This is a genomic window from Frankia sp. CcI49 (genome assembly GCF_001983215.1).
Taxonomy (GTDB): domain Bacteria; phylum Actinomycetota; class Actinomycetes; order Frankiales; family Frankiaceae; genus Parafrankia; species Parafrankia irregularis.
Map to the genome: position 1 here is coordinate 115,343 of NZ_MOWP01000017.1, position 115,343 is coordinate 230,685.

113 protein-coding genes (1 of these 113 cut by a window edge) are annotated in these 115,343 nt (G+C 70.5%); 28 read left to right on the top strand and 85 right to left on the bottom strand.

Annotated features, from left to right (window positions below; genetic code table 11):
* Positions 1-11: 11 nt before the first annotated feature.
* On the bottom strand, positions 12-1,289 hold the full coding sequence (locus tag CcI49_RS15820) for an aromatic ring-hydroxylating dioxygenase subunit alpha (RefSeq protein WP_076827479.1): 1,278 nt from the start codon (positions 1,287-1,289) through the stop codon (positions 12-14).
* 177 nt (positions 1,290-1,466) lie between these two features.
* Between CcI49_RS15820 and CcI49_RS15825 the strand changes: the two genes are divergently transcribed.
* Together CcI49_RS15825 and CcI49_RS15830 are read left to right on the top strand one after the other, a co-directional pair.
* Positions 1,467-3,206 carry an aldo/keto reductase gene (locus CcI49_RS15825; protein WP_076827748.1) on the top strand — a complete coding sequence of 580 codons (1,740 nt, stop codon included), beginning with the start codon at positions 1,467-1,469 and terminating at the stop codon, positions 3,204-3,206.
* A 104-nt stretch (positions 3,207-3,310) separates the two neighbouring features.
* Entirely contained in the window at positions 3,311-4,072 is a 762-nt protein-coding gene (locus CcI49_RS15830) for an SDR family NAD(P)-dependent oxidoreductase (RefSeq protein WP_054570508.1), read from the top strand.
* A gap of 515 nt (positions 4,073-4,587) precedes the next feature.
* On the opposite strand, the gene CcI49_RS15835 is transcribed toward CcI49_RS15830, so the two are convergent.
* Genes CcI49_RS15835 through CcI49_RS15845 form a run of 3 tightly spaced genes read right to left on the bottom strand, consistent with a single transcriptional unit; the run spans position 4,588 to position 5,338 of the window.
* Positions 4,588-4,860: a hypothetical protein gene (locus CcI49_RS15835; RefSeq protein WP_076827481.1), complete on the bottom strand. Its 273-nt coding sequence runs from the start codon at positions 4,858-4,860 to the stop codon at positions 4,588-4,590.
* Positions 4,861-4,892: 32 nt separating this feature from the next.
* Complete coding sequence (locus CcI49_RS15840; RefSeq protein WP_054570506.1) at positions 4,893-5,120, bottom strand: type II toxin-antitoxin system HicA family toxin; 228 nt, start codon at positions 5,118-5,120, stop codon at positions 4,893-4,895.
* Positions 5,117-5,338 carry a type II toxin-antitoxin system HicB family antitoxin gene (locus CcI49_RS15845; RefSeq protein WP_241840092.1) on the bottom strand — a complete coding sequence of 74 codons (222 nt, stop codon included), beginning with the start codon at positions 5,336-5,338 and terminating at the stop codon, positions 5,117-5,119. The genes CcI49_RS15840 and CcI49_RS15845 overlap by 4 nt, the downstream gene beginning before the upstream one ends.
* 463 nt (positions 5,339-5,801) lie before the next feature.
* On the opposite strand from CcI49_RS15845, the gene CcI49_RS15850 reads away from it, so the two are divergent.
* Positions 5,802-6,062, top strand: a complete 261-nt coding sequence (locus CcI49_RS15850) for a hypothetical protein (protein WP_054570505.1) — start codon at positions 5,802-5,804, stop codon at positions 6,060-6,062.
* A 221-nt stretch (positions 6,063-6,283) separates the two neighbouring features.
* Positions 6,284-6,985 carry a hypothetical protein gene (locus tag CcI49_RS15855; protein ID WP_076827484.1) on the top strand — a complete coding sequence of 234 codons (702 nt, stop codon included), beginning with the start codon at positions 6,284-6,286 and terminating at the stop codon, positions 6,983-6,985.
* Between the two features lie 308 nt (positions 6,986-7,293).
* Here the strand turns inward: CcI49_RS15855 and CcI49_RS15860 are convergent, their stop codons facing one another.
* The 3 genes from CcI49_RS15860 to CcI49_RS42090 form a co-directional block, all read right to left on the bottom strand.
* On the bottom strand, positions 7,294-7,863 hold the full coding sequence (locus CcI49_RS15860) for a hypothetical protein (RefSeq protein ID WP_076827486.1): 570 nt from the start codon (positions 7,861-7,863) through the stop codon (positions 7,294-7,296).
* Complete coding sequence (locus CcI49_RS15865; RefSeq protein ID WP_076827488.1) at positions 7,856-8,098, bottom strand: type II toxin-antitoxin system HicA family toxin; 243 nt, start codon at positions 8,096-8,098, stop codon at positions 7,856-7,858. The genes CcI49_RS15860 and CcI49_RS15865 overlap by 8 nt, the downstream gene beginning before the upstream one ends.
* A 293-nt stretch (positions 8,099-8,391) precedes the next feature.
* A complete protein-coding gene (locus CcI49_RS42090; protein WP_158230773.1) occupies positions 8,392-8,532 on the bottom strand; it encodes a hypothetical protein in 141 nt (46 codons plus the stop codon).
* A gap of 23 nt (positions 8,533-8,555) precedes the next feature.
* On the opposite strand from CcI49_RS42090, the gene CcI49_RS15875 reads away from it, so the two are divergent.
* Entirely contained in the window at positions 8,556-8,813 is a 258-nt protein-coding gene (locus CcI49_RS15875) for a DUF433 domain-containing protein (RefSeq protein WP_083749532.1), read from the top strand.
* A gap of 1,110 nt (positions 8,814-9,923) precedes the next feature.
* Here the strand turns inward: CcI49_RS15875 and CcI49_RS44150 are convergent.
* The gene (locus CcI49_RS44150) at positions 9,924-10,373 is read right to left on the bottom strand and encodes a hypothetical protein (protein ID WP_131831104.1); all 450 of its coding nucleotides are present in this window, start codon (positions 10,371-10,373) and stop codon (positions 9,924-9,926) included.
* A 535-nt stretch (positions 10,374-10,908) separates the two neighbouring features.
* Between CcI49_RS44150 and CcI49_RS15880 the strand changes: the two genes are divergently transcribed.
* Complete coding sequence (locus CcI49_RS15880) at positions 10,909-11,142, top strand: hypothetical protein (protein ID WP_131831105.1); 234 nt, start codon at positions 10,909-10,911, stop codon at positions 11,140-11,142.
* Between the two features lie 348 nt (positions 11,143-11,490).
* Positions 11,491-12,498, top strand: coding sequence for a methyltransferase (locus CcI49_RS15885; RefSeq protein WP_076827495.1), 1,008 nt, complete (start codon positions 11,491-11,493; stop codon positions 12,496-12,498).
* A gap of 84 nt (positions 12,499-12,582) precedes the next feature.
* On the opposite strand, the gene CcI49_RS15890 is transcribed toward CcI49_RS15885, so the two are convergent.
* Entirely contained in the window at positions 12,583-13,134 is a 552-nt protein-coding gene (locus CcI49_RS15890) for a TetR/AcrR family transcriptional regulator (protein WP_076827498.1), read from the bottom strand.
* Positions 13,135-13,292: 158 nt separating this feature from the next.
* On the opposite strand from CcI49_RS15890, the gene CcI49_RS15895 reads away from it, so the two are divergent.
* On the top strand, positions 13,293-14,291 hold the full coding sequence (locus CcI49_RS15895) for an oxidoreductase (protein ID WP_076827501.1): 999 nt from the start codon (positions 13,293-13,295) through the stop codon (positions 14,289-14,291).
* 26 nt (positions 14,292-14,317) lie between these two features.
* On the opposite strand, the gene CcI49_RS15900 is transcribed toward CcI49_RS15895, so the two are convergent.
* From CcI49_RS15900 to CcI49_RS15910, 3 genes are all read right to left on the bottom strand, one after another.
* A complete protein-coding gene (locus CcI49_RS15900; RefSeq protein WP_083749533.1) occupies positions 14,318-14,872 on the bottom strand; it encodes a hypothetical protein in 555 nt (184 codons plus the stop codon).
* Between the two features lie 62 nt (positions 14,873-14,934).
* On the bottom strand, positions 14,935-15,633 hold the full coding sequence (locus CcI49_RS15905; RefSeq protein ID WP_076827505.1) for a class I SAM-dependent methyltransferase: 699 nt from the start codon (positions 15,631-15,633) through the stop codon (positions 14,935-14,937).
* 184 nt (positions 15,634-15,817) lie between these two features.
* Entirely contained in the window at positions 15,818-16,186 is a 369-nt protein-coding gene (locus tag CcI49_RS15910; RefSeq protein WP_076827507.1) for a hypothetical protein, read from the bottom strand.
* 353 nt (positions 16,187-16,539) lie between these two features.
* Here CcI49_RS15910 and mdlC point away from each other — a divergent pair, with 353 nt between their 5' ends.
* The 4 genes from mdlC (at position 16,540) to CcI49_RS15930 (ending at position 22,892) form a co-directional block, all read left to right on the top strand.
* Positions 16,540-18,252, top strand: coding sequence for a benzoylformate decarboxylase (mdlC, locus tag CcI49_RS15915; RefSeq protein ID WP_076827509.1), 1,713 nt, complete (start codon positions 16,540-16,542; stop codon positions 18,250-18,252).
* 142 nt (positions 18,253-18,394) lie between these two features.
* Positions 18,395-19,519 (top strand): glycerol dehydrogenase, encoded by a 1,125-nt coding sequence (locus CcI49_RS15920; protein ID WP_054570492.1) that lies wholly within the window; start codon positions 18,395-18,397, stop codon positions 19,517-19,519.
* A 493-nt stretch (positions 19,520-20,012) separates the two neighbouring features.
* A complete protein-coding gene (locus CcI49_RS15925; protein WP_076827512.1) occupies positions 20,013-20,930 on the top strand; it encodes a DUF1003 domain-containing protein in 918 nt (305 codons plus the stop codon).
* A 210-nt stretch (positions 20,931-21,140) separates the two neighbouring features.
* A complete protein-coding gene (locus CcI49_RS15930) occupies positions 21,141-22,892 on the top strand; it encodes a D-alanyl-D-alanine carboxypeptidase family protein (RefSeq protein WP_076827514.1) in 1,752 nt (583 codons plus the stop codon).
* A gap of 360 nt (positions 22,893-23,252) precedes the next feature.
* Here the strand turns inward: CcI49_RS15930 and CcI49_RS15935 are convergent, their stop codons facing one another.
* The 3 genes from CcI49_RS15935 to CcI49_RS15945 form a co-directional block, all read right to left on the bottom strand.
* Complete coding sequence (locus CcI49_RS15935; protein WP_054570489.1) at positions 23,253-24,185, bottom strand: YihY/virulence factor BrkB family protein; 933 nt, start codon at positions 24,183-24,185, stop codon at positions 23,253-23,255.
* Positions 24,182-24,742: a 2'-5' RNA ligase family protein gene (locus tag CcI49_RS15940; protein WP_076827754.1), complete on the bottom strand. Its 561-nt coding sequence runs from the start codon at positions 24,740-24,742 to the stop codon at positions 24,182-24,184. Before CcI49_RS15940 ends, CcI49_RS15935 begins: the two co-directional genes overlap by 4 nt.
* 331 nt (positions 24,743-25,073) lie before the next feature.
* On the bottom strand, positions 25,074-25,916 hold the full coding sequence (locus CcI49_RS15945) for a serine hydrolase domain-containing protein (protein WP_076827515.1): 843 nt from the start codon (positions 25,914-25,916) through the stop codon (positions 25,074-25,076).
* A gap of 25 nt (positions 25,917-25,941) precedes the next feature.
* Here CcI49_RS15945 and CcI49_RS15950 point away from each other — a divergent pair, with 25 nt between their 5' ends.
* Complete coding sequence (locus CcI49_RS15950) at positions 25,942-27,240, top strand: NAD(P)/FAD-dependent oxidoreductase (RefSeq protein WP_076827517.1); 1,299 nt, start codon at positions 25,942-25,944, stop codon at positions 27,238-27,240.
* 211 nt (positions 27,241-27,451) lie between these two features.
* Here CcI49_RS15950 and mdh read toward each other — a convergent pair whose 3' ends face one another.
* Complete coding sequence (gene mdh, locus CcI49_RS15955; RefSeq protein WP_054570486.1) at positions 27,452-28,384, bottom strand: malate dehydrogenase; 933 nt, start codon at positions 28,382-28,384, stop codon at positions 27,452-27,454.
* A gap of 415 nt (positions 28,385-28,799) precedes the next feature.
* Positions 28,800-29,552, bottom strand: a complete 753-nt coding sequence (locus CcI49_RS39680; protein WP_241840093.1) for a DUF3017 domain-containing protein — start codon at positions 29,550-29,552, stop codon at positions 28,800-28,802.
* A gap of 634 nt (positions 29,553-30,186) precedes the next feature.
* Here CcI49_RS39680 and CcI49_RS15970 point away from each other — a divergent pair.
* Positions 30,187-30,507 carry a hypothetical protein gene (locus tag CcI49_RS15970; RefSeq protein ID WP_006543500.1) on the top strand — a complete coding sequence of 107 codons (321 nt, stop codon included), beginning with the start codon at positions 30,187-30,189 and terminating at the stop codon, positions 30,505-30,507.
* A gap of 204 nt (positions 30,508-30,711) precedes the next feature.
* Here CcI49_RS15970 and purH read toward each other — a convergent pair whose 3' ends face one another.
* On the bottom strand, positions 30,712-33,096 hold the full coding sequence (gene purH / locus CcI49_RS15975) for a bifunctional phosphoribosylaminoimidazolecarboxamide formyltransferase/IMP cyclohydrolase (protein WP_076827519.1): 2,385 nt from the start codon (positions 33,094-33,096) through the stop codon (positions 30,712-30,714).
* 151 nt (positions 33,097-33,247) lie between these two features.
* Positions 33,248-33,904: a helix-turn-helix transcriptional regulator gene (locus CcI49_RS15980; RefSeq protein ID WP_076827520.1), complete on the bottom strand. Its 657-nt coding sequence runs from the start codon at positions 33,902-33,904 to the stop codon at positions 33,248-33,250.
* Positions 33,905-34,117: 213 nt separating this feature from the next.
* Between CcI49_RS15980 and CcI49_RS15985 the strand changes: the two genes are divergently transcribed.
* A complete protein-coding gene (locus CcI49_RS15985) occupies positions 34,118-34,627 on the top strand; it encodes a hypothetical protein (RefSeq protein ID WP_076827522.1) in 510 nt (169 codons plus the stop codon).
* On the opposite strand, the gene CcI49_RS15990 is transcribed toward CcI49_RS15985, so the two are convergent.
* From CcI49_RS15990 to CcI49_RS16015, 6 genes are all read right to left on the bottom strand, one after another.
* On the bottom strand, positions 34,528-35,940 hold the full coding sequence (locus tag CcI49_RS15990; RefSeq protein ID WP_076827524.1) for a DUF6350 family protein: 1,413 nt from the start codon (positions 35,938-35,940) through the stop codon (positions 34,528-34,530). The two genes, CcI49_RS15985 and CcI49_RS15990, sit on opposite strands and share 100 nt — an antisense overlap.
* 363 nt (positions 35,941-36,303) lie before the next feature.
* A complete protein-coding gene (locus CcI49_RS15995) occupies positions 36,304-36,915 on the bottom strand; it encodes a hypothetical protein (protein WP_054570472.1) in 612 nt (203 codons plus the stop codon).
* A gap of 72 nt (positions 36,916-36,987) precedes the next feature.
* On the bottom strand, positions 36,988-37,788 hold the full coding sequence (locus CcI49_RS16000) for a hypothetical protein (protein ID WP_054570471.1): 801 nt from the start codon (positions 37,786-37,788) through the stop codon (positions 36,988-36,990).
* A gap of 219 nt (positions 37,789-38,007) precedes the next feature.
* On the bottom strand, positions 38,008-38,880 hold the full coding sequence (gene sucD / locus CcI49_RS16005; protein ID WP_076827526.1) for a succinate--CoA ligase subunit alpha: 873 nt from the start codon (positions 38,878-38,880) through the stop codon (positions 38,008-38,010).
* Between the two features lie 22 nt (positions 38,881-38,902).
* Positions 38,903-40,069 carry an ADP-forming succinate--CoA ligase subunit beta gene (gene sucC / locus CcI49_RS16010; RefSeq protein WP_054570470.1) on the bottom strand — a complete coding sequence of 389 codons (1,167 nt, stop codon included), beginning with the start codon at positions 40,067-40,069 and terminating at the stop codon, positions 38,903-38,905.
* Positions 40,070-40,523: 454 nt separating this feature from the next.
* Positions 40,524-42,269: a protein kinase gene (locus tag CcI49_RS16015; RefSeq protein WP_076827528.1), complete on the bottom strand. Its 1,746-nt coding sequence runs from the start codon at positions 42,267-42,269 to the stop codon at positions 40,524-40,526.
* A 284-nt stretch (positions 42,270-42,553) separates the two neighbouring features.
* Here CcI49_RS16015 and CcI49_RS16020 point away from each other — a divergent pair, with 284 nt between their 5' ends.
* The 3 genes from CcI49_RS16020 (at position 42,554) to CcI49_RS16030 (ending at position 46,015) form a co-directional block, all read left to right on the top strand.
* On the top strand, positions 42,554-44,071 hold the full coding sequence (locus CcI49_RS16020; protein WP_076827530.1) for a carboxyl transferase domain-containing protein: 1,518 nt from the start codon (positions 42,554-42,556) through the stop codon (positions 44,069-44,071).
* 6 nt (positions 44,072-44,077) lie between these two features.
* Positions 44,078-45,082 (top strand): alpha/beta fold hydrolase, encoded by a 1,005-nt coding sequence (locus CcI49_RS16025; RefSeq protein ID WP_076827532.1) that lies wholly within the window; start codon positions 44,078-44,080, stop codon positions 45,080-45,082.
* Positions 45,083-45,154: 72 nt separating this feature from the next.
* Positions 45,155-46,015 (top strand): M23 family metallopeptidase, encoded by an 861-nt coding sequence (locus CcI49_RS16030; RefSeq protein WP_241840094.1) that lies wholly within the window; start codon positions 45,155-45,157, stop codon positions 46,013-46,015.
* Between the two features lie 79 nt (positions 46,016-46,094).
* Here CcI49_RS16030 and pcrA read toward each other — a convergent pair whose 3' ends face one another.
* From pcrA to guaA, 4 genes are all read right to left on the bottom strand, one after another.
* Positions 46,095-48,686, bottom strand: a complete 2,592-nt coding sequence (gene pcrA, locus CcI49_RS16035; protein ID WP_054570466.1) for a DNA helicase PcrA — start codon at positions 48,684-48,686, stop codon at positions 46,095-46,097.
* Positions 48,687-48,859: 173 nt separating this feature from the next.
* On the bottom strand, positions 48,860-50,290 hold the full coding sequence (locus CcI49_RS16040) for a pyridoxal-phosphate dependent enzyme (RefSeq protein ID WP_076827534.1): 1,431 nt from the start codon (positions 50,288-50,290) through the stop codon (positions 48,860-48,862).
* Between the two features lie 121 nt (positions 50,291-50,411).
* Complete coding sequence (locus CcI49_RS42095) at positions 50,412-50,588, bottom strand: hypothetical protein (protein ID WP_158230774.1); 177 nt, start codon at positions 50,586-50,588, stop codon at positions 50,412-50,414.
* A gap of 497 nt (positions 50,589-51,085) precedes the next feature.
* Positions 51,086-52,690 carry a glutamine-hydrolyzing GMP synthase gene (gene guaA, locus CcI49_RS16045; RefSeq protein WP_076827535.1) on the bottom strand — a complete coding sequence of 535 codons (1,605 nt, stop codon included), beginning with the start codon at positions 52,688-52,690 and terminating at the stop codon, positions 51,086-51,088.
* A 485-nt stretch (positions 52,691-53,175) separates the two neighbouring features.
* Between guaA and CcI49_RS16050 the strand changes: the two genes are divergently transcribed.
* The 4 genes from CcI49_RS16050 to CcI49_RS16065 are packed head-to-tail and all read left to right on the top strand — an operon-like array spanning position 53,176 to position 58,270.
* Positions 53,176-56,889 carry a nitrate- and nitrite sensing domain-containing protein gene (locus CcI49_RS16050; protein ID WP_241840095.1) on the top strand — a complete coding sequence of 1,238 codons (3,714 nt, stop codon included), beginning with the start codon at positions 53,176-53,178 and terminating at the stop codon, positions 56,887-56,889.
* Positions 56,886-57,308, top strand: a complete 423-nt coding sequence (locus CcI49_RS16055) for a roadblock/LC7 domain-containing protein (protein ID WP_006541597.1) — start codon at positions 56,886-56,888, stop codon at positions 57,306-57,308. Before CcI49_RS16050 ends, CcI49_RS16055 begins: the two co-directional genes overlap by 4 nt.
* A gap of 25 nt (positions 57,309-57,333) precedes the next feature.
* The gene (locus tag CcI49_RS16060) at positions 57,334-57,693 is read left to right on the top strand and encodes a DUF742 domain-containing protein (RefSeq protein ID WP_006541596.1); all 360 of its coding nucleotides are present in this window, start codon (positions 57,334-57,336) and stop codon (positions 57,691-57,693) included.
* A complete protein-coding gene (locus CcI49_RS16065; protein ID WP_035952152.1) occupies positions 57,674-58,270 on the top strand; it encodes an ATP/GTP-binding protein in 597 nt (198 codons plus the stop codon). The genes CcI49_RS16060 and CcI49_RS16065 overlap by 20 nt, the downstream gene beginning before the upstream one ends.
* A gap of 203 nt (positions 58,271-58,473) precedes the next feature.
* Here the strand turns inward: CcI49_RS16065 and CcI49_RS16070 are convergent, their stop codons facing one another.
* The 5 genes from CcI49_RS16070 to guaB form a co-directional block, all read right to left on the bottom strand.
* Entirely contained in the window at positions 58,474-59,946 is a 1,473-nt protein-coding gene (locus CcI49_RS16070) for an ABC transporter substrate-binding protein (RefSeq protein ID WP_054570461.1), read from the bottom strand.
* Positions 59,947-60,225: 279 nt separating this feature from the next.
* A complete protein-coding gene (locus CcI49_RS42100) occupies positions 60,226-60,813 on the bottom strand; it encodes a hypothetical protein (protein ID WP_083749534.1) in 588 nt (195 codons plus the stop codon).
* Between the two features lie 2,691 nt (positions 60,814-63,504).
* Entirely contained in the window at positions 63,505-65,058 is a 1,554-nt protein-coding gene (locus CcI49_RS16080; RefSeq protein WP_076827541.1) for a hypothetical protein, read from the bottom strand.
* 119 nt (positions 65,059-65,177) lie between these two features.
* Complete coding sequence (locus CcI49_RS16085; protein WP_076827543.1) at positions 65,178-66,308, bottom strand: GuaB3 family IMP dehydrogenase-related protein; 1,131 nt, start codon at positions 66,306-66,308, stop codon at positions 65,178-65,180.
* A 171-nt stretch (positions 66,309-66,479) separates the two neighbouring features.
* Positions 66,480-68,120, bottom strand: coding sequence for an IMP dehydrogenase (gene guaB / locus CcI49_RS16090; protein ID WP_054570457.1), 1,641 nt, complete (start codon positions 68,118-68,120; stop codon positions 66,480-66,482).
* A gap of 575 nt (positions 68,121-68,695) precedes the next feature.
* Between guaB and CcI49_RS16095 the strand changes: the two genes are divergently transcribed.
* The gene (locus CcI49_RS16095) at positions 68,696-69,112 is read left to right on the top strand and encodes a DUF5319 domain-containing protein (RefSeq protein WP_035952132.1); all 417 of its coding nucleotides are present in this window, start codon (positions 68,696-68,698) and stop codon (positions 69,110-69,112) included.
* 678 nt (positions 69,113-69,790) lie between these two features.
* Positions 69,791-70,123 carry a WhiB family transcriptional regulator gene (locus CcI49_RS16100; protein ID WP_006541586.1) on the top strand — a complete coding sequence of 111 codons (333 nt, stop codon included), beginning with the start codon at positions 69,791-69,793 and terminating at the stop codon, positions 70,121-70,123.
* A 439-nt stretch (positions 70,124-70,562) separates the two neighbouring features.
* On the opposite strand, the gene groL is transcribed toward CcI49_RS16100, so the two are convergent.
* The 4 genes from groL to CcI49_RS16120 form a co-directional block, all read right to left on the bottom strand.
* Entirely contained in the window at positions 70,563-72,212 is a 1,650-nt protein-coding gene (gene groL, locus CcI49_RS16105; protein ID WP_054570456.1) for a chaperonin GroEL, read from the bottom strand.
* Between the two features lie 123 nt (positions 72,213-72,335).
* On the bottom strand, positions 72,336-72,644 hold the full coding sequence (gene groES, locus CcI49_RS16110) for a co-chaperone GroES (RefSeq protein WP_006541584.1): 309 nt from the start codon (positions 72,642-72,644) through the stop codon (positions 72,336-72,338).
* 127 nt (positions 72,645-72,771) lie between these two features.
* Positions 72,772-73,065 (bottom strand): hypothetical protein, encoded by a 294-nt coding sequence (locus CcI49_RS16115; RefSeq protein ID WP_076827756.1) that lies wholly within the window; start codon positions 73,063-73,065, stop codon positions 72,772-72,774.
* Between the two features lie 10 nt (positions 73,066-73,075).
* A complete protein-coding gene (locus tag CcI49_RS16120; protein WP_054570455.1) occupies positions 73,076-73,780 on the bottom strand; it encodes a MarR family winged helix-turn-helix transcriptional regulator in 705 nt (234 codons plus the stop codon).
* Between the two features lie 306 nt (positions 73,781-74,086).
* Between CcI49_RS16120 and CcI49_RS16125 the strand changes: the two genes are divergently transcribed.
* Complete coding sequence (locus CcI49_RS16125) at positions 74,087-74,725, top strand: NAD(P)H-dependent oxidoreductase (protein ID WP_054570663.1); 639 nt, start codon at positions 74,087-74,089, stop codon at positions 74,723-74,725.
* Between the two features lie 112 nt (positions 74,726-74,837).
* Here CcI49_RS16125 and tsaD read toward each other — a convergent pair whose 3' ends face one another.
* From tsaD to CcI49_RS16155, 6 genes are all read right to left on the bottom strand, one after another.
* Complete coding sequence (gene tsaD / locus CcI49_RS16130; RefSeq protein ID WP_076827545.1) at positions 74,838-75,860, bottom strand: tRNA (adenosine(37)-N6)-threonylcarbamoyltransferase complex transferase subunit TsaD; 1,023 nt, start codon at positions 75,858-75,860, stop codon at positions 74,838-74,840.
* Between the two features lie 118 nt (positions 75,861-75,978).
* On the bottom strand, positions 75,979-76,476 hold the full coding sequence (rimI, locus tag CcI49_RS16135; protein ID WP_054570662.1) for a ribosomal protein S18-alanine N-acetyltransferase: 498 nt from the start codon (positions 76,474-76,476) through the stop codon (positions 75,979-75,981).
* A 53-nt stretch (positions 76,477-76,529) separates the two neighbouring features.
* Positions 76,530-77,339, bottom strand: coding sequence for a tRNA (adenosine(37)-N6)-threonylcarbamoyltransferase complex dimerization subunit type 1 TsaB (gene tsaB / locus CcI49_RS16140; protein ID WP_076827547.1), 810 nt, complete (start codon positions 77,337-77,339; stop codon positions 76,530-76,532).
* Positions 77,340-77,781: 442 nt separating this feature from the next.
* Positions 77,782-78,702 carry a TetR/AcrR family transcriptional regulator gene (locus CcI49_RS16145; RefSeq protein ID WP_076827549.1) on the bottom strand — a complete coding sequence of 307 codons (921 nt, stop codon included), beginning with the start codon at positions 78,700-78,702 and terminating at the stop codon, positions 77,782-77,784.
* Between the two features lie 811 nt (positions 78,703-79,513).
* On the bottom strand, positions 79,514-79,957 hold the full coding sequence (gene tsaE, locus CcI49_RS16150; RefSeq protein ID WP_076827760.1) for a tRNA (adenosine(37)-N6)-threonylcarbamoyltransferase complex ATPase subunit type 1 TsaE: 444 nt from the start codon (positions 79,955-79,957) through the stop codon (positions 79,514-79,516).
* Positions 79,958-80,149: 192 nt separating this feature from the next.
* The gene (locus CcI49_RS16155; protein ID WP_076827758.1) at positions 80,150-81,391 is read right to left on the bottom strand and encodes an alpha/beta hydrolase; all 1,242 of its coding nucleotides are present in this window, start codon (positions 81,389-81,391) and stop codon (positions 80,150-80,152) included.
* Positions 81,392-81,758: 367 nt separating this feature from the next.
* Between CcI49_RS16155 and CcI49_RS16160 the strand changes: the two genes are divergently transcribed.
* Positions 81,759-82,091: a hypothetical protein gene (locus CcI49_RS16160; protein ID WP_054570451.1), complete on the top strand. Its 333-nt coding sequence runs from the start codon at positions 81,759-81,761 to the stop codon at positions 82,089-82,091.
* A 155-nt stretch (positions 82,092-82,246) separates the two neighbouring features.
* Here CcI49_RS16160 and alr read toward each other — a convergent pair whose 3' ends face one another.
* The 3 genes from alr to CcI49_RS16175 form a co-directional block, all read right to left on the bottom strand.
* Positions 82,247-83,386: an alanine racemase gene (gene alr, locus CcI49_RS16165; protein ID WP_076827551.1), complete on the bottom strand. Its 1,140-nt coding sequence runs from the start codon at positions 83,384-83,386 to the stop codon at positions 82,247-82,249.
* Positions 83,383-85,038, bottom strand: a complete 1,656-nt coding sequence (locus tag CcI49_RS16170; RefSeq protein ID WP_076827553.1) for an NAD(P)H-hydrate dehydratase — start codon at positions 85,036-85,038, stop codon at positions 83,383-83,385. The genes alr and CcI49_RS16170 overlap by 4 nt, the downstream gene beginning before the upstream one ends.
* A 123-nt stretch (positions 85,039-85,161) precedes the next feature.
* Positions 85,162-85,704, bottom strand: a complete 543-nt coding sequence (locus tag CcI49_RS16175; RefSeq protein ID WP_054570448.1) for an SWIM zinc finger family protein — start codon at positions 85,702-85,704, stop codon at positions 85,162-85,164.
* A gap of 126 nt (positions 85,705-85,830) precedes the next feature.
* Between CcI49_RS16175 and CcI49_RS16180 the strand changes: the two genes are divergently transcribed.
* Positions 85,831-86,718, top strand: coding sequence for a helix-turn-helix transcriptional regulator (locus CcI49_RS16180; RefSeq protein WP_054570447.1), 888 nt, complete (start codon positions 85,831-85,833; stop codon positions 86,716-86,718).
* 129 nt (positions 86,719-86,847) lie between these two features.
* On the opposite strand, the gene glmS is transcribed toward CcI49_RS16180, so the two are convergent.
* The 4 genes from glmS to rplM form a co-directional block, all read right to left on the bottom strand.
* Positions 86,848-88,779, bottom strand: a complete 1,932-nt coding sequence (gene glmS / locus CcI49_RS16185; RefSeq protein ID WP_076827762.1) for a glutamine--fructose-6-phosphate transaminase (isomerizing) — start codon at positions 88,777-88,779, stop codon at positions 86,848-86,850.
* Positions 88,780-88,962: 183 nt separating this feature from the next.
* Positions 88,963-90,366, bottom strand: a complete 1,404-nt coding sequence (glmM, locus tag CcI49_RS16190) for a phosphoglucosamine mutase (protein WP_054570446.1) — start codon at positions 90,364-90,366, stop codon at positions 88,963-88,965.
* A 172-nt stretch (positions 90,367-90,538) separates the two neighbouring features.
* Positions 90,539-90,946, bottom strand: coding sequence for a 30S ribosomal protein S9 (gene rpsI / locus CcI49_RS16195; RefSeq protein WP_006541567.1), 408 nt, complete (start codon positions 90,944-90,946; stop codon positions 90,539-90,541).
* A 36-nt stretch (positions 90,947-90,982) separates the two neighbouring features.
* Entirely contained in the window at positions 90,983-91,426 is a 444-nt protein-coding gene (gene rplM / locus CcI49_RS16200) for a 50S ribosomal protein L13 (RefSeq protein ID WP_006541566.1), read from the bottom strand.
* A gap of 492 nt (positions 91,427-91,918) precedes the next feature.
* On the opposite strand from rplM, the gene CcI49_RS16205 reads away from it, so the two are divergent.
* A complete protein-coding gene (locus CcI49_RS16205; protein WP_076827555.1) occupies positions 91,919-93,643 on the top strand; it encodes a hypothetical protein in 1,725 nt (574 codons plus the stop codon).
* A gap of 71 nt (positions 93,644-93,714) precedes the next feature.
* Here CcI49_RS16205 and truA read toward each other — a convergent pair whose 3' ends face one another.
* The 34 genes from truA to fusA form a co-directional block, all read right to left on the bottom strand.
* Complete coding sequence (gene truA, locus CcI49_RS16210; RefSeq protein ID WP_054570443.1) at positions 93,715-94,542, bottom strand: tRNA pseudouridine(38-40) synthase TruA; 828 nt, start codon at positions 94,540-94,542, stop codon at positions 93,715-93,717.
* Positions 94,543-94,695: 153 nt separating this feature from the next.
* A complete protein-coding gene (rplQ, locus tag CcI49_RS44445; protein ID WP_054570442.1) occupies positions 94,696-95,268 on the bottom strand; it encodes a 50S ribosomal protein L17 in 573 nt (190 codons plus the stop codon).
* A 120-nt stretch (positions 95,269-95,388) separates the two neighbouring features.
* Positions 95,389-96,438 carry a DNA-directed RNA polymerase subunit alpha gene (locus tag CcI49_RS16220; RefSeq protein ID WP_006541562.1) on the bottom strand — a complete coding sequence of 350 codons (1,050 nt, stop codon included), beginning with the start codon at positions 96,436-96,438 and terminating at the stop codon, positions 95,389-95,391.
* Between the two features lie 193 nt (positions 96,439-96,631).
* Complete coding sequence (gene rpsD / locus CcI49_RS16225; RefSeq protein ID WP_006541561.1) at positions 96,632-97,261, bottom strand: 30S ribosomal protein S4; 630 nt, start codon at positions 97,259-97,261, stop codon at positions 96,632-96,634.
* A gap of 35 nt (positions 97,262-97,296) precedes the next feature.
* Positions 97,297-97,701, bottom strand: a complete 405-nt coding sequence (gene rpsK / locus CcI49_RS16230; protein ID WP_006541560.1) for a 30S ribosomal protein S11 — start codon at positions 97,699-97,701, stop codon at positions 97,297-97,299.
* Between the two features lie 91 nt (positions 97,702-97,792).
* Complete coding sequence (rpsM, locus tag CcI49_RS16235) at positions 97,793-98,173, bottom strand: 30S ribosomal protein S13 (protein WP_006541559.1); 381 nt, start codon at positions 98,171-98,173, stop codon at positions 97,793-97,795.
* A gap of 281 nt (positions 98,174-98,454) precedes the next feature.
* Positions 98,455-98,568 (bottom strand): 50S ribosomal protein L36, encoded by a 114-nt coding sequence (gene rpmJ, locus CcI49_RS16240; RefSeq protein ID WP_003956441.1) that lies wholly within the window; start codon positions 98,566-98,568, stop codon positions 98,455-98,457.
* Positions 98,569-98,623: 55 nt separating this feature from the next.
* Positions 98,624-98,845 carry a translation initiation factor IF-1 gene (gene infA / locus CcI49_RS16245; RefSeq protein ID WP_006541558.1) on the bottom strand — a complete coding sequence of 74 codons (222 nt, stop codon included), beginning with the start codon at positions 98,843-98,845 and terminating at the stop codon, positions 98,624-98,626.
* 330 nt (positions 98,846-99,175) lie between these two features.
* Positions 99,176-100,015 carry a type I methionyl aminopeptidase gene (map, locus tag CcI49_RS16250; protein ID WP_054570441.1) on the bottom strand — a complete coding sequence of 280 codons (840 nt, stop codon included), beginning with the start codon at positions 100,013-100,015 and terminating at the stop codon, positions 99,176-99,178.
* Positions 100,016-100,410: 395 nt separating this feature from the next.
* Positions 100,411-101,064, bottom strand: a complete 654-nt coding sequence (locus CcI49_RS16255) for an adenylate kinase (protein ID WP_006539153.1) — start codon at positions 101,062-101,064, stop codon at positions 100,411-100,413.
* Complete coding sequence (secY, locus tag CcI49_RS16260) at positions 101,064-102,356, bottom strand: preprotein translocase subunit SecY (protein ID WP_054570440.1); 1,293 nt, start codon at positions 102,354-102,356, stop codon at positions 101,064-101,066. Before secY ends, CcI49_RS16255 begins: the two co-directional genes overlap by 1 nt.
* Before the next feature lie 350 nt (positions 102,357-102,706).
* On the bottom strand, positions 102,707-103,204 hold the full coding sequence (rplO, locus tag CcI49_RS16265) for a 50S ribosomal protein L15 (protein WP_006539151.1): 498 nt from the start codon (positions 103,202-103,204) through the stop codon (positions 102,707-102,709).
* Positions 103,204-103,389: a 50S ribosomal protein L30 gene (gene rpmD, locus CcI49_RS16270; protein ID WP_006539150.1), complete on the bottom strand. Its 186-nt coding sequence runs from the start codon at positions 103,387-103,389 to the stop codon at positions 103,204-103,206. Before rpmD ends, rplO begins: the two co-directional genes overlap by 1 nt.
* Positions 103,389-103,997, bottom strand: a complete 609-nt coding sequence (rpsE, locus tag CcI49_RS16275) for a 30S ribosomal protein S5 (RefSeq protein ID WP_006539149.1) — start codon at positions 103,995-103,997, stop codon at positions 103,389-103,391. The genes rpmD and rpsE overlap by 1 nt, the downstream gene beginning before the upstream one ends.
* Before the next feature lie 29 nt (positions 103,998-104,026).
* On the bottom strand, positions 104,027-104,401 hold the full coding sequence (gene rplR, locus CcI49_RS16280; RefSeq protein ID WP_054570439.1) for a 50S ribosomal protein L18: 375 nt from the start codon (positions 104,399-104,401) through the stop codon (positions 104,027-104,029).
* Positions 104,402-104,411: 10 nt separating this feature from the next.
* Positions 104,412-104,948: a 50S ribosomal protein L6 gene (gene rplF / locus CcI49_RS16285; RefSeq protein WP_054570438.1), complete on the bottom strand. Its 537-nt coding sequence runs from the start codon at positions 104,946-104,948 to the stop codon at positions 104,412-104,414.
* 12 nt (positions 104,949-104,960) lie between these two features.
* A complete protein-coding gene (rpsH, locus tag CcI49_RS16290) occupies positions 104,961-105,368 on the bottom strand; it encodes a 30S ribosomal protein S8 (protein WP_054570437.1) in 408 nt (135 codons plus the stop codon).
* Positions 105,369-105,503: 135 nt separating this feature from the next.
* A complete protein-coding gene (locus CcI49_RS16295) occupies positions 105,504-105,689 on the bottom strand; it encodes a type Z 30S ribosomal protein S14 (protein ID WP_006539145.1) in 186 nt (61 codons plus the stop codon).
* A gap of 3 nt (positions 105,690-105,692) precedes the next feature.
* Entirely contained in the window at positions 105,693-106,262 is a 570-nt protein-coding gene (rplE, locus tag CcI49_RS16300; RefSeq protein WP_076827557.1) for a 50S ribosomal protein L5, read from the bottom strand.
* Between the two features lie 29 nt (positions 106,263-106,291).
* On the bottom strand, positions 106,292-106,609 hold the full coding sequence (rplX, locus tag CcI49_RS16305) for a 50S ribosomal protein L24 (RefSeq protein WP_035950362.1): 318 nt from the start codon (positions 106,607-106,609) through the stop codon (positions 106,292-106,294).
* Between the two features lie 12 nt (positions 106,610-106,621).
* Entirely contained in the window at positions 106,622-106,990 is a 369-nt protein-coding gene (gene rplN, locus CcI49_RS16310) for a 50S ribosomal protein L14 (RefSeq protein WP_006539142.1), read from the bottom strand.
* Positions 106,991-107,228: 238 nt separating this feature from the next.
* A complete protein-coding gene (rpsQ, locus tag CcI49_RS16315; RefSeq protein WP_054570435.1) occupies positions 107,229-107,528 on the bottom strand; it encodes a 30S ribosomal protein S17 in 300 nt (99 codons plus the stop codon).
* A 20-nt stretch (positions 107,529-107,548) separates the two neighbouring features.
* Positions 107,549-107,800, bottom strand: coding sequence for a 50S ribosomal protein L29 (gene rpmC, locus CcI49_RS16320; protein ID WP_054570434.1), 252 nt, complete (start codon positions 107,798-107,800; stop codon positions 107,549-107,551).
* Positions 107,800-108,216: a 50S ribosomal protein L16 gene (gene rplP / locus CcI49_RS16325; RefSeq protein ID WP_054570433.1), complete on the bottom strand. Its 417-nt coding sequence runs from the start codon at positions 108,214-108,216 to the stop codon at positions 107,800-107,802. The genes rpmC and rplP overlap by 1 nt, the downstream gene beginning before the upstream one ends.
* Positions 108,217-108,221: 5 nt before the next feature.
* Positions 108,222-109,184, bottom strand: coding sequence for a 30S ribosomal protein S3 (gene rpsC / locus CcI49_RS16330; RefSeq protein WP_054570432.1), 963 nt, complete (start codon positions 109,182-109,184; stop codon positions 108,222-108,224).
* Complete coding sequence (gene rplV / locus CcI49_RS16335) at positions 109,184-109,606, bottom strand: 50S ribosomal protein L22 (protein WP_054570431.1); 423 nt, start codon at positions 109,604-109,606, stop codon at positions 109,184-109,186. The genes rpsC and rplV overlap by 1 nt, the downstream gene beginning before the upstream one ends.
* Positions 109,599-109,880, bottom strand: coding sequence for a 30S ribosomal protein S19 (gene rpsS, locus CcI49_RS16340; RefSeq protein WP_006539136.1), 282 nt, complete (start codon positions 109,878-109,880; stop codon positions 109,599-109,601). The genes rplV and rpsS overlap by 8 nt, the downstream gene beginning before the upstream one ends.
* Before the next feature lie 63 nt (positions 109,881-109,943).
* Positions 109,944-110,777 (bottom strand): 50S ribosomal protein L2, encoded by an 834-nt coding sequence (gene rplB / locus CcI49_RS16345; RefSeq protein ID WP_006539135.1) that lies wholly within the window; start codon positions 110,775-110,777, stop codon positions 109,944-109,946.
* Positions 110,778-110,835: 58 nt separating this feature from the next.
* Positions 110,836-111,132, bottom strand: a complete 297-nt coding sequence (gene rplW, locus CcI49_RS16350) for a 50S ribosomal protein L23 (RefSeq protein WP_006539134.1) — start codon at positions 111,130-111,132, stop codon at positions 110,836-110,838.
* Positions 111,129-111,848, bottom strand: a complete 720-nt coding sequence (rplD, locus tag CcI49_RS16355) for a 50S ribosomal protein L4 (RefSeq protein ID WP_054570430.1) — start codon at positions 111,846-111,848, stop codon at positions 111,129-111,131. The genes rplW and rplD overlap by 4 nt, the downstream gene beginning before the upstream one ends.
* Positions 111,845-112,558: a 50S ribosomal protein L3 gene (rplC, locus tag CcI49_RS16360; protein WP_054570429.1), complete on the bottom strand. Its 714-nt coding sequence runs from the start codon at positions 112,556-112,558 to the stop codon at positions 111,845-111,847. The genes rplD and rplC overlap by 4 nt, the downstream gene beginning before the upstream one ends.
* A gap of 18 nt (positions 112,559-112,576) precedes the next feature.
* Positions 112,577-112,885, bottom strand: a complete 309-nt coding sequence (gene rpsJ, locus CcI49_RS16365; RefSeq protein ID WP_006539131.1) for a 30S ribosomal protein S10 — start codon at positions 112,883-112,885, stop codon at positions 112,577-112,579.
* A 297-nt stretch (positions 112,886-113,182) separates the two neighbouring features.
* Complete coding sequence (gene tuf, locus CcI49_RS16370; protein ID WP_054570428.1) at positions 113,183-114,376, bottom strand: elongation factor Tu; 1,194 nt, start codon at positions 114,374-114,376, stop codon at positions 113,183-113,185.
* A 101-nt stretch (positions 114,377-114,477) separates the two neighbouring features.
* On the bottom strand, positions 114,478-115,343 hold the final stretch of the coding sequence (gene fusA / locus CcI49_RS16375) for an elongation factor G (RefSeq protein WP_054570427.1). It continues 1,231 nt past the right edge of the window; 866 of the gene's 2,097 nt are visible here — the last part of the coding sequence; the start codon falls outside the window, past its right edge — the gene reads right to left on this strand; its stop codon occupies positions 114,478-114,480.

Here is a 115,343-nt window from a genome sequence, read left to right on the forward strand (position 1 = left end):
GCGCCGGCTGATCACCTGGATCGTCGGTCGGACCGTTCCTGGTAGGACGCCACGTAGTCGCCGGCGGTCCGGTGCAGGTGCCGGACGGCCAGTTCCTGGTCGTTGAGCGGGAATTCCGAGACAGCCCTTGTCTCCAACATCTTCTGGGTCGCTTCCAGGGTGTTGCAGTCCTGCAGCGCGAACTCCTTGAAGGTGACCGCGGCCAGCTCCTGCCGCAGCCGCTCGCTCGGCGTTCTCGGCGGGACGAAGTACAGCGTCCCCTCGAAGATGTGCCGGTTGTAGGCGGTCGGCCAGTAGTGGTAGGTGAGGTACCAGCCCGGCGCCCACACCACAATCATGAAATTCGGGAAGAAGACATAGGAGTCGAGGCCCCAGGCCTTCTGCCGGGACGGGTTCACACCCGGCGGCAACGGGTCGAGGCCGGGGATGTCAGGCCTGTCCCACGGCCCGAAGTTCCCGCTGCGCAGCACCTGTTCGATCGGCTTCACCATGGAGAGATCACGGGGTGGCGCCATTCCGCCCCAGGCCGACTGCATCGAGTGCGGACCGTCCAGCTCGTAGTGCAGCGACTCGTAGCCGTAGCCGAGCAGTTTGCGCGACTCGTCGCTCACGTACTGCTTCGCGTGCAGCACGGGTGCGTGGTAGAACTCGGCGAACGCGTCGAGGTAGAGCTTCCAGTTGCTGCCGACGTCGGCCCGGTACCGGTAGACCTCGGTCATCTCACCGAACGGATAGCCCTCAAGGCCGGCGGCGAAGCGCCCGAGATATTCCCGTAGCGGGCCGGCATCGTTGTCGAAGTTGACGAAGATGAAGCCCTCCCACACCTCGCAGCGCACCGGGACGAGGCCGTAGTCAGCCCGGTCGAAGTCGAAGAACTCGGACTCCTGCTGAACGAAGGTGCACGCACCGTCCAGCCCGTAGCGCCAGGCGTGGTACTTGCAGGTGAACTGCCGCGCCGTGCCGCTCGTCTCCTCGCGCGGGAAATCGTTCCAGACCAGCTTGTTACCACGGTGCCGGCAGATGTTGTGAAACGCCCGGACCTGGTGCTCCCTGTCCCGCACGATGATCACCGACGCGTTCGCGGCGTGGATCTCCTTCGTGAAGTAGGCGCCCGTTCGCGCGACCTGCTCCACGCGGCCGACGTTCAGCCAGGTCCGCCGGAAGATCGCGGCACGCTCCCGTTCGTAGTGCTCGGGAGAGATCGAGTCCTCGAACGTGACCAGGCCGGTGCCGAGGTCCGGGTAGTGCTCCGTCCAGCTGCCCTCGACAGGCTTGGGGAAGTGGGCCATGCGTCTACCTCCGAGACCACACACGAGATGGGACGTCGAGAAAACGTACGACCGAGTCCGGTTTCCGGTCAACGGTCCCGAGCCCAGACCGCAGGCCGGGCGCATGTGCTGCCTGCGGGCCATCCGCCGGCCGACCGCATCTTGACCCAGAAGGCGACCGAACCGTACGTTTTTTCGATGGAGCCCAGAGCGAACGACGGTGCGCGGTCCCGGGCCGGGAGACCGACCTCCGAGGAGGCGGCGCGGCTGACGGAGAAGCTTCGCCGGGCCGCCGTCGACACGTTCCTCGAACACGGCTACGACCGGACCACCATGGAGGCGGTGGCACGAGCCGCGGGCGTCACCAAGAGCACCCTGTACGGCCGGTACCCGGACAAGCGGACCCTGTTCATCGCCGTCAGCTCCTGGGCGCTCACCCGCCAGGAACGCGACGCCCGGGTCCTGGAGCCGCTGCCCGACGACCTCGCGGCCAGCCTGACCCTGATCGCCCGGGCGATTCTCGCCCGGTCCGTCGACCCGGACATCGTCCGCCTCAGCCGGATGGCGATCGCCGAGTCGGCCCGGTTCCCCGAGTTCGCGGCGAGCTCCCAGGCCACGACCTGGTCACCGCGCATCCAGGTCATCATCGATCTGCTGCGGGAGCACGAGCGCGCCGGCGCGGTCTCGGTCAGCAACGTCGAACTGGCCGCCGAGCAGTTCTTCGCCATGGTCGGCGCGATGCCGGCCTGGCTCGCGGCCTACGGCATCTACCGCAGTCCCGAGCTTGAGGACCAGCGCCTTCAGCACGCTGTGCAGCTCTTCCTCAGCGGCGTCCTCACCCGCGGCCCCGGCCACCAGGACCGCCCCGCCTCCTCCCCCGCCACACCAATCGCCGGCGCCGATCACCCGAGCCCAGGCGCTGGCGAGGACGCTGGCGCTGGCGAGGACGCGGTCGACGACGCCAGTTCCAGCCAGACCGCCATCTCCAGGCACGCCGGGCCCAGGCGCGAGGCCGCGGCGATGCGGTATTCACGGCTCGGTCGAAGCGGCCTGGACGTCTCCCGGCTCGCCCTCGGCATCCGGGCCTTCGGGGCGGCCGGCGGCGGCTGCGACCCGGCGACCGCGGCGGGTCTGGTCGCCCGCTACCTCGACGCCGGCGGAAACCTCATCGACGCCACCGACGTTTCCGCCGACGCCGCGGAGATCTGCGCGGTGTCGCTGCGCGGCAGGCGTTCCCAGGTCGTGCTGGCAGCCGGAACGAGCACCGGAACAGGCGTCGGAACGAGCGGTGACGGTGGCGGTGGCGGTGGCGGTATCGCGCTGGATCGAGCCCGCCATGGCGGCCGGAACAGCCGGCGCCACCTCCGCGCGGCCTGCGACGCGGCCCTTCGCCGGCTCGGGACCGACTACATCGATCTCTACCAGCTGAGCGCCGACGACCCGTCGACCCCGCTGGAGGAGACCGTCGAAGCACTGGATGATCTAGTTCGCGCAGGCAAGATCCTCTATGTCGGCGCCGCCGGCTTCCCCGCCTACCGGATCATGAAGGCAGTGGCCGCCAGCGACCGGCTCGGCCGGGCCCGGTTCATCTCTCTGCGCTCCGAGTACGGGCCGACGGCACGAGCGGCGGAACGCGAGCATTTCCCCCTTCTCGCCGAGGAGTGCCTCGGGTTCATCAGCACCCCACGCCCCGAAAACGAGACCGACCCCACGAATCCCGCGCTGACCGCACGACTGCAGGCAGCGGCGGCCCAGCTCGGCTGCACGACCAGGCAGCTTGACCTGGCCTGGCAATGGACGAGACCCGTCGCCGCGGTAAGCGTCGACATCTCCGGTGTCGCCCAACTGGACGAGCTTCTCGCGGCAGCGGACGTCGACCTTCCCGGCGAGGTCATCACCGCGATCGACGGCTCCACCGCGCCATCCGCCCGCCTGTGACCCCAGCCGAAACCGGCGACCGCCGGCAGCCGCCACTCATCCCTCTCTCATCGCGTTCTTCTCTCTCATCTCGCGGGCAGTCGACGCGGAAAGGAAAGACACACATGGCCGGGACACTGAACAGCAAGGTCGCCGTCGTGACGGGCGGCGCCTCGGGAATCGGGCGTTCGTGCGCGCTGCGGCTGGCCCGGGACGGCGCCAGGGTGGCCGTGCTGGACCTCAACGAGGGCGACGCCAAGCAGGTCGTGGCCGAGATCGAGGCCGAGGGCGGCACAGCGCACGCTCTCGCCGTCGATGTCGCCGACCGCGCGAGCGTCGACCAGGCCCTGGCGCAGACCCGCGAACACCTCGGGCCCGTCACCATCCTGGTGAACTCGGCCGGGAAGACCGGCTACCACCGGTTCATCGACATGTCCCTGGAATCCTGGACGTCGATCCTCACCGTGAACCTGACCGGGACGTTCCACTGCTGCCAGTCCGCCCTCCCGGACATGATCGAGGCCGGCTGGGGCAGGATCGTCAACATCTCCTCCTCCAGCGCGCAGGGTGGCCAGCCCTACATGGCCCACTACGTCGCTTCCAAGGCGGGCGTCATCGGCTTCACCAAGGCCCTCGCGCTCGAACTCGGCCCGAGCGGCATCACCGTCAACACCATTCCTCCGGGTTTCGTCGACACCCCGATGCTGCGTCTCAGCGAGCAGAAAGGCCGTTTCGGCGCAACCGTGGACGAGCACGCCGCCCGGACCCCGGTCCGCCGCGTCGGCCGGCCGGAGGACATCTCCGCGGCGTGCGCGTTCCTTGTCTCCGAGGAGGCCGGCTACATCACCGGCCAGATCATCGGCGTGAACGGCGGCCGCAACACCTGACCTGACCGGCGCCACCGGGACAGGTACGGGGCGAGATCCTGCTCCGTTCCCTGGCCGTCATCGTCCGGCGTGCCTCCAGCGGACAACGCGTCCTCCAGGGAGGCCGTTAATGCCGGGGGCACCGGCACACGGCCTTGTCAGAACGCGGCAAAGGCGTGGACGAGCTCCCGGATCCAGGCGTGATCCGCAACGGCAACCGCGAAGCCGTCGATGTCGTGGCTGCCGAGAAAATGTCCGTCGTCATCGCCGTTTCCAGTGCTATCTCGACGAGGGAACGATGACGACCCGCATCGCCCGCCGTCACTGGACGGACGAGGTCGAGGCCGAGCCGTGGCATCGGCGCCCCCGGTGGACCAGCCTCACGGACCAGTCCTCCTGCAACGACTACCGGAGCCAACCTGGCCGACCGACGTCCTTCGCTGACGCTTTCAGCAGCGCAGTGGCGAGCCTGCCGGGGAAGGATGAGGAAAGGAGGCGACACGAAACCGTCCCGCGCCGCCGTCCACCTGAGGTCGTCAGCGACCAGAACTGATCATCTGGTCAGACGAGGCTGCGCCGGGAACCGCGGGGCGCCCCGCACGCGCGCCGCGGATCCCGAGCCAACCGACAACGGAGCCGATGGCCAGGGAGGTGGCGGTCAGGACCAGATGGACCGTGAAGAAGCTCGTCGGACCATCGTCCCAGGAACGATCATCCTTCCAGATGTTCTTGAGGAAGTTCGGCCAGATCGCCCACGTCCACACACCCACCACGATCAGGAACCAGGACGCACGCTTCGACAGAGTCACCCACCCAGCTTGCACCCGGGATCGCATCAGGCTCAGGTGAGCAACGTCCTAAGCTCCCCCGCATCGATGCCCGCCTGGCGCAGAACAGAAGCGAGAGTGCCTGTCGCCAGCTCCCGGTGAAGCGGGACGATCACGACCCGGGCGTTCTCCTTGTGCCGTAGCTTGCAGTGCGAACCACGCGTGGCGACCTCCTCGAAGCCAGCACGCCCCAAGGCTTTCACCACCTTCGCCCCGGAGACCCGAGGCAGCACAGGTGTCACGCCGACAGGCGGATGTCCAGCGGGGCGACGATGGGACCGTCCGCAGYGGTCGCGGGGAACGGCTGGTCCTCGAAGTACAGCTCCAGCGCCTCGCGGAGATTCGCCAGCGACTCCTCGACGCTGGATCCCTGGCTGGTCACCTCGACTTCCAGAGCCCGCGCCACATACCAGTCGCCCTCGTGCGTGACGACAGCCGTCAGCCGCGCCGCTCGCTCCATAGAGATCAGCCTAGCCGTACCGGCCGCATCTGGCGAAGCGCTCATCGCCACCCCCTCCACATGATCGATCAGACTCCGTCGACCATACGAGCAGAAACGATCTCCAACAGCCCAGGTATGCACGAGAGACAACAAGACCACCTCGGCCCGGCAGGCGTACCTAGGTCATAAGTGAATGTTCTACAAATTCGGCCAGATCGCCTACGTCGACACACCCACGGCGATCAGGAACCACGACGCACGCTTCGACAGAGTCACTCCACCAGCGTCGCACCTGTGAACGCCGTGGCCTCTCTGTGGGCGCGCGATTTCAGCCACGCTGATCGCCATAAGCTGGACAGYGGCCCGAGTTCCGACGAGCCGGCCACTTAGGCGATCTTGAAGCGATGGGGCCTCGGCGCCCCGCCCAGAGCGGGAAGATCGACGAAGGGTGCGGTGGGTGAACCAAAGTTACGATGTCGCCATGACGGAGATGCCGCTCCCCCCTGACGACCAACTCGCCGAGGTCGTCCGAGAGGCTGCCGCATCCGGTCAGGTCGTCTACCTGACGGACAAGGGCCAGCGGCTTGCCGCCATCGTGCCAGCAGGTCTCGCCGAACTCCTCGAACGGGGCGAGACGACCAACGGACGGCGGGTGCTGGGCGCTCGGGGCGCAGGCCGCAGCGGCCGGCAAGACATCTCCGAACGCATGGAGGAGATCCTCGCCAACGAGGTGGCGTCATAGCCCTCGTGGTCGACGCCGGTCCGCTCTACGCCGCGATGAGCGAAGTCTCATGGGCCGCCTCCGTCCGCATGATCCGAACCGCCGACGGGTGGAAGGTCCGGAAACAGGACTACTGCACTCACATGACGTGGGCGCTGATCTGCTCACCGATCACCATCTCGTGACCAGGAGACATCGGGGCCGTCCCTCCGGCGGGCCCAAGGACACCACAGCCGTCCCCGATGCCTGGCGGCTACCGCCCGGCGGAGCCGGCGACGTATGGGATCGGTGTCCGGCGCGGCCCGGTGGTTGACCTGGCCGCCGAGGTCGCGCACGCTCCGGCCGCCGGCTGGGAGACGGTGCTGCCCGCCGTCGTCGACGGTCACGGCGGGTACCTCCTCAGCGCCGAGATCGATGACCGACGGTCGTTCTCGCTGTTGTGGAGTCCCGCCCCGGGTCTCGTGCTCAGCATCGGCGGCGGCCGGGCGGACGAGGTCGTCCGGATCGCGGACGGTCTCACGGTAGGACCGGTGCCGCCAGGCCCACCCGACGCGGCGGGGGCACGCAGGTCGGTCGAGGCCGCGGTGCGGGCCTGCTTCGGCGCCGGGAGGCCAGCCGGCGCCTGCCCGCCCGCCGCGGGTGGCGCCGGGGAACCCGGTGGGGCAACGGGTGGGGCAGCGGGTCTCGCGGTGGCCCGGATCGCGCCGGTCGTCTTCCTGAGCGAGACCGAGGCCATGGCCGGGTACGAGCTGCGCGACCCGACCGCGCCCGCCGGGGCGCCACAGGCGGGCACGACCGTGAGCGGCGTGCTGGAACTCGTGGCGACGCCGTCGGGATGGAGGCTGCCCACCGGCCCCAGAACCGGAGGGTCGGTACCCCGCTCAGCGGGATGCGAAGGTGGCTCCGGTGATCACACCGGCCCGTCGCCGCTGGGCGTCCCGTAGCCGGACTCTTCGCGCCGCACGAAGATCATGAGGACGGGATGTGGACCATAAAGATTGTCGATCTTTAGAAACCGCTGCGGCACAGAAGTTCTTTGATCACCCGCGCATAAGTGAATGTCTACAAATTCGGCCAGATCGCCCACGTCCACACACCCACCGCGATCAGGAACCAGGACGCACGCTTCGACAGGATCACTGGTCCAGCTTCGCACCCGAACAAGAGAACCTAGCCGATCAAGGAAGGTCACCTCACGTGAGGTCGAGTACGGCAGGCGCGGCCAGACCCCGACACCGGATCTCAGAGACTCCTACGCGCTGAGCCTCAGCCCAGGCCCCGTGAACGTCGTCATGACCTCGCCGAGTGTTGTATCCGGCGAATAGTCGACATCGGCCGTCCCGACACCAGTCCGCCGTCCGCCACCAAACTGCAGAGTCCACAGCGTCGACTCCGCCGCAGGCAGGGCAACCACGACCGGATCGGCAACGTCGTCCAACTGAGCCGTCAGCCAGGAGATCGAGTCACTCGGCAGCGTGCAGACATAGACGACCTCCCCCGCAGAGTTCGACGGCGCCGCACGCAGCCGCTCCGCCTGCTCCTGGACGCCGAGCGCAGCCCCCAGCCGCTCTGCGACCAGTTGCCGCTCCCACACGAAGGCATCCTGAGCAATCCGAACAACGACGCCGCGTAGTTCCTGCTCAAGATGCACGAGGATCTCGAAGTCGGAGTCTCCGTCGAAGTACCAGGTAAGCGCCTCGGGCAGGGCCCCACGCAGCTCCGCCGCGGTCGGCTCCGCAACCGCGAGACCAGGGCAGTGCGGCGACCACGCCGACCAGGACTCGCCATCCCGCCGCACGATCACCGTGATCGCCCTAGTCACCGTGGATCACCTCCAGCGCCTCCTCCACGGTCAGACCCACCTGCTTCACCAGTATCTGACGAACCAGGCCCGGACCAACAGTCACACGATCGTGGAACGCCAGCCGTAGCCGCRGGCGCCCGTCCGCCTCCAGCCACCGGTGCGACGAGCCGTCCTGCCTGGTCACGCGATACCCCAGCCGCCCGAGCACGCGCAGGAGCTGCCGAGCCTTCAGTGACGGAAACTCTCCAGTCACGACGACACGAAGGTCGAGTCTCGCCGACCGCAGCTTCCGTCACCAGCAGTTCGAGGGAACGCTTTCACCGGCACCTCCGCACCTTGATCAGGGATGCGGCCCCAGCGTAGGTGTCCACATGTCGACGAATGCCTCCAGGACACGAGGAGACACAGCTCCGTACCTAGGTCATAAGTGAATGTTCTACAAATTCGGCCAGATCGCCCACGTCCACACACCCACCACGATCAGGAACCACGACGCACGCCTCGACAGAGTCACCCCTCCAGCTTGCACCCGGGATCGCGTAGGGCTCAGGTGAACGACGTCCTAAGTTCCTCCGCCTCGATGCCCGCCTGGCGCAGGACAGAGGCGAGAGTGCCTGCCGCCAGCTCCCGGCGAAGCCGCATCACGACCCAGGCGTTCTCCTGTGCCGCGCCTCTCACAGCGACCACATCAGGACCACCATGATCACCGTATGCTGAAGTACGAGAGGGGGCGGCCAGTGCACTTCACCCGCATCACGGTGAACCCGGCGCAGATGGGCGGGGTTCTATGCATCCGTGGGTTGCGCATCCCGGTAGCAACGGTCGTCGGAATGATCGCAGACGGCATGTCCGCCGCCGAAGTCATTGCTGACTTGCCGGGCCTCGAGGGGGACGACATCCGCGAGGCGCTCCGCTTCGCAGCCGAAGCCGTCCGCGAGCAGCAGCTTCCGCTGATCATCCCAGCCTGACCAACGTGCCCTTCCTGCTCGGCAACAATCCGTAATCCTCGCGAGGAACCCGCAGGGTTCGAATCCCTCCGAGCGCACGCCGGGTTGAGACAAAGCCCAGAACCCGCGTCGTGTAATCGGCCGCGGGGCTCTGACCGACCCGCAGTTTTTGAATGTCTTCTCGGTTTGCACTGTTTATGTCGGTGGGGCGTCCACCGGTGCCGGTCGCGGGCCCGGCAACTCTGGACTTCCGTGTACGTCGCAGTTGTTTCCTGCTCGCTGCTTTCGGGCCGTGGGCGGGACCGGGCGAGCCTGACCCACCCCGCCAGCAGGACCTTCAGAGCTGGAGAGTGCGGAGCTGTCGACCACGACTGTGTACAACGGTATAGTTGCGCCACCGGACAGCGGAGGAGTTCCGATGGGTTCGCAGACAAATCTTCGTGGAAGGGACGCGGAAGGCCTCCGACTCACCATGATCGCTGCGCGAGATGGCGACGAGAGTGCATTCCGGATCCTTTACCGTAGAGTCCAACCCGGACTGCTGCATAGGCTTCGCGAGCTTTCCGATGACGACATAGAAGATGAAGAGTTAGCTGATATGGCGGCTGAGGCGTGGCTGCGGATAATCAGGAACCTGGAATCGTTCCGCGCTGACTCGCTCACCGTCGCTCCGGCCCGACGTAGGAAGCTCGTCGGCGAGGAGGCAGCGGTGGCCGCCTTCCGGCGAACGTGTCCCGTAGCCGGGCCCTCCCCCCGCAGCGGCGCGCCTATCAGGATCTTGCTTTCGAAGCTTCTGACCGTGAAGGTCGCGGCCGCAGCCGCGTTCGCGGTCACGAGCGGTGTCGCCCTCGCCGTCGACCCCGGTACGGTGCACTCGTCGCCGGGCGGCGGCGRCACCCACTCGGCGGTCGGCCGGATGTCGACCCCGCCAGAGTCATCCGCCACGGCTCACGCGGGCAGACCGAGGTCGTCTCCCGTGATTGGGCTGGGAATCGGCGCACCTACCTCACCCCTGCAGCAACTGATCTGCCGCAGCAACACTGCCGCCCGTGGTAACCCCGCGCCCTCCCCGACGAGCCTCGGCTTGGCCGCGTCGATAATCGGCGCCGACGGCCCGGGGAACATGACTGCCTACTGCACGGCACCGACCGATACCTCACTGCCGGGATACATCCATCCCAAGCCAGATAAGCCGGCAGCGGGGCCTGCGGTGTCGGCGGGCGTGTCCGGTAAACCAGCTACCAAGCCCGCCAAGGCTGAGGTCTCAGGTGGGTCTGCGGCGTCGGTCGGGGCGTCTGGCAAACCAGCCACCACATCGGGCAAGCCAGCCAAACCAAGCAAACCAGCCACCACATCGGGCAAGCCAGCCAAACCAAGCAAACCAGCCACCACATCGGGCAAGCCAGCCAAACCAAGCAAACCGGCCACCGCGTCGAGCAAGCCAAAGGATTCAGGCAGCCTCCCGGTTTCGGCCGGAATGTCCGGGTAAGCCAGCACCCGGGTCTGGAAGGCCTGCCGCGTCGGCCGGGCCTGCGGTGATGGACGCCACTTGCGCCCCAGGCCACGGATCGTCGTATCCATCAAAGGAACCCGCAGCTGGTGTCCTGAGTCTTTAGTGGCCATACCGCCGACCCATGATGACAGGTCCTGAGCTCACCGCAGCCCGAAGACGGACCGCGGCCAGATCGCTACTTATCAGCCACCCACCGTGACACGCCAGGCTGGAGTACCTAGGCCATAAGTGAATGTTCTACAAATTCGGCCAGATCGCCCACGTCCACGACACCCGCACGATCAGGAAACCAACGGCGACCCCACCTCCCGGCCACCAGGCACCGGTACCGCGGTGGCCGTGTCGGGTGCCGGATACGCGACCGGACAATCGACTCTTCCTGGATGAGCATGCACCCGGTTGAGGCTGTTCAGTCTCGAAATCGCCCGCCTCGGGCCCGGCGCCCCGACGGCGTTTCCGTCGTCCACAGTGAGGCTCGAAAGAATTCAGCAGGGCGGAGTTCCGGTTCGGGTTCGGGATCCGCATGTCTTTGGTTCCGCTCACGGGACACCGGCCCAGATCGACGGCCGGCGAGCGAGAACGTCGAGTGAAACGAGTGTGCGAATGGCAGGAAACGTTGCGCTGCGGTCGAGAAGACTGACCGGCGCGCTGGCCGCGGTGGCGCTGGTCGGCGGCCTCACCACAGTCGCTCTGGAGTCGCAGAACGAGCACGTCATGAATGGCGCCGCATCCCAGCCCAATGGATCCCAGAGCAATGGGCCCCAGGTCAGCGTCGAGGTATCGAAGGAAGAGGGTAAACCAGCCAAGGTCACCGCCAAGGTCACGTGGCAGTTCTAGTGAACGGATACGATTTTTCACATGCCAGAATACTGGGCGGCGGGCCAGGCCCGGCAGCAAGTCGCGGCCGGGCACCGGGGCGCCGCTACCCGGTCGTTCTACTCGGCGCGGTGCTGGCCATGGCGGCAATGACGGGAACCTCGGCCGCGGCCACCGCCACCGCCACGAAGAGCGGCGGCTGCATTCCTGGGCCAACCTTTCCCAAGAGCCCGATCAAACCCATCACATCGACGAATCCAGTATGAACTACTGATTTCGAAGAACCCACATCTCAGATGTTGTGGGTGGCCAACCGGAGGACCGGTAGCCCGATGTCGATCGCGGCAGCATTCCGGATAGGGTCGGATCATGGACGCTTCGACGGATAGCCCTTCGATTCTCGCCATGGCCGATCTGGCGACCCCCATGTCCATACGGGTCGCCGCGACACTCGGTCTGGTCGAACACGCGGGCAGTGCGGGGGCGACCGCGGAACAACTGGCCTGCGACACGGAGACCTCCGCACCGGCACTTCGGCGGCTCCTCGACCATCTGGTCACGATCGGGGTCTTCGTCCTCGACGCCGAGTCCGGCCGATATCGGCCCACGAGCCTCGGTAACCAGATGGCCGGGGAAGCCCCCGAGGGATACAAGACCCTGCTCGACATCAACTGCGCGGGCGGACGGGCGGATCTCGCCTTCGTCGAACTGCTCGAAACGATCACCACCGGCGCACCCGCCTACCAACACCGCTATGGGCGCGGTTTCTGGGCGGACCTCGACGCCCACCCGGACCTGCGGCGCTCGTTCGACGCCCAGATGAGCTGGCGGTTCCGAGCACAGGCGCCGCAGATCGCCAGGCGCTTCGACTGGACCCGGTTCTCCGAGATCCTGGATGTGGGCGGGGGTGACGGGACCGTTCTCACCGCTATCCTCGCTACCCATTCCGATCTGCGCGGACGGGTGCTGGACCTGGCTCCGACCGCCGCCGCCAACGCAAGATTCGTGGCTGCCGGGCTCGGTAATCGAGCCAGCGCCATTTCCGGGAGCTTCTTCGACCCGCTGCCCGGCGGCGCGGACGTCTACCTCCTGTCCGACATCCTGCATGACTGGGATGACGAGCACGCCCGCGGAATTCTGGCCGGGTGCCGTCGGGCCGCCGCGCCGGACGGCACCGTCGTGGTCATCGAGCCGGTGCTGGGGCGGGGAGCCGGCACCGCGTTCGACCTGTTCATGCTGATGTGTTTCAGCGGCCGGGAAAGAACGGTCGGCGAGATAACCAGGCTGGCCGCGGACTGCGACCTCGTGCTTCGCCACGCCGAACCGGTGGCAGACGGACGGACGGCGCTGGAGTTCGGAACCACTCCCGCCGTGTAGGTCAGATCGTCCTTCGTGGCCGGCCGAGCTGTTGAGGGTCCGCTGGCCACTCTGGTCGTCGCCATGCGCGGGACTCGCGCATGGCTATCGGGGGCGCAGCGCGTCGATCGCCAGGTCGAGCAACCGGTCCGCCTGGGCCCGGCCGCGCGGGTCGTCGCTGACGCGCCAGAGAAAGCCCATGAGCTGCATGACGTCCGCCGGATCCAGGCCCGGCCGTACCGCGCCGACCGCGGCACAGGCGTCGAGCAGGGTCGCCGTCGCGGCGGCTACCGGGGCGTGGGACTCGTCGATGACGGCCCGCGCGGCCGCGGTGTGCAGCGCCTCACCGAGCCCGTGCTTGAGCCGCACGTAGTTCGCGAGCTGGATGTACCACGCGCGCAACGCCGCCAGCGGGTCGCCAGGGTACGCGGCGAGCACGGCCTCGACGGAGTCGACGAGCCGGGAGATGTCGTGCTGGTACACGGCGAGGATCAGCGCCTCGCGGGTCGGGAAGTGCCGATACAGCGTGCCCGCGCCCACACCTGCCCGCTTGGCGATCTCGTTGAGTGAGGTCGTGCCGTCCTCGGCGAACGCGGCGGCGGCGACGTCGAGCAGGTGCGCGCGGTTGCGCTGCGCGTCGGCGCGCCCGGCGGCCACGAGGTCACCCCATCCAGCTAAACGGAGAATTCTCCGGTACTGTCGATCCCGGTAACCGGAGAACTCTCCGGTGGACGTCGATGGTAGCGAACCACGACCGAGGCGCCGCCCGTACACCGCGCCGCGGATCGCTCCGTCCAGGCACTGCGAGGTGTGTCGTGCTCACTCGGCAGGAACGCGTCAACTCAGGCTTCGGCGCCGCCTCGACCGCGGCCCAGGTCATCGCCGGTATCGATCTGACCGGCCGGTCGGCGATCGTGACCGGCGGCTACTCGGGCCTCGGCCGGGAGACGGTGCGCACGCTGCGGGCCGCTGGGGCGGAGGTCGTCGTCCCGGCCCGGGACGTGCCCAGAGCCCGGCGCGCCCTCGACGCGATCGAGGGCGTCCAGGTGTGGCCGATGGATCTGCTCGACCCGTCGTCCATCGACGCCTTCGCCCGGCGGTTCCTCGCGACCGGGCCGGCCCTGCACCTGCTGGTCAACAGCGCCGGCATCATGGCGAACCCGCTGGCCCGGGACGCACGGGGCTTCGAGTCCCAGTTCGCGACGAACCACCTCGGCCACTTCCAGCTCACCGCACGGCTGTGGCCCGCACTCGCCGCGGCGGGCGGGGCTCGGGTGGTGCAGGTCTCCTCCCTGGGCCACCGGTACGCGCCGGTGGACTTCGACGACCCCAACTTCGAGCGCCGTCCCTACGCGCCGTACGTCGGCTACGGGCAGTCCAAGACGGCGAACATCCTGTTCGCGCTGGGCCTGGACGAACGGGCCCGAGAAGCGGGAGTGCGCGCATTCTCCCTGCATCCGGGAAGCATCGCCGAGACGGGCCTGGGAAGGTTCATTCCCCGGCAGAACCTCGTCGACGCGGGTGTGATCAGCGCAGACGGTTCGCCGATTCTCGACCCGGCACGTCAGCTGAAAACACCACAGCAGGGGGCGGCCACCATCGTCTGGTGCGCCACGAGCCCGACGCTCGACGGTCTCGGTGGTCTCTACTGCGAGAACTGCGACGTCGCCCCCTTCATGACGGAGACGATCGACGAAACGGGGCTGAGTGACGCCCTGCGGCTCACCGGAGTCATGCCCTATGCCGTGGATCCCGCGAACGCGGACCAGCTCTGGACATTGAGTGAGCGGCTGGTCGGTCTGAGCTTTCTCTAGCCCGGCGGTTGGTCATCGGTCATCGGTCATCGGACGCCGGCGATGKGCGGCGGGACGGGCAGGCGCAGGTGTGCCAGGAGATYGGCCAGTTTCTGGTCCAGCTCCAGGCCGACCTGGGTGATGTCGAGATCACCGAGGCTCGCGAAATGCGAGCTTGGCTGGTCGATGGTCAGGCAGGTCAACAGGCCGTGCCGGTCGCTTTCGCCGCGCTCGCCATCGTAGATCGCCAGCCGCAGCGGTGCGTACAGAAGCGCCGCCGGGTCATGGCGGTACATCCGCTCGGCAATCACATGGTTRCCCATCAGGTACTCGACGCAGCGCCGGGTGCCGCCCGCGAGCCGCATCAGCGCGGAGGCCTCCAGACTCCAGTAGATCATGAAGCTGTGCGGGGCGTTCTCCGCTGTCAGTCGCGAGACGTCCGCCCAGGCAGCATCTTGTCGGTCCAGTTCTTCGAACCGGGCGGCGTCGAATCGAGGAACAGCGTGCTCGAAACGCTCCCGGAAACGGTCGAATGGCTCGTCGACGGTAACAGTCAACCGGCAGGCCTCATAGTTGGTGGTTGTCACGCCGGCTGCGACCATTGTCATTTCCTGTGCACTCACGAATCCCCCCGACCGCACCTGGACAACTGGGCAGTTCATCGTCAGCGGATTCCCGGGCGATCGCAACCCGCCCGGGTGGCGGCGAGCGCGAGCAGGTCCGGGACCGGTTGGTCACCGTCGTCCTCGGCGGTCTCCCGCAGGACGAGCCCCGCGCCGGTCAGCGCGTTCAGCAGCACGGGCAGAGGAACGTTGACCACCCCGACCCGGGCGCGGATCCCGTCCCCGAGCAGGGGGTGCTCCTCGACCCGCTGATGGACGCGGTAACCCGCATGGACGACGCAGGAGCCCTGGCTGTCGCGTTCGACGAAGACGCCGCCGAAGCACGGGTGCGCGGCGACCACAACCAGACGTCCGCCGGGGCGTAGCACCCGGTGGGCTTCGGTGAAGACGGGAAGCAGGTCATCGAAGTCCGTGGTCGTCATGATGGTGGCGACAGCATCCACGGACTGGTCGGCGATCGGCAGCCGGTCGGCGCTGGCGACCACTGCCGCGATGCGCCGCCTGCGGGCGAGGGCGATCTGGCGTGCGGAGATGTCGACGCCGATCACGCGCCAGCCCAGGCCGGCCAGTGCGGGAACATGCACACCGCCGCCGCAGCCGAGGTCGAGGCAGGGACGGCCCTGGCCGGAGCCGAGGAGCCGGGTCAGCAGGCGGTGTGCCGCGCGGGCGACCGGCTGGCCCATTCCCCGGGTCGCGTAGACGTCGTACCAGTCGGCGAAGTCGTCGTAGCGCTGTCGCATGCGACAACCCGATCAGAGATCGCGGTGCCCGCCAACACGATTTCTCCTGCGGCGGCCGGTCCGGCCGGTGCGGTGCGGTGCGGTGGATCGTTGGGCTGGGCACGACGTTTCCCGAACACGGCAGGTGGTGTGCCCACAGCCGGGCACACCACCTGCCTGAGGTACCGGAAGTGATCAGAGGAGATCAGAGGACTGTGAGGGTCACGTTCAGAACCTGCCCGACAACCGGGCGGTACAAGGTGAAGTTCGTCGAACGGTAGGTTCTGTTACCTGCGATGTCGCAACGCACCTGAGCGGTCGCGACGCTGGGGAGCTGCGGGTTCCCGAACACCACCGAGAACCGGCCGCCGACGCCGACGGAGGCACCGTGCGACTCGCCACCACCGGTGATCAGAAGTGATTCGGCCGAACCGACCTGACACCGCACCGTGCCGGTGACCGTCAGCGGATTGTTTGTCGTTCCCGCGGTCGCCGGTGCCACGGGAACAACGGCCAGCGTCGTGCCCGCCCCGACCACCAGGCCCAGTGCCCTGATTCTCGAAAGTCCTCGCATGACGCACCCCCAACGCTCACACCAGAATGATGTCGCGTGCGGCTCGGTATACCCGACCCCGGAATATTCACACGCCGATGCCACTCGACTCCCGGATGGCGACCATTCGGCCGGAGGCCGACCACGCAGGCTGGCCGACATCCGCCCAGACCCGGATAATCCGATCTTCGAATAGCTTGAGCGTGCGGCGAAATCCTGGGCTTCGGGCCGCCACAGGCGTCAGCACGGTCCGGCGTTGGCGTCGGCCCTTGTGGCGTGCGAGCATTCTCACCTCCGAGCTCCGGACGTCACCGCGACCATCGCCACTGCCGCTTTGTCCGGGACGTCCCCGATTCGTGGGGGCGCATTATCCGATGAGTGGCGAGTCGACCGTTCATGACGTGACCTACCAGTTGCTGCGATCACTGGGGATAACGACCGTCTTCGGTAATCCGGGCTCGACCGAGCAGACCTTCCTCCAGGACTTCCCGAGCGACTTCACCTACGTCCTCGGCCTGCAGGAGGCGTCCGTCATGGCCATGGCGGACGCCTTTGCACAGGTGACGCGGCGGCCGGCGCTGGTGAACCTGCACTCATCGGCGGGTGTCGGGCACTCCATCGGAAACCTCGTGTCGGCCTTCGACGCGCATACCCCACTCATCGTGACGGCCGGCCAGCAGCATCGCGAAATGGTGATCGGCGAGCCCTTCCTGAGCAATCGTGAGGCGACGAACCTGCCCAGGCCCTGGGTGAAGTGGTCCTACGAGCCGTCCCGTGCGCAGGATGTCCCCGAGGCGTTCATGCGCGCCTGTGCGATCGCGACCCAGCCCCCGGCGGGGCCGGTCTTCCTGTCCATTCCGCTCGACGACTGGAACGCCCCGATGACGGGACCGGCCGTGGTCCGCAGCGTGAGCACGGTGTGCGCGCCGGAAACCGAGCGCCTGCGTGGTTTCGCCCGACGTATCCGGGCCAGCCGGCGCCCGGTTCTGGTGTTCGGGCCCGAGGTGGACCGTTCCGGTGGCTGGCATGCCGCCATCGCGCTGGCCGAGAACCTGGGTGTGCCGGTCTTCGGCGCGGCCCTGCCCGACCGCGTCTCCTTCCCGGAGGATCACCCCCTTTTCCAGGGCCGGCTGGGCATGTCACAGAAGTCCGTCAGTGACCGGCTCACCGGGTACGACCTTGTTGTCGTCATCGGTGCGGCGGTCTTCCGCTATTACCCCCATGTGCCCGGCGACATCCTGCCGGCGGGGACCGAGCTGCTGCACATCACCGGCGATCCGGCCGTCGCCGGGGCGGCGCGGGTCGGCGACAGTGTTCTCGGTGACGCTCGGCTTGCCATCGAGCTTCTCACCGAGTTGCTGGACGCCGAAGCGGCCCGCGCTCCGCGGCACCCCCAGCACCAGCACCCCCAGCACACCCACGCCCACCCCCAGCACCCCCAGCACCAGCAGCCGTCGCAGACCCGGTTCCAGGAACAGGCCCAGCGGCGGCCACCGCGGCACGCGCCGGATCGGCCGGAGACCACGGGCGGCCCGCTCCGCGCGGACGAGGTGCACGCGGTCATCAACGCCACCCGCCCGCGAAACGCGGCGCTCGTCTACGAATCGACGTCCACCATCGGCGAACAGGTCGAATGGCTGCCGGTGATCGAGCCCGCCTCGTTCTTCGCGAACGCCAGCGGCGGCCTCGGCTGGGCGGTTCCGGCCGCCGTCGGGGTGGCCCTCGGTGATCGGGATCGAGGGGTCCACCGCCCGGTCATCGGCATCATCGGCGACGGGGCCTTCCAGTACTCCGTGCAGGCGTTGTGGACGGCGGCGCAGCACTCGCTGCCGATCGTCTTCGTCGTCCTGCAGAACAACGAGTACTCGATCCTCAAGTCCTTCGCGGAGCTGGAGCGCACGGCCGGCGTGCCCGGCCTCGACCTGCCCGGCCTGGCCATCGCGTCGCTGGCGCACGGCTTCGGCTGCCGGGCGGTCGACGTCTCCACCCGGGCCGAGCTGGAGAAGGAGCTCACCGCCGCACTGGAGGCGGACACGACCACCGTGATCGTGGTGCCCACCCGGCCGCAGCGAGCCTCCCTGCGCTGACCCGGGAAAGAAAGGCGAGGAGGCAACAAGACGAAGCAACGAGAGTAGGAGACGAAGAGACGACGGCGGAGGCGTTGGCAGACCACAGGGCCCTGGGCATTTCCCTGCACAGGTAGCCGGCCTGCGGCTACCGTGTCCGTCCATGCTCGCCGTGTTCGGGTCGCCGGGTCGTTACGTCCAGGGGCGGGACGCCACCGCCGCGCTCGGTCCCGAGATGGCCCGGCTCGGGCTCACCGGGCCGGCGGTGATCGTGACCAGCGCGGCGCCACTGCGGCTGCTGGAGGACACCTGGCGGACCAGCCTGGACGGCGCAGGCATCCCGTACACGGTGCACCTGTTCGGCGGCGAGTGCAGCGACCAGGAGATCGACCGGGTGCTCTCCACCGCGCGTGATCCCGAGGCGACGGTGATCGTGGGTGCCGGCGGCGGCAAGGTGCTCGACACGGCCCGGGCCGCGGCGGCGGCGCTCGACGTCCCGGTGGTGAACTGCCCGACGACCGCATCCAGCGACGCGCCGTGCAGCGCGTTGTCCGTCGTGTACTCCCCCGACGGAGCGTTCGAGCGTTACCTGTTCTATCCGCGCAATCCTGATCTGGTGCTGGTCGACACGACCGCGATCGCCGCGGCGCCGGCCCGGCTGCTGGTCGCCGGGATCGGCGACGCGATCGCCACCTGGTATGAGGCTCGCACCGTCCGGGAGGCCCGACGGGCCAACCAACTGCACGGCGCCCAGACGGCCAGCGCCGGTGCACTGGCCGAGCTGTGCCGACGCATCCTGTTCGACGACGCCGCGGCCGCGATCCGGGCGGTCCGGGCCGGGGCGGTGACTCCGGCCGTCGAGCGGCTCGTCGAGGCGAACACGCTGCTTTCCGGTCTCGGCTTCGAGTCCGGTGGTCTCGCGGTGGCCCACTCGGTGCACAACGGGCTGACGGTGGCGGCCGAGACCCATCGCTTCCTGCACGGCGAGAAGGTCGCTTTCGGGCTGCTGGTCCAGCTGGTGGTGGAGGGGCGGGCGGAGGACGAGCTGGCCGAGGTCCTCGCGTTCTGCGCGCAGGTGGGGCTGCCCCGCACACTGGCGCAGGTCGGGCTGGCTGATCCGCCGATCGAGCTGCTGCGAAGCATCGCCGTGCGGGCGCTCGCCGAGGGCGAGACCGCGCACAACGAGCCGTTCGATCTCGACCCGCCGACGCTCGTCGACGCCATCCTGGCCGCGGACGCCGCCGGACGTGCCAGCCTCAGCAGCCGTACCAGCCGTGCCATCCACTGAGCTTCCCGGGCCTTCCTGAGCCTTCCTCGGACGTCCGCCCGCACCAGGCCGCTGACCAGCGCGCGACAGGCGACGGAAGGGCGACAGAGGTCACGGGCGACCCCATAGCAGAACAATCGCGAGGGCCGGCTATCCTTGACAACAGATTTCCCATCCTCTACTGAGGCTGACCAGAGGAGGTGGCCGCTGTGAGTCCTGGCGGGTGCTCCAGTAACGGCCGCTTCCTGCTGGTGGGCGCCGGCTGACGATCAGCCTGGCGGTCGGCCTGGTCCTCACCTCCCCCGCTCGTGGGGTGGTTCACGCGACCAGTGGCTCCGACCCGCGTCCATGACACCCGGGTGCTGGTGATCTCCCGGGTTCTTCTCCGGCAGGTGCGGTCCCTCAGCGACGTGTCGGTTCGGGCCGCCGTGGGTTCTTCCCTTCGCGGCCTGCTCTGGAGTGCGTCTCGGGCCTGATTCCCCTGTGGCGGTCCGAGCGCGGAGGGGACTCTCCCATGAGCGTCAACACCACTGCCCGCCTCGCGATCCGCCGCGGATCCGGCGCCGACCGGCTTGACCTGCCGGYCGACGGCCGATCCCCGCTGATCTCGGGCCGGGTGGACCGTGAATCTCTCAGCCGCGGCGCCGAGACCATCGCCCGTTTCCTGGGCACCGGGCGCTACCTGGCGATCCAGACCTGTGTGGTGATCGTCTGGATCTCGCTGAACGTGGCCCTGCCGCTCCTGCGGTGGGACCCCTACCCGTTCATCCTGCTGAACCTGGCCTTCTCGACCCAGGCCGCGTACGCCGCGCCGCTGATCCTGCTGGCGCAGAACAGGCAGGACGACCGCGACCGCGCGGCGCTCACCGAGGACCGGGCCGCGGCCATCCGGATGCGGGAGGACACCGAGTTCCTGGCCCGCGAGGTCGCGGCCCTGCGACTCGCGCAGAGCGACACGGCGACCAGGCAGTACCTTCGCGGCGAACTGTCGAACCAGCTCGAGTCACTGCGCGGTGACATCGAGACACTGCTTCGCGCCTCACTCGTGCCGGCACCACCGGCACCACCGGCACCACAACCCGCCCTGGCCACCCCAACCCTCCTGGCCAACCCGAACGGATCGGGGTCTCGGGCGGCGCGGACGAACCCGGCAACATCATCCGTGTTCGGCACGTCAACCGCCGCCTCGCCGACAGCGGGCACGGCGTCGCCGGATGTCGCTGCGGCAACAGCTCTCGTCGCTCACGATGACGCTGCTGGCGGCACCGGCCCCGATGGGGGAACCGGCCTGCCGGCCGCTCGGCTCCCCGAGGCCACGCCGCCGGACGGGGGTACCACTACGGGCCATCTTTTCCTCCCAAGCCGAACCAGCTCGCGGGGTGGACGAAAGGTACCCATCCGGACAACCCGAGCACGGATCCGAGACACGTGACTCGGCAAACTCACCAAATGAAGATCGGACGGTAACGTTCGGTAGGTGCATGCCGGCCGGACGCGTCGATCTTGCCCCGACTCGCTTGTCCCGCACCGCACCAGCCAACAGCAGGCCGTCCGGCCTGGCCGTGCGCCTGCGCACGCGTCTCGCCGGCTGTGTGCCCGATCGTCACCGGCGATCCGCCGTGCGGTCCTGACAGCGACCGGTGTGGCCTCGTCCTTCCTGCTCGCGATCGCCGCGGCGCCCGCGACGACGGCGGCGACGGCGACCACGACGGCCACGACGGCCACGGCGACCACGACGGCCACCGAGACGGCGGTGAACACAACCGCCGCAGTCGCGCCGGTCCCGCCGCCCTGGTCGCTCACCGCCCCGGCGATTCCCGGGGAGCCGCAGGTCGGGGTGGTGTCCCCGCCGACCCCCGCGGCCGCGCTGACAGCCGGCGAGCCGACGACGCCTGGGAACGGCCGTCCAGGCGCCTCCGAGACATCCGTGACATCCGTGCCGGAGCCCGCCGGCATCACCGCCGAGGCGTGGATGGTGGCGGACGCCACCAGCGGCGCGATCCTCGCGGCCCACAATCCGAACCTGCCCGACCTGCCCGCCAGCACGATGAAGATGCTCACCGCGCTCACCGTGCTGCCGAGCCTGCCTCCCGACCGAGTGGTGACGATCAGCGACGAGGCGGCGCGGGTCGACGGCACCCGGGTCGGGCTCGTCCCCGGAGTCCGCTACACCGTGCGCGACCTCGCCACCGCGATGCTCATCGCCAGCGGCAACGATGCGACGGTCGCGCTGGTGGAGGCGGCCGGCGGGCGCGACGCCGTGCTCGAGCGGATGAACCGGCTGGCCGCAAGCCTGGGCGCGCACGACACGGTAGCCGGCGATCCCACCGGCCTCGACGCCCCCGGGCAGCACACGACCGCCCACGACCTCGCGGTGATCGGGCGGGCGGTGCTGAACAACCCGACCGTGCGCGGGTATCTCACCATCCCACGGGCCGTGCTACCCGGTCGGGGCGATGAACGCTTCGAGATCGCGAACCACAACACCCTGCTGGGGACCTACGAGGGAACCATCGGGATCAAGAACGGCTACACGATCGCGGCCGGTGCGACGTTCGTAGGCGCCGCGGCACGAGACGGGCGGACCCTCATCGTCTCTCTGCTGCGGACCGCGCCGACCTATGCGACAGACGCCAAGGCGCTGCTGGACTGGGGCTTCGCGCACGCGGCCGACGTCCGCCCGCTCGGCCGGCTGGCCGAGCCGGCCCGCACGGATCCCGCGACAGCGGCGCAGGCCGGCGCGGGCACCGACACAGGGACCGGTGGGCCGGGCCCGGCACAGGCCGCCGGCGCCGCGGCCGGCGGCGAAGGCCGCGGAAGCGACGGCGACGGCGGCTCCAAGGAGAATGACCGGTTCCGCCAGGCGGCGGCACCGGCCGACGCCGGGGGCGGCGTCGGCACGGCGACCTGGGTGGCGCTCGCCATCACCGTCGCCGTGTCAGCCCTGACGCTCCTCGGCCGCACCCGACGCCGAGCCGACGCCGTCCAAAGGGCCCCCCGTCCACCGGCCCGCCACGGCCACCACCACCGCCACCGAGGCGGGCATCGACACAGCACCCGAGCGCACCATCCGGACCACCAGGAGATCACTGTCGTCCCGGCGTCCGGTCGGGCCCGGGCAGCTCGACCAGACGGGCCCACGAGCCACGAAGCGAACACCGCACGGTTTCGGCACGGACGTCCCCCCGCTCCAGCGGAGCGACGTGCGAACGGGACGGACGGCGTGCGCCCGCACCCCGGGCCCGGCACCGGGCACGCCCGGCCGAGGTCCGAGGGCCGCCGACACCTCGTGGGGCTGCCGTCGCTGCTCCCTGACGCGCCGCTGGAGGGCAACGGGGAGCGCGGCCGAACGGATACTCCCCCGTTCGGCACCGCACGCTCACCTGCGCCCTGATGGCCGGAGCTGCCGCCGCTGCCGCTGCCGCTGCCGCCGAGCAGGACCCGAGGATCACGGCCGCGAGAGCGAGAGAGCCTGTCACATACTGACACCGATCAAGATCTCTGACCGGTGGGCGGGGGGGTCGCATTCCACGAACTCCGCCGGACCTCCGAGCACCCGGAGGCCCGGCAGCCCGGCTTGGCGAGTCGCAAGAGTGAAGGATTTCGGTCGTTCCGACGACCACGATCCTTCGTTCTTGCGGGTCACCAGGTAAATTTGGGCCTTTTCGCGCGATTTGCCACTGCCGGGCGGCGGCTACGGGCTCGAGAACGACCGGAAGCCTCAACGCTTCGGATGGCCGCCGCCCGGGTCGTGCTAGCCGGAGGCAGCGCTCTGGCGATCGGTAGCCGTCGCCGCCGTCGCCGTACCCGACGGATCGACGTCCGACGCGTAGGGGCCGGTCACCGCCCATGCGGCGACGAACAGCATCCACCGCATCATGATGTTGATCCAGATCAGCAGCCCCACGATGACGGCGAACGTCCCGTACACCGGGTTCGAGGTGGTCTGGCCGACCAGCCAGGTTCCGAGGATCTTGAGAAGCTCGACGCCGACCGCGCCCAGCAGGGCCGCCCGCAGCACCCGGTCCCGGTTCGTCCGCTCGGGCAGGTACCGGAAGATGAAGACGAACACCGCCATGTCGATGACCAGCGCGACCCCGAGGGCCAGCAGACCGGTGACCCACGCGGCCGCGGTGTTGCCGGCCAGGCCGATCCAGCGCAGGAACGCGTCGGTGGCCGACGTCGCGAGGCTGGTGACGACCAGCGACACCGCGAGTGTCAGACCGAGGCCGGCCAGGATCGCGACGTCCCGGATCCGGCGCATGACGAAGTTGCCGGCTTCGAGGCTCTGGTGCCAGATGATGCGGATGCTGTCGCGCAGCGCCGAGACCCACGCGAGGCCGGCGAGCAGCAGGCCGGCGAGACCGATCAGCCCGGCGCCGACCTTGGCCCGGCCGATGGTGGCGACGTCGAGCCGGTCGGCGAGGCCGGGCAGATAGTCGTTGATCTGCTCGGTGAACTTCGCCTGGGCGTCGGGATAGGCGTCGACCACGAACCCGAGGACCGAGAAGGCCAGCGCCATGATCGGGAAAAAGGAGAGAAAGGCGAAATACGTGGTGGAGGCTGCGCACCGGTCGCCACCGTCGCCCGTATAACGCTGGTAGGCGCGGACCGCGTGGTCTATGGCCGGGCGCCGGCTACGCACACCGCCGACGGCGGCGCCCACCGACACCACGCCCGCTTTCACCGCATCTCGTTGTCCTGCCACGTCGGCCTGCCACCCCCGCCTGCAAACGGAAAATGACGCAACTGGCGCCAGGCGCAGTCATCGCCGCGTTCATAGAGCTCGAAACCTGTGACCTCGAACGAGGCCCGGTATTCGGCCAGCAGGTCGAACGCACGATCCAGCGACACCTCGTCGAGTTCGTGCGCGACCGTCACGTGCGGGTGGTATGAGAAGCGGGTCGGCCGGTCCAGGGGGCCGGAGCGAACAGCCTTCTCCAACAGCTCGCAGCAGGAGGTCCCCTGCGCGAGGGTCACGAACACCACCGGGGACAACGGCCGGAAGGTCCCGGACCCCTGTAGCCGGATCACGAAAGGCTCGTGGCCGACGGCCACCCCGGCAAGATGACGTTCGATCGTCGCCAGCTCCGAGGGGAGCACCTCGGTCGGCCCGAGCAGGGTGACATGGGGCACGATGAGCCCCGCGTTGGGATCACCGAGCCGCTTGCGCCAGTCCCGAAGTTCCGTGCGAAACGGCTCCGGAATCCCGATGGCCACACCGATGGAGCGCACCGCGTTCATCTGGCGGTCCTTCACCTGGCGCCGGTCCGGCCCGACCACGCGGTGGCTGACCACGAGACACGAAGCAAGCTCTGCCGACGAACCATGGCGCCATCATGGCCCACGAGACCACACTGTCTCCCGGGGACCAGGGATGACCTCGCTCCGCTACCGCACGCCGACGCAGACGCACCAGTGTCATGCTCGCCGACCGTGTCCACGGCCTGACGCAGCGGGCCTCGAACCGGGCTCAGGCAGGCCTCGGACAGAGCTCGGACACGGTTCAGACAGGGCTCAGACAGGGCTCAGGCGACAATCAGACGAGGTTCAGGCTGCCGCCCGGCYGGATAGGTCAGGCCACCGAATCCRTCGAGGCCGCGAGCTCGGCGAGGACATCCCGGGACAGCACCGGCCACGCCGCGGCCGCCCATTCCCCGAAATCCCGGTCGGTCAGCGCCACGCAGGCCACGCGCACCTCGGGATCGACCCACAGGAACGTGCCGGAACGGCCGAAATGGCCGAAGGTCGCCGGGCTGTTGGCCGCGGCGGTCCAGTGCGGGCTCTTGTGCCCGCGGATCTCGAACCCGAGGCCCCAGTCGTTCGGGTCCTGCCCGCCGAAGCCGGGCAGGATTCCGGTCAGGCCGGGAAAGACGACCGACGTCGCCAGGGCGAAGGTCTGGGCGGACAGCAGCGTCGGTGCCAGCAGCTCGGCGGCGAACGCGGCCACATCGGCCAGGCTCGCGGTGACCCCGAAGGCCGGTGAATCCGTCAGGGCCGCGGTCTTCATGCCCAACGGCTCGAACACGGCCTCGGCGAGATAGGTCGCGAACGGGATCTCGGTGACCCGTTCGAGATGGCGGCCCAGCTCGTCGAAACCCGCGTTCGAGTAGATGCGGCGGGTACCCGGCCTGGCCAGTACCCGGCTGCTGGCGAACGCCAGGCCGGACGCGTGTGCCAGCAGGTGGGCGACCGTCGACCCCTCGGGCCCGGCCGGGTCGTCGAGCGCGACGGCGCCCTCCTCGACCGCGACGAGCATCGCGTACGCGCTCATCGTCTTGGACACCGAAGCCAGGCGGAACGGCAGCTCCGGATCGCCGCTGACGCCGACCTGCGTGACCGCGTCACCGGCACGCCGAAGCACGACAGCCGATACTGATCCCACCGGCCACTGGTTCAACTGTCGGAGCGCGTCCATATTTCGCACTCTACGAACTGGCCCCATGTTCCACGAGCCTCGCCCGGCCAGCGCCCTCGTGCGGGCTGCCACACTGGCAGGCGTGCCTGTCCCAGCTCCCTCCCGCCCCGCCTCGCACACCAGCTCCGCAGGCGGGGCCGACGAACCGCCGCTGGACCTGCTCGTCGTGGGCGGTGGGCCGGCCGGCAGCGCGGCGGCGCTGCGGGCGCTGCAGCTACGCCCCGACGCCCGGGTGATGATCCTCGATGCCGCCGACTTCCCCCGCGACAAGACCTGCGGCGACGGAATCGCACCGCACGGCCTGGACGTCCTGCGTGGGCTCGGCGTCACCGATGTGACCCGCGGGTACCACCCGGTGGACCGCATGCGGCTGCGTACCCCGGGCGGTGCCGAGGTCGCGACTCCGTCCGAGCGGGCCACCCACGTGATCCCCCGGGAGGTGTTCGACGCCCGGCTCGTCGCCGCCGCGCGGGCTCGTGGCGCGCTGTTCACCCGCCAGCGGGTGCGGGCGCTCGAGGTCGTCCCGGCGGGCGGCCCCGGGAAACCGGCCGTGGTCGCCCTCGACGGCGGTGCGTTGCGCGCCCGGGTCGTGATCGGTGCGGACGGCGCGAACTCGACGGTGCGCCGGGCGCTCGGCATCGGGCCGAACCCGCCCGAGGGGCTCGCCATCGCCGTCCGCGCCTACGCGGACGCGCCCAAGGAGGACCGCCCACCCGAGCAGCTCATCCACATGACCGACGAGGGCTGGCCGGCCTACGCCTGGTCGTTCCCCATCGGGGACGGCCGGGCCAACATCGGGTACGGCATGCTCCGCTCCCAGCTGCGGGACAGCGCCGGGACCCCGAAGGACGTCCTGCACGGCACCCTGGCCCGCCTGCTGCCGGACACGCCGGCCTACGCCGGCACGCTGCGCGCGCACCACCTGCCGCTGTCCACGCATCGCCCCCGGCTGCCGGACGGGCCGGTGCTGCTCGCCGGCGACGCCGCGTCCCTCATCAACCCGCTCACGGGTGAGGGCATCTACTACGCGTTGCTGTCGGGATCACTCGCCGGCGGGGCCGCGATCACCGATCCGGGGCCGGCGGCGGGGCGGGTCTATCGGCGGGCACTGCACCGCGAGCTCGGCCGGCATCTTCGGCACACCACGCTGCTCGCCGATCTCGCCGGCCGGCACCGCCCGCTGATGGACGCGGCGGTGCGCTCGGCAAGCCGACGGACCGATCTCTACGACAGCCTCGTCGAGATCGGGCTCGGCAAGGGCACGATCCCGGCCGCCTCGCTGGCCCGGCTCGCCCTCCGCCGGGCCGTGCGCGGGCTGCGCTGACATCGCAGCGCAGCACACCGCGCCGCATCACGCCGCACCGCCATCCACGCATCGCCATCCCGCCCAGGCCGCCCACGTGCTGCCGCGTGGCTCGCGGCGCGCTGGCACGCGCCGGCCGGGAAACGCCGGCCGGCCGAAGAACGCCGGCCCACAGACCACGGGCTGTGGGCCGGCAGGGCAGTCAGTGCGACAGGCTGGCGAACTACCAGAACTACAGGCTGGCGACGTCCGCCTGCTTGGCGCGCACGGCCTCGGCAGCCGTCTTCAGCGCGGCCAGCTCGGTGTCGGTGAGGTCGAGCTCGACGATCTTCTTCACGCCGCCGGCGCCGATCTCGGCCGGGACACCGAGGTACACGTCGGAGATGCCGAACTCGCCCTGCACCCAGGCACAGACGGGCATCACGACGCCGGAGTCCTCGGCGATGGCCTTCACCATGCGGGCCGCGGCGGCGGACGGGGCGTAGTAGGCCGACCCGGTCTTGAGCAGCGCGACAACCTCCGCGCCACCGTTACGGGTCCGGTCGACCAGCTCGTCGATCTTCGCCGCCGGGAGAAGGTCGCTCAGCGGCTTGCCGTCGACGGTGCACTGCGAGGGCACCGGGACCATCGTGTCGCCGTGCGAGCCCAGCGTCAGCGTCTTCACCGACGCGACCGGCACGTTCAGCGCCTCCGCGACGAAATCGGTGAACCGGGCGGTGTCGAGCATGCCCGCCTGGCCGATCACCCGCGAGCGCGGGAAGCCCAGGACGTTGGCGGCCAGCGCGGTCATCTCGTCGAGCGGGTTGGACACCACGACGACGACCGCGTCCGGCGACGTCTTCGCGATGCTCTCCGACACCTGACGGACGATCTTGGCGTTGACCTCGATGAGGTCCATCCGGCTCATGCCCGGCTTACGGGGCAGGCCGGCCGTGATCACGACAACGTCCGAACCGGCCGTGTCGGCATAGTCGTTGGTGCCGACGACCTTGGTCTCGAAGCCCTCGATCGACCGGGACTGGTTGAGGTCGAGCGCCTGGCCCTGCGGCTTGCCCTCGACGATGTCGATGATGACGACGCTGTCGAAGATGTCGTACTCAGCCAGTCGCTGCGCGGTCGTCGAACCGTAGAAACCGGCTCCTACGACAGTGACTTTTCCCGGCATTGGACTGATCAGCTCCCCAATATCGCGATGATCGCGGTAGCGATCGCGGCGGTGCCCACGGCGGGGTCGGTACGCGTCGGCGCGAAGGTCTCAGGTGACCGATCTGCCCTGGCTCCGATCGCCTCGGTGGCAGGCTCGCCATGCCACCCGGGAGCGTCGGTCGGCTCGGGCCCGATGCCGCCGCCGAGTATCAGGGCTACCTGACGGTTCGCCATAGGCGCGGTTCGCCCCGCTTATCTGTGCACGGTTGTCTCCGATGACCTGCCGAGGCTATCGCGCGAGTCGCAGGTACGGCAGTGGACGGCGACGCGCGCCACGTCGCCGCGGGGTGACGACTGGTGGCCGCCGATGGGGCCCACACCTGGTTACAGCCCGAACCGTGACCTCAGCTGCCACTTTCGGTGGCAGATCCGCCTCACCCACCGACGTGGGGGACCTCCAGAGTGAGGACGATCACAGCAAGGCCCAGTACAACGAGGGTGACAGTGTCGAAAAGCCGCCCGCGGACAGCCAGCATGCCGACTTTGCGGGTTGGCAGGCACAGCCGAAGCGCACTGGCCACCAGGAGGACACCGCCGACGGTGAGCAGCCCGCGACGCCAGTAGTCCTGGGTGACGAGCAGCAGGCCCAGTGTGACGCCGCCGAGAACGGCCACGAAGAGCACCTTGCCGAAACGGCCGTTGGATGGCGGTCCCGACGAGCGGGGGCCGCCCGACGGCCCCTCGGACCCCTCGTGACGCTCGGCGCGGGGCGGCCCGCTCCGGTCCGGACGAGCAGGCGACGGACCGGCACCCGACAGACCGGGGCCGGCGCCGGCCGGACCGGGGCTGGCTGGAGCGGGGCCGACTGGAGCGGTACCCGACGGTCTCCGTTCCGGCCGGTCCGGCCGGCCGTGCCGTTCGCCGTGGCCGTCACCCCCGGAGAGGTGGGGATCACCGAAGGACGGCCCCGTCGGGAGCGGGGCGGCCCACCGGCCGCCCGGGTGCGGCTGGTCGAGATCCCGGCGGGCCGGCCAGCCGTCGGGCGGCACAGCGGCCGGACCGGCCGCGGGCCGCGTGTCGGGGTAGGCAGCCGCCGGCGTCATCCACGCGGAACGCGGCCGCTCCGGCCGCTGCCCGATGTCCTCCCGCTGGGGCCGATCCCACGCGCCCAGGGCGCTGTCGGTCATCTGCTCCCGCCTCCCCGACCCACGCCAGACGTCGACGCCCTGCCCGGGGGCCCGCTACGCGCTCGGTCCGAGTACACCGGTCCGGGCCTGCGCGCGACCTGACCCTCCGCGCCATCTGAGCCCACACAGTAGGCGCCCGCCGATCCGGCCGTGCAGGCAGCCACCCACCGGGCCGGGGATGACGCCGCCGCACGCCGGACCTTCACCGGCTCCGTCAGCACGGGACCTTCACCAGGCCCGAGACCTCCACCGAACCGACCCTTCGCAGCCGCGGCCACCTCGGAGTGGCCGAGGCCCGTACGCCAGGGCCATCCGGCCCCCCTCCCGTCGTGCGATGGCTCCAGCGTGGTGCCCAGTTCGTGTAACTCCGCTCGCATCGACATCAACCAGAACACAACAGAATCACACTCCCGCGATGCACGCCCGGCCCCTCCCCCATCCCACGAATGGCGACGACCGGGGCACTCTGCCCAGAGCACAGGCAGATCACGCGCCCCACAGCGGCAAACAGCGATGACTACGGACGATCCCCGCATCTCACGCGGACACCAACGATCTAGACCCCCCGAGTGCACACGTCGTGCGCGACTAGGGGAGACTGCCGCCGCGGTCCCCAATTGGTAGGGAGTTCGACGTGGCAGACGATTCGCCGCACAGCAAGAAGCTTCAGGAACTGATGTTTCGGGCGTGGGAGACCTTCGGCGACGCGCGCCATCTCGACAGCGATGACCGGGTCTTCGTGCAGGCGCTCGCGCGCCAGACCGCGGACCGCATCTCCGTCCTCTACGGGGCGAGCTGGCGAGAGGCGCTCGACTGGGTGGCGCAGCGGTACGTGCCGACCGCGGATGTTCCCGGCGGGGCGGCGACGACCGCCCAGTCGAACGGGTCCTCGAACGGCAGCCCGACGGTGACCCGCCGCGGGAGCGCCGCCGCGGAGGTCGGCTCCACCTCCTGAGCACCGCCCGGGCCGCGTTCGACCGGCCCGGGGCAGGCGCGTGCGGCACGGCATCGAGGCCGGCCGCTTCGAGGAGTGTGCGCCCGACGCCCGACGACTCCGTGCCAGCCTCGGCCGGGACAGCGGTGGCCGGCGTGGCAGGTGTGCAGGCCCAGGACCGATTCACCCGCCGCACCTGCCAGCCGCCCCCGTGGAGCGGAGCCGTCAGTGCGCGAAGTGGCGCACCCCGGTGAAGTACAGGCTCACACCGGACTCCCGCGCAGCGGCGATCACGTCCTCGTCCCGGACCGAGCCACCCGGCTCCACCACCGCGCGGACACCCGCGTCGGCGAGGACCTGGAAGCCGTCCGGGAAGGGGAAGAACGCGTCGCTGGCGGCCACCGAGCCCTTCGCCCGGTCGCCGGCGCGGGTCACCGCGAGGCGCGCGGCGTCGACCCTGTTGACCTGCCCCATCCCGACCCCGACGGTCGCTCCGTCCGCGGCGAGCAGGATCGCGTTCGACTTCACCGAGCGCACGGCGCGCCAGGCGAAGCCGAGGTCGGCGAGGGTGGTCTCGTCGACCGGTGCGCCGGCCTCCAGCGTCCACCCCGACGTGACGTCGCCGGCGGCGTCGAGCGCGTCCCGGGACTGCAGCAGCATGCCGCCGCTGACCTGGCGCATCTCCACACCGCGCGGGTGGGCTGGCGGCGCGCACAGCAGCAGGCGGATCGACGGCTTGCGGGAGAGGATCTCCACCGCGCCGGGCTCGTAGTCGGGCGCGACCACGACCTCGGTGAAGATCTCCGCGATCTGCTCGGCCAGCTCCACGCTGACCGGGCGGTTCACCGCGATCACCCCGCCGAACGCCGACACCGGGTCGCAGGCGTGCGCCTTGCGGTGCGCCTGCGCGACCGTCGCCGCGACGGCGATGCCACACGGGTTCGCGTGCTTGATGATCGCGACAGCCGGGTCCGCGAAGTCGAACACCGATCGCCAGGCGGCGTCGGTGTCCGTGTAGTTGTTGTAGGACATCGGCTTGCCGTGCAGCTGCTGCGCGGACGCGAGGCCGGTGCTGCCGTCCTCGCCCACGTACAGCGCGGCCCGCTGGTGCGGGTTCTCGCCGTACCGCAGGACGCTGGTGCGATGCCACTGCGCGGCCAGCACATCGGGCCAGCCGCTCTCCTTCGCCGTCTCATCGGGGGCCAGCACACTGGCGAACCAGGACGCCACCGCGGCGTCGTAGGACGCGGTGTGCGCGAACGCGCGGGCCGCCAGCCGCCGCCGGGCCGGCAGGTCGTAGCCGGAGCCCCGGACCGCGGCGGCCAGGTCGCCGTAGTCGCCCGGCGAAACAACCACTGCGACGGACGCGTGGTTCTTCGCCGCCGCGCGCAGCATCGCCGGCCCGCCGATGTCGATCTGCTCGATCGCCTCGTCCTCGGTCGCCCCGGAGGCCACCGTCTCCCGGAACGGGTAGAGGTTGACCACCAGCAGGTCGAACGGCTCGATGTCGAGCTCCGCGAGGACCGCCGCGTGCTCGGCGTTGCGCAGGTCCGCGAGCAGGCCGGCGTGCACGCGGGGATGCAGCGTCTTGACCCGGCCGCCGAGAACCTCCGGGAAGCCGGTCACCGTGCTCACCGGTGTCACCGCGACGCCGAACCTGGCCAGCGCGTCGGCCGTCGACCCGGTCGACACCACCTCCACACCGGCGTCGACGAAGGCGGCGGCCAGCTCCTCCAGCCCGCTCTTGTCGTAGACGCTGACGAGCGCACGCCGCAGGCGACGGTGCCCGGTCGCCACCACCTCGCTCGAGGTCTCGGCCTGCCCGTTGCCCGACGCGGGCGCCGCGCTGGTGCCGCCCTCACCGATCTCCGTTGTCGACGCCCCCGACATGAGCCCTCCTGAACCTTCCACAACGCCTCCGTTGGCATGAACTTCCACCGCTGCGACCTCGTCCCCCGCCCCCGAACGCGCCACCTCCGGACGCGCCGCGACCGCGCCCGCGCCTCCCAGTGCGGACGTACCCGCCGCCCTGCCCTCCCATGAGAGCTCACCGCGGACGAAACGGCCGATGGTGTCGACGAAGAGGCCACGCTCCACGGCCTGGATGCGTGACCTCAGCGCGTCCTCGTCGTCGCCGGGACGCACCGGGACCGACGCCTGGGCGATCACCGGCCCGGTGTCGACTCCCTCGTCCACCCAGTGCACCGTCACGCCGCTGGTCCGCACACCGGCGGCGAGCGCGTCCCGGATCGCGTGGGCGCCCGGGAACGCGGGAAGCAGCGACGGATGCGTGTTCACCGTGGGAAAGCGCCGGATCACCTGCGCGCCGAGGATCTTCATGTAGCCGGCGAGAACCAGCAGATCCGGCTCGTACCGCGCGATGCTGGCCGCGGTGAGCTCGTTGAACGCGCCGCGGTCGGCGCAGTCCTCGAGCCGCACCGTGAACACCGGCACACCGGCGGACTCGGCCCTGCGCTGCGCGACGGTGCCCACCCGGTCCGTCCCGACGGCCACGACCTGCGCGCCGAAGGCCTGGTCCGCACAGGCGTCCAGGACTGCCTGCAGGGTGGTGCCGGCCCCCGAGGCAAGGACGACTAGACGAGCGGGCACAGACCCCTCCGTGAACTGGTCGGCCGGCCGACGTCGACCGGCCGGGAGCTCGGGAATCCGCGGGCGATGGCCAGCGACGACGGTCCGAATCTACTTTCTCGGTGCTCCAGACACGCCGGACCTGCACGGAACGCACCGGGCCGGCCGCCGGTCAGGCGGCCTGGCTGCCCCAGCCAACGTCCTCGGGTCCGCTCTGATGCACCATCATCACTGCTGGCGCGCGCACCCAGTCCACGTCCTGATCCGGGCCGTCGCAGCCTCCGAACGACTCGCGCCGCCGCTCGGGCCGCGCTCCGGGCACCTCACCACCACCCGCTTCGTCGCCACCCGCCCCGCCGCCGGCAGCACCGTCGCCGGCCGCCCCGTCGCGACAGTCGGAGAAGGCCCCGCCGGCCTCGCGCCGATACCTGCTCACGCCTCGGCTTGAGGACTCGGCCGCAGGCGCACGCCCCGGCATGGTCTCCAGATCGCCGCTGTCCATCCCGTCCAGAAGATCACCTGGCCGGCAGTGGTAGATCTCGGCCAGCCGGGCCAACGTCCGTGCGGAGGGCTCCCGCCCACCCCGGCCCGGCCACACCTCCCAGTACGAGATCGCTTTTCCGGTCTTGACGACGGATCCCGCCCCGGACCAGCGTTCGTTCCACTGGTGAGCGACCTCCTCCTGGGTCCACCCGTGGGCGAGGCGGTATGCGACACGGGCGTTGACACGATGACGCAGCCGTAGCTCCGCCGCGATCCGGCGGTAGCTCCAGCCGAGGTCACGCAGCCGGGCCGACTCGGCCCGCAGCGCCTTCGAGGGACGGGGCATGGGACCTCCCGACGTCGATGAACCGGGCGGGACCGTACCGGAAAGGGCCGACATTTCCCGCCAGCCCGGTTCACGTGCCCACGACTCCTACGATGTCGTCCAGGCGCGTGAGGGGAACCACCGGGAGCAGACGACGGCGGAGCTATCGGGCGACCGGGCGACCGGGCGCGCGCAGCGACGCCAGACGCGCCGAGACGGAGAGACGGAGAGACGGTGTCCGAGCGGCCTGATCACGACCCTGCCTCCGCGCCGGGCTCCGGCCCGCGGTGGGCGGGCCACCACGAGACACAGCCCGCGTACCCCGGCCGGCTCACCGCCCGCTTCATCCGCCGCGGCGCGGCCACCGGCCAGGCGTCGCCACCCGGCCGCCGCGCCGGGCAAGTGGCCGTTGCCCTCGGCGCGCTGGCCCTGGTCACCAGCCTCGCGGTCGTCGGCGGCGTGGTAGGCATCGCGGCCATCGTGGTCGGGATGCGGGCCCGGGCCGAGGCCCGCCGGGGCGGTGCCGGTGGTGGGGCGGGCACCGTAGGGCTCGCGCTCGGCGCGCTCTCGCTGCTGATCGCCTTCACCATCGCCAGCGGCATGTGGGTCTTCTACGAACGGCATGGCGACGACCTGCACCAATATCAGGAATGTCGGCGGGTGGCCCGTTCCGACGCCGAGCTCGAGGACTGCAGCCGCCGCTTCAGTGACGCGGTCCGGACCGACCCGACCTCGAAGGGCTGACCGGCCCGCCGCGACGCCAGCTCCGCGACGCCGGACACCACGACAGCCACCGCCGCGAGCTCCGCCGCCGCCGCCAGACCCACCAGCCACCCGGAGGGCCCGAACCTCGCCGACCCACTGCCCAGCCGGCCCGCGGACAGCTGCGTGACGACCATCAGCAGCAGCCCGCCCACACCCGCGGCCACGAGGGTGGTCCGCAACCGATCACGGTGGGGGGTCCCGACCATCCCGCGCCGCACCGACAGGGCGAGCATCGTCCCCGCGATCAGGGGAACCACCGCCAGCACCAGCCATCCAGGACGCGGCAGCGGGCCGGGCGGCAGCGCGGCGAACACCGGCAGATCCGGGAACAGCCCCGACTGCACCTCGGCGGGCCGCACGAAACCGCCACCGACGGCGAAGCCGGGCCCCAGCGTGTAGGCCAGCGCCCACAGGACGAGATTCGGCAGGATCGCGAGCTGGATGGCCGCGAGGCCCACTCCGCCGACGACTCCCGCGCCGAGCCCGCGATCTGTCGCCGCGATCTCGGGCAGCGTGGCGGCCAGGACCAGCGCCACCCCGAACGCCGCCGCGGCAAGCATCGAGGTGAACGCGGTCAACGCGGCCGTGGCGGGCACCCGCACCGAAGCGGGCAGTGCCCGCCAGGCCGAACGCAGCGCCCCGTAGCCGGACAGCACGCCGATCACCGCTCCCGACAGGCTGAACGCCAGCGCTCCGACCACCACGGTGAAGACGTCCGGCCGCGCCGCCGGTGTGGACACGATCAGCGCGATCACCAGTACGAAGACAGTCTGCGTACCCGCCACGAGGGCCACATCACGGATCACGGCTCTCCAGGGCGGCGGTATCTCGGCCCGGGACAACCGCCCCGTCTGCGCCGGCCCCGCTGGCTGTGTCGGGTGCCCTGGCTGTGCCGGCTCCCCTGGCTGCCCCGACTGTTCCGGCCGGGGACCCCGCGGACGCCTGCCACGAGCCGATGCCGGCAGCCGCTCGACGTTGCCGGCCGCCCGCCGGTGACCCGCCGTCGTCGCGGCGAGCAGCGGTAGCACGGCCAGGCCCACCGGGAGAAAGTCGACCGATCCGGCCGAAAGATGGATCGTGGCGCCATGGGCCAGCAGCCAGAGATCAGCGCCGACCCGGGCGGCATCGTCCGGACCGGCCGCGGAGCTGGTGTCCGTCCCCCACACGACAAGCACGATGAACTGGATGACGACCAGCCCCGCGGCGCTGGTCGCGACGGCGCTCACGACGGGCCGTCCGAGGCGCGCCCAGAGCGCCGTGAGTGGCCCCGGGGCGATCCGTTCGTCGACCACGTGAGCTCCGGCCCGGCCTCCCGGGCTCACCCCGGTGACAGTGCCGGAGTTCTGCACGGGAGTACCCACGCCGGCAGGCTTGCACGGGCGGAGGACCACTTCCGGGACAACACGCCGAGATATCCAAGAACGACCCACGTCGGTAACAGGACACGCAGTAGGCACGCGCCCAACTCGGCAGCTCGGTAAGGTCTTTCTCCCCGCCAGCCCCACCCAGGTGCCCTGAAGCTGACGCCGTGCCCCGAAGCGGACGCCGAGCTCTGAAACCAGACACGGCGCCCTGAAACGGACGCGGTGCCCTGAAACGGACGTCGCGCGTGGACAGGCCCGCGCCGGCCCGGACGTCAGCCGCCCGCGCGGGGGTCAGCCGCCCGGGCGCAGGGCCGCCCCGAACCCCGATCGCCGCGACGCCCACGCGCAGGCGGCCAGCTCGATCGAGGTCCCGACGAGCGCGAGATAGAGACCGGCCCCAGGTACGGCCGGCATCGCCGGCCCGCTACCGGGCCACGGCAGGAGAACACCCGCTTCCGCGACCCGCCCGGGGCCGGGCAGGGCTGGATCGGTGAACGACGGGGCCATCAGCCACCCGGCCAGCACCGCGAGCACAGCCGCACCCGCCACCGCGACGGACACGCCGACGGTCAGCCGAGGCGGGCGCAGCCGCCGCACCACCCCGGGCCACACCACCCGAGACCGCGCCGCCCGGAGCGCCACCAGGCGTGCGGACGACGGCCGGGACGACGGGAACCACCGGACGACGAGCGGCAGGACGACCGCGAACATCAGACCGAGGCCGAGCACGAACACCGCTGCGGCCGCCGGTCCGAGTGACCAGCAGGACGCGGCCGAGCGGTAGGAACTGTCGACCGGGGTGAACCAGGGCAGGAAGCCGGAAACGAGGATCAGGAGCCCACCGGTCAGAATTCCGGCCCTGGCCGAATCCGGGGTGGGCCGATCCCCCGCTGGCGTCGCCACTGGCCTCACCTGACTGTCAGATCCACGTACCGGTGGGCGCCGCCGGATGCGAGCGGCGCCCCACAGGTCGAACTACTGGCCCGCCGGCGGCTGGCCATAGCCCTGCGGCGGCTGCTGGCCATACCCGCCACCGGTCGGCGGCTGGCCGTATCCGGGCTGCTGGCCATAGCCCTGCGGCGGCTGCTGGCCGTAGCCCTGCGGCGGCTGGCCATAGCCCTGCGGCGGCTGCTGGCCATACCCGCCACCGGTCGGCGGCTGGCCGTATCCGGGCTGCTGGCCATAGCCCTGCGGCGGCTGCTGGCCGTAGCCCTGCGGGGGCTGGCCATAGCCCTGCGGCGGCTGCTGGCCATACGGCTGGCCGTACGGCGGCTGGCCCTGACCCGGCCAGTTGGTCGGCGGTGCCGGAGGGCTGCCCGCGACGCCGGTGCCCGCCCGCAGGTTCAGCACGTTGAACACCGTCTGGGCGATGGCCGCGATGAGCGCGAGGAAAAGACCGAACGAGGCGCCGCCGTCGATGCCGCTCGGGATGTCCGGGTAGGCAAGCCAGCGGATGAGGATCAACAGTATCGACAGCCCCGAAGCACCCGCCAGGATGATCGGAAGCGGCAGCGGCAGCGATGGCAGCCGGACGTTCCCGAAGGTCAGCGCCGCGGTGAGACCGGCGACCGCGAGCAGCAGGAGGATGGCCAGCCAGCCCCAGAAATAGCCGCCGAGATCCGTGCTCCACCCGTTGGCGCTATTGGAATACGAGGCCCCGTAGTAGGTGCTCTTGATGGAGAACCAGGGCACGAAACTGAAGATGAACGCTACGGCGCCGGCGCCGATGACCCCGACGTCGTTGGTCGCAACACTACGACCACCGATCTGTACCACGACTGAAATCCCCACTTCGTCTGGTCGGTCGGTCAGGTGGGCCGACCATCATCCCACGGCCCATCCTGACCACAGCAGGAGTCTCGCAGCAAGACCGCGAGACGGAAAGCGTTCGCGTTCGTTCGCGTCCGCGCCCCGCCCCCGGCGACCGGAAACTCCTTCGACCGCCCAGACGCGGGGGTCTCCCTCGTGGTGGAAGAAGACCCCCCGCGAACAGTGCTACAACGACCGCATGATGTCAGCCATCAGCCGCGCGGTTTCGCTCGGGGTCTTGCCGACGCGCACGCCGGCCTTCTCCAGAGCTTCCTTCTTCGCCTGCGCGGTGCCTGAGGAGCCGGAGACGATGGCCCCGGCGTGACCCATGGTCTTGCCCTCCGGCGCGGTGAAACCGGCGACGTAGCCGACCACGGGCTTCGTCACGTGCGCCTCGATGTGCGCCGCGGCGCGCTCCTCGGCGTCGCCACCGATCTCGCCGATCATGACGATCGCGTCGGTGCCGGGGTCCGCCTGGAACGCGTCGAGCGCGTCAATGTGTGTCGTACCGATGACAGGGTCACCACCGATACCGACGCAGGTGCTGAAACCGAACTCACGCAGCTCGTACATCATCTGGTAAGTCAGCGTGCCGCTCTTACTGACAAGACCGATCCGCCCACCAGGAGTGATGTCGGYGGGGATGATGCCGGCGTTCGAGACGCCGGGGCTGGCGATTCCCGGGCAGTTCGGCCCAATGATCCGGGTCGTGCCCTTTGACTTCGAGTACGCGAAGAACTCGGTGGTGTCGTGAACCGGGACACCCTCGGTGATCACCACGGCCAGCGGGATCGCTGCGTCAACAGCCTCGATCGCTGCGTCCTTGGTGAACTTCGGCGGAACGAAGATCACGGATACGTTCGCGCCGGTCTCGGCCATGGCGTCTGCCACGGAACCGAAGACCGGTACGCCCTCGACCTGCTGGCCCACCTTGCGCGCGTTCACACCGGCGACGACCTTCGCGCCCGATGCCAGCATCCGCCGGGTGTGCTTGCTGCCCTCGCCGCCGGTGATGCCCTGCACCACGATGCGGCTGTTCTCGTCGAGCCAGATAGCCATCGGTTGTGTCCTCCGACCCAGGTCAGGCCGCGGCCGCGGCGAGCTCGGCGGCGAGCTTCGCCGCGCCGTCCATCGTGTCCACCGGCTTGACCACCGAGAGGTTGGCCTCCTTCAGAATCCGGCGGCCCTCCTCGGCGTTGTTGCCGTCGAGGCGCACGACCAGCGGGGTCGTGACGTTCCCGACGATGTCGAGCGCCTGGATGATGCCGTTGGCGACGGCGTCGCAGGCGGTGATCCCACCGAAGATGTTGACGAAGACGCTCTTGACGGACGGGTCGCCCAGGATGATCGACAGGCCGTTCGCCATGACCTCGGCGGAGGCGCCACCACCGATGTCGAGGAAGTTCGCCGGCTTCTGGCCGCCGAACTCCTCACCGGCGTAGGTCACGACGTCCAGCGTCGACATGACGAGGCCGGCACCGTTGCCGATGATCCCGACCTGGCCTTCGAGCTTGACGTAGTTGAGGCCCTTCTCCTTGGCCTTCTGCTCCAGCGGGTCGACCGCGGCGACGTCGACGAGCTCGGCGTTCTCCGGGTGCCGGAAGTCCGCGTTCTCGTCCAGGGTGACCTTGCCGTCGAGCGCGACGACGTTGCCTTCACCGGTGAGGATCAGCGGGTTGACCTCGACCAGGGTGGCGTCGGACTTGACGAACACCTCCCACAGCTTTGCCAGCAGCGTGCTCGCGCCGTCGAGCGCGGCCTCGGGCAGCTTGGCCGCGACCGCGATCTCGCGGGCCTTCGCGGCGTCGACGCCGGTCAGCGGGTCGATGTGGATCCGGGCCAGGGCGGCCGGGTTGGTCGCCGCGACCTCCTCGATCTCCATGCCGCCCTCGCGGGAGGCCATGGCCAGGAAGGTGCGGTTGGCACGGTCGAGGAGGAAGGAGGCGTAGTACTCCTCCGCGATGTTGCTCGCCTGCTCGACGAGGACGGAGTGGACCGTGTGGCCCTTGATGTCCATCCCCAGGATGGCCGACGCCTTCTCGTAGGCGTCGTCCGGGCCGTCGGCGACCTTCACACCGCCGGCCTTGCCGCGACCGCCGGCCTTGACCTGAGCCTTGACGACCACCTTGCCGCCGAGCTCGGTCGCGATCTCACGCGCTTGTTGAGGGGTTGTGGCAACCTTCCCGGTTGGTACCGGTACGCCATGTTCGGCGAAAAGCTTCTTCGCCTGGTATTCGAAGAGATCCACGGTCCGTCCAGTCGGATGCGGTCGGTCAGGGGATGCACAGAACGCCTGCGAGCCTACTGACGAGGCCCCTCCGACGCTCGACCCTCGACCGTGACCCTGAGTTGATCCCGGTCACCTCCGGACCGACGCCGGGCCACGACCGACCCCGTTGCGCTACGCGGTCACCACTGCGGACGACGGCGCTTTCGTGGCGGTGGTCGGACGCGCAGAACCGCCGTCAGGCAGGCATGATCCTGCGCTATTCGAGCCCGCGGCGGCAGCCGACACCGGCAACCGAAGGGGCGCCACGCAGCAGTGCGCCTCGTGGCGGACAGTGACCGCCCTTGGACGTGCGCGAAGCGCTGATGGTCTCACACCCCCGAGGCGGACTCAGGTATGTCCGATCTCACACAACTAAACCGAGCGCTGATCAGCCTACGGACGAGACGAACGCCACCAGCGCGCTCGTGGCTTCTCAGAAAATCGCCCGAACCAGAGCGCCGACCACCGCGGTGGCGGCGATACCGAGGCAGCCCAGGCCGATGCCCACCGTCGCCGCGAGAGATCCCCGCTGGCGCCGGCGGCGAAGCTGCCATCGGGCGACGAGGCCCAGCACCACCGCGGCGACACTGCCCACCCCGAAGATCCACAGAATGCCCAGCGCGAGGGAGAGCAACGCGCAGAGGTTCCACTGCTCAAGCAGCCCTGCCAGCATCAGCCGCACTCCGGCAGGACGCGCGGCCGCAGCCCCCGGGGACGCACCAGCGGTCGGGGACGCACCAGCGGTCGGGTAGCCGGCCCCGGGCGGCGCCGGGGGACGCGATTCCGGGGGAAATGCCCCCGTGCCCCTCGCCGCGGGCCACGACCGTGGATCCGGTGGTGCTCCCGGAGGCATCGGGTCAGCGGGGCGAAAGGTGGGATCGGCCGACCCCCGGGAGCCAGGCGCACCGGGACGAGCCGCTTCCCAGCGCTCGCGCGTGCCGTCGGCGCCCGAGCCAGCCCAGGCCGGCGGCGCGGCCAGGGGACTGGACGGCTGCGGCTTCCGTGGCACCGGCTGCACCGGCTGCACCGGCGGTACGGGCTGCGCCGGCTGTATGGGCTGCACGGGCTGCCCCGGATGGCCTGGCGGGACCGGCCGGGACGGGCTGCCCGGCACGCTCGGACCTCGCCGGGCCACCCCCGGGCCGGACGTCGCGCGGAAGGCCGACGCCGGCGGCGGCGGACCGAACGGGCCGGGCCCCTGCGGCGACGATCCCGCCGGCGAGCCACCGGTCACCGGGCGTTCCGCCCGACGATGCTCGCTCCCCGGCCGCGGTGGCGTCGGCGCCTCCGGGATGCCGAATGCCGGGGACGGGCCGGTCCAGGTCTGCTCCAGGATCGATCCGGCCGCCCGGTCGGCCTCGGCCACGCCGCGGACCTCGTGCCCGACGAGTGCGGCGAGCAGGCTCGCTGGAACAGGCCTGTCCCGCGCCTCCTTGGACAGCGCCCGGGCGACCAGCTCGCGGAGGTACCCCGGCAGTCCGTCGATGTCGGGATCGTCGCGCTGGACGCGCTGCGCCAGCAGGTCGGGGGCGTCGGCGTGGAAGGGATGGCGCCCCGTCGCCGCGTAGGTCACGCAGCTTGCCCAGGCGAAGACGTCCGCGGATGTTCCGGCCGACTCACCGCGCATCTGCTCGGGCGCCATCCAGGCCAGGGTGCCGATGACATGGCCGCTCCTGGTCAGGGTGGCACTGTCGGTGAGCTGGGCGATACCGAAGTCGATGACCTTGGGGCCGTCCCAGGCGAGCAGGATGTTCGAGGGCTTCAGGTCCCGGTGGACGACGCCCGCCGCGTGGATCGCCACCAGCGCGTCGGCGAGGCCGACCGCGAGGCCACGGACCAGATGGGGTTCCAGCCGGCCGCGCCGACGGACCGCGTCGGCCAGGTTCACGCCTTCGACGTACTCCGTCACCATCCACGGCTGGGACGCGGTCGTGTCCGCGTCGAGGACGCTGGCCACGGCGCCGCCGCGGACCCGCAGCGCGGCCCGCACCTCCCGCTCGAAGCGGGAGCGGAACTCCTCGTCCTCTGACAGCTCGGCGGCCGCGACCTTCACGGCGACCGGTTCGGAAGCGGGCGTGAAACCCAGGTAGACAGTCCCCATGCCGCCGGCGCCGATCCGGTTGTGAAGCCGATACCGACCGACTTGCCGCGGGTCTTCCTCCGTCAGCGGTGTGAGCATGACTCCCCTCTACCTGGCCCTGTATCCGGCCGTTGTCCGGCCCGCGCGATGTGACCGCTCCAGGAGCAGAGCAGACCAGACTATTCCGAACCATATGACGCTCGACGACGCGGTCCGCGACTAGCAGCGACAATCTCGTCCGCCCAGCGCCGAGGATCCAGAAGGCTCGCTGAGAGGCTCACTCCGGACGGCCCAGCACGGCCCCGAGGCAGCACGGGTGTGGGCGAGAGCGATCCCACACGTCAGCGCGCCGCCGGCCCCCGCGCCGGTGAAGATCTGTGGCTATGGCGCGACGCGAGACGACCACGCCGCCCCGGGACTGGCGGCATGACCTGCTGGCCGAGGTGGTCCGCCAGCCGGGTGGCCCGGCGGCGCCCAACCGCCTGGGCTGGCCGGACTACGACGGCCGCCCGGCAATGTGGTGGGGCGCCGGCCCCGTCGAGGGTGTACCGGCCGTGGTCGCGGTCTGGGACTTCACCATCCACGGCGGCAGCTTCGGCGAGGCGGACGCGACCGCGTTCACCGCGGCGGTGAACGCGGCCATCGCGGCCCGCCGGCCGCTCGTGTCGCTCGTGCGAAGTGGCGGAACCCGGCTGCAGGAAGGCGTCGCCGGCCTGGTCGGCCTGGCCCGGGTGTCCATCGCGCTCGGCCAGCTGGCCGCGGCGGGTCTCGGGCACATCGCCGTCTCCGACCAGCCCACCACCGGCGGCATGTGGGTGACCGTCGGCTCCCAGGCCGATCTGCGCTGCGCGGTCCTCGGCGCGACCGTTGGCTTCTCCGGGCCCAGAGTCGTGGCGGCCGTGACCGGCACGCTTCCGCCCAGCGACAGCCACACGGCACTGGCCGCCGCGGCCGCCGGCCTGGTGGACGCCGCCGTGGAGCCGTCGGCCGTGGCCAGCTGGCTCGGCCACGCACTGCGCGCAGTCGCACCACCCGATCGGGCTCCCGGCGGCCAGGCTCCCGCCGATCAGACATCCACCAGCCAGACGTCCACCGATCTGACACCCACCGATCTGACATCCACTGATCGGGCACCCGCCGGCCGGGCACCGCTCGCGGGTGAGGCACCGGGCCCGCGCCGGAGCGGCTGGGAGCAGGTGCTGGCGGCCAGGGAGGGGCCGCGCCGACCCGCCGGAGTGATCCTGGCCGACCTGCTGGCGGCCGGCGTCGACCTGGTTGGGCCGGACCGGACGGTGCGGGCCCGGATCGGCCTGCTGCCCACGGGGCTCGCGGCCGTGGGAGTGGCGGTGGCCGCGCAGCGCGGTGGTGCGCCAGGGCCGGACGGCTACCGCCTGCTCTCGAGGGCGGCCGGTCTCGCGGGCAGGCTCAGCCTGCCGTTGCTGACCCTGGTTGACACCCCGGGTGCGGCCTGCGGACCGGCCGCCGAGGCCGCGGGAATCGCGCCCCAGATCGGCGCGGCCATGGCGGCGGTGCTCACCTGTCCCTCCCCGACCATCTCGATCATCGTCGGTGAGGGCGGCTCCGGCGGGGCGCTCGCGGCGGCCTGTGCCGATGTCGTCCTGGTTTCGCCGGACGGGTACCTGACCGCATTGGCGCCCGAAGGTGCGGCCACGACCCTGCGCATCAACCTCGCGGCAGCGGCGGACAGCGCGGGGCTGCGGCCCGACGACCTGCTCGCCCTGGGTTTCGCCGATGCCGTCCTGGAGCGCTGTGACGCTGACCTGCCCGGGCTGGCACTACGGGTCGCAGATCTTCTGCACGACCTCACTCTTCGTGACTCGGATGTCCGTCTTGCGGCAAGGCGTGACAAATGGTCGACAGGCTTGGTTGGCTTTCAGTAACGTCGTTTGCCCAACCTGCCACGAGGACAGGTCCTCACGAAGGGGACGGTCATCGACACCCGACTGTTCACCCGACTCGGGGCCACACAGTTCGACGGTGTGAAGGGCCTCATGGTCGAGGCGGCCTGTATCGCGACACACGCAGCCCTCTACCCGGCTGCCGTGGTCGGGCGGCGCCGCGACGACGGCCCCACCGACCGCTATCGCCTGGCGGACCTGACCCCGCTCCAACGCGGCCTGATCGTCGGCGATCCGGCGACTGCCGGGACGCCCGTCCTGCTCGTCCACGGCCTGGTGGACAACCGGTCGGTGTTCGCGCGCCTTGAGCGTTCCCTGCGCCGCCGCGGATTCACCACCGTGACCTCGGTGGACGTGCCGTTGTTCGCGACCAGCGTCGAGGCCGCAGCCGTTGCGCTCGCGGCCGCGGTCGAGCAGGCCGTCCGGCGGCACGGCCACCCGGACGTGAACATCGTCGCCCATTCGCTCGGTGGCCTGGTGGCGCGCTACTACGTCCAGCGACTCGGCGGGGACGAGTACGTGCGCACTCTGATCACGCTGGCGTCGCCCCACAACGGCACCCGGCTCGCCAGCCGCCTGCCGAGGGCGGTCGCCTACCGGGTGCTGGCCCAGCTGCGGCCGGGGTCCGCCCTGTTGCAGGAGCTCGCCGAACCGGCCCCGGGCCTGCGCACCAGGTTCGTCGCCGTCGCCGGCGGCCTGGACACGGTGGTGCGACCGGACGAGGCCAGGCTCGACCACCCCGACCTGCACACCGAGAACGTCCTGGTGGACGGCGTCGGGCACCACGGTCTTCCGTTCTGCGGCGCGGTGGCGCAGTTGACCAGCCGTCTGCTCACCCCGGCTCAGCCGGCAGCACCAGCCGTACCGGCACCGGCGGCACCCGTAGCGGGAGCGCCGCAGGCAACGGCGGCGACAGGTCTGGCGACGGACCAGCCCGAAAGTGCCACATCTTTACGGCTAGTTGGAACTATCTGCCAGAAAGAGACGGTGTAACCTCCTCATCGGTTTAAGGGCCCTCCCACCCGGCTGGTTCGTCTGACGGGTGCCTTGTGACCAGGGGAGTGCGTGTTGACACGACCGCCGTTCCCGAGATCCGAGCACGGAACGCACCCACGTCGGAGCGCCTCAGTCGCCGACGAGTGGGACGAGTCCGTACCCGGAAGATCGGGTTTCGTCTCCGTACAGCTGCGACGTACGGGCGCCGCCACCGCGGTCGTCTCGACCATCGGCCTCGTGCTCATCAATGCCACCGGCATCGCGCATTCCGAGACCACGGCCCAGCACCAGCCGGGACGGACCGGCAGCACGCTGGCGGCGTCCGCGAGCGGAGCATCGGCGGGCCAGTCCGGCACCGTGCAGGTCGTGTCCACGGCGGGCGCGGATGATCTGAGCGGGCCGATCGACACCGAGGTGTCCGACGACCAACGCCGGATGGCCGAGCTGCTCGAGGCGAAGGACCTGGTCGCCACCCGGGTGGCAGCCGTCGCACTGGCCCAGCGCGACGCCGCGGCCGCCGCGGAGGCGGAACGGGTGGCGGCGGCACGTTGGGTTCGCCCGATCGAGGCCCGCGTCACCCAGGGATTCGGCGGCTCGAACCACCACATCGGCGTGGATTTCGGCGCTCCCCACGGAACGACCATCCACGCGGCACACCGCGGGACGATCATTTACGCGGGCTGGGAGACCGGCTACGGAAACTTCGTGCAGATCATGCACGAGAACAACGTGGTGACCAGCTACGGCCACATGTCACGCATCGACGTCCGGGTCGGCCAGGAGGTCGACACCGGCGAGCAGATCGGCCTGGAGGGGAACACCGGCAAATCCACCGGCCCGCATCTGCACTTCGAGGTCCGCCTCAACGGGCAGTACGGGACGAAGGTCGACCCCCTCGCCTGGCTCGCGGGCCACGGGGTCACGTACTGAGCCGTGCCCCCGACCCCGCTGCCGCCCGCGCTGGGCGCGGCAGCACGGGGGCCGGGGCCGCGTGGCCGGAGGCCTCGGCTCAGAGCTTCTCCACCGGCGCGTACCGCAGCAGGAGATCCTTCGTCCCGGTGTCGGAGCCAAAGTCGATCTTGGCCTGGCGGGAGTCACCGACCCCGCTCGTCGCGACGACGACCCCGAGGCCGAACGTGTCGTGGGTGACCCGGTCGCCGGGATTCAGGTCGATGATCGGGCGCGCGGCCGGCCGGGAGCTTTTCGCCCCGAACGGGGAGTTCACCGGCCTCGCACCGGCGCCACCGAAGCCGCCTGCCCCGCTCGAGCCCGCGCCCGAGCCGGCGAAGCGCCCGCTGTTGGTGGTCGGAGCCGGCTCGGGCAGCCGGCGCCATTCGACGAGCGCATCCGGAACCTCGCCGAGGAACCGGGAGGGCGGGTTGTAGGCCGGCTGCCCCCAGGCGCTGCGGACCTGGGCCCGGGTGAGGTACAGCCGTGCCCTGGCCCGGGTGACGCCCACATACGCCAGCCGCCGTTCCTCCTCCAGCTCGGTCGGATCCCCGAGCGTGCGCAGGTGTGGGAAGACGCCGTCCTCCAGCCCGGTGAGGAACACGACCGGGAACTCCAGGCCCTTCGCGCTGTGCAGCGTCATCAGCGTGACGACGCCGTCGGAGCCGTCGTCGTCGGGGATCTGGTCCGCGTCCGCGACGAGCGAGACCTGCTCCAGGAACTCGGCCAGGCTGCCGTCGGGACGCCGTTCGGTGAACTCCTGGACCACCCCGACGAGCTCCCGCAGGTTCTCGACCCGCCCCTGGGCCTCGATGGTGTCCTCCGCGACGAGCTCGGAGAGATAGCCCGTCCGCTCCAGCACCGCCTCGATCACGGCCAGTGGGCCGCTCGGCAGCAGGTCACGCAGATCGCCCAGCAGCGCCACGAAGTCCCGGACCGACCGGGCCGATCTGGTCGCCACCCCGGGCACCTCGTCCACCCGGGCGAGCGCGTCGGCGAACGGGATGCGCTCGCGCTCCGCGAAGGCCGAGATCATCGCCTCGGCGCGGTCACCGATCCCGCGGCGCGGAACGTTGAGGATCCGCCGCAGGTTCACCGTGTCCGTCGGGTTCGCCAGCACCCGCAGGTAGGCGAGCAGGTCACGGATCTCGCGGCGCTCGTAGAACCGGACGCCGCCGACCACCCGGTACGGCAGCCCGACCCGGATGAAGATCTCCTCGAACACTCGGCTCTGGGCGTTCGTCCGGTAGAAGACCGCCACATCGGCCGGCCGGGCGAGCTTGTCGTCGCTGAGCCGGTCGATCTCCTCCGCGACGAAGGCTGCCTCGTCATGCTCGTTGTCGGCGACGAAGCCGACGATCCGCTCCCCGTCACCGGCATCCGACCACAGGCGCTTCGCCTTGCGCTGGGCGTTGCGCGCGATCACCGCGTTCGCCGCGGAGAGGATCGTCTGGGTGGACCGGTAGTTCTGCTCCAGCAGGATGACGGCCGCGTTCGGGTAGTCCTGCTCGAACTCGACGATGTTGCGGATGTTCGCCCCGCGGAAGGCGTAGATCGACTGGTCGGCGTCCCCGACCACGCACAGCTCCGCCGGCGGCAGGGCGCCGGAGGCGGGGACCGGACCGCCACCGCCGTGCTCCGCTCCCGCCAGCCCGGCAGCGTCCTCGCCGCCCGTGCCGTGCTGGCCCACCGCCGCCGGCTCGGCCCCCGCCCCCGTGCTCCCGGCCGGACCAGGGCGGCCGACCAGCTCGCGGACGAGGACGTACTGGGCGTGGTTGGTGTCCTGGTATTCGTCGACAAGCACGTGGCGGAACCGCCGCCGGTAGTGCTCGGCGACGTCGGGGAACGCCTGGAGCAGGTTGACCGTCATCATGATCAGATCGTCGAAGTCCAGCGCGTTCGCCTGTGCGAGCCGCTGCTGGTAGGAGCCGTACACCTCGGCGACGGTTCGCTCGATGTGGCTCGCGGCCCGGTCCCGGGCGGTCTCCCAGTCGACGAGCTCGTTCTTCAGAGCACTGATCGCCACCGCGAGCGCCTTGGCGGTGTGGCGCTTGGGGTCGAGGTCGAGATCGCGGGTGACCAACGTGAGCAGGCGCTGGGCATCCGCCGCGTCGTAGATGGAGAAGGAGGAGGCGAACCCGAGCCGCGCCGCCTCCGAACGGAGAATGCGCACGCAGGCCGAGTGGAACGTGCTCACCCACATCGCTCTGGCCCGCCCGCCGACGAGCGCCTCGACGCGCTCCTTCATCTCCCCCGCGGCCTTGTTCGTGAACGTGATCGCGAGGATCTCGCCCGGCCGCACTCCACGCGCCGCGAGCAGATAGGCGATGCGGTGGGTCAGCACCCGGGTCTTGCCCGAGCCCGCACCGGCGACGACGAGCAACGGCGCGCCCGCGTGCACCACCGCCGCGTGCTGCTGCGGGTTGAGCCCCTCCAGCAGTTCGCCCGGGTCGAGCCGAGGCGGCCTGGGGCGACCCGCCCCGGCCTCGAGCACCGCCGGGCCGAAGCCGCCCGACGCCCGACCGCCGCCGGCGGCCCCGCCGCGCGCCGCACCGCCGGCCGCCGCGCCCTCCCGCGAGCCCGCGCCGCCAAGGGGTGCCAGACCGTCGACCAGCGATTCAGGGCCAAAGGTGTCGTCGAAAAGAGTGCTCATCAGACCTCGATCGTACGTTCGACGGACGAACCGCCCGACGCGGTGGCCAGCTCAACCACAGCGCCATGATGCCGGGCGGGTCCGACACTTCCATGCCCGGCCCGCGGGTCGGCGTTCGGGTCCGGACGCTTTCACCCGGACGCTTTCACCCGGACGCGGTCACCCAGGCGCGGTCACCCAGGCGCGTTCGTCCGAGCGCCCGCGGACGCGCCGGCCGCGAGCGCGGCCACCCTGGTGTCCACCGCGGGGTCGAGATTGCCGCCGGAGAGCACGACCGCCGTGACACCGCCCGCGAGTTCGGGCATCCGCAGCAGGGCCGCGACACCGGCGGCTCCCGCTGGCTCCACCCGGTGGCCCGACCGCCGCAGCGCGACCATCGCCTCCCAGAACGCGTCCTCGTCGACCGTGACGACGTCGTCCACCAGCCGTTCGGCGAGTGCCAGGGTAAGCCGGCCGGGCGCGCCGACCGCCATGCCGTCGGCCACTGTTCCCGTGGCTGCCCCGGCCTGGCCGGCATCGGTGCCGGAGCCCGCGCCGGTACCGGCAGCGCCCGGTGGGACGACCAGACGGCGGCCGGTGTGAAAGGACGACGCGAACGCCGGCGCGGCGGCCGCCTGGACGCCGATCACGCGGACGTCCGGCCGCAGGCCCCTGAGCACCACAGCCAGACCACTCAGCAGACCCCCACCACCGACCCCGACGATCACTGTCGAGAGCTCCGGCACCTGCTCCAGGAGCTCCAGCCCGATCGTTGCCTGGCCCGCGATGACAGCCACGTCGTCGAACGGGTGGACCAGCAGGCCACCGCTGGCGGCGGCGTAGGCGTCGGCGGCTCGCAGCGCGGCGTCGACGCCCCCCGGTACGTGCTCGACGCGGGCGCCCAGCGCGCGGGTACGCGCGACCTTGGCCGGGTTCGCACCTTCGGGCACGAAGATGGTCGCGGCGACGCCGAAACGAGCCGCCGCGAAGGCGACGCCCTGGGCGTGGTTGCCGGCGCTCGCCGCGACGACTCCCCGCGCGCGTGCCCGCGGCCCCGCGGTCGCGATCCGGTTGAACGCGCCCCGCAGCTTGAAGGAACCGGTGTGCTGCTCGTGCTCGCACTTGAGCCAGACCGGCGCACCGACATGCCCGGTCAGACTCCCGGCCGCCGGCACGACCCGGGTACGGCGCGCCACACCGCCCAGCCGCCCGGCGGCCGCGGTGACCTCGGCGAGATCGACCGGCAGGCCGGAAACGCCAGAGCGGACAGGAGCGCCGGACAGGCCGAAGCTGCCAGCCAGCCCAGCGGTACCAGCCAGCCCAGCGGTACCGGCCAGCCCAGCGGCGCCGGCCAGCCCCGAGCTGCCTGCCAGGCCAGCCGGGCGCAGCCCGGCCACGTCACAACCGCGGGCTCGGGGAGCGGTACGCCCACCGGACGGGCGGCGGGCGGGCAGCGTGCCTCGGGCGCGTTCCGGTGCCGGCACGGCTGACTGCGGACTGATCCGGGCGAGGGCCCCCGCTGCCCCGCCCTGGCGTTCTCCGGCGCCGTCGGCGTCGGTCGGGTCGTCCGCGCGGGACGACCCGGCGCCATCAGCCGGCGGCCTTCTTACGGATGGTGATGTCATCGACACTCTCCTGGCGGCTCGGCGGCCACCTCACCCCTGCGTGCGGCCGCGGCAAACAAAAAAGGCCCCCCGCCGATGGGCGGAAGGGCTTGGCGCGCGACCCTCTCGGGCGGTCGCGCGCCTACGTAATCACCATGAGGAACAGCGGCACACCTCCAGAGTGCGCCGCGGCGCGGACGTAGTCAAACCGGCCGGCCGGCAGGGGACGCTTCGCCCGGGCGACAGAGCCGTCCGCGACCAGCCCGACACCGGGCGGTTCCACTCCGACGGGATCGCCGTTGTGAGCCGAAGACAGCACCTCATACTCCACTAAATATCCGTAATGTCCGGTTCGTTATGTTCCCCGCGGTGAATCGCCGGATCGCTTCGGCGGTTTATCGCCACCGAGCGGCAACTCCCCGACACAAAACACCGGCCGCCGGGATCGTATGAAGTCGCCTCGAACATCCGAGCCGGAATACCATCCGCCAGCGCACCCAAACCTATGTCTCGACCGAGTGCGGGTGGCTCACGATGGCACCGGACTAGGCCGGACAAGGTCTATGAAGTCCGCACCGAGGTCAACCCCCGGAGAGCCTCCAGACGGACATCTGCGGAATGCATCGGCGCCCATGCGCCATGCCGACGGGCCACTGCGAACCCACAAACAGTCACGAAACGACACAAAACCAACGACGATCGACACCAGACCGCAATATTGGGACATGTAACCCCCAACACCTGACGCCAAGGCCGCCCACCGGCGGTCCAGCGGTGTAGCCGGCGGACCGCCGGCCACACCGAAACCGATCGCCTTTACTCCCACTCAATCGTGCCGGGCGGCTTCGACGTGATGTCGTAGACGACCCGGTTCACCTGCGGCACCTCGTTGACGACCCGGTTGCTGATGCGCTCCAGCAACGCGGCGGGCAGCCGAGCCCAGTCGGCCGTCATCGCGTCCTCACTGGTCACGGCACGAAGCACCACCGGGCAACCGTAGGTCCGCTCGTCGCCCTGGACCCCCACCGATCGAACATCCGCGAGCAGCACCGCGAAGACCTGCCAGATCTCGCGGTCGAGCCCGGCCCGGCGGATCTCCTCCCGGACCACCGCGTCGGCGGCACGCACGATGTCGAGCCGCTCGGGCGTCACCTCGCCGATGATCCGCACGGCGAGCCCGGGCCCGGGGAAAGGCTGGCGCCAGACGATCTCCTCGGGGAGCCCGAGTTCCTCACCTAGGTGGCGGACCTCGTCCTTGAAAAGCGTGCGCAGTGGCTCGACCAGCGCGAACTGCAGGTCGTCGGGAAGGCCACCGACATTGTGGTGGGACTTGATCTTTGCCGCGGTCGGCGAGCCCGACTCGATGACGTCGGGATACAGCGTGCCCTGCACAAGGAATCCGATCCTGGCGCCCTCGGCCTCGGCCCGCGCGTCGAGCTCGCGTGCGGCCTCCTCGAAGACCCGGATGAACTCGCGGCCGATGATCTTCCGCTTCTGCTCGGGATCGGTGACACCGGCCAGCGCCGCGGCGAACCGGTCGGCCGCCTTCACATGCACCAGTTCGACGCCGGTCGAGGCGACGAAGTCGCGTTCGACCTGCTCGGCCTCCCCCGCCCGGAGCAGGCCGTGGTCGACGAACACGCAGGTCAACGCATCCCCGACGGCCCGCTGCACCAACGCGGCCGCCACCGCCGAGTCGACGCCGCCAGACAGACCGCAGATGAGGCGTCCGCTGCCCACCTGCTTGCGCACCGCGGCGACCGCCTCGTCGACGATGTTGAGCATCGTCCAGGACGGCCGGCATCCCGCTCCCGCGAGCAGGAAGTGACGCAGGACGTCCATCCCCCGCTCGCTGTGGACGACCTCGGGATGGAACTGCACGCCGTAGAGGCGACGATCGGGATCCTCGAACGCCGCGACCGGCGTCGACGGGGTCGAGGCGGTCACCCTGAACCCGGGGGGCGCCGCCGTCACCGAGTCACCGTGGGACATCCACACCTGCTGGGAGACGGCGAGCCCGTCGAAGAGCACTCCGGGGTCRCTCACCTGCAGGCGGGTCGMCCCGTACTCGGCGGTGCCGGTACGCGCGACCGTCCCCTCCAGCGCCTGGGCCATCACCTGGTGGCCGTAGCAGATCCCGAGGACCGGGATCCCGGCAGAGAAGAGGGCCGGATCGACCCGCGGGGCGCCCGGCGAGTAGACCGACTTCGGGCCACCCGAAAGGATCAACGCTGCCGGACGGCGAGCCAGGATCTCCGCGACCGGCATATCCCACGGGACGATCTCCGAGTACACATGGCACTCACGCACACGGCGAGCGATCAACTGGGCGTACTGCGCGCCGAAGTCGATCACAAGAACGGTGTCGTATCCGGGATGTGCATCGGTGGAGCCATAGCTGCCACGAGGTGACTCGTTCACTCATCAAGCCTACGGACGCCGCCGCGGATGCGTGCCGGGTGGCACGCGCCGCCCGGCGGCGGCACATTGGAGGCGTCTTCGGCTCGTCCGGACGAACCGACCGGCGAAGGACTCGCGAAGTCCATGATGCGTGATCCGATCGAAAGGTCCATGAACGTCCTCACCCGCGATCGATGCGGCCAACCCATGGATCAGCTCGACCCACAGTGCCCACCGAGATGGGCATCGGTGACAAACTCGGGCGCAAACCGCCCACAACTGGCCCGTGACCCACAACGGGCGTACGGTGGGCGCCTTTCGGATGCTCACTACGTCCCGCTAAGGTGCGTTGTGAGGGACATCCGGGCCCGATACCGAGCCATCCTGGTACGACCTGTTCCGGGAGGCTGGCGGAGAGGTTGCGAAGGTACGTGCGCAGACAACCGATGGCCAGCAGCACGGGCATGGCCACAGACCAGCCGCCCATGGCTGCCGCTGGTTCGTCCGTGGAAGACAACGGACACCACGGCGACCAGCCCCCGACGCCGCCACGACCGGAACGAGCCGGTGGGCGCGGCCTTCGTCAGACGGTGACCGACCCGACCAACTGGCGGGTACGCACCAAGCTGATCGCGATTCTCGCCGTGCCAGTCGTGGCCATCCTGGTCAACTCCTCGATCCAGGCGGCCTCCGTGCTGACCAGCACTCGGGACGTCAACCGGATCCGCGACCTCATCGAGATCAACCGATCGGCGTCCACCCTCGTCCACGCCCTGCAGGAGGAGCGGACCTACACCGCCGGCAGGATCGCCTCCAGCGGCAGCAGCAGCGGTGGCGGCAGCGGGAGCAGTGCCGTGGCGTCCGTAGCCGCCCGGCAGACGGCGACGAACGACGCGCTCACCAGCTATCAGAACATCGTCAAGCGGCACGAGGGGTCCTTCGGGCCCGAGGTCCGCAACTCGCTGCGTGACACCACCAACGCCCTGGGCCATCTGGCCAACCTGCGCAAGGCCAGCACCACCATGGCGGACCCGAGCTCGGTGCGCGCCGCCTACTCGCCCCTGATCACCTCCCTGATCGATCTGGTGGTCCTGATCCCCCAGGGAAATGACGATCCGGCGCTGCTGCGCAGCGTCAACGCCGCCGACCACCTCGTTCGCGCGAACGAGGAAATCGCGACGACGCAGACCCTCGCGTACAGCGTCATCCTGAGCGCTGATCCATTCTCGACGGATGACTACCGCGAGTTCCTCACCGCTCACTCACAGCGGATCGAGCTCGTCCGCGCGTTCGAGGAAGACGCAACTCCCGCTCAGCTCGCCCGCTTCCGGGAGAAGCTCAACCCCGACGAGAGCCTGGACATCAAGAGCACTGATCTCTACACGGAGCAGATACTCGAGGCCACCACTGGCCAAAAGCTCGCGTCTCCGCCGTCAGAGAAGTGGGCTCGAGCCACCCAGGAATGGATCAACCTCAGCTCCGAGGTGGACGCCACCCTGTTCAACGACATCGATGATCGGGTGGACGAGCTGCGCGGCAGCATTCAGCGCGGCGCACTGCTCTCCGGTCTGCTGATCGTCTTCATTCTCGCCAGCGCCCTGCTGGCGGCCGTGGTCGTCGCCCGGTCGCTGGTCCGGCCGCTGCTCTCGCTGCGAACGGCCGCACTCGACGTCGCCGGCCGCCGGCTGCCCGAGGCCGTCCGCCGACTGCGCGACTCCAGTGATCAGACCCTCAACGACGACGTCGAGCCGATCGGTATCGACTCCGACGAGGAGATCGGTGAAGTCGCGCGGGCGTTCGACGCGGTCCACCGGGAGGCGGTCCGGCTCGCCTCCGAGCAGGCCGTCCTGCGGAACAACGTCAACGCGATGTTCGTGAACCTCTCCCGGCGAAGCCAGGGACTCGTCGAGCGGCAGCTCCGCCTGATCGACGACCTGGAGAACCGTGAGCAGGACCCGGACCAGCTAGCCAACCTCTTCAAGCTCGACCACCTCGCCACCCGTATGCGGCGGAACAACGAGTCGCTGCTGGTTCTCGCGGGCACGGACACCGCGCGGCGGTGGACCCACCCCGTCCCGGTCAACGAGGTCGTCCTCGCGGCCATCTCCGAGGTGGAGCAGTACACCCGGGTGAAGCAGACCGGTGCCGCGCCGGTCTCCATCGCCGGCAGCGGTGTGAGCGACGTCGTCCACCTGATCGCCGAGCTGCTCGAGAACGCCACGTCCTACTCGCCGCCGGTCACGGACGTCCTGGTCTCCAGCCACTCACTCGGCCCGGGTGCCGGCGCCATGATCGAGATCGAGGACCAGGGCATCGGCATGCCCGCGAAGGAGCTCGAGCGGGTCAACGACCGCCTCGCCAACCCGCCGGTCGTCGACGTCTCCGTCTCCCGGACCATGGGTCTGTTCGCCGTCGGCCGGCTGGCCAGCCGGCACGGCATCCGCGTCCAGCTGCGCGAGTCCGCCTCCGGCGGCATCACCGCGGTTGTCCGGCTGCCCGCGAAGCTGGTCACCGGTGACAGCGGTGCCACCCCGAGCGGCCCACGCCCGGCCGCCCTCAGCCCGGGCACGGGTGGTCGGGACGCCGCCGGCAACCCCTCCCTCCCGCCCGCGCGCGGCAACGCCCTTCCCCCCGCCCCCGAGCGCAACGGGCTGGGAGCAGGCCTGCAGACCACGAACTTCAGCCCCGTCGTCGATCCTGCGGCAGCCTCGGCGGCCGGCGGCTCCTCGTACGCGCCTGCCAGCAACGGGCTCGGCCGGGACCCCGGTTTCGGGCAGCCGACGAGCGGGGGCTTCGCCACCCCCGGCGGAGCGTCGCTGTTCGACGGCTCCCGCTCCGACCGGTCCGACCGGTCCGACCGCAACGGCCAGTACGCGCGTGACCCTCGCGGCTACCGGGACAACACCTCTGACCGGGCTCCCGCCGGTGCCGAACCAGGCGGCGGCGACTCGACCGGCGCCTACCCGATGCACGGGCGCGGCCCGGAGGACTCCGGCGAGTTCTCCCTGGAGGCCCTCAACTCCGGTCCGCTTCCGCTGCCCTACCGCGACGGCGCCGGCTACGGCGGGCCACACTCCGGCGAGCAGCCCCGCGCCTACGCGCCTCCAACGGGGCGACGTGAGCTGGAGCAGGCACCGGAGCCCGGCCCGGACCTCGCCGACACCGGTGGCTTCTCCACGGACACCGGCGGCTACTCCCTCGACACCGGTGGCTTCCCCCTCATGGATGGCCGCTACGACGAGGCACCGCCGTCCGGTCCGCTGCCCGTCGGGCCGGTCACCGGCCCCACCCAGATGTACAGCGAGCCGGACACCGACGCTCTGCAGCGGCCGGGCGGGGTCTTCAACCGGGCGCCCAGCCGACCCAGCCCCGAACCGAACGACGCGTTCCCCCAGACCGGCCCGAACCTCGCCGCGGCCTTCCGGAGCAACCGGGGGGTGGACCCGACGCAGAGCGGCCCGCTCGCCCGGACCGCCTTCGGGCGCGGAGAGGACACCGGCGAGATCGTCGCGGACGAGCAGGAGGGGGATGACGCCCTCACCACGCCGATCTTCGATTCGGTCTCGGCCTGGTTCCAGCGCCGGACGCCCGAGCCCGCCGACGGCGCGGCCAACGGCCAGCAGGCCCCGGTCCGGCCGGGCCCGGTCCGCGGTCAGGGCCCGGCCCGACCGGCGGCCGCATCGGTGTCGGGGACGCCTCTGCCACGGCGGCCCCAGCCGCAGGCACCAGCCCGCCCGGGTATGCCACCGGCGGCCGCACCGCGGGTACCGACGCGGGGCGAACCCCTTCTCGAATCCCCCGCTCGGGGGATGCGCCGCCCAGGGGCCGGGATTCCGGCACCCGCGGCGGCACAGGCGCCGCGGCCGATGCCGCAGACCGGGCCGCAGCGCCTGACCCCCACCGGGCCGGCCGCCGGCCAGACCGCCGACGGCTCCTGGTCTTCCGCGGGTGACGAGGGCTGGAAGGCCGCGGAGCAGCTCCGTCAGCCCAGCACCGGCGGCACCACACGGTCCGGACTTCCGGTTCGAGTTCCCATGACCCATCTCGTGCCCGGCAGCGCCGAACCAGCGCCCCGCCGGCGTCCCCCCGAGCCGACGACACGCTCGCCAGAGGCTGTCGGTGGACGGCTCGCCAGCTTCTACCAGGGCGTGCGGCAGGGACGTGATGTCGGAGTCGACACCACGAGGAACCCCCGACGTGACGCGCAGGAGGAACGGTGACACCCGTGAGTACCGAGGCTCAGAACCTCAACTGGTTGATCAACAACTTTGTTGACCGGGTTCCGGGCGTCGCCCACACCGTGGTGGTTTCCGCCGACGGACTGTTGTTGGCTGTTTCGGACGGTTTCCCCCGGGACCGGGCCGACCAGCTCGCCGCGGTCGCTTCTGGGCTGGTGAGCCTCACCGGCGGCGCCGCCCGGGTGTTCGAGGCCGGAGCCGTGACGCAGACCGTCGTCGAGATGGAACTCGGCTTCCTGTTCATCATGGCCATCAGCGACGGGGCCAGCATGGCGGTACTCGCCGCGCCGTCCTGTGACATCGGCCTGGTCGGCTACGAGATGGCATTGCTCGTCACCCGTGCCAAGGACGTCCTCACGCCGGCTCTGCGAGCCGAGCTGCAGGGAACGCTTCCGCGGTGAATGTGGGTAGGTCCAGGGAGTCAGGGTGAGCATCGATCCCGAGAACGCGCCCGGACCGGTCGTCCGCCCCTACGCGATGACCGGTGGGCGGACTCGGTCCCGTTACGAGCTCGCCATAGAGGCACTCGTCTTCACAACCCCGCTCGGTGAGGAGCGGGCACTAAGCCTCAACCTGGAGCAGCAGACCATCGCTGCCATGTGCCGGCAGGTGCGGTCAATCGCTGAGATCGCCGCCGGTCTGAGGGTGCCTCTCGGGGTCGCCCGCGTCCTGGTAGGCGACATGGCGGACGAAGGCTTCGTCCGCGTCCACCAGCAGCCGGACCGCGATGAGGCGCCGGATCTCGCGTTGCTCGAAAGGGTTCTCAGTGGCCTTCGAAAGCTCTGACCACAGACGGGTCAACTCCGCCGTCGCCACCACATCGGTCAAGATCGTGGTGGCGGGCGGGTTCGGCGCCGGCAAGACGACGTTCGTGGGCTCCGTGTCCGAGATCGTCCCGCTGCGCACCGAGGCCGTCATGACCGAGGCCGGCGCACACGTCGACGACCTCACTCATCTCGTTGACAAGACCACCACGACCGTGGCGATGGACTTCGGCCGTGTCTCCCTGGACGAGGACCTGATTCTCTATCTGTTCGGGACCCCCGGGCAGTACCGGTTCTGGTTCATGTGGGACGACATCGTCCGGGGTGCGATCGGCGCGATCGTGCTGGCGGACACCCGGCGCCTCGCGGACTGCTTCGCGGCGGTCGACTACTTCGAGCAGCGTCAGCTTCCCTTCGTCATCGGGGTGAACTGCTTCGACGGTGTCCTTCGGCACTCCATCGAGGATGTGCGGGAGGCGCTGCAGATCAGCCAGGCCGTTCCGATCATCACCTGCGACGCGCGTAACCGCGACTCGACCAAGAGCGCGCTGATCGCCGTCGTCGAGCACACGATGTCACGCGCGGCGGCGCGGACCTGACCCGCGGCCAGCGGTTTCGCGGGCCCGGTGCCCGGCACTGACAACGGCGTGGGGGCGCTCCCGTGATCGGGAGCGCCCCCACGCCGTTGTCGTGGACGTCGCGAATGGTGGAAAGCGGACGAGCGGAAAACCGACCTGGGGGCGGTGGGCCGCGGCTCGGTGAAGCCGCGGCCCGCCGCCCCCAGTCAGCTGTAGTCCACCGGTCAGGTGTTCATGCTCTGCAGGTCGACCATCCCGGTGCTGTCGGAATCCGCGGCGAGATTCAGCCCGTTGGCCTCGACGACATGCAGGGCGTAGGGGACGCTGGAGGACTGCTGCTTCGTCCACTTCCCGCCGGCCAGCGGAACTGTCGCGACGTTCTTGGGGATTCCGGTGTTCGGGGCGTTGTTGAAGCTGACGTTGCCGACGATCGTGCTCGCCTGCACTCCGGCGATCGCTGCGGCAACCGCACTGCGGTCATCGATGGAGTCGACGCTCTCGAGCGCCTGCGCGACGATCTCGAACAGTGCATGGATGAAACCGAGTGGCTGGGACCAGGTGCCCATGTCGAACTCGTTGGCCAGTTCCTCGGCCGTCCGCTTCGTCAGATAGCTGCGGTACTGGAACTTGGGCGACCAGCCGACCTCTGTCGTGAACCCGTCGGCCGCGAGACCGAGCGCCTCCACATCCGTCGGGAAGAGGAGGGTGCTCGACAGGGTGACGATGTGCGGTTTGTAGTCCTTCTCGTTGAGCAGTTTCCAGAAGGCCGAGAAGTCGGTGATGCTAGGGTTGCCGGCGATTATCGACACCTTGTTGGAGACGATACCGTTGACGAACTCGCCGAACGACTGGTCGCCGACGTTGTAGCGGTGCGTACCGGCAATCTGAAAACCATCGTCGGTGAGCTTCGACAACCCGTAGACGGAGTTGTTGAAGGCCTCGCCCTCCTGGTTGTTGGGGAGCAGCAGGGCGACGCTGTGCGGGACGTCGAGCGCCCGCCACATCGCCCGGTAGGCCCCCCGGAGCTCCGCCATCCCCCAGTAGACGTGGTACGTCCAGGAGAACGGTGTCTCGGCCTTGCCGCCGCGGCTGTAGAACCACGCCTCCCAGGGCACCGAGGTCGAAAGGCAGGGAACGCCCTGTGCCTCACAGACGTCGGACACCGGGTTCACGTTGTCCGCGCCGCCACCGACCAGCACGATGTCCACGTTGTCGACGAAGATCAGATCGGCCGCGGCCGCGGCCGCACGGTTCCGGTCGGACTGCCCGTCCCGAACGAAGATCTCCACCGGCAGCGTGTTGCGCCCGACCCGGGTGCCGTCGGCGAAGATGGTGTTCATGCTTTCGACGACGTGGGAGTCCACATCGGCGTAGCTTCGCAACGCCCCGGTGCGCGGACTGACCATGCCGATGCGCACCTTACGGGCCTCGCCGCCACCGGAACCGCCGCCACAGGCCGCCAGCAGGGCCGCCGCGGGCGCCGCGGCCGCGGCCATCCCGGCCACCTTGAGAATGCCGCGACGATCAACCAGCCGCCAGCCCTCCGGACGCATCTCGACCCGCGGGGCAGCCTGGACCGGCGGTGCCGTGTCCGGCGCCGATCCGATCGGATCTGGGAGGCCGGCACCTCCGTTGACCGAGACCTCCTGGGCGGCATCCCGCCGCCTGGCACCCGCAACGCGGTCAGACCAGAACATGACACACGATCCTGCCGCATGACCAAAAAATGGAATTCACCGGGTCCATCCCACTCCAACTCCGCCGCGAACGCCAGTGGGCAAGGCGGCCCCTTATGTCGGACTTCTACCGAAAGCCCTCACGGAGTGCAGCAGGCTCGATCCGTGCCGCCAACAATGATCTGTGCCGCGATCCGCGAAGCGCCGATACTCGGCCCTCGCACTTGCATTCCGCACAGCGGGTGCCGCACTCGTCAGCGTGCGCTCCGCCGGGCAGCCGCCGCGCCGGCCTGGAACCACTCAGTTCACGTAGCAGTACCGACGCGGCTTGCTCGGATCGTTCGCCACGGGCGCCAGGTAGAGCGTTCCCTGGGCGGCGCCACCGTTCATTTCGGAGAGGAGATGATCGGCCGACACCCCGGCGAGCGGCCCGCCGGTGAACTCGACCCGAGAGATCTTCGAACCCGACCGGTCGCCCTCAGACGGCGATATCGTGTACGTTCCCGGCGTATCGTTCCACGTGTATGTCAGTCCCGCCGCAGGGACGACAAGCACATCCGGGAGCACGTCACCAAGCATGTCGCCATTAGTGGCGCTCTCATTCTGCAGACGGCACCGCCAGGTGCCGTTGACCATGGCCTTTCCCGCGATCGCCTCCTGTGCGGTCGCGACCTGCGCCGCCGAGCTGGGATTCGTCGTCGTCTCCGCGCCCTGAGGCGATTTTTCCCCGCCGCCTCCGACGAGCACGGTGTAGAGGCCGACGACCAGCAGCGAAACCACCAGCGCGATACCAAGCGGGCCGATCCACCCGTGCCGCAGCCAGGCCAGCCGGTCCTGCGGCAGGCTCGGCTCGTCCGGCTCGTCGTCGAAATCCGCCGGTTCCAGCACCCCGACCGCACGCGTCGCGCGCCGATCGGCGGCGGCGCCGCCACGGGCCGTGCCGCTACCGCCAGCGCTACCGCTGCCGGCACGACCGCCACCACCGGCCGTGCCGCCATCACGGCCACGACCGCCACCGCCCGCCGTGCCGCCATCACGGCCACGACCGCCACGGCCGCCACGGCCGGGCTCGCCGTGGCCACCCCGACTGTCGAGGCTGTCGGCAGAATCCCCCCGCGACCTGCCTGCCAGGCCCGCGCCGTCGCCGTCGCGGCCGGCTCTGCCGGCGCTGCGCGCCGCCGACCGGCGATTGGGTGACGGCGGATCCTCGACCTCCGGCGCACCACTGGCGGCCTTGTTCGCGCGTGCCGCGCGGAACCGACCGGTGGGGGCCGCGTCGGCGGGGCTCTCCTCGGAACGCCCGGGGCCTCGCCGCTGCGAAGGCGCGGAGACCGCCTGCAGGCTGTTGGTGTCCGTCACCGGATTCGGGGTGCGCCGACGGTCAGCCGGCACTCCCCGTGCGCCCGTCCGGCGTACCGACCGGGACGGCTGCCACCCGGAATCATCGCTTGCGTCGGGCGTGCCTCCCCCTCGCCCGCGGCGCGTCACCAGCGACGTCATCTCGACCGCGCTCTCGGGCCGCCGTTCCCTGCCCGGTCTGGTCACCGGGCCGGCCTTCGGGCCCGTTGCCGCCCGCGGACCGGTTCCGGCTCCGCTATCCGGCCGCGGCGCCGGGGAGACTACGCCCGACTCCGCGCCCGCCCCGCCGGAACGCCCCGGCGGCAGCGCCGGAACGCCCCCTGTGTACGGAGGACGTCCCGTGGTGATGGTGTCCTCGACCGCCGGGCGTGCCGCCGGCGTACGCCACGGCCCGGACGGTGCCGCCTGACCGGGCAACGCCGGCTGACCGGGCAACCCTGTCGGTCCGGGGTCAAGGCCCGCCGGACTGGAACGGAGCGGCGGTGTGCCCGGTGCGGACCGCTCCAGATCGCCCCGCCCGACAGCGGGATGGTGACCGGACGTCGCCGTGGGGGCCTGCGCTGCCAGGGGGCGCGCAGGAGTGCTCCCGGCCGGTGGCGCGGCCGCCACGCCACCGGTTGACGGGCCACCGGCCGGCGCACCGCGGGTCGGGGAGAATCCGCCCGGCCCCTGAGCGGCTCCGGGATCGGTGCCATAGCCGCCTGGGCCGCCGAGGCGGTAGCTCGTCTCCAGGCCGGCAGAACCGTACTGGCCGGCAGCCGGTGCCGGCGTGTGCTGACTCCAGCCTGTGTCAGCACGGCCCTGGTAGCCATCGTGAGGTCGTTGCGACGGCTGGGAATGCCCGCCGGTCGACGGGCCCTGCCGCGGACGGTCACCGGTCAGCGGATCGCGGCCCAGCTGCCCGCCGGCCGGCGGGCCCGGCCGTTGGTGACCACCGGTCGGCGGGCCCTGCCGAGAGTGACCACCGGTCGATGAAGCCTCGCGGGGCGGCAGCGACGCACCCATCTGCTGCCCCGCACCCGACCCGTGCCCGTTCCAGGGGTCCACGGTGTTCTGCCCCGCCGTACCAGCAGCACCCGCCGCGCCGGCCCCGGCACCGCTGTCGGGCCGCGCCGGGTAGCCGGTCACCGGCCTGGGAAAACCACCCGTCTGATCGAGCCGCAGCGGCGCACCGCTCCTCGGCCCGCTCTGCGCCGGTGGCGGCGCCAGGTCGGACGTGTTCGGACGAGGCGGCTGGTAGCCGTTGTATCCGACCGGTTCGGCGCCGCGGCCCGGCCCGTCCAGCGGCGCGGGCTGTTCCGCGGGACGTGCCGGATAGGCCGACGGAAGAGCGAAGCTTCCGGTGGCGGGGTTGAGTCCACCCGACGAACCGGTGCTGTCACCGGCAGGAAGCCAGCCCCGCGAGGATGTGCCCGGGTCCGGGCCGCCGATACGCACCGATCCGGTGTCGGGGCTGATCGGACGGACCGGCGGGAAGGCCCCGCTCTCCGTCGGGTACCGCGGTGGTGGTGTCGGCTCGACGTACGTCTGTGTGGCCGGCCGGTAGCTCGGAGGCACCGGGAATCCGCCGGTGGCCGGCCGCTGTGGGTCGAGATCCGGTCGGACTGATCCGACGTCGACCGCCGGCACGCCACCGCTCCAGGTGGAGCTGACATCGAACGGATCACTGCTGCGAGGTGCGGCGCCACCGACGACAGGACCGCCACCGACGACAGGACCGCCGTYGACCGCAGAACCACCACCGGGCGACGTGCCACCGGAGACCATGGGCCCGCCGATGACCGGACCATCGACGACCGGACCGCCTGTCAGCGGGGAGCCGCCGCTCACATCGCGGTCGACGTCCCGCCAGGGTGTGACATCCCAGCCGACGTCCGCGGCCGCGGGCGGCCGGTAGGTGGTCGATTCCTCCGGCTCCCCGACACGTTCGACGGCGAAGAAGTCATCGTCGCGACGACCGCCGGTTGGTCGGTCCGTGCTGCCTGCTGTCACGGATCAATCACCCGCCTGCCGCCACGAGGGTTGGGCTCACGTGCCAGCGCCAAGCCCGCGCCCATCGTTGTCGCCTCATTGATTCCGCTCATCGACCGCCCTCGTCGGTGAGGCCATGACTGCGACCGCGAATGTGGCCACGACCTTTCCCGCGACCCCCGGGAGCCGCCGAACCGATAAGACGTGAACCGGCCGTAAACGGGATCATCACACTGTACACGGACACTCTCACCGCAGCGTACGGCAGGCCGTGTAGACCTCGCGCACGATGCGCTGGGAGTCCTCGGACTCGACATCGCGGCTGAAGGCCAGATACTGCTCCTGGCTGTACTTGTCCTCCAGTTTCTCCAGCGTGCAGGTGCAGTAACGCTCGTTGCCGTTGCTGACACCGAGGCAGGCGTCGATGTAGGTCTGACGGACCGTGGTGTCATAGCGACCCTCCGGTACAGCGGAGCCGGTCGCGGTTGTGCTCTTGTCGTCACCGCCCCCCAGGACGACGAAGCCGGCCACCCCGAGCGCGACGACGAGCACGACGGCGGTCGCGATCGCGATCGCCGTCGGCCGACGCAGCATCGCCGTGATCCGCCCGGTCAGACCCGCGAGACCCGGCGCCGGATCGACCCCGCCCACGACAGCGCCGTCGAAGCCGGGCTCGCCGTCCTCGGCGCCCGCCTCCCAGTCCCCGTTCGGGTCCAGCACGCCTACCGGACGAGGCCTGCTCCCGCGCCGCCGCGCCGCCGCACGGTCACGCCCCTCACGGCCATCGCCGGGATCACGGCCGCCGGGTGTGTCCGACGTGCCGTACCAGCCATCGGCGTCGGGAATCCACTCGTCGCCCGGATCCGAGGCGGGGTCCGAGCGCACGTCCGGGCCTGTCGTCGACGTCGGCCGGACGGGCGCGGTGCGCCGGGGAATGCCGTCGGTGTTCTCAGCGGGATCACGCGCGGTCTCCGGCGCCGCCCAGGCGGACCCGCCGGCGGCGCTCTGGGATGCCGTGGGCAGGGGAAGCGGATCTGTGCTGTCGCCACCGACCCGGGCCGGATCCGCGCCCGCACCGTCCGAGCGACGCGGCCCGCTGTCGCCCTGCACGCCGCGCGCGTGGTCGCCCCGCGTCTGGTCGCCCCGCGTCTGGTCGCCCCGCGTCTGGTCGCCCCGCATCTGGTCGAATCGGACCGGATCGGTGTGAGTCGGATCGGCACCGACGACCGAATCGGCACGGACGATCGGGTCAGTGCGTATCGGATCGACACGGACCGGATCGACCTGAATCGGGTCGGCACCGACCGGTCCAGGACTGACCAGATTCGTACCCACGACCTCCGCAGGACTCCCACCGACACGCGCCTCGGTCGAGCTCCCGTAGCCCGTGAAGGGCGAGGCAGTCCGGGTCGGCCCGGTATACGCCTCACCGGTGAAGATCGGACCGGTCGGTGTCGCGCGGTCGGCCGCGGGAACGGCCGGGCCCGCTTCGGGAGGGGTCCAGGCATCGATGGACATGCGGGTGACCGGACTCGCGGACGCCGAGTCCGCCACGCGGGCACGGAAGGCCGCGGTGCTCTCACCAGCCGCAGCCACGGAGCCCGCGGCGCCCACCGCGTGGCCGGCAACGGGGCGCGCGGCCTCGGCACGCCACCCGGCGGCGGATCCCTCGGACGCTGAGGGAACCGCCGCGGGCACGTCAGGACGCGGCGCAGCGTTCACCAGCCGCCAGGTCTGGGCGGTTTCGTCCCAAACGTAGGCGCCGTCGTCGCTGACCCAGCGGCCGTTCTCGTCGAGGCGCATCGGTCATCCTTCGATCCGGAGACGGACGGATCCCAGGGTGCCACGACGAACCGCACGCAAGGCGCCCGGGTCGACAGCGCGGGCGCCACGCGCCATCGGCCCGGCCCCTGTTGGCCCGCTCAGCCTCCGGCCGCGATCATGACCTCTGCCTTCTGGAATTCCTTCAGCGTCGCGTAGCCCGTTGTGGCCATTGCCGCGCGCAGCGCTCCGGCGATGTTCGCCACACCATCGTCGGCCGTGACACCACCGCCGGTGAGAATCTCCGCCACGGAGTGTGACGTCGTCACCGGTGCCCAGCGCCCACGAGGCAGGTCCGAATGAAGGATCTCCATCGACCAGGCCGCACCCTGGCCGGGAGCGTCCACCGCCTGCGCGAGCAGCGAATCCACCATGACGGCGTCTGCTCCGCATGCCACCGCCTTCGCCACGTCCCCGCCGGTACGGAGATCGCCGTGGGCGATGACGTGGACATAACGACCAMCGGACTCGTCGAGGTAGCGCATTCGCGCACCCGCCGCGTCGGCGATCGCCGTCGCCAGCGGTACACCGATTCCGAGGGTTGAGGCGGTGTCGTCACCCAGCCCGCCGCCGACTCCGACGATCACACCGGCCGCCCCCGTACGCATCAGATGCAGCGCCGTGGAGAAGGACGCACAGCCGCCGACCAGCACCGGAATGTCGAGCTGTCCTATGAACTGCTTCAGGTTGAGCGGCTCGGTACGACGCGACTGATGCTCCGCCGACACCGCCGTGCCATGGACGACCAGGAGGTCGACACCGGCAGCCACCACATAGGGGCACAGGGACCGCAGCTTCTGCGGCCGCAACGCGGCCGCCGTGACGACCCCGGCCTCCCGCATCTCCTGCAGACGCGCGCCGATGAGCTCGGGCTGCACAGGTGCGGCGTACAGCTCACGCAGACGCCGGGTGGCGGCGACCGCACCGGATTCGGCGCCGAGCGCCGCCACCTCGGCCAGGAGCGGCTCGGGATCCTCGTGCCGGGTCCACAGGCCTTCCAGGTGCAGCACCCCGAGCCCACCGAGACGCCCGAGGGCGATCGCCGACGCGGGAGAGGTGACCGCGTCGGCGGCCGCTGCGACGATCGGAAGCCCGAAGCGGTAGGCATCGATCTCCCAGCCGAGCGAGACGTCGGCTGGGTCGCGGGTTCGCCGCGACGGAACGATGCCCACGGCGTCCAGGCCGTAGGCCACCCGCGCGTTCTTCCCGATACCGATCTCGACGTCAGCCACCGCGTCCGGCCTCCTGGTCAACTAAGTAGTTCCGCCAACCACCCTGCCTACCAGACGGACAGCTGGCCGCGGCAGGAACGATGCTGGACAGGTACCTGGATCACCGAGCCGCTTCCATCTCACGGCCCACGGTCACGGATGCCGCAGGTCCGAACCGATGACGGAAAGGGCTCACCGGGTGTAGTTCGGCGCCTCGACCGTCATCTGGACGTCGTGGGCGTGGCTCTCGGTGAGCCCGGCGGAGGTGATCCGCACCAGTTGGCTGCGCTCCTGGAGATCACGGATCGTCGCCGACCCGGTGTACCCCATCGCGGCCCGAAGCCCGCCGATGAGCTGGTGCGCCATGCCCGCCAGCGAGCCACGGTAGGGAACCTGGCCCTCGACCCCTTCAGGGACGAGCTTGTCGTCGGACAGCACGTCGTCCTGGAAATAACGGTCCTTCGAGTAGGACCGGTTTCCGCCTCGGCTGCGCATGGCGCCGAGCGAGCCCATCCCCCGGTAGGACTTGTACTGCTTGCCGTTGATGAAGATGAGCTCGCCCGGGCTCTCGTCAACGCCCGCGAGCAGGCTGCCGAGCATCACCGTGTCGGCACCGACCGCGATCGCCTTCGCGATGTCACCGGAGTACTGCAGGCCGCCGTCCCCGATGACCGGCACGCCGGCCGCCCGGGCGGCCCGCGCGGCCTCGTAGATCGCGGTGACCTGCGGGACGCCGACGCCGGACACGATCCTGGTGGTGCAGATGGACCCCGGCCCGACACCCACCTTGACGGCGTCGGCACCGGCGGCGACAAGTGCGGCCGCGCCCGCGGCGGTGGCCACGTTGCCGCCGATGACGTCCAGCGGACGGCCGTCGGCCCCGGCACGCATCTCCGTCTTGATCCGCGCGATCATGTCGGGCACCGCGCGGTGGTGGCCGTGGGCCGTGTCGACGACCAGGAAGTCGACGCCCGCGGCGACCAGCACCTGGGCACGCTTGAACGCGTCCTCACCGACACCGATCGCGGCGCCGACCACGAGGCGGCCGTCCGCGTCCTTGGTGGCGTTGGGGTACTGCTCACGCTTGGTGAAGTCCTTCACCGTGATCAGGCCGCGAAGCCGGCCCGCCTCGTCGACGATCGGCAGTTTCTCGATCTTGTTGTGCCGCAGCAGGCCGAGCGCGTCGTCGGCGGAGACACCGACCGCGGCGGTGACCAGCGGCATCGGGGTCATGACGTCCCGGACCCGGCGCGAGTAGTCCCGCTCGAAACGGATATCGCGGTTGGTCACGATGCCGAGGAGCTGGCCGTCCGGCTGGGTCACCGGCACGCCCGATATGCGGTAACGCGCCATCAGCACGTTCGCTTCCTCGATCGTCGCCTCGGGCCCGCAGGTGATCGGCGCGGTGATCATGCCGGACTCGGAGCGCTTCACCATGTCGACCTGCTGCGCCTGGTCGTCGACCGAGAGGTTGCGGTGCAGCACACCGACGCCGCCCTGGCGGGCCATGGCGATCGCCATCCGCGCCTCGGTCACGGTGTCCATGGCCGAGGAGACCAGCGGGATGGCCAGCGAGATGTTGCGCGACAGGCGGGTGGCCGTGTCGACCGACGCCGGCACCACCTCGGACTCCGCCGGCAGGAGCAGCACATCGTCGTAGGTCAGCCCCAGCATCGCCAGTTTCGGCGGGAGGGCCGCTCCTTCGGCGCCGGGAGCGCCGGGAGCCGCGGAGGTGAAGCGGGCATCGGCCGATTGACCGAACGCCGAGTCGAGGTCGGGTTCCCCGCCCGCGCGCGTGGTCGGGGTCGTCGGGATGGCGGCGGAACCGTCCATGGCACCTTTCCGTTCGCGTCGGCCCCGCGCCAGCGGTGGCTTCCCCGCGGCGCGTGGGGGTTCCGCGCCCGGAAACCGGACGAGCCGGCAAACCCTGGGGGCACATCCATATGACCAGATGTACCGCCCGGAGCGACGTGTCGAGCACGCCGCGCGAGTGCGCGGCCCGCCGGCCGAGCGACGGTGATGCCCCCCATCGTAGAGGTCCCCCTACCGTTCCGAACTCCCCTGCGTGACCGAGAGCACCACAGATGCCACGCGCCGCCGACTCGACGCCGGGAGCGGACCGCTCCGTACCCGGTCCGTCGAAGTTCAGGTGGCTGAATACGAAATCAGCAAGCCCCTACCACAATGACCTTGTTTCCGTATCGGGTTTCGCGAAACACGAACCTTGCGGTCAGACAGGCCGAACACAGACCAGACCACCGGAGGCCGCACAGACACATCTCACCAGCTGCGCGAGCACCACTGGAAGCCATCCAGGACCGGACAGATTCGGGCATGTTGGACGAATGCCCCGCACGTCGGTGCCGGACTCGGTATCGGGACCACTAAGCTGGGGCTACAAGCGTAGCGTGTTCCTCGTGAGCAACGAGCCCCTCGACCCCTTCGCGGGCGACCCCGAGGACCCGGCGGCCGAGCTCGCGCAGCTCGATTCCGCCGAGGATCTGGACCTGCTTGAACCGCTGTCCCTCCGTGAGCGGGAAGAGATCCTCGCCGAGCTGGGCGACCTCGACGTCTTCCGGACGCTGCTCGAACCGCGTGGCTTCCGGGGACTTGTCGTCGACTGCGAGGGGTGCGCCGAGCCGCACTACTTCGACTGGGACCTGCTTGCCGGGAACCTGCGGCACCTTCTCGACGAGGGCCGCACCCGGGTGCACGAGCCTGCCTACGCTCCGGATCCCGCCTGCTACGTGAGCTGGGATTACGCACGCGGATTCGCGGATGGCGCCTACGAGGCCTCCACCGCGTCCGAGGCGGACACGCGGTGACCGGCTCAGCCGCCCGCTGACCAGGCGGCCGCGCTGGCGGGCCTCGTGGCCAGCCAGCCCGTGCCGACCGATGCCGCCCGCATGCCGGCCGGGCCCTGTCCTGGCCGGCACAGATGCCAGTCGCCCTTCGTCCGCGCTGGCCAGGCGGGCGTGCGCGCATGCCCTGAGCAGCTGGCGCGCTCCCAGGCGAACCTCTCGCTCTCCCAAGCGAACCTCTCCCGGCAAGTCAGGTGAATCCCGACGTCGGCTCGTGTTCGACGTCAGCTCGTGTTAGCGCCCGGTTGGCGGGTAGGTCGATGCTGCCGGCGGAGCGCGAGGCACCCGTGATCGATGGTGGTCTCGTGTCGTCGTCGGTGCCGGCGGTCGGACGTCCACGGGTCAGACCTGGTCGTGCCGTCCTCGCGTTCCCTGTCGGCGCCACCGGCGGTCGTCGTCCGTGCACGTGCGGGCCACGGCTGCTCAGGCGCGGATCACACCGCGGTAGTCCACCCGTGGCCAGATGCCAGGCAGACCAGGCCAGTTGCCAGGCAGACCAGATACCGGGCAAAGCGGGCGGCAGCGGGGGCGCGGCGCCGGCCGACCGGGTGAAATTCCAAGATCTCCAGTCGACGGCGGGCGGCTACGGTGACCGGGTAGTCGCGGCGCCAGCCGCTCAGGTCGAAAGGGGGGGTCAGACCTATGACCGACGTCCGACGACTTCCAGGCCCCGGTGCGGAGAAGTGGGAGTGGCAGCTCCACGGCGCCTGCCGAGGCGAGAGCACCGAGCTCTTCTTCCATCCCGAGGGCGAGCGCGGCCCGGCCCGAGCCGCGAGGGAAGCCGCGGCGAAGGCCATCTGCGCACGTTGTCCGGTCATCCGGGCCTGCGGAGAGCATGCCCTTGCGGCCCGGGAACCGTACGGCGTCTGGGGTGGAATGAGTGAGTCCGAACGGGAGGCCGTCCTGACCGGGCGCACCCGGCGAGGCGCGGCCCGTCACACGACGGCGCGGCCCGGTCTCGCACCGGCCTGCTGAAAGGTTCGATCACCGAGTACCGAGATCCCCGGGCCCGTCCTATGCCACGCCAGGACGGGCCCGGGGATCTCGCGTTTCCAGGGAACCCCACGGCCCCGGTGCACTCCCCTGAGCCAGAAGCACTCCTGCCACAGAAGCACTCCCCGGCCCTCGGCTGGCCGATTGGCTGCCCCCTGTTCGGACATCACCACCCATCCCCGGCGACCACCCGCGACGGGTGAGCGCCCCGTGATCAGGTGTCGGGTGCCTGACCCGGGTGGCGCCCGGCGCGACCTTGCTCGTGCGCACCGGTGGCGCTCGTGCACACCGGCGATAGCCACCGGAGAACGCCACCGGAGAACGACCGAGGCCCGGCCGGTCCTGATGACCGACCGGGCCTCGGCCACGGTGCTACCTCGCCGGTGCCGGCGGGTGGGCGACCCGCTGCTGCCGGGACGGGTCAGAAGCCCGGCCCGTGCGAGTGCGAGTGCCCGTGCCCACCGTGGGAGTGGGAGTGGCCCTGGGCCGCCGCGGGCGCCTCCGGCTTCTCCGCCACCAGGCTCTCGGTGGTGATGAGCAGCGCGGCGATGGACGCGGCGTTCGCCACCGCGGAGCGGGTGACCTTGACCGGGTCCACCACACCAGCTGCGACGAGGTCGCCGTAGTCGCCGGTGGCCGCGTTGAAGCCGACACCGGTTTCGGTCTCGCGGACCTTGGACACGATCACCGCGCCCTCGAGACCGGCGTTCCGCGCGATCCAGGTAAGCGGCGCGTCCAGCGACCGGCGCACGATCTGCACGCCGGACCGCTCGTCACCGGTGAGCCCGAGGTCGCCCTCGAGCACGGCGGCGGCGTCCACGAGCGCGGTCCCGCCGCCCGCCACGATGCCTTCCTCGACCGCGGCACGGGTCGCGGAGACCGCGTCCTCGAGGCGGTGCTTCTTCTCCTTGAGCTCGACCTCCGTCGCGGCGCCGACGCGGATGACCGCGACCCCGCCAGCGAGCTTGGCCAGCCGCTCCTGGAGCTTCTCCCGGTCCCAGTCGGAGTCCGAGAGCTCGATCTCCTGCTTGATCTGGCGGACCCGCTCACCGACGGTGTCGGCGTCGCCACCACCGTCGACGATGGTGGTGGTGTCCTTGTCGACGACGATCCGCCGGGCCCGGCCGAGGTCGGCCAGCGTGACCGAGTCGAGCTTGAGGCCGACCTCGGCAGCGACGACCTGACCGCCGGTGAGGACCGCGAGGTCCTGCAGCATCGCCTTGCGGCGGTCCCCGAAGCCGGGGGCCTTCACCGCGACGACTGTGAAGGTCTTGCGCACGGCGTTGACGACGAGGGTGGACAGCGCCTCGCCCTCGACATCCTCCGCGATGATCAGCAGCGGCTTGCGCTCCTGCACCACCTGCTCGAGCAGGGGCAGGATGTCGTTCAGGGCGCCGATCTTGCCAGGGTGCAGCAGCACGTAGGCGTCCTCGAGGACCGCCTCCATGCTCTCCTGGTCGGTCACGAAGTAGGGCGAGATGTAGCCCTTGTCGAACTGCATGCCCTCGGTGAGCTCGAGGTCCAGACCCATGGTCTGGCTCTCCTCGATGGTGATCACACCGTCCTTGCCGATCTTGTCCATCGCCTCGGCGATGAGCTCACCGACCTGGACGTCCTGCGCCGAGATGGCGGCGACCTGGGCGATCGTCTCCTTCGAGTCGACCTCGATCGCCGCCTTCAGCAGCGCCGACGAGACAGCCTCGACGGCCGCCTCGATGCCGGCCTTGAGCGACAGCGGGGAGGCGCCCGCGGTGACCAGCTTGAGGCCCTGGCGCACCATCTCCTGGGCCAGCACCGTCGCGGTCGTCGTGCCGTCACCGGCCACGTCGTTGGTCTTGGTGGCGACTTCCTTGGCGAGCTGCGCCCCCAGGTTCTGGTAGGGGTCGTCCAGCTCGACCTCGCGCGCGATCGTCACACCATCGTTGGTGATCGTCGGCGCGCCGTACGACTTGTCGATGACGACGTTGCGGCCACGCGGACCGATCGTCACCTTGACGGCGTCCGCGAGGGCGTTGACACCCTGCTCAAGCGAGCGGCGCGCGTCCTCGTTGAACGTCAGAATCTTCGGCATACCTGCGTGTCCCTCCGACACGGCGGCCTGGCGAAACAAGAAGGGCGTGCCCCGCCGGGGCCCCGGTGGATACCGGGGACCACCGGTGGGACACGCCCCGCCTGCTGTTGCCGGCGACCAGTCCTACTTCTCGATGATCGCGAGGACGTCCCGGGCGGAGAGCACCAGGTACTCTTCGCCGGAGTACTTGACCTCGGTGCCGCCGTACTTGCTGTAGAGCACGACGTCGCCGACCTTGACGTCGAGCGGGACGCGCTTGCCGTCCTCGAAACGACCCGGGCCCACGGCCAGGACAGTCCCCTCCTGGGGCTTCTCCTTCGCCGTGTCCGGGATCACGATGCCGGACGCGGTGGTCGTCTCGGCGTCCGAAGGCTGGACGACGATCCGGTCCTCGAGCGGCTTGATTGCAACCTTGGTGGCGGTGGTCGTCACGATCGACCTCCCCCTTCCTTCGCTGGATGAGAGAGCGACCCTGGCGGCCTGCCGTCGCGGGTGAACAGGCGCCTGTCGCTGGCACTCGCAAGTGCCGAGTGCCAACTTAGCACCCGCACCACGGACGTCAACCAAGACGGTCGGATCTGTCAAGACGGGAATCGGCCCGCTCGAACTGCCAGGCGTGCACCGTGCCTGTCACCAGCCCGACAGGAGGGTCCGGCAACGGCGGCCCGACCGTGTCAGCTTCCGGACCACCGCCACCGACGTGCAGAAGGATCACAACAAGACCCGCCGACGCCTCGCGCCCCAGGTAGATCTCGGCCTCCTGGTCACGCGCGGCACCCAGGGCCCAGGCCTCGAGGTCGGCCAATCGGCCCTCCGCCGCGCGGGCCTCCCACATCCAGGTCGTAGTCACCATGCCCAGGCCGTCATCCCCGCGCCCGGGGCCCGCCACCGGCGGAATCAGGGGCCGGCTCGCAGGCGTCACCCTCGGTCGCCGCCGCGGCTCGCATCGTCGCCTCGGCGGCCACACAGGCCGCGGCCCCCTTGGTCGGGTCCATCGCGACCAGATGCTCCGAGACGAGGCGCGCGAAGGCGACGAAGGCATCCCGGTCCGCAGGTGCCAGCGGCGCCAGAACATGGTCGTCGACGGCACGTAACGCGCCCCGCGCCCGGTGGTACTCGCCGACACCCAGCTCCGTGGCGACGATCATCCGCGCCCGCCGGTCGGTCGGCACCGGACGCCGCTCCACCAGCCCGGCGCGCTCCATCTCGTCGATGAGCCGCACCATCACGGTCCGGTCGATGTTGAAGCGGCGGGCCACCTCGATCTGGTTGTGGGCCACCCCCTCGACCGCCGATTCGAGGACGTAGAACCCCTTCATGCCACCGGGAAGCTGACCGACCGCGGCCACCGAGGCCGCCAGGTAGCCGTGGTGGATCTGACCGACGATCCACCGCAGGTCGTGGCGCACGCTGGCAGGCAGATCAAGATCGGCGCCATCCGCCGAACCGCAGTCATCGCGCGGAGCACAGCCGGAGCCACCGGCAGGCGGGCCGACCTCCAGCCGGTCCGTAGCCGACTCCGAGCACCGTGCATCGGCCGACGAAGGCACCGCGGAGGCACCACCCAACGACCGCTCCACGCTCACACAGTACCCCGATCAGTTGCCTAGCCGATCATCAACGACTCGTCTGCCACGCAGATAGGTGTTGACACAGATTATTTGGTGGAGCAATCATCTGCATGGACATCTACGCGACAGACGGCAGGGCGGAGGCAGCGGCGCAGACGTGCCATGCCGGCGCGGAGCCGCCCGGGCGACGTGTCCGCGTCTGCCCGGGAGCCCGTCGCCAGTCGTTCCTCACCGCGCGAGCGCCGGCCACGGCGCTCCGGGGTAGCCACCCCGATCCACGCAATGACGATCAAGGAGTTCCTGGTGCCCAATCTGCTTCACGTCGACTCCAGCTTCGCGCCGCAGGGGTCGGTCTCCCGAAGCGTCGCCGCGGCCTACGTCGAGGCCTGGCGCGAGCACAACCCGGAAGGTTCGGTAACGCACCGCGACCTGGCCGCCACCCCTCCCCCGCACCTGAGCTGGACGCTGGTGTCCAGCGGCTACACCGACCCCGAACAGCTCACCCCGGAGCAGGCCGAGGCCGTGCGGGTCCGCGAGGAGTACCTCGGCGAGGTCGAGAAGGCGGACGAGTACGTGATCTCCGTCCCGATGTACAACTACTCGTACCCGTCGACGATCAAGGCCTGGCTGGACCAGATCATCGTCATGGGGCGCACCACGCCCGGTGAGGCCGGTGGCGGTGTGCTCGCCGGCAAGAAGGTCACCGTCGTGACCGCGCAGGGTGGTTCCTACGCGCCCGGCACCCCCAAGGAGGGCTGGGACCACCAGGTTCCCTACCTGCGGCACGCCTTCGAAGCCCTCGGCGCCGACAACATCGAGTTCATCACCGTCGTGATGACCCTCGCGCCGGTCAACCCGGCGCTCGCGGAGTTCAAGGACCTCTTCGCGGCTTCCCTCGACTCCGCCGAGCAGGCCGCCCGGCGCCGCGCCACGAGCGACTGAGCCGTCGCCGCCACAGACCGGACCTTCCGCCGGCGGATCGCGGTCCAGGCAGGACCGCGATCCGGGCGGAACCTCGCAGTCGCCCCAGCGCCGTCGCCATCCGGAGATCCGCTCAGAGCGCCAGGGCGGAGGTCGCCGCAAGCTCCAGCGACGACGGTGCCACACCTGCTTCCACCCGCAGCGAGCCGAGCGCGGCCACCATCGCGCCGTTGTCGGTACACAGGCCCGGCCGCGGCACCCGCAGGGTGATTCCGGCGGCCTCACACCGCAGGGCCGCAAGCGCCCGCAGCCGGCTGTTCGCGGCGACTCCACCGCCGATCACCAGCGTGTCGACGTCGTGCGCACGGCAGGCGGCGACCGCCTTCGCGGTCAGCACGTCCGCGACCGCCTCCTGGAACGACGCCGCGACGTCCGCCACCGGCACCGGCTCCCCGGACCGCCGCCGTGCCTCGACCCAGCGCGCCACGGCCGTCTTGAGGCCGGAGAAGGAGAAATCGAAGGTTCCGTCCCCGGCCTTGGCGCGGGGGAAGGGAATGTCCGCCCGTCCCGCCCGAGCCGCCGCGTCGATCGGCGGGCCCCCCGGGAACGGCATGCCGAGCAGGCGAGCGACCTTGTCGTAGGCCTCGCCCGCGGCGTCGTCCACCGTGGCACCGAGCGGCACCACCGGTTCGGTCGCGAGATCGGGTACCAGCAGCAGCGAGCTGTGCCCCCCGGAAACCAGCAGTGCCACGGACGGACGCGGCAGCGGGCCGTGCTCCAGCGTGTCCACGGCGACGTGGGCGGCGAGGTGATGCACGCCGTGCAGCGGGACGCCGAGGGCGAGCGCATACGCCTTCGCCGCCGCGACGCCCACCAGCAGCGCCCCGGCCAGTCCTGGTCCCGCTGTCACCGCGACGGCGTCCACATCGCGGTGCCGCAGGCCGGCCTGGCCCAGCGCCCRCTCGATCGTCGGGACCATCGCCTCCAGGTGCGCGCGGGCCGCGATCTCGGGGACGACACCTCCGTAGCGGGCGTGCTCGTCGACCGACGACGCGAGCGCGTCGGCGAGCAGGACCCCGCCGCGGACCAGGCCGACCCCGGTCTCGTCGCAGGACGTCTCGATGCCAAGCACGAGCGGGCTGTCCCTGCTCGTCATCCTTCGCCTCCCACCACCACCACCACCGGCGGCGCCGACGCGCGACCGGCCACCCAGCGAACCACCACCCAGGTTCGACCCACCGCCCCGGTGCGAACCGTCACCCCGGTGCGAACCGTCACGATGCCGCCCTGTCCCGGGCGATCGTCGCCTCGATGCGGTCCAGCAACGCCCCATACCCGACGGTGTCGATCGGGCGGGCCCTCATGACATACGCGTCCCCACCCGAGGGCTGGTAGTAGCCCCGGCGGACACCGAGATCCACGAAGCCCAGGCTGGCGTACAGGGCGCGGGCCGCGACGTTGTCCGTCCGGACCTCCAGCCCGCAGCTGCGCGCACCACGACGGCGAGCCTCCCGGAGCTGGGCGATCATCAGCCGGGCTCCGAGACGGCGGCCACGCATCTCCGGCACGACACCGATGGTCTGGATGTAGGACTCGTCCCCCTGCAGGGCGAGACCCGAATATCCGACGATCGACCCGGCCGAGACCGCCACCAGATAGTTCCGGCTGTCACCCTGCGCAAGCTCGGACCAGAAGAGCTCGGCCGACCACGGATCGAGGTCGAAGACCCGCCGCTCGATCGATGCGATCCCGGCCAGATGCCACCAACGCATGGGCAGCAGTTCGACGTCGCCGGTGCCTGGAGACGGACTCACAGCCACCGCGGTCAACCCGCCGTCGCCCCGGCGGCCGCCGGGTCGCCAGCCCCGGCCTCCGTTGCCGCCGTGACGGTCTTGGGCGGACGAGGCTCGGCCGCGTCGGGCCGCCGCAGGTAGAGCGGCACCAGCGGTCCCGGTGCACGGCCATCGAGGATGGCCGCCGCCGCGACCCGGACGAGTAGCGGCGGCGCCGGACAGATCGACGCCCCGGCCGGACCAGCCGGACCAGCCGGACCGGCATCGGGCTGACCGGACTCACCGACGAGGCGCGTCACGGGCTCGAAGGAGGCGAAGGCCTCGGGATACAGCGCGACACCGGGACCCACCACCCGGCGCACCCCTGCAGCGAGCAGATCCGCCGCGACGGCGGCGGGCGCGCCGACGGCAGGCTCCCCCTGGCGCGCTCCATCCTGGTAGCGAGCCCAGAACACCTCGCGACGGCGGGCGTCGGTCACGACTCCCACCGGGCCCGCGGTCCCGAGGCCGATTCCGTCCAGCGAGCAGACGCCGTGTGCCGGGATACCGAGCGCCGCCGCGAAGGCCGACCCGGTCACCATGCCCACCCGAAGGCTGGTGAAGGGCCCCGGGCCCACGCCGACGACGACCGCGGCCACGTCGGGCGGCCGGACCCGGGCTTCGGTGAGGACGGCGCTCATCATGGGCGCCAGCAGCTCACCATGGCGGCGGGCGTCCCACACACATCTCTGCGCGAGCACCCGCTCGGGCCCCGACCCGACGGCCACCGAGGCCGGTGCGCCCAGCTCGACCAGCGCGACCGTGCAGGCCGCCGTCGAGGTGTCCAGCGCCAGGACCAGCATCGGTCCAGACTACGGACCCGCCGGACACCCCTGGCGCCCGGCACGCCCGGCGCCCGGGCACCCGATCGATCCGTACCCGAACCATCTACCCGGCCGCCGGCGTACCAGGACCTCCGGGCGCCTGCCCCGACTTCCCACGGCGCCCGAAACACGGGYCGGCCGACGCCATCCGCAGGAATTTCCGCCGACCGCCGGGAGCGCGTTTCCGAACATCCACGCACACCGGCACGGCCAGAAAACAAGGATATGACCGTCAGGAATATCTGCGGAAATTCAGAGAATGCCGTGCGAGACGCCGCCGCTGAACGCGGGCGAGCCGTGAACGAACCGCGACCGGCCGCCGCACGCGGAGCGGTCCGCCCCCCGCCGACCGATCCAGGAAATCACAACGGACAACCGGCCGACGGTCGGCGGCCGGTGTGCCGGCCTCGGTGTACCCGGCTCAGTGGCTGCGGCGGGCCGGGCCACCCGAGGGACGGTGCCGGATCCGCGGATCGACGCCGATCGACGGCAGGCCCGCGATCGGCGGCAGACCCGCACGGCCGTGAACCGACGAGGTGACAACGCCCGTGGTCCGCGGCGGACGGCCCAGGCGAGCGGAGCCCGACAGCGGGCCGGCAGGCGCCGCGACGGTGGGCGCCGCGACGGCGGGCAGCTGCGGTGCCGCCGGGCTGTGCGCGGGAACGCCGGGCGCCGGCGGGAACGACGATCGCAACGGGCTCCAGCCGGTGTAGCCGAGCATTCGCAGCGCCGAGGCGGTCAGCTTCTGCGCGACCTGCTCCACCGACCAGCCGAGAGTGTCCAGCAGGTCGACGATCACACGCTCGTCGAAGACCGAAGCCCACAGCAGGACCGCGTACTCGGCCTCCTGCGGCGRCAGCACGCCGGTCTCGGCCAGCCCGACCAGCACTGGTGCGAGCACCTCGTGCAGCCTGGAGACCAGGTCGTCCTGCCCCCGCAGCCGGGCGAGGTAGCCCTGCGCGGAGCGCACGTGCACCGCGGCCCGCCCCCACCGGGCGACCGAGCGGACCCAGACCTCGCAGACCACCTCGAAGTTGCCGAGGTGGTCGTCGCCGGTCGACAGGGCCCGGATGTCGGTCACCAGGACGTCGATGAGCTGCAGGTAGTAGACGTCCAGTGCGTCGTGGACGTCTGTGAAGTGCCGGTAGGCGGTCGCCGTCGACACTCCGGCCTCGGCCGCGAGATCCACCAGGCTGAAACGGCGTCCGTTGCGCGCGAGGAGTCGCCCCACCGCGTCGAGAAGGTCACGCCGGCTGGCCAGGAAGTCGCTTCGGGTCCTACGGGACCGGGCCGAGCGCTCAGCCGGAGCCTCTACAAGGTCGACAGCGGTGCTGCTGCGCACGCGCGCCCCTCTCACGGCCACAACTGGCCATCAACGGATCCTCGCGGTCATGACACGGGTGGGCCGCCGCATGCATGAACTTCGCGCCTACGCCGCCAATATAGCGGAACAACTCATCAACTACGGAACGTTGACTGTTTGTCCTTACGGGCCGCTTGCCGCGACACAACCAGCCACGAGGCGGTATGGGGAGCAGGCCTGGACCGGGCATTAACCGGGGGATACGCGATCTTAACATGATCTAGGACACCGAGCGCTGAGCCATGGTTCACCTGCGGTGACAGCCCTCATTCCGGAACTCGTCGGGGATTAACTACCGGCAAGAAGGCCGAATGTTCCCGGAATCACTTTCCCGCTTACCCGAACATGCCCACCCGAAAAGGTGCTACCGCCCCGGCGGGCCACCCCGGGCCGGCGGGTGCCGCCCGCGCGGGCGGCCCGGTTCACCGCACCCGAGGGCCTCGACACCGGCCAGTCCCCCGATCCGCCGCCGCCGGGCGCCCTCAGGACGCCACGGCATGGACTACTTCGCGGGCTGCGCCGCCCGCGGCACGTAGCCCGAGTCGCGCCGCCGCACGCCGCGGCGAGGCGCTTCCTCTCCGCATCGCCCGGCGCCCGGCAGGCGCCGACCGGCCCACCGCGGCAGCCGACCACCCGACGTCAACAGGTCGACGACTTTGACCCGGACGAACACGGGCACCAGAGCAGGTCCCCCGCAGAGCGGACGTCCACACGGTCCCGCCGATGGCACCAGCCGGCTAACGCCCGCGGAGGGAGGGGCTGCCTCCGCGGGTTGGGACGAACGTGCAGGTCAGCGCGGCGCCAGGCCGAGCGAAGCCAGACGCCGCGCCCAGTCGGCCCCGGCTGGGCGCAGGCGCACCCGTCGTACCTCGCCCGCCTCGTCACCCGCGGGCCGGCTTATCTCGATCCGCAGATGGGCACCCGCCAGCTGCTCCACCAACCCGGAGCCCCACTCGACGACGGTGACCGACCGTGCGAGGTCGGCGTCCAGGTCGAGATCGTCCACCTCCGCCACCCCGCCCAGCCGATAGGCGTCCACGTGGACCAGCGGCAGACGGCCATCCGGGTGGACTCGGGCCAGGACGAACGTCGGTGAGGTGACCTGCGCCCGAACCCCCAGGCCCGCCGCAAGGCCCTGCACGAAGACCGTCTTCCCGGCGCCCAGCGGACCGTCGAGAATGATCAGGTCACCGGGCTGCAGCACCGGTGCGAGCCGTGCTCCGATCGCCCGCATTCCGTCAGGATCCTCGGCCACGATCTCCGGGGCGACCTGCGTGGGAGGCGGCTGCGCCGACGTGGCGGATGTGCCGGGCGTGGCGGGCGTGGTCATCGGGTCGGGTCCGTTCCTGGTCGTGGCCCGGCCGGTTCGAGCACGGGCGGTGCGGCGCGGGCGGCGGGCGGCGGCGCACCCCGGGGCGCCTACCGCTCAGGTCACGGGCTCACTTGCCCGGGGACCCGGTGCCGCGGGTACCCGGACACGTTCCACCAGGCCGCGGATGACCTCGTTGGTGACGTCAGGGCATTCCAGCATGATCGCGTGCCCGGGGCCGGGCTCGATCCGCAGCTCGGCGTCGGGCAGCAGACGGGCGAGGACACGGCTGTGCTCGACCGGTGTCATGAGATCACCGTCGCCGACCAGGATGACAGTCGGGGTGCCGCGAAGACCCGCCACGGCCGCTACCTTGTCATGGTCGAGGAGGGTGGACATGAACGCCGCCATCACCGGGATCGGTGTGTCCCCGACCATCGTCTCGAGGAACGAGACGACCGACGGCGGCACCTCGGTCGAGCCGAAGGCGATGCGGCGGGTGATCTCCCAGGAGAAGTCACTGCCACGCCGACGCGCCCGCTCGAACAGCACGGGCGCACGCTGCATGCCGCCCAGCAGTGGCGGCAGCACCCGATGGACCCCTCCGGCGAGCAGTGACGGCACACCGAAGGTCAGCCGGGGCAGATCGCCCGCGCTGGTCGACAGCAGCGCCACCCCCACCACCCTGTCCCGGAACAGCTCGGGATGGGTGCCCGCCAACGCCATGATCGTCATACCGCCCATCGAATGGCCGATCAGCACGATCGRCCCCGTGGGAACCCGCTCGGTCAGCACCTGGTGCAGGTCTGCGGCGAGCTGGTCGATGGTGCAGTTTCCTGCCTCGGACGGCCCGGAACGCCCATGTGCCCGCTGGTCGTAGAACACCATCGGCCCCAGATCCCGCAGCGCACGGTGCTGGAACACCCACGAGTCGCTGTTCACGCAGAAGCCGTGGACGAAGACCAGGGTCGGCGCACCGGCGCCGTCCGCCGCACTCGGCCGTGGCTCCTGGGTGGTCTCCTCGACGTACAGCGCTACGCCATCCGACGCCGTGATGACCGTCGAGACCCGCCCGCCGATGGGCCCGACGCCGTCATCGTCCGGTAGATCCGGCACGGCGCGATGCCTACGGACCGTGCGCCGCTCGCTGATCAGGCCCGCCGCCAGCACCGCGCCGACGATGCCGGCGGTTCCGCCCCGGCGCGCGGCGCGGGATCCCACAACCACCCCGGCAGCCCGCGCGGCCGCCCGGGCCACGCCACCCGTGACAGCCGGTACCCCGGCCAGCCCGGAGCGGTGGGGACGACCGCGGGCATCGCCGACATCGGTGCCACCGCTCACGGCTGGGACACCCACCATCGCCCGCCCACCTCTCCACTCCACCGGATCCACTCGGCTGGACCCATCCGGCCGGATCAGCCCACCCGAAGTCGCACGCACGCCAGTCGCACCTGCACCAGTCACACATGCACCAATAGCGGCACGACGCACCGGTATGCCCGATGGTGCCATCCCGTCGGGTGTCACGCCACGCGTCCGTCGTGTCGGACACTCCGGCCCGATCCGGCCACCCAGGCCGTCGGCCTGCGCATACGCGCAAGGAGAAGGACCAGCGCGACCCGGCAGAAAGACGACAGAGGATCAACAAGATCCACAAGGACCTGACCCAGATCCTCCGCTAGCGTTGAGCACGTCGGGCCATGCGGTTGTGACCAGGGGAGGCCTCGTGAAGTTGCGGTGGCGCAAGAGCAAGCCGGCCACGTCGCCCGCGTACGGCGGCAGAGCTTTCGAGGTCGATGACGACCTCGAGGACGACCTCGACGAACTGGGCTCGGGTCTCGGCGACGCGGGAGCGGCGGGCCCCGCCCCGGCCGCGGGCGGGCCGGTCATGCTGACATTGACGACGCGCTCGGAGATCGAGCAGGCCGCCGAGCGTGCGGCCAACCCGCAGCCGGTCCGTCGCCGGATGGAGCGTGGGATGTTCGGCGGTGCCGCCACCGGCCACTCCCATGGCGGCGATTCCGGCGGTTCCTGCGGCAGCGGCGGCTGCGGCTGCTGACCGGCGGCCGCGGCTGCTGACACAGGGCGGCGGCTGCGGCTGCTGACGCAGTCAGTGTCGACCGGGGCGGCCAGCGCGCTGTTGCGGCGGCCAGCGCGGCTGGTACCGCCGATGGCTGTGCGCGGGCTGCGGTCCGGTCGGCGCGCCGGGCCGGATCAGCCTCCGGTGTAGACCCGTGGGACTCGAGCGCCGACCCGGGTGACGATCTCGTAGTTGATGGTGCCGAGCACGCGGGCCCAGTCGTCAGAGGTCGGCTCACCGTGGTGGCCCGGTCCGAAGAGCACGACGTCGTCGCCGGCAGCCACCGGGTCGACGCCCACATCCACCACGAACTGGTCCATGCACACGGTGCCGGCGATGCGGCGGCGCCGCCCACCGATCAGAACCTCGGCCGTGTTGGTCGCCGCGCGGGGGATCCCGTCGGCATAGCCGAGGGGGATGACGGCGAGGTTGGTCTCAGAGCGCGTCGTGTACCGGTGCGCGTAGGAGACCCCTGTCCCCTCCGGGACCCGCTTCACCAGCGCGGTTGTGGCCCGAAGGGTCATCGCGGGGCGCAGCCCGAACGCCGAGGGCGGCCCGACCTCGGGCCCGGGCGACAGGCCGTACACCGACACGCCCGGGCGGACCATGTCGAAATGCGCCTCCGGGGTGATCAGCGTCGCCGCCGAGTTCGCCAGATGCCGGATCTGCGGGTTCAGGCCGGCCTTGCGCGCCACGTCCACCGCGTCACCGAACCGACCGATCTGCGACTGGACGGTCGGGTGCCCGGGATCGTCGGCGAAGGCGAAGTGGCTCCAGACCCCGACGACGTCGAGGAGCCCCTCCCCTTCCAGGGCCGCGGCCGTGTCGCACAGGTTCGGCCAGTCCTCCGCGGTGGCACCGGCGCGCCCGAGACCCGTGTCGACCTTCAGGTGCACTCGCGCGGCTCTGCCGACCTGCCGCGCGGCTGCGGCAAGCTCGGCAAGTGCCCAGGTCGCTGACGCGGACAGGTCGATGTCGGCAGCGAGCCCCGCGGCCAGCCGCTCACCCGGGGCGGCCAGCCAGGAGAAGATCGGGGCGTTGATCCCGGCGGCGCGCAGGCCCAGCGCCTCCTCCAGGAACGCGGTGCCCAGCCAGCCCGCCCCGGCGTCCAGCGCCGCCCGCGCGCAGGGCACCATGCCGTGGCCGTAACCGTCCGCCTTGACCACGGCCATGGTCGTTGCGTTGCGTGCCCGGGCTACCAGCGCCGCCACCGAATCGCGAACAGCGTCAAGATCGATGGCCGCGTACGCGCGCGGCAGGTGCGACTGGCTCACGCCTCGACGCTAGCAAGCAGGTCCCCGATGGCCACTGTGAGCAGTGCCGGAATGTCGCTGGCAGCCAGCGGGCGCGGGCCCCGGCCGGCCGCGAGGCCATGCAGGTGGGCGCCCGCAGCGGCCGCCCACACCGGTGCCAGACCCGCGGCCAGCAGGGATCCGGTCAGCCCGGTGAGGACGTCGCCGGACCCGGCCGTTCCCAGCCACGGCGTGCCGGTCAGGTTGACGAACGCCTCCCCGCCGGCGCCGGCGACGATGGTTCGGTCCCCTTTGAGYAGCACCGTCGCACCAAGCTCGGCGGCTGCCCGGCGAACGGTTCCCAGCCGATCCGCGGCCAGGCGGGCCGGCACAGCGGAGGCGTCCCAACCCAGGGCGGTGGCGACCAGGCGGGCGAATTCGCCCTCGTGCGGCGTCAGGACGACCTCGTTCGTCCCGTCCTGGGCGGTTCGCTCCCGCAGCAGGGTGGGCCGGGCGGCGACAACGGCGGCGAGTGGCTCCAAAGCGCCGGCGTCGGCCAGCAGCGGGACGTCGGTGCGCTCCAGCAGCGCCGTCACGAGCCGTCCCGTGGTCTCGTCCGCCGGCAGGCCTGGCCCGATCGCCCACGCCTGGACCCTGCCCACACCGAGCGCCGCGTCGGCGTCCCCGGGCTCGATCACCGTTACCACCGCCTCGGGGTGCGCACGCAGGACGTGATCGGCGGCCCGCGCCTGCGCTGCCACCCGGAGGTAGCCCGCTCCCCCGCGCAACGCTCCACCGACGGCCAGCACGGCCGCGCCGGGATAGCGGTCGCTGCCGCCGACGAGCCCGAGGACGCCCCGGGTGTACTTCGAATCGGTGGCGAGCGGCACCGGAAGCAGCCGGGCCACGTCACCGTCCCGCAACGCGCGCAGATCGGCGGCGGGCAGCGTCAGCCCGATGTCGACCAGCTCGACCTGGCCCGTGTGCGTCGAGCCGGGTCCCACCAGCAGACCACGCTTGTAGGTGCCGAAGGTGACCGTGCTGCTGGCCCGCACGGCGCCGTCGGCCACCGCGCCGGTGTCGGCGTCGACACCGCTGGGCACGTCGACGGCAACCGTGCGCGCGGTGGGTGTCAGGCGGGTGAGCGCCGTGTACGGATCGCGTAGCGCGCCCCGGCCGCCGATACCCAGCAGGCCGTCCAGCACGATGTCCGCCGAGGCGAGCAGCTCCGCGGCCCGGTCACCGCCCAGCCCGTCGGGGCTCGCACCACCGCGGGAATGGCCAGCACGCGAACCGCCGGCACACGAACCAGCACCGCCGGAACCAGCAGCACCCGAAGCGGCGGCGTCCGAACCGGCACCGCGTGCGCCGGTCTCGGGTGGACCGGTGCGGTACAGGCGGCCACCCGCGGCGAGCAGGGCCGCCGTGCCCTCGGGATGGGTCCGTCCCGGTGCCAGTGCCTGGACAACCGCGCCCCGCGCGGCGAGCCGGGCACCGGCCCACAGCGCGTCGCCACCGTTGTCGCCGCCACCGGCGAGGACGACGACCCGGGCCCCGTACACCCGGCCCAGGCGCCGGCCGACATGGGCCACCAATCCGGACACAGCCCGTTGCATGAGGGCGCCTGCGGGCAGCGTGGCAAGCAGCGGTGCCTCCGCGGCCCGCACGTCGGCGACGGTGTGCGCTTCGAGCATGGCGCCATGCTCCCGCCTCGGGCACGCCGCCTGCACGCCCGGCCCGGCCGTACGGGTGCGGCGACCCGCCCGGCGGCAGGGCAGCGGAGTCGGCGCGGGCGACCCGGCTTTCGCGGGCTGCGCTCAGGCAGCCCCGTGCTGACGGCCGTGCCAGGCCACGGTGGCTTCCCAGAGCGCGTCGGCGACGGCGTCGCTCTCGTCCGCGGCGTCGAGGAGTGTCTCGACCAGCTCGGCCCGCGGAACGCGGCTCAAGAAGACCCTGATGGCCGCGTGCACGGGATCGTCGGCGAAGAGCTCCTCCCCGTGGCCTTCCTCGTCGTCATCGTCGTCGGCCATTCCGGCCGACCCGGTGGCAACCAGGGCGACCGCCACGGCATGGCGACAGAACACCCCGCCCGCGCTGTCGGAGCACGTACAGGTCGAGCCTGGGCCATCGTCGCCAGCCACCAGGCTGACCTGCTGGTGACCGTCGTCATCGACGGTGCCCGACGCGTTGGTGGGACGGATCCGGAGCTGCTCCACCCGGCCGAGCAGAGCAAGGCTGACGCCTTCCATGAAGACGGCCGTGCCAGCCCGCTGGGCACAGGCACGTTCCTCGAAGGCGGCCTCGAGCGGGGTGACCGCACCCTCGCCGTGGCCGTCACCCTCGGAAGCCGAAATGATCATTCTCTAATCCTACGGAACCGACGCACGTGCGCGCCGGCCAGGTGGGAGACCGTCTTGCCAGGCGTCCGCTCGCGATATATCGTGAGCTTACGCGAGACAACGCGATCCAAGATCAAGGAGATCAAGATGAGTTCGTACGCGATTCCAGGATGGGAAGCCGGCTGGGAGGGTTGGCGCAGGTTCGGTGCCTCCCGGCTGATCGACGCCGCCTACCAGGCGGCCTTCACCGAAACGAACTGCGACCCCACCCGTGAGCGCCACAGCCGTATGCACGGCGGTCCCGGGCCACGCGACCGAGGTGACCGTGGCGGGCATGGTGGCCGCGGCGGCCGCGGTGGGCGAGGCGGCGCAGGCGGGCCGTTCGGTCCCGGCGGACCGGGCGGGCCCGGGGGCGGCTGGCCGTTCGGCCGCGGTTTTCCGCCCGGCCCCGGCTTCGGCCGCGGGGCACGGGTTGGCCGCGGCGACGTCCGCGAGGCCCTGCTCGCACTGCTCGCCGAGGAGCCCATGCACGGGTACCAGATGATCGGCGAGCTGGCGAACCGCAGCGGTGGCATGTGGCGGCCGAGCCCCGGTTCGGTCTACCCCGTGCTGTCGATGCTCGCCGACGAGGGCCTGGTCCGCGCCGAGGAGCGGGACGGGCGCCGGGTGTTCCACCTCACCGACGCGGGCCGGGCCCACGTCGAGGCCCGTGGCGACGCGCCCAAGCCGTGGGAGACCGCGGCGGCGAGCGCCAACGACGACGTGTCCGCGCTGCGGAACCTGGCCTTCGGGGTCGGCGCGGCGGTGGTGCAGGTCGCCCAGGCCGGCGATGCCAGCCAGATCGCCGCGGCCCGGGAGCTGCTCACCGAGACCCGTCGGAACCTGTACCGCATCCTCGCCGGGGAACCGGCCGGCCCCGAGGCGGCCACGCAGACCGGCGGTGACGCGGGCGCGACCGGCACCGCACAGTCCGGCTCGACCGACGACGACGGCGACGGGAACCCGTCCGGTCGGCCCACGAAGGATCTGAGCTGACCGTTCGACGGCGTCGCCACCAGGCGCCGCCCGAAAGCTGGCTCGGTACCGGAGCGGAAACGCGAGCCCCGCGTCCCGCTCCGGTACCGCAGGCACCGGGTGTGCCCCGGCCACGGCCGGGGCCCGGTCCTACTCGACCGTGACGGACTTCGCCAGGTTGCGCGGCTGGTCGACGTCCAGGCCCCGGGCAAGCGCCAGCTCGCAGGCGAAGACCTGCAGCGGCAGGGTCGTGACCAGCGGCGCGAACAGCGAGGACGTCGCCGGCACCCGGATCAGATGATCAGCGTAGGGCTCGACATCGGTGTCGCCGTCCTCGGCGATCACGATCGTGCGCGCCCCGCGGGCCCGGACCTCCTGGATGTTCGACACCACCTTGCCGTGCAGGTTCGCCCGGCCCCGGGGTGAGGGCACCACCACCACGACGGGCAGCCCGGGCTCGATGAGCGCGATGGGGCCGTGCTTCAGCTCGCCCGCTGGGAACCCCTCGGCATGCATGTAGGCCAGTTCCTTGAGCTTGAGCGCGCCCTCGAGGGCGACCGGGTAGCCGACATGGCGGCCGAGGAAGAGCACCGCCTTCGCGTCGGCCAGGCTGCGGGCCAGCTCGCGTACCGGCTCGACCGTCCCCAGGGTGCGGCGCACCAGCTCCGGCATGCGCTGCAGCCGCTCCACATAGGCCGCGACCTCGTCGCCGTACAGGACGCCCCTGGTCTGGGCCAGGAACAGACCAACGAGCAGGCAGGCCGCGACCTGCCCCAGGAACGTCTTCGTCGCCGCGACACCGACCTCGGGGCCACAGCGGGTGTACAGGACGGCGTCCGACTCCCGCGGGATCGTCGAGCCGTTGGTGTTGCAGATCGCCAGCACCCGGGCCTTCTGCTCGCGGGCGTGCTTGACCGCCATCAGGGTGTCAAGCGTCTCCCCGCTCTGGCTGATCGCGATGACCAGGGTGGACCGGTCGAGGACCGGATCCCGGTAGCGGAACTCCGAGGCCATCTCGACCTCGYACGGCAGCCGCGTCCAGTGCTCGATGGCGTACTTGGCGATCAGCCCGGCGTGGTAGGCCGTCCCGCAGGCGACGATGAAGACCTTGTCGATGTCGCGAAAGTCCTGGTCGGAGAGACGCTCTTCGTCCAGGACGATCGCGCCCTCGCTGGAAAGCCGCCCGCGCAGGGTGTCAGCGAGCGCCTCGGGCTGCTCGCTGATCTCCTTGAGCATGAAGTACGGGAAGCCGCCCTTCTCCGCCGCGCTCGCGTCCCAGTCGACGTGATACCGACGGCCCTCGACCGGGGTGCCGTCGAAGTCGTAGACGGTCACACCATCTGGACGGGCCTCGACGACCTGGTCCTGGCCGATCTCCAGCGCCTCCCGGGTGTGCGCGATGAACGCGGAGACATCGCTGGCCAGGAAGGCCTCCCCGACACCGAGACCGACGACGAGGGGGCTGTTACGGCGCGCCCCGACCACCACGCCGGGATGGTCCTGATGCAGGACGACCAACGTGAAGGCGCCCTTCAGCCGGCGGCACACCACCCGCAGGGCCTCGGTGACCGGGTGCGCCGACGCGACCCGCTGCCCGGACCCCGACGCCGACGCCGACACCGGCGACACCGATGACGCCGCGGGGCCCGCGGCGGCCGCACGAGCGATCTCGATCTCCAGCAGATGTGCGACGACCTCGGTGTCGGTCTCGCTGCTCAGCTCATGGCCCGCGGCCTCGAGTTCCGCTCGCAGTTCGGCGAAGTTCTCGATGATCCCGTTGTGGATCACGGCGACCGCACCGGTGCAGTCGGTGTGGGGGTGCGCGTTCACGTCGGTGGGACCGCCATGGGTCGCCCACCGGGTGTGCCCCATGCCCGTCGTGCCGGGCATCTGCTCGCCGCTCTCGTCGAGGACCTTCTCCAGATTCGCCAGCCGGCCGGCGCGGCGTGCGGTTCGCAGCACCCCACCGCCGACGACGGCGACGCCCGCCGAGTCGTAGCCGCGGTATTCCAACCGGCGCAGTCCGCTCAGCACGACCTCAAGGGCCGGCTGCTCACCGACGTACCCAATGATCCCGCACATGTTGCTCAGCGTACGCAGTCCGGTCCGGGTACCGCGCATAGACCACTGGGACACCGCGGATGTCGGACGGAAGCCGCGCGCGTCCCGTCACAGCGGGTTGGCGCATCCGCCGCATGGAAGATCCCCGTCACTCGTGCCGGCCGACGCAGGACGGGCGACTTCAGGGACGCAGGACGGGCCAGTTCAGCGCAGGGCACGCTGGACGACATCCGCGAGCCGGTCCGCGAGCGAACGGGCGAGCTGGTCGGTCGGCGCCTCGACCATCACCCGGACCAGCGGCTCGGTGCCCGACGGGCGCAGCAGCACCCGCCCGCTGCCCCCGAGCTCCGCCTCCGCCTCCGCCACCGCGGCGCGCAGCTCCTCCGACGTCCCGGCCCGCGACCGGTCGACCCCGCGAACGTTCACGAGGACCTGCGGCAGCCTGGTCATCACCTTCGCCAGCTCGTCGAGCGGCTGGCCCTTCTCCGCCATCCGGCCGAGAACCTGCAGGGCGGTCAACAGCCCGTCGCCGGTACCGGCGTGTCGCAGGAAGACGACATGGCCGCTCTGCTCGCCACCCAGCGAATAGGAGCCCGACCGCATCGCCTCGAGCACGTAGCGGTCCCCGACCGGGGTGGTGACCACGTTGATTCCGGCCTCGCGCATCGCGTGGTGGAACCCGAGGTTGGACATGATGGTCACGACCACGGTGCCGTTACCCAGCTCACCGCGCTCGGCGAGCGCCACGGCACAGATGGCCAGGATCTGGTCACCGTCGACGATCTCGCCCAGCGCGTCGACGGCCAGGCAGCGGTCGGCGTCACCGTCGTGGGCGATACCCACGTCCGCGCCGTGCAGGCGGACGGCGTCGCGCAGGCTGTCCAGATGGGTCGCGCCGGAGCGGTCGTTGATGCGCAGGCCGTCGCCGTCCGCGTGCAGGGCGATCACGTCAGCTCCGGCGGCCCGCAGCACCCGGGGCGCGAGGTCGGAGGCGGCGCCCTGGGCGCAGTCCACCACGACCTTCAGGCCCTGCAGGCTGCCCGGCCCGGCTGGCAGGCTCGCGAGCAGGTGGTCGACATAGCCGTTCACGAGCGTGACGTCGTCACGGACCCGACCGACCTCTGCTCCCACCGGGCGGCGGGTGAGCGGGCCGGCCATCCGCCGTTCGATCGCGTCCTCGACCTCGTCGGGCAGTTTGAGGCCCCCGGCGGCGAAGAGCTTGATCCCGTTGTCGGGCATCGGGTTGTGGCTCGCGGACAGCATCACGCCGAGATCGGCGCCCGTCTGCGCGACCACATAGGAGACCACCGGGGTCGGCACCACGCCGATCCGCACGACGTCGGCACCGGAGCTGGCCAGACCGGCCACAACCGCCGCCTCGAGAAACTCGCCGGATGGGCGGGTGTCCCGGCCGACGATGACGACAGGGCGGTGGTCCGCCGACGAGGCGGCCCGGGCCACCGGTACGCCGTCCACCGGACGCTGCGGGGAGGCGTCCCGCGCGGCGACCTCCTCAACCGCGGCCGAAGCAAGCTCAAGTGCCTGCTGAGCCGTCAGGTCCGCGTTGGCGACGCCACGGACGCCATCGGTACCGAAAAGCCTCGCCATTGAGGCCTCCCCTGAAGTTGCAACGGCACCGGCGGGCGCTGTCGGCACACCGCGCGGAGATCGGCAAAGGACAGATCCGCAAAGGACAATCTCACGCCTACGGCCCGGCAGGATGCACCTGCCGGGCCGGGACACCGACCCGGGCTGTGAGGGACCACGGGCCGGTGCTGCGTCAGCGCTTGCTGTACTGAGGCGCCTTACGGGCCTTCTTGAGGCCGTACTTCTTGCGCTCCTTGATCCGGGCATCCCGGGTCAGGAAGCCGGCCTTCTTGAGCGCCGGGCGGGACTCCTCATCGGCGACGATCAGCGCCCGGGCGATGGCCAGGCGCAGCGCGCCCGCCTGCCCCGACACGCCGCCGCCGTGCAGGATGGCCACCACGTCGAAGGACTCGGCCCGCTCCAGGATCTTCAGCGGCTCGTTCACGAGCTGCTGGTGGACCTTGTTCGGGAAGTACTCCTCGAGCGTGCGCCCGTTGAGGCTCCAGTTGCCCGTCCCCGGGAGCAGCCGCACCCGGACGACGGCTTCCTTGCGCCGCCCGGTGGCGCGGGGGTTACCCTGGGCGTCGGTCACGACAGCCACGTCGCGTTCCTTCCTTGTCTGAAACCAGAACCGCGACTACTGCGCGACCTGCTTGATCTCGTAGGGGACCGGCTGCTGGGCCTGGTGCGGGTGCGTCGGCCCCGCGTAGACCTTCAGCTTGCTGCCCTGCGCACGACCGAGGCGGTTGTGCGGCAGCATCCCACGGATCGCCCGCTCGACGATCACGTGCGGGCGCGTGTCGAGCAGCTCGCCGTAGGAGGTGCTGCGCAGACCGCCCGGGAAGCCCGAGTGCCGGTGGTACTGGGCCTGCTCGCGCTTGTTGCCGGTCATCGCGACCTTGCCGGCGTTGATGACGACGACGAAGTCACCGGTGTCGATGTGCGGGGCGAAGTACGGCTTGTGCTTGCCGCGCAGGAGCTGGGCAGCCTGGCTGGCCAGCCGACCGAGCACGACGTCGGTGGCATCGATGACGTGCCACGCGCGCTGTACGTCCGCGGGCTTGGGCTGGTACGTGCGCACAGGTCTGCCTTCTCGTTCGGACGATCTCGCGGGGAGATCGTCGGGGTGTCGCCAGCTTGTGCTCCGCGGGGCGCGAAACACCGCGGAGCGAGGTGCACTGCCAGAAGTATGGGCTGACCTCAGCACCATGAGTCCATCAGCATGGAGTTAATCAGCACGCAGTTGAGCATGACCTGATCGACCGGGCTGATCCGCACGAGGCTGGAGGTCCGCAGCAGTCTTTGAGGTTACCAGGCGATCGGTCGTACCGGACCGCAGGCCCCCTCGACAACGCATGCGAGGGCACCGCGGCCGCACACATCTTCCGAGCAGCGCCCCGACATGGGCATATGCCGCGTTCGGATATTCTCACCCGATCCAGCCGGACGCGTCTGAACCGCGCGCGAGGGTCGAGAACTGCTCCGCAGCCGAGGCCCGACCCGTCACGACAGCGACGACGACATCGGGACGCCTCGCCGGCTGCGGGCCTGGGGGGATCAGTGAGGAGGGCACATGCCACCCGAACCCGCGGACAACGACTCGTTCACAGTGGCCGGCGGCCCGCCCTACCCGGGACCCACGCCACAGGCGGCTCCTGTGCCCGGCCCGGGCCCGTCGGATCCCGGCTCGCCCGGTCCGTTCGGCTCGCCCGTTCCGTTCGACCTGTCCGGGCAGCCCGGCCAGTCCGGGCCTGACGACGGCGCGCCGCCGACCGGCGGCTGGACCCCACCGGTCGATGACCCGCTCTTCGGTCCCATGCCGACCTACGCGACCGGGGCCTATCCCCTCGCCGGCCAGCAGCAGGGGGGCTACCCGGTCGCCGCGTATCCGCCCGCGGGCGCCCGGCCCGACCAGGTCGCAGCGGGCTGGCCGGGCGCGGAGCCCTCCTCCGGCGGCATCCGGATCGGGCCGCCGACCGGCGGCCAGCCGGTGGCCGGCGGCCAGCCGGTGGCCGGCGGCGCGGGCCCTGAGCAGACGACGGGCTATTCCTTCCATCTCCGGGCCGCGACCAGCCCGCTGCCGACGCTGCCAGAGCGTCCCGCGGCTCCTGACGGTGCGACCACCGCGGACCTGTCACCCGCCGCCGGGCGGCCGGCCAGTGCGGACGAGGCCTTCGACGGGCCGGAATCGGAGCATCCGACCGGCCCACTCGCCATCCCCGCGGCCACGCCCTACCCCGAGGACGAACCGCGCCCGCGCCCCCGCAGCGCCGGCGGCGGCGAGGCACCCGTGGCGGACGGCCGCGGCGACGCCTCAGGGCGGGCCAGGCCAGCCCGCCTGCAGGTCGCGCTGAGCCGCCAGCGGGCCGCCCAGGATGCCCAGTACGACCAGCACGGCCCGAACGGCCCGAACGGCCCGAACGCGCGGGACGACGAGGAAGAACCCGAGGAGCCGTCGGAGGCGGCCGGCCGATTCCGGATCCCGGCGGAGTACGCGCCGACGCGGCGGCGCCCCCGCGCTCTGGTCGCCGTGGCGACCGCAGTCGTGCTCACCCTCGTCGCCGCGGTCGCGGTGGTCATGCTGACCAGGGGCGACACCTCGGCCACCGAGGACCCCCGGCCCGCGACCCCGACCGTCGACCCGAACTTCATCAACAGCGCCAGCTCCGACTCCCGGCCGGTGGGTTCGAACGAGTTCTTCCCGGACAAGGAGGTCACCGTCCAGGGGCGGACGTACACCCGGATCGCCGGCAGTGTCGTCGACGGCTGCCCGGACCTGACCGGAGAGCTCACCACCGCGCTCAAGGACGGCAGGTGCACCCAACTCGTCCGGGCGTTGTACCTGAGCACGCCGGCGGCCGGCGAGAAGCAGGTGCTCGCGGGGATGTCCGTGTTCGTGCTGGACGAGCAGAGCACCGCGCAGTCCTCGGCCACCATCGCGGCTGAGCGCAGGGGCGGCGTCGCGCCGCTGCCGATCCCGGAGGGTTCGGTGCGCGACGCGCGGATCACCGGCCCGAACGGGGACAACTCGTGGCGCGCCGCGATCGCGAGTGGCCACTACATGATCCTCACCCAGCTCGCCTATGTCGACGGCAGCCAGGGCGCGGCCGACGACGTTCCGCTGCGCAGCGCCATCACCGATCTGGGCCTGATCGCCAAGGAGCCCATCGCCCAGCGCATGGTCACCGGCAGCGCGGGCAGCAGCGGCGCCGGCAGCAGCAGTGGCGCCGGAGGCACTGCCCCGACCGGGACCGTGTCACCCACGCCGGCTCCGACAGCGAGCGCCAGCGCCCGCTGAGCGGCCCGTGCCAGCCAGGCGGCGCGCAGCCCCGGCAGCCCTGCCGGGGCGCGCCCGGCAACATGCAGGTGTCAGCCCGACGCGGACGTCGGGACGCGCACCGCTCGGGTCACCTGGGCCCGGGCGGCGAGCAGAGCGTCCGGCGGGTACCTGACCTCGACCAGTGTCAGGCCGTGGGCGGGCAGCACCGTGACCCCGGAATCACGCACGCCCCGGCCGAGCACGGCGGCCGCCCACTCCGGTCGGTGGCGGCCTTCTCCAACCGCCACGAGCGCCCCGACCAGCGCGCGCACCATCGAGTGGCAGAACGCGTCCGCCTCGACATCGGCCTGGATGACGCCCTCCACTCGGGAGACATCCAGGCGCAGCAGGGTCCGCACCGTCGTCGCACCCTCCCGTCGTCGACAGAACGCGGCGAAGTCGTGCTCCCCCAGCAGCAGCAACGCGGCCTCGGCCATCGCGGGGACGTCCAGCGGGCGCGGCGTGGCCAGAGTGTCGAACCGACGCAGCGGATCCGCCCCGAACGGCGCGTCGGTGATCCGGTAGACGTACCGGCGGGACAACGCGGAGAACCGGGCGTCGAAGCCCGGCGGGGCGGGAGCGAGACCCTTCACCCGGACGGCGCGGTCGAGCACGCCGTTGAGCCTGCGGGCGAGCCCGCCGACGGGAGTGCCCGCGGGAAGGTCGACGTGCGCCACCTGGCCGATCGCGTGCACACCGGAGTCGGTGCGGCCCGCGACCGTGAGCCGGACCGCTGGCAGCCTCGCCACCCGCATCAGCGCGTCCTCGACGTCGCCCTGTACGGTGCGCTGACCCGGCTGGCGCGCCCAGCCGGCGAAGGGCGTGCCGTCGTAGGCGAGGTCCAGCCGTAGTCGGAGCAGTCCGTCGGCCGGGTTCATGAGCGGGCCTCCCCCCTGTGCAACCGTCGGGAGCATCGTCGCGGACTTCTGGCTCACAGAGCTCCCTCAGGAGCTCCACCAGCGGCAGAGCAGAAGCCCGCCGCCCCATGGGCGACGGGCTTCTGCTGTTACGAACGAACCTGCGCTGCGCGCTCAGCTCTCCGGCTTCGCGTCGCCCTGCGTCTCGGAGGACACGGCCTCGGGTGCGGTGTCGGCGGCCTGTGCCTCGGCCGCGACCGCGGCGGCGGTCGGCGACTCGTTCTTCAGGTCGTCGGCCGCCTCGGCGGTCGCACCGGTCGGCGCCTTGCGGGCCGCGAACCGGGTACCGCGGGCGCGCTCGGCCTCCGCGACCGCCGACTGGCCGACGGTCAGCGCCTCGACCAGCTCGATGCGCGCCATCGGAGCGGCGTCGCCACGGCGCGGGCCCAGCTTCACGATGCGGGTGTAGCCACCGTTGCGGTCCGCGTAGCGCGGGCCGATCTCCGTGAAGAGGGTGTGGACGACCGAGTTGTTCCGGACGACCCGCATGACCCTGCGCCGTGCGTGCAGGTCACCGCGCTTCGCGTGGGTGACCAGGCGCTCGGCGTAGGGACGCAGCCGGCGCGCCTTGGCCTCAGTGGTCGTGATGCCACCGTGCTCGAACAGCGCGGTGGCGAGGTTGGCCAGCAGCAGCCGCTCATGTGCGGGACTACCGCCGAGCCGGGCGCCCTTGGTTGGCGTGGGCATGATGGGTGCTCCTCGTTCCTTTCGCTGTTCTCCGGGCGCCGCCGGGAAGCACGGCTGGGCTCCCGGTCGACGTACGCCCGGGGCTCCGACCGAATCGGGGCCCCGGGGCGCACGGTCGGATCAGTACTGTTCGGTCTCGACGAACTCGCGACCGTCGTCGGACGGGTCGGAGAACGACGGGTTGTACGTGTCGGTGCCGTAGGTGTCGACCGCCTGACGCGGGTCGAACCCGGGCGGGGAGTCCTTGAGCTGCAGGCCCATGGCACCCAGCTTCGTCTTCACCTCGTCGATCGACTTCTGCCCGAAGTTGCGGATGTCGAGCAGATCCGCCTCGCTGCGGGACACCAGCTCACCGATGGTGTGGATGCCCTCGCGCTTGAGGCAGTTGTAGGAGCGGACGGTCAGGTCCATCTCCTCGATCGGCAGCGCCAGGTCGGCGGCCAGGGCGGCGTCCGCCGCGGACGGGCCGATGTCGACGCCCTCCGCCTCGGCGTTGAGCTCCTGAGCCAGCCCGAACAGGCCGACGAGGGTCTTACCGGCGCTGGCCATCGCATCCCGCGGCGAGATCGACTGCTTGGTCTCGACGTCGACGATGAGCCGGTCGAAGTCCGTGCGCTGCTCGACACGGGTCGCCTCGACCTTGTAGGTGACCTTCAGCACCGGCGAGTAGATCGAGTCGATCGGAATGCGCCCGATCTCCTGGCCAGGCTGCTTGTTCTGCGCGGCGCTGACATAGCCACGGCCCCGCTCGACGGTCAGCTCGATCTCGAGCTTGCCCTTGTCGTTGAGGGTGGCCAGGTGCAGGTCGGGGTTGTGCACCTCGACGCCGGCCGGCGGGGCGATGTCCGCCGCGGTGACGTCACCGGGGCCCTGCTTGCGCAGGTACATCACCGTCGGCTCGTCGTTGTCGGAGCTGACGACCAGTTCCTTCAGGTTCAGGATCAGGTCGGTGACGTCCTCCTTCACCCCGGGGACCGTCGAGAACTCGTGGAGGACACCGTCCACCCGGATGCTCGTCACGGAGGCGCCCGGGATCGAGGACAGCAGCGTGCGGCGCAGCGAGTTCCCGAGGGTGTAGCCGAAGCCCGGCTCCAGAGGCTCGATCACGAAACGTGACCGGAACTCCGTGATCGGATCCTCGACGAGGGTGGGACGCTGAGCGATCAGCATGAGATCTTCCTTCCGGACACGGCGACCGCCATATGACGCCGTGGAAGCCCCCAACGGGGGTTGACACAGGGACATCGGTCCATCCCCGTGCCTGTCAACAGTACGCCCGGTCGCCAACAGGCCGGGACAAGCCCCCGGACCGGGTGCCGACGCGAATCCGGCGCCGGCACAGGGCCGGCGCCGGATCTCACGACTACTTCGAGTAAAGCTCGACGATCAGCTGCTCCTGCACCTGGGTGTCGATCACCTGGCGCGCGGGCAGCGAGTGGACGAGCAGCCGCATCTGGCTCGGGATGGCCTCGATCCACGGCGGGACGGTACGCCCGGTCCCCGCGGTCTCACGGGCCACGATGAACGGCGTGAGCTCACGCGACTTCGGCGCGATCTCAACGATGTCGTTCTCGGTGACCCGGTAGCTCGGGATGTCGACCTTGCGCCCGTTGACCTGCACGTGACCGTGCCGGACAGCCTGGCGCGCGGCGTCGCGGGACGGCGCGAAGCCACCCCGGTAAACCACGTTGTCGAGCCGGGACTCGAGGATCTTCAGCAGCTCGTCACCGGTCTTGCCGGCACGGCGGTTCGCCTCGTCGTAGTAGCCCCGGAACTGCTTCTCCAGGACGCCGTAGATGCGCGCGCACTTCTGCTTCTCGCGCTTCTGGAGCAGGTACTCGGAGTCCTTGGTGCGCCCGCGGCCGTGCTCGCCCGGCGGGTACGGCCGGATCTCGATCGGGCACTTCGGGGTCTCGCACTTGCTGCCCTTGAGGAACAGCTTCGTCTTCTCGCGGCGGCAACGCTTGCAGTCCGCGCCGGTGTAACGGGCCATGCTCGTCCTTCTCTCTCGTATCCCTGGCGCGGAGCTCAGACCCGGCGACGCTTCGGCGGGCGGCAGCCGTTGTGCGGGGTGGGGGTGACGTCCTGGATCGCGCCGACTTCCAGGCCAGCGGCCTGCAGCGAACGGATCGCGGTCTCCCGGCCGGAGCCGGGGCCCTTGACGAAGACGTCAACCTTGCGCATCCCGTGCTCCTGCGCCTTGCGGGCCGCGTTCTCAGCGGCCATCTGCGCGGCATACGGGGTGGACTTGCGGGAGCCCTTGAAGCCGACGTGGCCGGCCGAGGCCCAGGAGATCACGTTGCCACTGGGGTCCGTGATCGAGACGATCGTGTTGTTGAACGTGCTCTTGATGTGAGCGTGCCCGTGGGCGACGTTCTTCTTTTCCTTGCGCCGGACTTTCTTGACGCCGGCGGCGCGTGTCTTGGGAGGCATAACCCGTGGTCTCCGTCTACGAGGTCGTCGGTCAGCGGTCGTGACGCCCGGGCCGGCGCGAAAGCGAAAGTGGCCCGAGCGGAACCGATGACTACTTCTTGCCGGCCTTCTTCTTCCCGGCGATGGCGCGGCGCGGGCCCTTGCGGGTACGCGCGTTGGTGTGCGTCCGCTGGCCGTGGACGGGAAGGTTGCGGCGGTGACGGAGACCCTGGTAGCAGCCGATCTCCATCTTGCGGCGAATGTCCTGCTTGATCTCGCGGTTGAGGTCACCCTCGACGCGGTAGTTCGCGTCGATCCACTCCCGGAGCTTCTGGACCTCTTCGTCGGTGAGGTCGCGAACCCGGGTGTCCGGGTTGACGCCGGTGGCGGCGAGAGTCTCCTTGGAACGGCTACGGCCGATCCCGAAGATGTAGGTCAGTGCGATCTCGACCCGCTTCTCGCGGGGAAGGTCGACACCTGACAGGCGTGCCATGACGCGATGGTTCCTTCCTGCATCCGGAGGTCTCGGGCGACACCCTCCTCGCCGGGACGACCACACCTTGACGGCGAAAATCAGCCCGTAGTCGACGAGGCCCCGGCCTCCGACCGGGGGTGGAACCGCATGATGCGGTCTGGTGTCGCTTCTGCTGGCAGGCTGCGAACCTGCCGGTTGTCGGCGGCGAGCTCAGGCCCGCCGCCAGTGAGCGTTTTCCATCTCGAGGTGCACGGCCATGGGGCCGCAGCGCCGGGTCGACGACGGAAAACGCCCAGTCATCAGCCCTGGCGCTGCTTGTGACGCAGGTTGTCGCAGATGACCATGACACGCCCGTGACGGCGGATCACCTTGCACTTGTCGCAGATCTTCTTGACGCTCGGCTTGACCTTCACGGCCGCGAGAACCTCCACACGCAGCTGTGGGCCGCGCTTGCTGGTGGGATGACGACTACTTGTAGCGGTAGACGATGCGACCGCGGGACAGGTCGTATGGCGAGAGCTCCACCACCACCCGGTCCTCCGGGAGGATACGGATGTAGTGCTGGCGCATCTTGCCACTGATGTGGGCGAGAACGCGATGACCGTTCTGGAGCTCCACCCGGAACATCGCGTTCGGGAGCGGCTCCACTACTCGGCCTTCGATCTCGATGGCCCCGTCCTTCTTCGGCATGTCCTCCGCTGTCCTGACGTCGACGCTTGGGATGACGGACCCTGCCCCTGATGGACCCTGACCCGTATGGACCGGCGCCGCACCCCAGAGAGCACCACGCGAGATCATCGCGCCAGGTCACCGCGCGGGCTCGCCGTGTGAACGACGAACACCGACAACGCTTGAGACCGTCGACTCCTGAGTGTACGTGCCCGGCCCGTCAAGGGCCAACAGGGGGCCCGCCGACCTCAGCCCGCGCCCTCGTGACCGTCGACCATCCCGGGGCCACCAACCCGTCGAGGCGTCCGCGAGCCGTGGCGTCCCGGCGGCCGCGCGGCGTCGGCCGGGGCGTCAGCCGGTCGGGGCGTCAGCCGGCTGGCCGCAGGCCACACCGAGCGCGGCGAAGCGCGCCACGCCGCCATCCGGCTCGGTCAGGACCCACGGCCCACGCGGAGTCACCGCCACCGAGTGTTCGGTGTGGGCAGCGAGCGACCCATCCTTCGTCGCGACCGTCCACTCGTCCGAGAGAATCACCGTGTCCGGCGAACCGAGAGTGATCATCGGCTCGATGGCCAGCGCCACCCCCTCGACCAGCTTCAGGCCACGCCCAGGCCGGCCGTAGTTCAGCACGTGCGGCGGCTGGTGCATCTCCGTGCCGATGCCGTGACCGCCGTAGTGGTCCACGATGCCGTAGCCATGCGGGGTGATGTGGCGCTCCACCGCGTTGCTGATGTCGGTCAGCCTGCCGCCGAGCTGGGCGGCCGCCAGGCCCCGCCACAGCGCCTCGTCACAGACCCGCAGCATGTCGAGCACCTCGGGGGCCACCTCGCCGACGGGGACGGTGATCGCCGAGTCTCCGTGCCAGCCGTCGACGATCGCTCCGCAGTCGATCGAGACGATGTCACCCTCGCGCAGCACCCGCCGCCGGCTCGGGATCGCATGCACGACCTCGTTGTTCACCGAGCTGCAGATCGACGCGGGGTAGGGCGGGTGGGCGTAGCCCTTGAAGGACGGAATGCCGCCGTCGGCCCGGATCGTCTTCTCCGCGAGTTCGTCCAGATCGGCCGTGGTAACCCCGGGCGCGACCGCTTCCCGCAGCTTGGCCAGGGTTTTCGCGACGAGCAGCCCGGCCACCCGCATCTTGGCGATCTCAGATGCCGTCTTGATCTGGACATGCTCTCGTCGTGCCACGGTCTGACCGGTCCCGTCCTCAGTAGTGTTCGCCCTGTTCAGCAACCCAGCCGAGCCGTCAGTCCCACTGGGGGCGTGCCGCCACGGGGCAGGGCCGGTGGGCCCTGGCCGGCCGGCTCGGCTCCGCAGGCCTGGTCATCGCCTCCCGGCGCCGGGAGGCGAGCCAGGCCCCGCGGAAACTGGCTTCCGCGCCGACAGGCCCCACCTCTTCCTCGACGATAACCGCCCGGAGCCGCCGCGACGTGGCCGCGGTCGAGTCCGGGCCGCCCGGTTCGTGACCAGGCGCCCCGCGCAGGTGCCGACTGCTCCAGCCCGAGCAGTCGGCCCGCTCATCCGCCGGCAGGGTCCGCCGACGCGGATCAGTCGGCACAGTGGCGTCAGTCGGCGCAGTGGGGTCAGTCGGCGTAGTGGCGCAGCGCGTCCAAGGCGCGATCGGTCACGTTGTCCACCGGCCCGGTCGCGTCGATACCGATGAGAACGCCCTTGGCCGCGTAGTAGGCGACGAGTGGAGCTGTCTGCTCCGCGTACACCTCCAGGCGGTGGCGAACGGTCTCCGAACGGTCGTCGTCCCGCTGGAACAGCTCACCCGAGCAGCGGTCGCAGACCCCTTCGTCGCGGGGCGGATCGAAGTCGAGATGCCAGATGTGCCCGCAGTTGCGGCAGGTGCGACGACCGGAGAGCCGGCGCACCACCTCGTCGTCGTCGACGACGAGCTCAAGCACGACGTCGAGGCGGGTGCCCATCTCGTCCAGCATGCCGCCGAGCACCTCGGCCTGCGGCACGTTGCGGGGGAAGCCGTCCAAGAGGAAGCCCTTGACCGCGTCGTCCTCGGCGAGCCGGTTGCGCACCATACCGATGGTGATCTCGTCGGGGACGAGGTCACCGGCATCCATGTAGGTCTTCGCCAGGACACCCAGCTCGGTGCCTTCGCGCACGTTCGCCCGGAAGATGTCACCGGTCGAGATCTTCGGAATGGACCTCGCCTGGGCTATGAAGGCGGCCTGCGTTCCCTTACCTGCACCGGGCGGTCCGACCAGTACGAGGCGCACTACCGGAGGAATCCTTCGTAGTTGCGCAGCATCAGCTGGCTTTCAATCTGTTTCACGGTTTCCAGCCCCACTCCCACCATGATCAGCACCGACGTACCAGCGAACGGGAAGGGCTGGTCCTTGGTCAGGTTGAGAAGCGCCAACGGCAACACCGTGATGACCCCCAGGAACAACGAGCCAGGGAGGGTGATGCGGGACAGCACGTGGTCCAGGTATTCGGCCGTCGGGCGGCCGGGCCGGATCCCCGGGATGAACCCGCCGTACTTCTTCATGTTGTCCGCGACCTCCGTCGGATTGAAGGTGATCGCGACGTAGAAGTACGTGAAGAAGATGATCAGCGCGCCGTAGGCCACGAGATAGAGCGGGTGGTCGCCGCGGGAGAGGTAGCGCTGCTCGAAATCCTGGAATGTCTGGTTGCTCCACACCTGGCCCAGCAGCTGCGGGAGCTGAAGGAGCGACGAGGCGAAGATGACCGGGATGATGCCGGCCTGGTTCACCTTGATCGGCAGATAGGTAGAGGTCCCGCCGTACATGCGGCGCCCGATGAGGCGCTTCGCGTACTGGACGGGGATCCGACGCTGCGACTGCTCGACGAAGATGACGAACACGACGATCGCGAGGCCCAGCAGGATCACCAGGCCGAAGACGAGGCCGCCGGCGACCTGGAGGATGCGCCCGCCCTGCGAGGGCAGCTGCGCGGCGATCGAGGTGAAGATCAGCAGCGACATGCCGTTACCCACGCCGCGGGCCGTGATCAGCTCGCCCATCCACATGATGACCGACGTGCCGGCGGTCATCGTGATCACGATGGTGGCGATACGGAAGAGGCTGGTGTCCGGAATGATGGCGGCGCTGCAGCTCGGGAAGAGCCGACCGCTGCGCGCCAGCGCCACGATGCCGGTGGCCTGCAGAACCCCCAGCGCGATCGTCAGATAACGGGTGTACTGAGTGAGCTTTTGCTCACCCGAACTGCCTTCCTTCTTCAGCTGCTCAAGCCGCGGGATGACCACGACGAGCAGCTGGATGATGATGCTCGACGTGATGTACGGCATGATGCCGAGCGCGAAGACCGACAGCTGCAGGAGTGCGCCACCGCTGAACAGGTTGATCAGCGAGTAGACGTTGCTGCTGTCCTCGCTGGCCGCATCCAGACAGGAGTTCACCGCCGCTGTGGAGACGCCGGGCGACGGCATGACGCTGCCCAGCCGGAACAGGACGACGATGCCTGCGGTAAAGAGCAGCTTCTTCCGCAGGTCGGGCGTGCGGAAGGCCCGCGTGAAGGCGGTGAGCACGTCTCCTCCTGCTGTTCCTACGGCTGACGGGACGGCGCGGCGTTTGGTGCAGATCTCCGGCGGCCCTGGAAGCAGACCGTACGCGGTGAGGCGACTCTAACAGCACCTGAGGCTCACTCGTCCGGACATCACGCGCGGTAGGCACTGGTGTACCGGGATCCCGGTGCGCAAACCACTGCCAAACCACGCCAAGCCCAAACCACTGCCGAGCCGGCGTGTGCCGGTATCCGTACAGTGGCCTGTCCTGCCCGGGTCACGCGGCGAGATGTGCTTACAACCACCTCGCCGCGCGGCCCGGCAAAGCACGAACGCCTCGGGACGGGCGTGGGTACGCCCGTCCCGAGGCGCTGTCAGACCTGGGTGACGCTGCCGCCGGCGGCCTCGATCTTCTGCTTGGCCGAGCCGGAGAAAGCGTGCGCGGTGACCTGAACGGCCACGCCGATCTCCCCGTCGCCGAGGACCTTCACCAACGACTTCGAGCGGACGGCGCCGGCGGCCACCAGCTCGTCGACGCCGACCGTGCCACCCTCGGGGAACAGCTCCTCGATCGTGGCGACGTTCACCACCTGGTACTCGGTACGGAAACGGTTACGGAAGCCCTTCAGCTTCGGAACCCGCATATGCAGTGGCATCTGGCCACCCTCGAAGCGGGCCGGAACCTGCTTACGGGCCTTGGAACCCTTCGTACCACGCCCCGCGGTCTTTCCCTTGGAGCCCTCACCGCGGCCCACCCGCTGCTTCTTCTTGTGGGCACCAGGCGCCGGGCGAAGGTGATGGACCTTCAGCCCGAGCGCACGGGGCTCCTGGGCACCGGCGGAATCCGCCTTCTCGAGCGTCTGCTCGGCCATCAGGAGTCCACCTCCTCGACCCGCACGAGATGGGTCACGGTAGCGATCATCCCACGAACCTCGGGACGATCCTCACGAACAGTGCTGCCGTTGATACGGCGCAGGCCCAGCGTCCGCAGCGTCTCACGCTGGTTGCGGGTTCCGCCGATCTCGGAGCGGATCTGGGTGATGCGCAGCTTCGCCATTACGCACCGACCCCAGCCGCCCGCGCGCGAAGCATAGCCGGCGGAGCGACGTCCTCCAGCGGCAGCCCACGACGAGCGGCGATCTCCTCAGGCCGCATCAGCCCGCGCAGCGCCGCGACGGTCGCGTGCACGATGTTGATCGGGTTCGAGGACCCCAGCGACTTCGACAGCACGTCGTGCACACCGGCGCACTCCAGCACCGCACGCACCGGGCCACCGGCGATGACACCGGTACCCGGCGAGGCCGGCTTGAGCAGCACGACACCGGCGGCGTCCTCACCCTGCACCGGGTGCGGGATGGTGGAGCCGATCCGCGGAACCTTGAAGAAGTGCTTCTTGGCCTCCTCGACCCCCTTGGCGATAGCCGCCGGGACCTCCTTGGCCTTGCCGTAGCCGACGCCGACGGTCCCGTCCGCGTCACCGACGACGACGAGCGCCGTGAAGCTGAAGCGGCGCCCGCCCTTCACGACCTTCGCCACCCGGTTGATGGCGACGACCCGCTCGACATAAGCGGTCTTCTCCTGCGCCGGGCCACCGCCCGAACGGTCGCGGCGCTCGCGGCGGTCGGAACCGCCGGAGCCGCCTCCGCGGCGCTGCTGGCCTGGCATCTAGAACATCTCCCTAGTAGCTGTGGTCATCAGAAGTTCAGCCCGCCTTCGCGGGCCGCGTCCGCCAACGCGGCGATCCGGCCGTGGTAGGTGCGACCACCGCGGTCGAACACCACGGCCTCGATCCCGGCGGCGCGGGCACGCTCCGCGACGAGGCGGCCGACCTCGCGGGCCTTGGCGCTCTTGTCTCCCTCGGAGGCGCGCAGACCGTCCTCCAGCGTGGAGGCCGAGGCCAACGTGTGCCCGGCGACGTCGTCGATGACCTGGGCGTAGATGTGCCGCGAGGACCGGGTGACGACGAGACGCGGGCGGACCGGGGTGCCCGACACCTTCTTGCGCACACGAACGTGGCGGCGGAGCTTGGCCGTCCGCCGACGCGCGCTGGCGCTGAGGCTCACTGCCATGTCTGTCTACCTACTTCCCGGTCTTCCCGACCTTGCGGCGAACGACCTCGCCCTGGTAGCGCACGCCCTTGCCCTTGTAGGGGTCCGGCTTGCGCAGCCCGCGAATCTTGGCGGAGACCTCGCCGACCAGCTGCTTGTCGATGCCGTGCACGACGAAGCGGGTCGGGGCCTGCACCTCGAACCGGATGCCCTCGGGCGCCTTCACCGGAACCGGGTGGCTGTAGCCGAGAGCGAACTCCAGATCCGAGCCCTTGGCCTGGACTCGGTAACCGACACCGACGATCTCCAGCGTCTTGGAGTAACCGGTGGTGACCCCGACGACCATGTTGGAGACGAGCGTCCGGGTGAGGCCGTGCAGAGCGCGGCTACGCCGCTCGTCGTTGGGCCGGCTGACGACGATCTGACCGTCCTCGCGGGCGACCTCGATCGGCTCGACGACAGTGTGACTCAGGGTCCCCTTGGGGCCCTTCACCGTCACCGTCGGGCCATCGAGAGTCACCTCGACGCCGCTGGGAACACTGATGGGCTGGCGCCCGATCCGTGACATCGTTCGCCTTCCTTACCAGACGTAGGCGAGGACTTCCCCGCCCACGCCCCGCTTGCCGGCCTGCCTGTCGGTCAGCAGCCCCGACGAGGTAGAGATGATTGCGACACCCAGGCCGCCAAGGACCTTCGGCAGATTCGTCGACTTCGCGTAGACGCGCAGACCCGGCTTGCTGATCCGCTTCACGCCCGCGATGGAACGCTCCCGGTTCGGGCCGTACTTGAGGTCGACGATCAGAGTCCTGCCGACCGCGCCCGGCGGTGCGTCCTCGACGTGCCAGCCGGTGATGTAACCCTCCTGCTGGAGGATCTCGGCGATGTGAGTCTTGATCTTGCTGTGCGGCATCACCACCCGGTCGTGATAAGCCCGGTTGGCGTTGCGGACACGGGTGAGCATGTCCGCGATCGGATCAGTCATCGTCATGGCTTGACGCCTTTCTCACGGCGGTTCCCGGTGCTCGCACCGGAGCCGGTCGGGCCTACCGCGATCGTGTGGGTACTACCAGGAGCCCCGGGTAACCCCCCGGGAGCTCCTTCCAACTGCCCTGAGCTCCGTCTACTACCAGGAGCTCTTGGTGACGCCCGGCAGCTCGCCCCGGTGGGCCATCTGCCGCAGGCACACCCGGCACAGCCCGAACACCCGGTAGACCGAGCGCGGGCGGCCACACCGCTGGCAGCGGGTGTAGCCACGCACGGCGTACTTGGGCTTGCGGGCGGCCTTCTCGACCAGCGCCTTCTTCGCCATCTCTCAGCTCTCCCGGAACGGGAAGCCCAGCGCGCGCAGCAGCGCCCGGCCCTCGTCGTCGTTGGTCGCGGTGGTCACGACCGTGATGTCCATACCGCGGACCYGGTCGATCTTGTCGATGTCGATCTCGTGGAAGATCGACTGCTCGGTCACACCGAACGTGTAGTTGCCCGCGCCGTCGAACTGCTTGGGCGACAGCCCGCGGAAGTCGCGAATGCGGGGCAGCGCGATCGAGACCAGGCGGTCGAGGAACTCCCACATCCGGTCACCGCGCAGGGTCACCTTCGCCCCGATTGGCTGGCCCTCGCGCAGCTTGAACTGGGCGATCGACTTCTTGGCCCGACGGATCGCCGGCTTCTGGCCGGTGATGGCCGTGAGGTCCCGGGTGGCTCCGTCGATCAGCTTCGCGTCCCGGGCGGCGTCGCCGACACCCATGTTGACGACGACCTTCACCACGCCTGGGATCTGCATGACGTTGCCGTAGGAGAACTGCTCCCGCAGAGCCGGGGAGATCTCCTCGCGGTACCGCTGCTTCAGCCGAGGGACCGGCCGGGCTTCCGTGGTCACACTCATGTCTCGTTTCCTAGCCTTGCGCCGGGGGCCTAGAGCTCGGCACCGGTGCGGCGCGAGATCCGGACCTTGGTGCCGTCCTCGTTGATGCGGTAACCGACACGGGTCGGCTTGCCATCCGACGGATCGACGATCATCACGTTGCTCACGTGGATCGGCGCTTCCTGGGTGACGATTCCCCCGGACTGCGAGCCACGTGCGCTCTGCTGGACCCGGGTGTGCTTCGTGATCCGGTTCGCGCCCTCGACGACGACCTTGTTCTGGTCGGGGAGAGCCCGGATGACCTTGCCCTTGAGGCCCCGGTCCTTGCCAGTGATGATCTGGACCGTGTCGCCCTTCTTAATCTTCAAACCGGCCACGGTCTAGAGCACCTCCGGCGCCAGCGAAATAATCTTCATGAAACGCTTGTCCCGCAGCTCACGGCCGACCGGGCCGAAAATGCGGGTACCGCGGGGGTCTCCCCCGTCTCGGATGAGGACCGCCGCGTTCTCGTCGAACCGGATGTAGGAGCCGTCCGGCCGCCGCCGCTCCTTGGTGGTGCGCACCACGACCGCCTTGACCACGTCGCCGCGCTTCACGCCGGCGCCGGGCAGGGCGTCCTTCACCGTTCCGACGATGATGTCGCCGATCCCCGCGTAACGACGCCCAGAGCCGCCGAGAACCCGGATGCACAGAATCTCCCTGGCTCCGGTGTTGTCGGCGACCCGAAGTCGCGACTCCTGCTGAATCACTTTCCGCTCCTGATCACCCGTTGCCGCCGTTGCAATCCCTCGTACGAGGCGATGAGGGCCGCCTGTGGTGCGGCACCGCCTCGCGCCGGCACCCGGCCGGCCGTCCCCGTGGTCACGGCACCCTCGGGGCCGGATCCGGCGAGAGAATCCGGATCACTGCCGGGCCGATCACCGCCGGGCTGTGGTGGCGCGCGCCGATCACGACCCGCGCCACCACTGCCATCAGGCCGCCTCGGACCTACTTGGCCTTCTCGAGGACCTCGACGACCCGCCAGCGCTTGGTGGCCGACAGGGGCCGCGTCTCCATCAGCAGAACGCGGTCGCCGACACCGACGGTGCCGGCCTCGTCGTGCGCCTTGACCCTCTTCGTACGACGGATCGTCTTGCCGTAGAGCGGGTGCTGGACCCGGTCCTCGACCGCGACGACAACCGTCTTCTCCATCTTGTCGCTGATCACCAGACCCTCACGCACCTTGCGGAAACCCCGCGCGGCGGCCTCGTCGGTGGCGGCAGCGGTGGTGCTGCTTTCCGTGCTCACTTCTTCTCCGCTCACTGCGCTCACGCCCGATCCGTGCCGGCGTCGTCCAACGCGACGGCCGGGTCATCGCTCAGCCCGAGCTCACGCTCGCGCATAACCGTGTAGATCCGCGCGATGTCCTGACGGATGTCGCGCAGCCGCCGGTTGTTGCGCAGCTGACCAGTCGCGGCCTGGAACCGGAGGTTGAACAGCTCCTCCTTGGCCTCCCGCAACTTGTCCACCAGCTCGCCGGCGGACAGGGCGCGCAGATCGTCCGCTGTCGTGACGGCCATCAGGCACCACCCTCACGGGTCACGAAACGGCACTTCATCGGCAGCTTGTGGATGGCGCGGCGCATCGCCTCACGGGCGACGGGCTCCTGGACACCGGACAGCTCGAACATGATGCGTCCGGGCTTGACGTTGGCAACCCACCACTCCGGCGAGCCCTTACCGGAACCCATCCGGGTCTCGGCCGGCTTCTTGGTCAGCGGACGGTCCGGGTAGATGTTGATCCAGACCTTTCCACCACGCCGGATGTGCCGGGTCATCGCGATACGCGCCGACTCGATCTGCCGGTTCGTCACGTAGGCCGGCTCCAAGGCCTGGATCGCGTACTCGCCGAAGGCGATCCTCGTGCCGCCCTTGGCCGCGCCCGTCCGCTTGGGGTGGTGCTGCTTGCGGTGCGCGACCTTCCGGGGAATGAGCATGTTTCCTAACCCTCCGCCTTCTCCGGCGCGCCCTGGGCCTCGGCGACCACCGGGGCCGACGTCACCTCGGGCGCGACCGCCTCGGGCGCCGCCGGGCTGGCCGGCGTGCTCTCGGTCGCGGTCTTCTCGCCCGAGGTCTTCTCGCCCGACGCCTTCTCCGCCGCTGCGCCACCGGCTCCGCCGCTGCCGCCACGACCGCGGCGCTCACCCGCGCGGGCAGCCGCCCGGCCGGCGTCCGTACCGCCCTGCGTGGTGCCCGACGAACCCGAGCGCGGGCCACGGCGCGGACGGTCGCGACGCTGCTGACGAAGCAGCGCCTCCTGCGCCTCCCGCTCCGCGCGGCTCTGGACGACGTCGCCCTTGTAGATCCAGACCTTCACGCCGATGCGGCCGAAGTTCGTCCTGGCCTCGTAGAAGCCGTAGTCGATGTCCGCACGCAGCGTGTGCAGCGGCACCCGGCCCTCGCGGTAGAACTCCGACCGGCTCATCTCGGCGCCGCCCAGGCGGCCCGAGCACTGAACCCGGATGCCCTTCGCGCCGCCCTTCATCGCCGACTGCATCGCCTTGCGCATCGCCCGCCGGAAGCTGACCCGGCTGGACAGCTGCTCGGCGACGCCCTGGGCGACGAGCTGCGCGTCGGTCTCGGGGTTCTTGACCTCGAGGATGTTGAGCTGCACCTGCTTGCCGGTGAGCTTCTCCAGGTCACCGCGGATGCGGTCGGCCTCGGCGCCGCGACGACCGATCACGATGCCCGGACGGGCGGTGTGGATGTCCACCCGCAGCCGGCCCTGGGTGCGCTCGATGTCGACGCGGCTGATGCCGGCCCGCTCCATACCGCGGGACATCATCTTGCGGATCTTGACGTCCTCACCGACGTACGCCTTGTACTGCTTGTCGGCGTACCAGCGGGAGGTGAACTCCGACGTGATGCCAAGTCGGAACCCGTGCGGGTTTACCTTCTGCCCCACTACCGGGCCCTCCTTGTCGTCCTGGCGCCGGCGCCCGTCGCGACCGGTTCCCGGCTCTCCACCACGACCGTGATGTGGCTGGTGCGCTTACGGATCCGGTACGCACGGCCCTGCGCGCGGGGCCGGATGCGCTTGAGCGTCGGCCCCTCGTCGACGTAGGCGGCGCTGATCCACAGCGTCGCCGGGTCCAGGGAGTGGTTGTTCTCGGCGTTCGCCACCGCGCTCGCGACGACCTTGTAGACGTCGGTGCTCGCGGCCTGCGGGGCGAACCGCAGGATGTCGAGCGCCTCGCCGGCCGCCCGGCCGCGGACCAGGTCGACGACCCGGCGCGCCTTGGTCGGGGAGGTGTGGACGTACCGGGCGGTCGCCTTGGCTCCGGGCAGGCCGGCGCGGGTCAGGCCCTCGACGAGGTCGTCAGCCACGACGTGACCTCCGGTCCTCCTTGACGTGCCCGCGGAACGTGCGCGTCGGGGCGAACTCGCCAAGCTTGTGGCCGACCATGCCCTCGGTGATGAACACCGGGACGTGCTTGCGGCCGTCGTGCACGGCGATGGTGTGGCCCAGCATGTCGGGGATCACGGTCGAGCGTCGCGACCAGGTCCTGATGACGTGCTTGGTGCCCTTCTCGTTCTGGGCGTCCACCTTCTTGAGCAGGTGGTCGTCGACGAACGGGCCCTTCTTAAGACTGCGTGGCATGGCTGTGTCTCCTCCTTCCTGCTCAGTGGTGGGGGTGGATCGAGGTGGCCGGCACGCTCATTGTTACCGCCGCCTGTTCTGCTTGCGCCGACGTACGATCATCGCGTCGCTGGACTTCTTGGTCCGCCGGGTCCGGCCCTCGGGACGGCCCTTCGGGTTGACCGGGTGGCGGCCACCGGAGGTCTTGCCCTCACCACCACCGTGCGGGTGGTCGACCGGGTTCATGGCGACACCACGCACGGTGGGCCGACGGCCCTTCCAGCGCATACGGCCGGCCTTGCCCCAGTTGATGTTGCTCTGCTCGGCGTTGCCGACCTCGCCGACGGTCGCGCGGCAGCGCACGTCGACGTTGCGGATCTCACCGGAGGGCATCCGGAGCTGGGCGTACGGGCCGTCCTTGGCGACGAGCTGCACACTGGCGCCGGCGCTGCGGGCGATCTTGGCGCCGCCGCCGGGGCGCAGCTCGATCGCGTGCACCACGGTGCCGGTCGGGATGTTGCGCAGCGGCAGGGCGTTGCCCGGCTTGATGTCGGCGCCGACGCCCGAGCTCACCATGTCGCCCTGGCGCAGCTTCACCGGGGCGAGGATGTAGCGCTTCTCGCCGTCCAGGTAGTGCAGCAGCGCGATGCGCGCGGTGCGGTTCGGGTCGTACTCGATGTGCGCGACCTTGGCCGGCACGCCGTCCTTGTCCCGGCGGAAGTCGATGAGCCGGTAGGCGCGCTTGTGGCCACCGCCCTGGTGCCGGGTGGTGATCCGCCCGTGGACGTTACGACCGCCCTTGGAGTGCAGCGGCCGGACGAGGGACTTCTCGGGGTGATCACGGGTGATCTCGACGAAGTCGGCGACGCTCGACCCACGACGCCCCGGCGTCGTCGGCTTGTACCTACGAATACCCATGCTCTACTTCCGATCCGACGCCGGGCTGTGCGGCACCCGGGTGAGCCCCACGCGGGTGTCAGGCACCGGGGCCTCCGAAGATCTCGATGGTGTCACCGGGCGCGAGGCTCACGAGCGCACGCTTCGTGGCCGGGCGGTGTCCCCAGCCGGACTTGGTCCGCTTGCGCTTGCCCTGCCGGTTGATCGTGTTGACGCTGGTGACCCGCACGTTGAAGATCTTCTGCACGGCGAGCTTGATCTGCGTCTTGTTGGCGTCGGGGCGGACGATGAACGTGTAGACGTTCTCGTCGAGCAGGCCGTAGCTCTTCTCGGAGACGACCGGGCGAAGAATGATGTCACGCGGGTCGGGGATCACTTGTCCTCCTGCTCGCCGGCCGAGATCGCCGGACGGGAGCCACGCGCGAGGAACGCGGCGAGCGCGCCCTCGGTGAACACCACGTCGTCGCTCACCAGCACGTCGTACGTGTTGAGCTGGCCCGGGTCGAGCAGGTGCACGGCCTCGACGTTGCGCAGGCTGAGCCAGGTCAGCTCGTCCGAACGCTGCGCGACGACCAGCACCCGGCGGGCGTCGACCAGGCTGGTCAGCGCCTTGAAGGCGGCCTTCGTGGACGGCGCGTCGCCGGCGACCAGTGCGGAGACCACGTGCACCCGGTCGTTGCGGGCCCGGTCGGACAGGGCCCCGCGCAGCGCGGCGGCCTTCATCTTCTTGGGCGTGCGCTGCTCGTAGCTGCGCGGCGTCGGGCCGTGGACGATTCCACCACCGGTGAACTGCGGCGCACGCAGCGAACCCTGCCGCGCCCGGCCGGTGCCCTTCTGGCGGTACGGCTTGCGACCACCACCGCGAACCTCGCCGCGGGTCTTGGTGGAGTGCGTGCCCTGTCGTGCCGCGGCGAGCTGCGCCACCACGACCTGGTGGATGAGCGGCACGTTGAGCGGCACGTCGAAGACGGCGCCCGGCAGCTCGACGCTGCCCGCGTCGCCACCCGCCGGCGCGTGCACCGGGACCGTGCGGTCGACCGGCGCATCCACCTCGACGGAGGCTTCCTCAGTCACTGTTGCCGTCGCGCTCATGCCGAGGCCTCCTCAGCGGTGCCAGCGGTCGCACCTTCGGCCACCGGAGCGAGCGGCTCCGGCGCGGGCCGCTTGGCCGCGCTGCGCACGAAGACCAGACCGCCGTCGGGGCCGGGGACCGCACCCTTGATCAGCAGAAAACCACGCTCGGTGTCCACGGCGTGGATGGTCAGCCCGGCCACGGTGACCCGGGCGTGCCCCATCCGACCGGCCATCCGCAGGCCCTTGAAGACCCGGCCCGGGGTGGCACAGCCACCGACCGATCCCGGGGAGCGGTGCTTGCGCTCGACGCCGTGACCGGCGCCCAGGCCCTTGAAGCCGTGCCGCTTCATGACACCGGCGAAGCCCTTGCCCTTGGAGGTGCCGGTGACGTCGACGACCTGACCGGCGTCGAACAGCTCACCGGTCAGCTCCTGGCCGGCCCGGTAGTTGCCGGCGTCCGCCGTGCGGAGCTCCACCAGGTGCCGCCGGGGGGTGACCCCGGAGGTCTCGAAGTGGCCTCGCAGCGGCTTGTTGATCCGACGCGGGTCGATCTCGCCGAAGCCGAGCTGGACGGCGGAGTAGCCGTCGTTGTCGAGCGTCTTGACCTGAGTCACGACGTTGGGGCCGGCCTGAATGACGGTGACCGGCACGACGCGGTTGTTCGCGTCCCATACCTGGGTCATCCCGAGCTTGGTGCCCAGGAGCCCTCTGTAATTGCGGTTGAGCATGACTGGCGCCGGCCCCTCTTACAGCTTGATCTCGATGTCCACGCCGGCGGGCAGGTCGAGGCGCATCAGCGAGTCGACCGTCTTCGGCGTCGGGTCAAGGATGTCGATCAGCCGCTTGTGCGTCCGCATCTCGAAGTGCTCGCGGCTGTCCTTGTACTTGTGCGGCGACCGGATGACGCAGTAGACGTTCTTCTCCGTCGGCAGCGGCACCGGACCCGCGACCTGCGCACCGGTACGCGTCACGGTCTCGACGATCTTCCGCGCCGAGCTGTCGATGACCTCGTGGTCATAGGCCTTGAGCCGGATGCGGATCTTCTGTGCCGCCATGGTGGGCTTCGCCTGTCCTGTCTGTCTCGTCCGGCCGGTATCACTACCGGGTCCCCGTCGACCTGTCCGGCGCTGCGCGGCGCGGGCTGCCGTCGGGATCGACGGCCTGCCCGGCCGGGCCGGATTCGTGCCGGGTGTACCGCCTTGTCTGACGCCTATCGGTTCCGCAACGCGGCCCGCAGGCAACTTCCGTGCCCGGTCTCGCGCTGACCCGGGGCGATCGGAGTCGCCCCGGCGTGCCGCCGGGCAGCAAGAGCGGGCGGCGGGGCCCCGTGGGGCACCCGCCGCCCGCCGCTACTACTTGATGACCTTCAGAACCTGGCCCGCGCCGACGGTCCGGCCACCCTCGCGGATGGCGAAGCGCAGACCTTCCTCCATGGCGATCGGCTGGATGAGCTCGACCGTCATCTCGGTGTTGTCGCCCGGCATGACCATCTCGGTGCCCTCGGGGAGGGTCACGACGCCGGTCACGTCGGTGGTGCGGAAGTAGAACTGCGGCCGGTAGTTCTTGAAGAACGGCGTGTGCCGCCCACCCTCGTCCTTGTTGAGGATGTAGACGCGCGCCTCGAACACCGTGTGCGGGGTGATCGACTTCGGCTTGACGATGACCTGGCCGCGCTCGACGTCCTCGCGCTTGATGCCACGCAGGAGCAGACCGACGTTGTCACCGGCCTGGCCCTCGTCGAGCAGCTTGCGGAACATCTCGACGCCGGTCACGGTCGTCGTCGTGGTCGCGTCCTTGATACCGACGATCTCGACGGTCTCGTTGACCTTGACGATTCCACGCTCGATACGGCCGGTGACGACCGTGCCACGACCGGTGATCGTGAAGACGTCCTCGATCGGCATGAGGAACGGCCGGTCGATGTCACGCTCGGGCTCGGGGATGGACTCGTCCACCGCCGCCATGAGCTCGAGGAGCTTCGCGCCCCACTCCTTGTCGCCCTCCAGCGCCTTGAGCGCGGAGACGCGGATGACCGGCACGTCGTCGCCGGGGAACTCGTAGGTGTTCAGGAGCTCCCGGACCTCGAGCTCGACGAGCTCGAGGATCTCCTCGTCGTCGACCATGTCGGCCTTGTTCAGCGCGACGACGATGTAAGGCACGCCGACCTGGCGGGCGAGGAGCACGTGCTCCTTCGTCTGCGGCATCGGGCCGTCGGTCGCCGAGACCACCAGGATCGCGCCGTCCATCTGCGCGGCACCGGTGATCATGTTCTTGATGTAGTCGGCGTGGCCGGGGCAGTCGACGTGCGCGTAGTGCCGCGCGTCGGTCTGGTACTCGACGTGCGCGATCGAGATCGTGATACCGCGGGCCTTCTCCTCCGGCGCCTTGTCGATCTGGTCGAACGGCGTGAAGGGGTTGAGGTCCGGGTGCGCGTCGTGCAGAACCTTGGTGATGGCTGCCGTCAGCGTCGTCTTGCCATGGTCGATGTGACCGATGGTGCCGATGTTGACGTGCGGCTTGGTCCGCTCGAACTTCTGCTTCGCCACTGGTGTCCCTCCAAGGACGGGTGGTGTCGTGCGTGTCTCGTCGTCAGTGGGCCGGCACTGTCGTCAGTGGTGCCGGCACGGGGCCCGCTTGGAAGGCCTGACTACTCGCCCCTTGCCTTCGCGATGATCTCCTTGGCGACGTTCGCGGGAACCTCGGCATAGGAGTCGAACTGCATCGAGTAACTCGCCCGACCGGAGGTCTTCGAACGCAGGTCGCCGACGTACCCGAACATCTCCGAGAGCGGGACCAGGGCCTTGACGATGCGGGAACCGCCTCGCTCGTCCATCGCCTGGATCTGCCCACGGCGTGAGTTCAGGTCGCCGATCACGTCACCCATGTGGTCCTCGGGTGTCGTGACCTCGACCGACATCAGCGGCTCGAGGATGACCGGGTCAGCCTTGCGCGCCGCGTCCTTGAAGGCCATCGAGCCGGCGATCTTGAAGGCGAGCTCCGAGGAGTCCACCTCGTGGAACTGACCGTCCCGCAGGGTGACCTTGACGTCCACCAGCGGGTAGCCGGCCAGGACGCCGAACTCCATGGCCTCCTGGCAGCCGGCGTCCACCGAGGGGATGAACTCCTTGGGGATGCGACCGCCGGTGACCTTGTTCGAGAACTCGTAACCGCCGCCGTCGCCGCCGGAAGGCTCGAGGTCGATGATCACGCGGGCGTACTGACCGGAGCCACCCGTCTGCTTCTTGTGGGTGTAGTCGACCTTCTCCACCTTGCGGCGGATGGTCTCCCGGTAGGCCACCTGCGGCTTACCGACGTTGGCCTCGACACCGAACTCGCGGCGCATCCGGTCGACCAGGACGTCGAGGTGCAGCTCGCCCATCCCGGCGATGACCGTCTGGCCGGTCTCCTCGTCGGTGCGGACCTGGAAGGTCGGGTCCTCTTCGGCGAGACGCTGGATCGCGGTGCCCAGCTTCTGCTGGTCGGCCTTGGTCTTCGGCTCGATGGCGACGTCGA

Excerpts from the sequence above, each read along its gene's own strand:
- CcI49_RS16175 (WP_054570448.1), bottom strand. The coding sequence starts at position 85,704 with ATGATCATTTCGGCTTCCGAGGGTGACGGCCACGGCGAGGGTGCGGTC.
- rplC (WP_054570429.1), bottom strand. The coding sequence starts at position 112,558 with ATGCTCAACCGCAATTACAGAGGGCTCCTGGGCACCAAGCTCGGGATG.
- rplF (WP_054570438.1), bottom strand. The coding sequence starts at position 104,948 with ATGTCACGGATCGGGCGCCAGCCCATCAGTGTTCCCAGCGGCGTCGAG.
- CcI49_RS16070 (WP_054570461.1), bottom strand. The coding sequence starts at position 59,946 with ATGTTCTGGTCTGACCGCGTTGCGGGTGCCAGGCGGCGGGATGCCGCC.
- CcI49_RS39680 (WP_241840093.1), bottom strand. The coding sequence starts at position 29,552 with ATGACCGACAGCGCCCTGGGCGCGTGGGATCGGCCCCAGCGGGAGGAC.
- rplQ (WP_054570442.1), bottom strand. The coding sequence starts at position 95,268 with ATGCCCACGCCAACCAAGGGCGCCCGGCTCGGCGGTAGTCCCGCACAT.
- infA (WP_006541558.1), bottom strand. The coding sequence starts at position 98,845 with ATGCCGAAGAAGGACGGGGCCATCGAGATCGAAGGCCGAGTAGTGGAG.
- CcI49_RS16020 (WP_076827530.1), top strand. The coding sequence starts at position 42,554 with ATGGCGCGACGCGAGACGACCACGCCGCCCCGGGACTGGCGGCATGAC.
- CcI49_RS15910 (WP_076827507.1), bottom strand. The coding sequence starts at position 16,186 with ATGCGAGGACTTTCGAGAATCAGGGCACTGGGCCTGGTGGTCGGGGCG.
- CcI49_RS16015 (WP_076827528.1), bottom strand. The coding sequence starts at position 42,269 with ATGCTCACACCGCTGACGGAGGAAGACCCGCGGCAAGTCGGTCGGTAT.
- CcI49_RS44150 (WP_131831104.1), bottom strand. The coding sequence starts at position 10,373 with ATGGATACGACGATCCGTGGCCTGGGGCGCAAGTGGCGTCCATCACCG.
- CcI49_RS16040 (WP_076827534.1), bottom strand. The coding sequence starts at position 50,290 with ATGACATCACCATCCGTAAGAAGGCCGCCGGCTGATGGCGCCGGGTCG.
- rpsD (WP_006541561.1), bottom strand. The coding sequence starts at position 97,261 with ATGGCCCGTTACACCGGCGCGGACTGCAAGCGTTGCCGCCGCGAGAAG.
- CcI49_RS16115 (WP_076827756.1), bottom strand. The coding sequence starts at position 73,065 with ATGGTGACTACGACCTGGATGTGGGAGGCCCGCGCGGCGGAGGGCCGA.
- CcI49_RS15940 (WP_076827754.1), bottom strand. The coding sequence starts at position 24,742 with ATGAACGCGGTGCGCTCCATCGGTGTGGCCATCGGGATTCCGGAGCCG.
- CcI49_RS15875 (WP_083749532.1), top strand. The coding sequence starts at position 8,556 with ATGCTGAAGTACGAGAGGGGGCGGCCAGTGCACTTCACCCGCATCACG.
- CcI49_RS15980 (WP_076827520.1), bottom strand. The coding sequence starts at position 33,904 with ATGCCCCGTCCCTCGAAGGCGCTGCGGGCCGAGTCGGCCCGGCTGCGT.
- rpsM (WP_006541559.1), bottom strand. The coding sequence starts at position 98,173 with ATGGCACGCCTGTCAGGTGTCGACCTTCCCCGCGAGAAGCGGGTCGAG.
- rplD (WP_054570430.1), bottom strand. The coding sequence starts at position 111,848 with ATGAGCGCGACGGCAACAGTGACTGAGGAAGCCTCCGTCGAGGTGGAT.
- CcI49_RS15885 (WP_076827495.1), top strand. The coding sequence starts at position 11,491 with ATGGACGCTTCGACGGATAGCCCTTCGATTCTCGCCATGGCCGATCTG.
- guaB (WP_054570457.1), bottom strand. The coding sequence starts at position 68,120 with ATGGACGGTTCCGCCGCCATCCCGACGACCCCGACCACGCGCGCGGGC.
- CcI49_RS15905 (WP_076827505.1), bottom strand. The coding sequence starts at position 15,633 with ATGCGACAGCGCTACGACGACTTCGCCGACTGGTACGACGTCTACGCG.
- truA (WP_054570443.1), bottom strand. The coding sequence starts at position 94,542 with ATGAACCCGGCCGACGGACTGCTCCGACTACGGCTGGACCTCGCCTAC.
- CcI49_RS15850 (WP_054570505.1), top strand. The coding sequence starts at position 5,802 with ATGACGGAGATGCCGCTCCCCCCTGACGACCAACTCGCCGAGGTCGTC.
- tsaB (WP_076827547.1), bottom strand. The coding sequence starts at position 77,339 with ATGCTGGTCCTGGCGCTGGACACCTCGACGGCGGCCTGCACGGTCGCG.
- mdh (WP_054570486.1), bottom strand. The coding sequence starts at position 28,384 with ATGCCGGGAAAAGTCACTGTCGTAGGAGCCGGTTTCTACGGTTCGACG.
- CcI49_RS15950 (WP_076827517.1), top strand. The coding sequence starts at position 25,942 with ATGTTCCACGAGCCTCGCCCGGCCAGCGCCCTCGTGCGGGCTGCCACA.
- CcI49_RS16100 (WP_006541586.1), top strand. The coding sequence starts at position 69,791 with ATGACCGACGTCCGACGACTTCCAGGCCCCGGTGCGGAGAAGTGGGAG.
- groL (WP_054570456.1), bottom strand. The coding sequence starts at position 72,212 with ATGCCGAAGATTCTGACGTTCAACGAGGACGCGCGCCGCTCGCTTGAG.
- glmM (WP_054570446.1), bottom strand. The coding sequence starts at position 90,366 with ATGGCGAGGCTTTTCGGTACCGATGGCGTCCGTGGCGTCGCCAACGCG.
- CcI49_RS16180 (WP_054570447.1), top strand. The coding sequence starts at position 85,831 with ATGAGTTCGTACGCGATTCCAGGATGGGAAGCCGGCTGGGAGGGTTGG.
- CcI49_RS15880 (WP_131831105.1), top strand. The coding sequence starts at position 10,909 with ATGGCAGGAAACGTTGCGCTGCGGTCGAGAAGACTGACCGGCGCGCTG.
- rpsH (WP_054570437.1), bottom strand. The coding sequence starts at position 105,368 with ATGACGATGACTGATCCGATCGCGGACATGCTCACCCGTGTCCGCAAC.
- pcrA (WP_054570466.1), bottom strand. The coding sequence starts at position 48,686 with ATGAGCACTCTTTTCGACGACACCTTTGGCCCTGAATCGCTGGTCGAC.
- rplB (WP_006539135.1), bottom strand. The coding sequence starts at position 110,777 with ATGGGTATTCGTAGGTACAAGCCGACGACGCCGGGGCGTCGTGGGTCG.
- rplP (WP_054570433.1), bottom strand. The coding sequence starts at position 108,216 with ATGCTCATTCCCCGGAAGGTCGCGCACCGCAAGCAGCACCACCCCAAG.
- CcI49_RS15855 (WP_076827484.1), top strand. The coding sequence starts at position 6,284 with ATGCCTGGCGGCTACCGCCCGGCGGAGCCGGCGACGTATGGGATCGGT.
- mdlC (WP_076827509.1), top strand. The coding sequence starts at position 16,540 with ATGAGTGGCGAGTCGACCGTTCATGACGTGACCTACCAGTTGCTGCGA.
- rplR (WP_054570439.1), bottom strand. The coding sequence starts at position 104,401 with ATGGCAGTGAGCCTCAGCGCCAGCGCGCGTCGGCGGACGGCCAAGCTC.
- rpsJ (WP_006539131.1), bottom strand. The coding sequence starts at position 112,885 with ATGGCGGCACAGAAGATCCGCATCCGGCTCAAGGCCTATGACCACGAG.
- CcI49_RS16295 (WP_006539145.1), bottom strand. The coding sequence starts at position 105,689 with ATGGCGAAGAAGGCGCTGGTCGAGAAGGCCGCCCGCAAGCCCAAGTAC.
- CcI49_RS15830 (WP_054570508.1), top strand. The coding sequence starts at position 3,311 with ATGGCCGGGACACTGAACAGCAAGGTCGCCGTCGTGACGGGCGGCGCC.
- rpmC (WP_054570434.1), bottom strand. The coding sequence starts at position 107,800 with ATGGCCGTCACGACAGCGGACGATCTGCGCGCCCTGTCCGCCGGCGAG.
- CcI49_RS16205 (WP_076827555.1), top strand. The coding sequence starts at position 91,919 with ATGCCACCCGAACCCGCGGACAACGACTCGTTCACAGTGGCCGGCGGC.
- rpsS (WP_006539136.1), bottom strand. The coding sequence starts at position 109,880 with ATGCCACGCAGTCTTAAGAAGGGCCCGTTCGTCGACGACCACCTGCTC.
- CcI49_RS15920 (WP_054570492.1), top strand. The coding sequence starts at position 18,395 with ATGCTCGCCGTGTTCGGGTCGCCGGGTCGTTACGTCCAGGGGCGGGAC.
- rplO (WP_006539151.1), bottom strand. The coding sequence starts at position 103,204 with ATGGCCGAGCAGACGCTCGAGAAGGCGGATTCCGCCGGTGCCCAGGAG.
- rimI (WP_054570662.1), bottom strand. The coding sequence starts at position 76,476 with ATGCGTTGGTGGCATCTGGCCGGGATCGCATCGATCGAGCGGCGGGTC.
- CcI49_RS15825 (WP_076827748.1), top strand. The coding sequence starts at position 1,467 with ATGGAGCCCAGAGCGAACGACGGTGCGCGGTCCCGGGCCGGGAGACCG.
- tsaE (WP_076827760.1), bottom strand. The coding sequence starts at position 79,957 with ATGCGGGCGATCGGAGCACGGCTCGCACCGGTGCTGCAGCCCGGTGAC.
- rpmD (WP_006539150.1), bottom strand. The coding sequence starts at position 103,389 with ATGGCGAAGCTGCGCATCACCCAGATCCGCTCCGAGATCGGCGGAACC.
- CcI49_RS16080 (WP_076827541.1), bottom strand. The coding sequence starts at position 65,058 with ATGCGCCTCGACGAGAACGGCCGCTGGGTCAGCGACGACGGCGCCTAC.
- CcI49_RS15820 (WP_076827479.1), bottom strand. The coding sequence starts at position 1,289 with ATGGCCCACTTCCCCAAGCCTGTCGAGGGCAGCTGGACGGAGCACTAC.
- CcI49_RS16220 (WP_006541562.1), bottom strand. The coding sequence starts at position 96,438 with ATGCTGATCGCTCAGCGTCCCACCCTCGTCGAGGATCCGATCACGGAG.
- rpsK (WP_006541560.1), bottom strand. The coding sequence starts at position 97,701 with ATGCCTCCCAAGACACGCGCCGCCGGCGTCAAGAAAGTCCGGCGCAAG.
- rpsE (WP_006539149.1), bottom strand. The coding sequence starts at position 103,997 with ATGCCAGGCCAGCAGCGCCGCGGAGGCGGCTCCGGCGGTTCCGACCGC.